The sequence below is a fragment of the Streptomyces sp. NPDC054834 genome (assembly GCF_053611185.1).
The window spans coordinates 1-113,100 of sequence record NZ_JBSGZV010000008.1; the positions used below are offsets into that span (position 1 = coordinate 1).

The following is a 113,100-nucleotide window of genomic DNA, read 5'->3' on the forward strand; positions in this document are numbered from 1 at the left end:
GGGCCCCGGAGAAGGGGGCCCCGGCCGGCGGAGTGTGGTGCGGTCCGGATCAGACCGCCGGGGCCGGGTAGGTGGGGTACTCCACGCCGGAGACGTGCTGGACGACGCGGACGACCTGGCAGGAGTAGCCGAACTCGTTGTCGTACCAGAGGTAGAGGATCGCGTTGTCGCCCTCGACCTTGGTGGCGCCGCCGTCGACGATCGAGGCGTGACGGGAGCCGATGAAGTCGCTGGAGACCGCGTCGGGGGCGGTCGTGAAGTCGATCTGCCGCTTGAGCGGCGAGGTCAGCGACACGTTGCGGAGGTAGTCGAGGACCTCCTGGCGGTCGGCCTCGCGCCCGAGCTGGAGGTTGAGGATCGCGATCGAGACGTCGGGCACGGGCACGCGGATCGAGCTGCCGGTGATCCGGGCCTTGAGGTCGGGAAGGGCCTTGGTGACGGCGGAGGCGGCACCCGTCTCCGTGATGACCATGTTGAGCGGCGCGGAACGGCCGCGGCGGTCCGACTTGTGGTAGTTGTCCAGCAGGTTCTGGTCGTTGGTGAACGAGTGGACGGTCTCCACGTGGCCGCGCAGCACGCCGAACTCGTCGTCCATCGCCTTCAGCGGCGGCACGATCGCGTTGGTGGTGCAGGAGGCGCAGGACAGGATCTGCTCGTCCGGCTTGATCGTGTCGTGGTTGACGCCGTGCACGATGTTGGGCACGTCGCCCTTGCCGGGCGCGGTCAGGACGACCTTGTCGATCCCGGGGCGCAGGTGCTTCGACAGGCCCTCGCGGTCGCGCCACTTGCCGGTGTTGTCGATGAGGATGGCGTTCTTGATGCCGTACGCCGTGTAGTCCACCGACGTCGGGTCGTCGGCGTAGATGACCTTGATCTCGTTGCCGTTGGCGGAGATCGTGCTGCTGTCCTCGTCGACGGTGATGGTGCCCTGGAACTGGCCGTGCACGGAGTCGCGGCGCAGCAGCGAGGCGCGCTTGATCAGGTCCTGCTCGCCGCCGCCGCGCACCACGATGGCGCGCAGCCTGAGGCCGTTGCCGGAGCCGGACTTCTCGATCAGCAGCCGGGCCACCAGGCGGCCGATGCGGCCGAAGCCGTAGAGGACGACATCGCGCCCCTCGCGGCGCTCGATCTTGTTGGCGCCGGTGGCGCCGGCGACGGCCTCGGCGGTGAACTCCGGCACCGTCAGGCCCCGGTCGTCGGCCTTGTAGGTCGCGGCGAGCATGCCGATGTCGATCTGGGAGGGGCCGAGGTCGAGCGTGGTGAGCGCCTGGAGGAACGGCAGGGTCTCGGTGACCGAGAGCTCCTCGCCCGCGATCTGCCGGGCGAACCGGTGGGTCTTCAGGATGCTGACCACCGACTTGTTCACCAAGGAGCGGCTGTGCAGCAGGACGGTGACGTCCCGCTCGCGGTGCAGCTTCCCGATGATCGGGATCATCGACTCCGCGATCTCCTCGCGGTTGTTCCAGTTGGTGAACGAGTCGTCGTTGACAGTCACAGATCTATCTTTCGAGCTAGGCGGCGCTCATATGGTAACCACACGATACTTCGGGCTTTCGGGTGGTCGAACGCGGGGTGCTCTCGCGGGTGCGAGGGCGTACCGGAAGGGGAGCGGGCCGATGGAGCTTGAACTGCGGCACCTGCGTGTGCTGTGTGCGATCGCCGACGCGGGGAGCGTGGGCCGGGCGGCGTCCGTGCTGGGGTACTCCCAGCCCGCCGTGAGCACCCAACTCAGGCGTATCGAGCGGCACTTCGGCGAGCCACTGTTCGAGCGCGGGGCGATGGGAGTACGGCCGACCCCGTACGGCGCCGAGGTCGTCGCCCGGGCACGGGACGTCCTGGCCCGCGCCGGCGCGATCGGGCGGGGTCCGGCGCCGGGCGCGCCGGGCGTCCGCCGGGCCCTGCGGGTGGCGTCGACCAACTCGCCGATGCTGTCGGGCACCGTGTCGGGGATGCGCGCCAGACAGCCGGACGTGCCGCTCGCCGTGAGCAGTGTGTATTCCTCCTCGCGGATCGTCGAGCTGCTGGAGGAGGGCGCGGTGGACGCGGCCATCGCCGCCGACTATCCCGGGATGGAGCTCAGGCATTCGGCGGCCGTGACACACCGCGGAATCGTCACCGAGCCGAGCTTCGTGGCCCTGCCGCCGGGCCACCGGGCGGCCCGGCGCGCCGAGGTGCCCCTCGCGGAGCTGGCCGGGGACGCGTGGTTCCTCACGCCGGACGACGGGGCGGGCTGGCCGGGCGTGTTCTACGCGGCCTGCGCGGCGGCCGGGTTCACGCCGGTGGCCGTGCACGAATTCCTCGGCGACCAGAAGCAGTTGCAGAGCATGATCGCCGACGGGCTCGGAGTGTCCGTCGTACAGGCGACCCTGCGGCCGATTCCGCGCGTGGTGGTGAAACCGCTGGCCGGAACGCCGCTGTGGTGCCGATACGTACTGGCCTGGCGACACGACACGGTGGCCGAGGAGGTGGCGGAGGCCCTGTGCCGGGCCGCCACCGCCGCCTACCGCGACCTCGTCGCCGGGTCCCCGCACCTGAGGGCGTGGGCCGCGCGCATGTGGAGCGTGGACGGCTCGTAGGGGCGGCCGGTGCCGGATGTTATGCCCTGCCGTGCCATGTGCTATGTCACACGGCATTGTTGCGGCGGCAGGCCGTTGGGACATTGCCTCACACGCCTCACACCCCAGCCGAGGCGCATCCGTCCGTGAAGGAGCCCCGATGCGCTACCGCCCGACGCTGCCCGGACGCATGGCCTGCGCTCTGGCCCTCTGCGTCACCGTCGCGGGTCCGCTGTCGACCCCGGCGACGGCGGCACCCCAGGCCCGCACCGCCCCCGCCACCACATGGACGCAGGCCCGCAAGGCCACGCCCCCACCGACCGGCCCGACCCTCGGTGCCTCCGAGCGTCCCGCCGCACAGCACCAGCCGCTCACTCCCGCCCAACTGCCGCCCCTGGCGGCCACGTCGCCCCACCGGGAGGACCGGGAAACCGGTGCGCACACCGCCGCGACGGCGGCCTCGTGCACGCCCGCCGATTTCGGCGGCAGGACCGGTGCCGCGCTCGTCGCGTTCGTCAAGGCCTCCACCACCGACTGCGTCAACACCCTGTTCGCGGTCACCGGCACCGACGCCCGCGCGGTCTTCCGCCGGCCGCAGATGGTCACGGTCGCGAACGCCTTCAACGACGCGGCCCGCCGGTACCAAGGGGACAACTCCGCGCACGTCCAGCAGCTCGTCCTCTTCCTCCGTGCCGGCTACTACGTACAGTTCAACCACCCGGCCGACGTCGGCCCGTACGACACCCGGCTGACCCGGGCCACCATCCGCGGCCTGGACACCTTCTTCGCCCGCCGGCACTCCCGGGACGTCACGGAGGCGAACGGCGACATACTGGGCGAGGCCGTCGTCCTCACCGACAGCGCCGACCAGCAGGCCCGCTACCTGGACGTCTACCAGGAGCTGCTCGACGGGTACGACAGCTCCTACGACGCCGTCGACAGCATGCTCACGGCCGTCAACGACGTCTACACCCCCCTCTGGCGCGGCAACTGGAACCCGGACTACGTCACCGCGGTCGCCGCCGACCCGGACATCACCCGGACGCTGGAATCCTTCGCGCTCGGCCATCTGGACCTGCTCGGCACCGACCGGGCCTACCTCGACTCCAACGCCGGGATGAACCTCGCCCGCTACGTCGAGCACCCCGCCCTGCAACCCGTGGTCCGGCCCCTCGCCAAGGACCTGCTGGACACCTCGCGGATCACCGGCCCGACAGCCGGGCTGTGGGTGGCGGTCGCGAGCCAGGCCGACGCCTACGACCACGCCGACTGCTCCTACTACGACATCTGCGACCTGCCGGTCCGACTGACCCGGGCGGCCCTCCCGATCACGCACAGCTGTGACGCGACACACACCATCCGGGCGCAGGCGTTGACCGGCGCCGAGCTGGAGGCCGTCTGCGCGAGCGTGCTGGGGCAGGACCGGTACGTCCACGACCTCGTCCGGGACGAGGGGCCCGTTCCCGGTCAGTACGTGTCGACCATCGACCTCGTGATCTTCGCCGGCCGCGCCGACTACCGCACGTACGCCGGGGCGATCTACGGCGTCAGCACGGACAACGGCGGCCTCACCCTCGAAGGAGATCCGGCCGATCCGGCGAACCGACCTGTGTCGATCATGTACCAGAAGGACCACGACGACGGCTTCCCGGCCCGGGTCTGGAACCTCAACCACGAGTACACGCACTTCATCGACGCCCGCGACGACATGAAGGGCGACTTCGCCCGGCAGACGGCGGTGCCCGACGTGTGGTGGATCGAAGGGCTGGCCGAGTACGCCTCCTACGGCTACCGCGGCCTCGCCGACGAGCAGGCGGTCGCGGAGGCGGGCAAGCACACCTACCGGCTCAGCACGCTGTTCCAGAACACCTACGCCAACAGCGACGTGACGCGCACGTATCCCTGGGGCTACCTCGCGGTCCGCTACATGTTCGAGCGGCACCCGGCGGACATCCAGCGGATGCTGGCCCGATTCCGCGTCGGCGACTATCCGGGCGGCTACGCCGTCTACGCCACCGGCATCGGCACCCGCTACGACGCCGACTTCGACCAGTGGCTCACCGCGTGCGCCGCAGGCGCGTGCTCCTGACGGACATCAGGTGCTGAGCGGCGGCAGGCGCAGGTCCGCGGTCACGCCTTTGCCGCCGTTCAGCGGCCCGGCCCGCAGGTCGGCACAGAGCATGGCGACCAGCCTCAGCCCGTGACCGCCGATCCGGCGGCCGTCCCTGGGCTGGAGCTCCGGCAGGAGGGCGGAGGTGTCCCACACGGTGATGTGCAGCACATTCGCGCCGGGCGACAGCTCCAGCAGCAGCCCGCACGGGCCGGGAGCGTGCCGCAGCGCGTTGGTCACCAGCTCGCTGACCACCAGCTGGGCATCCTGGCTCACCCGCTGGCCGGGGAGATATCCCAGGCGTCCCAGGAACGCCGCGACCGCCCGCCGCGCGTCGACGCTGCGCAGGGTGTCGGCGTCCCAGGTGGCGCCGTAGCGCAGCGGAGTGGGAGCGCGGTAGTCCTGCCCATCCGTCGCCTGATTCCTAAGCGGGATGACCATGTTCCATGTGCCTTCGTGTGGGGGGATCCTTGTCGTCGGGTAACCGGCGGCCGGCCTGCGTCGGACTAGCGGCTACCCGCAGGCGCCCCGGTCATGACCGCAATGTGGGATCAATCGGCCAGGCCTGCGAGACGGCGGATCATTAGGGTCGCGGTCATGACAGAAGTGCTGCCCGAGTTCCCCTACCACCCCGACCCTCTGGCCACCGGTTCCGCGGTGGCCGCCCCCGGGGCCTGCGCGTGCTGCGGGCGGGAACGCGGGTACCACTACACCGGCCCGGTGTACGGGGCCGGGGAGCCGGACGGCCCGCTGTGCCCGTGGTGCATCGCGGACGGGAGCGCGGCCGCCCGGTACGGGGCGCTCTTCTGCGGGGACGCCGCCGGCGACGGCGTACCCCGAGAGGTCCTGGTGGCCATCGCGGAGCGCACGCCTGGTTTTTCGGCGTGGCAGGACCCGCAGTGGCTGCTGCACTGCGGTGACGGGGCGGCCTTCCTGGGGCTCGCGGGGGCGGAAGAGTTCGCGGATCACCCGGACGCGCTCGCGATGCTGGGTCAGGAGATGCGCGGCTGGGGGTGGCCGGCCGGCCAGGTCGCGGAGTTCCTCGGCGCGCTGGACAAGGACGGTCAGCCCACCGCCTGCCTCTTCCGGTGCCGGGTCTGTGCGGCGCACCTCGCCTACGCGGACTTCACCTAGTCGCGCCGCAGGAGCAGGGGAGGGGCCGGCTCGGCCGGCCCCTCCGCGCGGGTCCTACAGGTTCACGGCCCGCATGCCGGCCTCGTCGTAGCGTTCTCCGGCGGGCTTGGGCAGTTCGGCGTCGATACGGGCCAGGTCCTCCTTGGTCAGCTCCACGTCGATCGCGGCGGCGTTCTGCTCGAGGTAGCCGCGGCGCTTGGTGCCCGGGATCGGGACCAGGTCCTCGCCCTGCGCCAGCACCCAGGCGATCGCCAGCTGGGCCGGTGTCACGCTCTTCTCGGCGGCGATCTCCTTCACCTTCTCGGCGAGCCTCTGGTTCACCTCCAGGTTGTCACCGGTGAAGCGGGGGCCGCTGCGGCGCCAGTCCTCCTTGTCGAGTTCGTCGGGCGAGGAGAACCGGCCCGCGAGGAAGCCGCGGCCCAGGGGCGAGTAGGGGACGAAGCCGATGCCGAGCTCCCGGCACGTCGGCAGGACCTCGGCCTCCGGGTCGCGCGTCCACAGCGAGTACTCGGTCTGCACGGCCGTGATCGGGTGGACGGCGTTCGCGCGGCGCAGGGTCTCCGGCCCCGCCTCGCTCAGGCCGATGTACCGCACCTTGCCCTCGGCGACCAGCTCTGCCAGCGCGCCGACGGTCTCCTCGATGGGGACGTTCGGGTCGACGCGGTGCTGGTAGTAGAGGTCGATGTAGTCGGTGCCGAGCCGCTTGAGCGAGCCGTGCACCGAGCTGCGGACGTGCTCGGCCGAGCCGTCCTGCCGGCCCACCGTGCTCATGTCGCCGGGGACGGCGTCGTCCATGCGGTAGTTGAACTTGGTGGCGATCACATACTCGTCGCGATGGCCCTTGATCGCCTGGCCCACGAGCGTCTCGTTCGTGAGCGGGCCGTAGACCTGCGCGGTGTCGAGGAAGTCGATGCCCAGTTCGAGGGCGCGCCGGATGGTCTGGACGCCTTCGTCCTGATCGGCGGAGCCGTAGAAGGCGGACATGCCCATGCAGCCGAGGCCGATGGCTGACACCTCGAGGTCCCGCAGCCTGCGCTGCTTCATATGAGTCCAGCCTTTCCTGCGGAGTGGATCGTCTCTCGGTCAAGGACGCTAGGACTTGAAGCGCACTCCAAGTCAAGCGTGGAGCCCACCGACCGCTGTCCTCCGTGACCGGCCGAGGAGCGCCGTGGCGATCCGTACGAAGGACCGGACGAGCGGAGTGCTCCGGTCGCTGTTCCAGGCGATGACGAGGTCGCTGGGCGGTACCCCGGTCAGGGGCACAGCGGTGAGGCCCGCGGGCAGGTGAACGGGGAGCGGCGCGAGCCCCACGGTGCCGTCCCACAGCACGGACTGTAGGCACTCATGGGCCGTGCGCACGACGGGACCGTCGCGGTCGTCCGGCCGGCCGGTCGCCCCCGTGGCCGGCCCCGCGAGCCCGGCCGGGGCCGTCCGGGCCCCGCACGGGTCGGTCCAGAAGGCCCGCCACACGGGATCCGTCCCGTCGGGGAACCGGAACCACTGGCGGTCGGCCAGCTCCGCCACGCCCAGCCGCCGGTGTCCGGCCAGGGGATCGTCGACGCGCAGGATCACACCGACCGGGTCCGAGCGCAGTACGCGCAGGGCGATGCCCGTGTCGTCGAAGGGCGCCCGGGTCAGGGCCACGTCCACGAGGCCGGCCCGCAGCCCCGTGGTCGGGTCGGTCAGGTCGGACTCACGGACGCGGACCCGCACGGTGGGGTGTCGCTCCCGGAAGACGGCCGACAGCCGGGCGCCCGCCTGCTGCGCGCTGTCGGCGAGGGTACCGAGGGTCAGGGTGGGCACGGCGGCGGCGACGCGGTCGCGCGCCTGGTCGGCCCGGGCCAGCAGGACGCGCGCCTCGTCGTAGAGCCGGCCCCCGGCAGGAGTGAGGGTCACTCCGGCCGGGGACCTCAGCAGCAGCTCGCAGCCGAGGTCGCTCTCCAGCTGCCTGATGGCCCGGCTGAGCGGCGGCTGGGTCATGTTCAGCCGCGTGGCGGCCCTGCCGAAGTGCAGTTCCTCGGCGACGGCCACGAAGTACCGCAGGGTGCGTAGCTCCATCACCGGCCACGATACCCGCGCGGTATCGGGGGTGCCGGATCGGTCTTGGACGCCCCCGGGCTCCGCGCGGTGCACTGGGACGAGCGGCAGTTCGCCGACCGTTGCCCGTACCGAGGAGCCGTAGTGACCCAGCCCGTGACGCAGGACCCCGTCGTCGACGTGACCGGCGCCCAGGAACTCGCGGAGGACCTCCTGGTCGTTCCCGACCGGGGCGTAGACCTGGTGCCGAACATAGGCGTCATCGGTGGACGGCACTCCGTCCTGGTCGTCGACACCGGCATGGGATCCGCGAACGCGGAGGCGGTGCTGACCCTCGCGGCCGAGTACGCCGGGGGACGGAAGCTCTTCCTGACGACCACTCACTTCCACCCCGAGCACGCGTTCGGCGCACAGGTCTTCAAGGAGCATGCGACGTACGTGGTCAACGCGGCCCAGGCCGAGGACCTGAAGGTGAAGGGGCCGGGCTACCTGGGCATGTTCCGGGGGCTGGGCGAGTCCGTTGCCCAGCGGCTGCGGGGCGTGGAGCTCGTGGAGCCCGACGTCGTCTACGACCGGACCTACGACCTCGACCTCGGCGGACGGGTCGTCCGGCTGGAGGCCACCGGCCGCGCGCACAGCAGGGGCGACCAGGTGGTGCGGGTGCCGGACGCGGACGTCCTGTTCACCGGGGACCTCGTGGAGGCGGGGCAGTTCGCGATCTTCCCCTGGTTCCCGCCGCACGACACCGACGTGTCCGGCCTGCGCTGGCTCACGGTGATGGAGCGGCTGGCCGCCCGGCCGTCCCGTGTGGTGGTGCCCGGGCACGGGGCGATCGGCGGACCGCGGCTGCTGGCCGACGTACGCGACTACCTGCGGCTGCTGCGGGACGAGACCTGGGCGCGTCGCGACACCGCGGTGAGCGAGAGCACCATCGTCGAGGAGGTCTCGGCCCTGATGATCGAGCGGCACCCCGAGTGGGCCGGGCGGGAGTGGATCGAGAAGGGCGTGGGGTGCCTGTGCGCGGAACATCCGCACCAGGAGCGGCTGCCCATGAGATGATCGTCTCTCTGTTTGGACCGGTGGGCGGGGGGAGCGCGAATGCAAACGGACGTGGCCGGGGTCCGGGCACCGTCGGGGCCGGCCGTGGACGCGGCGCGGCTGGTGTGCGCGGAGTACGCGGACGAGGCGCTCCACCACCACTCGCTGCGGGCGTACTTCTTCGGTGCGGCCTGGGCCGAGGCCCGCGGCCTCGACTTCGACCGTGAGCTGCTGTTCGTCTCCGCGATGCTGCACGACCTGGCCCTCACCCCGCCCTTCGACAGTCATACGCTGCCGTTCGAGGAGGCCGGCGGCCATCTGGCCCGGGTCTTCACGGCCGGCCTCGGCTGGCCGGCCGAGCGGCGCGACCGGGCGGCGGAACTGATCGTGCTGCACATGCGGGACGACGTGGCGCCCGAAGTGGACGTGGAGAGCCGCCTGTTGCAGGTCGGTACGAGCGCCGATGTCTCCGGCACCGGATTCGGCATGTTCGACCCCGGCTTCTGCGAGGCCCTGGTCGCCGCCTACCCCCGCCGTGGCTTCGCCGCCTCCTTCGTACACCTCTTCCGCGACCAGGCCCGTCGCAAGCCCGGCTGCGCGGCGGCGGAACTGGTCGCGGGGGACTGGGCGGAGCGCACACTGGCCCATCCGCTGGAACGGGGCTGACAGGGCGGCGGCTTCCCTACCGGCATCGCCACCAGCGGCGTAGTGCTGTCCACCCTCCGTCAGGCGGCGGACCTGGACCACGCCCGCACGGTGCTGTCCGGCGGCTGCCTCGACGCCGACCCGGAGGTGCACCGGGTGCTGACGGAGAAGGTGTTCCCCAGCAGGCGACCGTCACGACCGTGGCCGACCGGGCAGCGGCGGTCTGACGGACCCGCGCGGCCGGTGAGCGGGGTACCGGCGGGCTCGGCGCGGATGCGATGATCACGGGGATGTCCGACGAACCCCCGCTCACCCACCGCGACAGGAGCCCGCAGTGAGCAGTGTCCACCACGACGTCGCCACGCTTCCCCCGGCCCGGGTCGAGGAGGTCGGCGACGGCGTCTTCGCCTACATCCAGCCGGACGGGACCTGGTGGGTCAACAACACCGGCTTCCTCGTCGGCCGGCGTGGGGTGATCAGCGTCGACGCCTGCTCCACGGTCCGCCGCACCCGCGCCTACCTGGACGCCATAGCCAAGGTCACGCCGCAGCCGGTGCGCACGGTCGTCAACACCCACCACCACGGCGACCACACCTTCGGCAACCACCTCTTCAACGGCGCCACGATCGTCGGACACGAGGCCACCCGGGCGGGCGTTCTCGAATGGGGCGAGCCGAAGGACGCGCCGTTCTGGACGGAGGTCGACTGGGGCGAGTTCGTCCTCGAGCCGCCGTTCCTCACCTACACCGACTCGGTGACCGTGTGGGCCGACGACCTGCGCGCCGAGGTACGTCACGTGGGGATGCCGGCGCATACGACGAACGACTCGATCGTCTGGCTGCCGGAGCGCGGACTGCTGTTCAGCGGTGACGTGTTGTTCAACGGGGGCACACCGTTCCTGCTCCAGGGGTCGGTGGCCGGTGCGATCCAGGTCCTCGAGGAGGTCGTCAGACCGCTCGGCGCGACGACCATCGTCCCCGGGCACGGCCCCGTCGCGGGGCCCGAGGTCATCGATGACGTCCTCGGGTATCTGCGGTTCGTGCAGAAGGCCGCCCGCGACGGCCGCGACGCCGGGCTGACTCCGCTTCAGACCGCCCGCGAACTGGACCTGGGGGAGTACGGCGAACTGCTCGACCGGGAGCGGATCGTCGGCAACCTGCACCGGGCCTACGCGGAGTTGGAGGACGGACCGCTCGGCCGGCGCATCGACGCCGTGGCCGCGCTCAGGGACATGGTCACCTACAACGGCGGCCGTCCCCTCACCTGCCTGGCCTGACCCCCTCAGCTCGCCGCCAACACCCGCTCCACAGCCGCCCGGCCGATCTCGATGAGGGAGAGGCCGCGCAGGACGGCCCGGCCGCGTGCGCGTCGGACCGTCGCCCGGTCCACCTCTCCGTATGCGTCGAAGAACCGGGAGCCGGCCTCGGCCGGAAGAAGCGGCCACGCGGCCGAGAGGTCGGCCGCCGGATCCCCGGCGCAGATGTCACCGAAGTCGATCACACCGGAGAGCGTGTCCGCCGAGACGACTACATTGGCCGGGTGGAGGTCGCCGTGCAGCCAGACCGGCGGCGACGTCCGTTCCGGTGCCGCCACGGCGTCGTCCCACACGGCCCGGTCGCCGTCGGCGTCGACCCGGTCACCGACGGTCTCCAGCTGACGGTGGAGATCGTCCGTGCGGGAGCCGAGGGGAGCGCTCCGGAGCGGATTGACCGGAGCGTCGGCGGGAGCCTCCCGGTGAAGTGCCCGGAGGAAGCCGGCGAGAAGGCCGGCCGCGTGCCGCCCGCGGCTGATCGGCGCACGGTCACCCGGTTCGCCGGGCACCCAGCTCACCACGTTCCACGGTCTCGCGAAACGAGCGGAGGGTTCGCCGGCCCGCACCGGCACGGGCGTGGGGAGCGGAAGACCCGGGGCCAGGACGGGCAGCCACCGACGCTCGTTGCGCAGCAGTAAGCGCACAAGGCGCTCATCGACGTCGGTGTCGGTCATGGCCCCACGATCGCACGGGCCGACGTGCCGCCGGACGTTGCCGGTGTGCCTGGAGCAAAGCCGGGCAGTAGGTGTGGCGTGCGGGGGTGTGGGATCTTCAGGGCGCATCGGTCGCGTGTGCGAATTGCGGAAAGAACGAAGAAGGGTGGCGGCATGGTCGACACCATCACTGACGGTCAACACGAATTCCCGGGCGGGCAGAAGGGCGCGAAACGCGTCGCGAGTCTCCCACGGCAGGTGCGCGAGGACCTCACCCGCAGGCTCCGCCGGAACCGGCGCGCCTTCCGCAAGGAGGACGTCCAGGTCATCGAGCCACCACTGCTGCGGCGCGCGGTCGGGGCCTCGGCCCTCGGCAATTGCATGGAGTGGTTCGACTTCGGCGTCTACAGCTACCTGGCCGCGACGATCGGCAAGGTCTTCTTCCCGGGCGCCTCACCCGCCGCCCAAGTGATCTCCTCCTTCGCGACCTTCGCCGCCGCGTTCGTCGTACGCCCGCTCGGCGGCCTCGTCTTCGGCCCCCTCGGCGACCGCCTCGGCCGGCAGAAGGTACTCGCCACCACCATGATCATGATGGCGATAGGCACCTTCGCCATCGGGCTGATCCCCGCCTACGGCACCATCGGCATCGCCGCTCCCGTGCTGCTGCTCCTCGCCCGCATGGTGCAGGGGTTCTCCACGGGCGGTGAGTACGGCGGTGCCACCACCTTCGTCGCCGAGTACTCGCCGGACCGCCGGCGCGGATTCCTCTCCAGCTGGCTCGACTTCGGCACCTTCGTCGGCTACGCCCTCGGCTCCGCGCTGGTCACCCTGCTGAACCTGATGCTGACCGACGCCCAGATGCTCTCCTGGGGCTGGCGGATCCCGTTCCTGATCGCCGGGCCGCTCGGTGTGATCGGTCTCTACATGCGGCTCAAGCTGGAGGAATCGCCCGCCTTCCAGCAGCAGTTGGACGAACACGAGAAGAGCCTCGCCCAGGAGTCGGCGGGCAGTGAACTCAAGGCGATCGTCAGGAACCACTGGCGGGCGCTGCTTGTGTGCGTCGGTCTGGTGCTGCTCTACAACGTCACCAACTACATGGTCACCGGCTTCCTGCCGACGTATCAGACGGAGACGCTGAACCGCTCCAGCAGCTTCGCCGATGTCCTCGTGCTGGCCGGCATGGTGTGGATCGTCGTACTGATCACCTTCATCGGCCGGCTCAGCGACCGGGTGGGCAGGCGCCCGGTCTACGGGGTCGCCGCGGCCGCGATGGTCGTCCTGGCGGTCCCGGCCTTCCTGCTGATCAAGATGCACGGCACCTGGGGCCCGGTCCTCGGAGTGCTCCTGCTCTCCACCCTGCTGGCCTGCTTCGCCGCGCCGAGCGCGGCCACCCTGCCCGCGCTCTTCCCGACGGCCGTGCGCTACGCGGCCATGGGCATCGGCTTCAACTTCGCCGTCGCGGCCTTCGGCGGTACCACGCCGCTGGTCACGGAGGCCCTGGTGAACCTCACAGGGAACGACATGATGCCCGCCTTCTATCTCATGCTGGCCGGAGCCATCGGCCTGGTGACGGTGTGGTTCCTGCCGGAGAGCGCCCAGGTACCGCTCAACGGCTCCCAGCCGATGGTCGGTTCGAAGGAGGAGCGGCGGGAGCTGATCACCGCCTCGGAGGAACTGTACGTCGCCGCGGGGGCGCACGCCGGGCGGCGCTGACCCGCGCCGGACGCGGGGTCGGGCCCACAGGGGGTCAGTCCCCCAGGGGGTAGGTCACCACCCGGGGGAACCCCTCCGGCCTGCTGTTGCCGGTGTACGTCAGGGTGATCCGGGTGTAATGCTGAAGCTGCGGGTGCTTCTTCCAGGGCTTCGGGCGGTCGAGCCGCATGGTCACCGCGTACGCGTGGAATCTGCCCGCCGCACAGAACGGCTTGCAGTCGTTCACCAGGTTCACACCCGTGGCCGTCGCCGACATCGGACCCCACTGCGACCAGCGCATCCTGGCGAGGCGGCTGTTGCCGTCACCGCAGGCCAGGATGAAGGCGGCCGGGTGTACGTCCGGATGCCCGAAGCAGTCGATGAGGACGGGCCTGGTCTGCCGTGCCGCCGTGCTGCTCGCGGCCGACGCCGCGGCCGACGCCGCGGCCGACGACGAGGCTGGCGCCGTGGCGGCGGCCGGGGGCACGGCCGCCGCGAGCAGCGCGCCCGTCCAGAGCGTGATCGCTGTCCATACAACCGGTCCGCGCATCTCGACACCGCCCGTTCACGATCGACTCTGTTTCGACGCTACGACCGTCCTGGGCGATGCACCACTCGCACGGGGTAACCACCCTCGTTGTGTGTTCCTACGAATTTGCGCGTGAGGGGTTACCGCTTGGACAGCTGATTGATAGGAAACTTTCCTATCAAGTCCCCTCGCGGGCCAACTCGCCACCCCCCACACCCACTTGGAGCCCCCCGTGTCGCATCCCGACCGTGAAGCAGCCCCCACCCCTGTCTCCCGCAGGACCGTCGTCGCCGTGATCGGCGCCGTTGCGTCCGGAGCTCTGCTCAGTGTCCCGCGAGCCGCCGCGAAGTCGGCGGCCGCCCCGGGGCTCGACGACCCGGCGAAGAAGGAGATCGCCATGAAGCTGGTGTCGAGCGCGGAGAACTCCTCGCTCGACTGGAAGGCCCAGTACAAGTACATAGAGGACATCGGAGACGGCCGCGGCTACACCGCCGGCATCATCGGCTTCTGCTCGGGCACCGGCGACATGCTCGACCTCGTGCAGCTCTACACCGACCGCAAGCCCGGCAACGTCCTCGCCAAGTACCTCCCGGCTCTGCGCAGGGTCAACGGCAGCGACTCGCACGACGGCCTCGACCCGGACTTCCCCAAGGACTGGCGCAAGGCCGCCCAGGACACGGCGTTCCAGCAGGCGCAGAACGACGAACGCGACCGCGTGTACTTCAACCCCGCCGTCACGCAGGGCAAGGCGGACGGGCTGCGCGCCCTCGGCCAGTTCACCTATTACGACGCCATCGTCATGCACGGCGACGGCGACGACCCCACCAGCTTCCGCAACATCCGCAAGCGTGCCCTGCGCAGCGCCAAGCCGCCGGCCCAGGGCGGCGACGAGACCACGTACCTGGGCGCCTTCCTCGACGCCCGGGTGTGGGCCATGAAACAGGAGGAGGCCCACAGCGACACCACCCGGGTCGACACCGAACAGCGCGTCTTCCTGCGCAAGGGCAACCTCGACCTGAACCCGCCCCTGGACTGGAAGGTGTACGGCGACAGCTACCACATCGGCTGAGGCCGGACGGCGTGATGCCGTGGGCCCCGTCCCGCCTCGCGCGGGACGGGGCCCACTCGGTACCGCCGGGGCTAACGGGTGGTGAAGGCACCGCCGTTGACGTGGATGGTCTGGCCGGTGATGTGCCGGGGGCCGGGCGACGCCAGGAAGTGCGCGGTCGCGGCGATGTCGTCCACCGTGCCCGGGCTCTTGTCGTGCGTCTCCGCGACGAGGGCGCTGTGGCGCTCGTCGGTCGTCCCGCCGCGGAAGAAGTCGGTACCGACGATGTAGCCGGCGGAGATGACGTTGCAGGTGACGCCGAGCGGCCCGAGTTCGCCGGACAGCGAGGCGTTCCAGGCGGCCAGCGCGGCCTTGGCCGCACCGTAGGAGCCGCCCCGCCGCTCGGCCCCGATCGAGCCGATGCGGCAGGCCGCCGGCCGCGTTGACCAGGACGTCGACCGTGCCGAGCTGTCCGGCGACCTCCGCGACCCGGTCGGGATCGGTCGCGTCGCAGACCACGCCCCGCACACCCAGTTCCTTCGCGGCGCGTTCGACGGCGTCGCCGCGGCGTCCGGTGAGGAAGACCTCCGCCCGGTCGGCGGCGAACCTCGCGGCATGTCCGACACCACGACGGCCGCACCTGGGGCTCCAGGGCCCCCAGGGGACCCAACGGGCCCCATGCCCCCTTACTCCGCCTCGGACATCGCCGCGGCCTGGCGGCGGGAACGCCCGGGCACCCCCACCGAGTCGATCGAGATCGTCACGCCGATCCGGTGGCTGGGGAAGCTGTTCGCCGACGACCGCGGCCGCGCCCTGCGCGAAGCGGGCATCGACGCGGCCACCCTCGACCTGCTCTCCGTGATCCGCCGCTCCGGTCCGCCCTACGCCCTGAGCACCCGGGAGATCGCCCGGAGGACCCTGGTGACCGCAGGAGCGATCTCACAGCGGGTCGCCCGTGCCGAACGGGACGGCCTCGTCCGGCGAGCTCCGGGGGCAGGGGGCCGCCGGAGCGTCGAGGTGTCGCTCACCGTCGAGGGGCACGCCTCATCGAGCGGTCCGTCGACGCCGTGCTCGGCCGCGAGGCCGCGCTCGTCGCAAGCCTGTCCACGCAGGAGCGCGACACGCTCACCGGGCTGCTGGACAAGCTGATGACCGATGTCCGAACGCGTACCGCTTCCGAGCGGCGGTGAACCGCGTTCCCCGGGAACGCTTTTGCCGAACCGGCAACAGGCTTCGCATGGCGCACCCCGCTCGCCGGATGATCGGTGATCCACGTACGTCCAGGGAGGACTCATGCCACAGGCGTCCACTTCGCAGACCCCCATCGCCGAACCCACCCACCGACTGGTGTCCACCCCGGCCGGCCGCACCCACCTGGTGGAGCAGGGGAGCGGGCCACTGGTGCTGCTCGTGCACGGCTTCCCGGAGTCCTGGTACTCGTGGCGGCACCAGCTGCCGGCGCTGGCCGCCGCCGGGTACCGCGCGGTGGCGATCGACGTGCGCGGCTACGGCCGCTCCTCCAGGCCCGCGGCCGTGGACGCGTACCGCATGCTCGAGCTGGTCGAGGACAACGTCGCCGTCGTCGAAGCCCTGGGCGAGCGGTCGGCGGTGATCGTCGGGCACGACTGGGGCGCGACCATCGCCGCCACCTCCGCCCTCGTCCGGCCCGAGGTGTTCCACGCGGTCGGTCTGCTGAGCGTGCCGTACACCCCGCCGGGCGGCCCCCGGCCCAGTGAGGTCTTCGCCGGGATGGGCGGCCCCGACGAGTTCTACGTCTCCTACTTCCAGCAGCCCGGCCGGGCCGAGGCGGAGATCGAACCCGACGTACGCGGCTGGCTCGCGGGCTTCTACACGGCCCTGTCCGCCGACACCATGCCCGGCCCCGGCGCCCCGGACCCGCACTTCGTCACCCGGGGCGGAACCCTGCGCGACCGGTTCCCCACCGGCTCCCTGCCGGGCTGGCTCAGCGAGCGTGACCTCGACGTCTACGCCGGAGAGTTCGAACGGACCGGGCTTACCGGCGCGCTGAACCGCTACCGGAACATGGACCGGGACTGGGCCGACCTGGCCGGCTTCGGGGGCGCGCCCGTCACCCAGCCCTCCCTGTTCCTCGGCGGCGGCGAGGACGCGTCCACCACGTGGCTGGCCGACGCGATCGACGCCTTCCCCCGCACGCTGCCCGGCCTCCGCGCCTCGCACCTCCTCGACGGCTGCGGTCACTGGATCCAGCAGGAACGACCCGAGGAGACCAGCCGGTTCCTGGCCACCTGGCTGGATTCGCTCATGTCAATGTGACGTATCCCGCCTTCGAGCAGGCCCAGAACCCCCTAACGTTCATCGCGTGGCACGGCAGGGGAGTGGCCGACACCATGGTGTTCGTCACCGGCAGGCTGGAGGGATCGACAATGTTCCGCAAGGTGCTGGTCGCCAACCGTGGAGAGATCGCGATTCGCGCGTTCCGCGCCGGCTACGAGCTGGGCGCGCGCACGGTCGCCGTCTTCCCGCACGAGGACCGCAATTCGCTGCACCGGCTGAAGGCCGACGAGGCGTACGAGATCGGTGAACCCGGGCATCCCGTGCGGGCGTACCTGTCGGTCGAGGAGATCGTCGCCGCCGCGACCCGCGCGGGCGCGGACGCGGTCTACCCCGGCTACGGTTTCCTGTCCGAGAACCCTGAGCTGGCCCGCGCCTGCGAGGAGGCGGGCATCACCTTCGTCGGGCCCAGCGCCCACGTCCTGGAGCTGACCGGGAACAAGGCGCGCGCGGTCGCCGCCGCCCGTGAGGCGGGCGTACCGGTGCTGGGCTCCTCCGCCCCGTCGACCGACGTCGACGAACTGGTCCGGGCCGCCGAGGAGATCGGCTTCCCCCTGTTCGTGAAGGCGGTCGCGGGCGGCGGCGGGCGCGGCATGCGGCGCGTCGAGGCCCCCGCCCAGCTGCGCGAGTCCATCGAGGCGGCGGCCCGCGAGGCGGCGTCCGCGTTCGGCGACCCCACCGTGTTCCTGGAGAAGGCCGTCGTCGAGCCCCGCCACATCGAGGTGCAGATCCTCGCCGACGGCCAGGGCGACGTCATCCACCTCTTCGAGCGCGACTGCTCGTTGCAGCGCCGCCACCAGAAGGTGATCGAGCTGGCGCCCGCCCCGAACCTGGACCCGGAGCTGCGGGACCGGATCTGCGCCGACGCGGTGCGCTTCGCCCGGCAGATCGGCTACCGCAACGCCGGCACCGTGGAATTCCTGCTCGACCGCGACGGCAACCACGTATTCATCGAGATGAACCCGCGCATCCAGGTCGAGCACACCGTGACCGAGGAGGTCACCGACGTCGACCTGGTCCAGTCCCAGCTGCGCATCGCGGCCGGTGAGACGCTGGCCGACCTCGGTCTGTCCCAGGAGACGGTCACCCTGCGCGGCGCCGCCCTCCAGTGCCGTATCACCACCGAGGACCCGGCCAACGGCTTCCGTCCCGACACCGGCCGCATCAGCGCCTACCGCTCGCCGGGCGGCTCCGGCATCCGCCTCGACGGCGGCACCACCCACGCGGGTACGGAGATCAGCGCGCACTTCGACTCGATGCTGGTCAAACTCACCTGCCGGGGCCGGGACTTCAAGGCCGCGATCGGCCGGGCCCGGCGTGCCGTGGCCGAGTTCCGCATCCGCGGCGTGGCCACGAACATCCCGTTCCTGCAAGCCGTCCTGGACGACCCGGACTTCCAGGCCGGACGGATCACCACCTCGTTCATCGAGCAGCGCCCGCACCTGCTCACCGCGCGTTCCTCCGCGGACCGCGGCACCAAGCTGCTCACCTATCTCGCCGACATCACCGTCAACAAGCCGCACGGCGAGCGGCCCCCGCTGATCGACCCGGTCACCAAGCTGCCCCCGCTGCCCGCCGGTGAGCCGCCCGCGGGTTCCCGGCAGCGGCTCGTCCAGCTCGGCCCGGAGGGCTTCGCCCACTGGCTGCGCGAGTCGCCGACCATCGGCGTCACCGACACCACGTTCCGCGACGCCCACCAGTCGCTGCTCGCCACCCGCGTGCGCACCAAGGACCTCCTCGCCGTGGCCCCGGTGGTCGCCCGGACCCTGCCCGAGCTGCTGTCCCTGGAATGCTGGGGCGGCGCCACCTACGACGTCGCCCTGCGCTTCCTCGCCGAGGACCCCTGGGAGCGCCTCGCGGCCCTGCGGGAGGCCGTGCCCAACATCTGCCTTCAGATGCTGCTGCGCGGCCGCAACACGGTGGGCTACACGCCGTACCCGACCGAGGTGACCGACGCCTTCGTGCAGGAGGCCGCCGCCACCGGCATCGACATCTTCCGGATCTTCGACGCGCTCAACGACGTCGGCCAGATGCGGCCCGCCATCGAAGCCGTACGGGAGACCGGCACGGCGATCGCCGAAGTCGCCCTCTGCTACACCGCCGACCTGTCCGACCCCGGCGAGCGCCTGTACACCCTCGACTACTACCTCCGCCTGGCCGAGCAGATCGTCGAGGCGGGCGCCCACGTCCTGGCCGTCAAGGACATGGCGGGCCTGCTGCGCGCCCCGGCCGCCGCGAAGCTCGTCTCGGCCCTGCGCCGGGAGTTCGACCTGCCGGTGCACCTGCACACCCACGACACCGCGGGCGGCCAGCTGGCCACGTATCTCGCCGCGGTCCAGGCCGGCGCGGACGCGGTGGACGGCGCGGTGGCCTCCATGGCGGGTACGACCTCCCAGCCGTCGCTGTCGGCGATCGTGGCCGCGACCGACCACTCCGACCGGCCCACCGGTCTCGATCTCCAGGCCGTCGGCGACCTGGAGCCGTACTGGGAGAGCGTCCGCCGCATCTACGCGCCCTTCGAGGCGGGCCTGGCCTCACCGACCGGACGCGTCTACCACCACGAGATCCCCGGCGGCCAGCTGTCCAACCTGCGCACCCAGGCGGTGGCGCTCGGCCTCGGCGACCGCTTCGAGGACATCGAGGCGATGTACGCCGCCGCCGACCGCATGCTGGGCCGCCTGGTCAAGGTCACCCCGTCCTCCAAGGTGGTCGGTGACCTCGCCCTGCACCTGGTCGGTGCCGGGGTGAGCCCGGCGGACTTCGAGGCGGAGCCGAACCGGTACGACATCCCCGACTCCGTCATCGGCTTCCTGCGCGGCGAGCTGGGCACCCCGCCCGGCGGCTGGCCCGAGCCGTTCCGCAGCAAGGCCCTTCAGGGCCGCGCCGAGGCCAAGCCGGTGCAGCGGCTGTCCGCCGAGGACCGCGAGGGCCTGGAGAAGTCCCCCCGCGCGACCCTCAACCGGCTGCTGTTCCCCGGTCCCACGCGCGAGTTCGACACCCACCGCCAGGCCTTCGGCGACACCAGCGTCCTGGACAGCAAGGCCTTCTTCTACGGGCTGCGGCCCGCGAAGGAGTACGCCGTCGACCTCGAGCCCGGCGTACGGCTGCTGATCGAGCTCCAGGCCGTCGGCGACGCCGACGAACGCGGCATGCGCGCCGTGATGGCCACGCTGAACGGTCAGCTCCGGCCGATCCAGGTACGGGACAAGGCGGCCGCCTCCGACGTCCCGGTCACCGAGAAGGCCGACCGGAGCAACCCCGGCCACGTCGCAGCGCCGTTCGCCGGAGTGGTGACGCTCGCGGTCACCGAGGGCACCGAGGTGGAGGCCGGGGCGACGGTGGCGACCATCGAGGCGATGAAGATGGAGGCCACCATCACCGCGAGCAAGGCGGGCCGCGTGTCCCGCCTGGCCATCAACCGGATCCAGCAGGTCGAGGGCGGCGATCTGCTCGTCGAGATCGCCTGAGCCGGCCGGGCCCCCGCCAACCGTTCCCGGCCCGCCGACGGCACCGTACCGAGCCGTCGGCGGGCCGCCAGGGCGTGTCGTCGCATTCCCGTTCTGCCCCGCGACGCCTGGCACGCTCCCGGCCTTCGGCCGGCCACGCACCAGACGCCGCGGAGCCGCCCTTCGGGCGACGACGGGAATGCGACGACGGGCCCTGGGCCCGGCTCAGACGCGGCTCCACTCGAGCCGCAGCGCGCGTCCCTGCGCGCGGCCCGCTTCGGCGGCCGGGGTGCGGGTGGCCGGGTCGAGCGCGTTGGGGCCGATCGCGGCCAGGGAGGCCTCGTCGGGCTCGACGACCAGCACCTGGGCGCCCTGGGCGCGCAGCTCCGCCACGGCCTGTTCCAGCGGCGCGTCACTCGGGAACGGCTCGGTGCCCCCCATCGGCACGACCACCAGCACCCGCGAAGCGCCGGAGGCGTAGTCGGCGTTGGCGATGGAACGCACGCCGCCGTCGACGTACCGGCGCCCGTCGATCGTCACGGGCGGCCACACACCCGGCACCGCGCAGCTCGCCGCGACGGCGTCCACCAGGTGCACCCCGGAGGCGCTGTCGAACACCCGCGGTTCCCCGGTCTCGGCGTCCACCGCGACGATCCTCAGCGCCCGCGCGGGCCACAGGTGCACCGGCAGCCGCGACTCGATCACCGCCCGGCGTTCGGGCTCCGGCACGGTCGTCGCGCCCAGCGCCACCTTGCCGACCGCCCGCCGCATGTCCGCCACGGTCGCGGCACCGCCCATCGCGGCGGCGATGTCCGCGGCGAACCCCTCCAGATCCATCTCCGCCATGATCTCGGCGGCCTGTGACGCGGGGTCCGCCTGCCGGGCGTACAACTCCGCCAACTCAAGTCCACTGCCCAGCTGCGCCGCGACGGCCGACCCGGCCGAGGTCCCGATGATCACGTCGGCCCCCGTCACGTCCTGTCCGCCGTCGGCCAGCCCCGCCAGCAGTCCGGTGATCCAGGCGATACCGCCGACCCCGCCGCCGCCCAGCACCAACGCCTCAGTCATGCCCCACCCTTTTGTTCGTCGTGTCCATGCAAGGACAAGTATGGGTGGGGAAGGCCGTACGCGTGGGGTGTGTCGTCACCTCCGGGCGTGCCGCGCGGCGCGCCCGGGTGCGACGGCTCGCGGAGGGGGGCGGGTCAGGTCTGGGGCGGGTTGTCCCGGCCCTGCTCGCGGCCCAGCTGGTCCTTCAGCTGCTCCTGGGCCGTGTCGACCGGGCGGCTGTACTTGTCCTGGGTCCTGTCGTCGACGTAGTCACCGGCCTTGTCGACGCCCTTGGACGCCTGGCTCTCATGGCCCTTCAGCATGCTCTTGAGCTTGTCCATCATGGACATGGTGTCTGCCTCCTCGGCGGAACGGGCCCCCGGCGGAACGGGCCCCGTTACCAGGGTCGGCACAGGCCCGCTGATCCGCATCTCGGGCGGCCGGTCAGGCCTCCGCCGTGAAGGGGCGGACACGGGCGATGAGCAGGGCGACGTCGTCGTGGTTCGCGGGATGCCTCAAGTCGTGCAGGAGCCGGTCGCAGGTCTCCTCCAGAGGGGAGTCCGGCTTGTCGAGGAGGTGCAGCAGGATCTCGAGGCGCTCGTCGATGGAGTCCTCGCGCGTCTCGACCAGTCCGTCGGTGTACAGGACCAGCTGGTCGCCGGGGGCGAGCGAGACCGTGGCGGTCTCGAAGGGCACACCGCCGACGCCGAGCGGTGCGCCGGTCGGCAGGTCCAGCAGACAGGGGTGCTCGCCGCGGCGGACCAGGGCGGGCGGGAGGTGGCCGGCGGTGGCGAGGTGGCACTCGGCGCTCCGGGCGTCGTAGACGGCGTACACGCAGGTGGCGATGTACTGCTCCAGCCGTGAGGTGAGCGCGTCGAGGTGGTGGAGCACCTGGGCGGGGTCGAGATCGAGGTCGGCGTAGGCGGTGGTGGCGGTGCGCAGCCGGCCCATGGTGGCGGCTGCGTCGATACCGCTGCCCATGACGTCGCCCACGACGAGGGCCGTGCGGGCGCTGTCGAGCGGGACGACGTCGTACCAGTCGCCGCCGACCTCGTAGGCGGCCTGCGCGGGCTGGTACCGGGAGGCCACCTGAAGCCCGGGCAGGCGCGGCGGGTGATCGGGCAGCAGACTGCGCTGGAGGGCCTCGGCCGCGTTGCGCACGCTCTGGTGCGCGCGGGCGTTGTCGATGCACACCGCGGCGCGGGAGGCCAGCTCGACCGCGATGGCCATGTCGTCCTCGTCGAAGGGCCGCGGATCGCGGGCGCGGGACAGACCGAGGAAGCCGATGGTGGTGCCGCGGGCGGCGAGCGGCACGGCGAGGTAGGAGTGCACTCCGGCACGGGCCAGCAGGGTGGCCGACTGCTCGTCCCGGGCGATGCGCGACAGGTCGTTGCCGTCGGCGTGCCGGACGAGGATGGGCTGGCCGGTGCGCACACACTGGGTGGCCAGGCGGTCGGAGGGGTAGGTGGTGATCCGGCCGGGCTGGTCGGCGGCCCGGATGGCGTCGGTGGGGTAGGAGGCCTTCACCGCGAGGGCGCGGAAGAACGTGGAGGAGCCTTCGCGGGAGGCGGGCCGGTGCTCGTCGAGGATGGAGTCGAGCACGTCGACGGCGGCGATGTCGGCGAAGGCGGGGACGGTGACCTCGGCCAGCTCCCTGGCCGTCTGTTCGACCTCCAGGGTGGTGCCGATACGGGCGGAGCCGTCGGCGATCAGGGTCAGGCGCCGCCGTGTCTCACTGGCCTCCTTGGCCGCCTTGTACCGCTCGGTGACATCCACCACGAGCTCGGCCAGGCCGAGGATCCGGCCCTGGGTGTCCTCCAGCCGGAAGAGTGAGATCGTCCACGCGTGCTGGTGCCCGGGGTCGGCCGCGGTGTGGCCCACCAGCGGCGCCTGCTCGACCATCGGCTTCCCGCTGCGCAGCACCTCGCGCATCGCGGCCTCGGCCGCGTCGAACTCCGCGCCGCTCGCGATCTCGCGGTAGTGGCGGCCGAGGTGGTCCTTCGCGGAGACGGCGTTGATGCGTTCCAGGGCGGGGTTGACGGCGACGTACCGCAGATCGCTGTCGAAGATCGCGATCCCGATGGGGGACTGGGAGATCAGCCGGGTGGACAGGGCGACGTCGCGCTCCAGCTCGTGCAGCGTGGGTGAGTCGGTGCCCAGGCCCAGGGCGTAGAAATCGCCGTGGTCGTCCAGCAGGCGCATGTTGCGCAGCTCCACCTGCCGTGTGCTGCCGTCCTTGCGGCGGATGGGAAAGGTGCCGGCCCAGCTCTGGCCGGTCTCCATGACGTGGACGAAGGTCTTGACCACCCAGTCCCAGTGATCCGCGTGGACCAGCAGCCGCGCCGCGTACTCGCCCAGCGCCTCCTCGGCGGTGTAGCCGTACAACCGTTCGGCCTCCGGGCTCCACAGAACGACCCGCCCGTCCGCGTCCAGCAGCACCGCCGAGACGGCGAGCACGTCCATCAGCCCGCTGGGCTGCGACGACTGGTCCCCCGGTCGCTCGGTTCCGGTCCGGCCGAGGATCGCCGGAGCCCAATCGGCCTGGCTCATCGCAGGCACTCCTTCCGCCGGCGGCGCGGGCCGTCCGTCGGTCCGGAGGGCGGCCCGCCTGCGCCGGAAGACGCCTTGCCTTCCATGGTCCCCCCGATGCGCCGGTCGACACACCCCGTCTTCCGAGCGCCTCTCCCGCGAGGGGCCCATCGGGCCTCAGGGGGTCAGTGCCTGCCCCTGCCTCCGTGGCCGCCCGCCTTCCGGGGGACCGCCGTGAGGTCCGACGCCGGGGACGGCGAAGCGGTGGTCGCCGAGGACGGTGCGGTGGAAGACGGCGCGCTCGCCGACGGGTCGGCTTCCCGGCCCCCCGCGGAGCCGGCCGGCGAGAACCAGGCCATGCCGGCGAGCAGGGCCGCGACGAACAGGGCGGTGCAGCCCAGCAGGACGAGCACACGGGAGCGGCGCAGGAAGGACGGGCGGGAGCGCTGCGCGGCGGCCCGGTGCACCGACGTACGCCACTCCGTGTCCGCCGCCGGGCCGGGACGGCCCGCGGTGGAGGCGGCGGGCATACGAGTGCCGGCACCCCGCGCGGGCGGTGCGGCGGCCCGCGCGGCCGGGACCTGCGGCCCGAGAGGGCCCCCGGCGGTGGCCCCGCGGTTCTGGCCGGGCAGTTCCTGCGGCAGGGGCTGTACCGCCCCGCGCCAGGCGCCGCGCCCGAACCAGTCCGCCACCTCCTCGGCCGAGGGCCGGCCCTCGGGCCGCTTGGCGAGGAGTCCGAGCAGGTAGTTCTCGAAGGCGGGCGGCAGTTCGACGCCGAGTCCGCGGGGCGGCACCGGAGCGGCGTCCAGGTGCTGGTGCAGGATCATCAGGGCGCTGTCCCCCTGGAAGGGCGGACGGCCGGTGAGGAGCTGGTAGAGCACACAGCCCAGGGAGTACACGTCGGAGGCCGGGCCGGCGGGCTTGCCCAGCGCGCGTTCCGGTGCGAGGTAGAGGCTGGTGCCGACGATCTGCCCGGTGGCGGTCAGGGCGGCACCGGGGTCGTCGAAGAAGCGGGCGATGCCGAAGTCGCCGATCTTCAGCGTGCCGTCGGCGTCCAGCAGGAGGTTGGCGGGCTTGATGTCGCGGTGCACGATGCCCTGCCGGTGGGCGGCGGCGAGCCCGGCGGCCGCCTCGGCGGCCATACGGGCGACGTGTGCGGCGGGCAGCGGCCCGGAGGTGGCGAGCAGCCGGGCGAGGCTGTCGCCCTCGACCAGTTCCATCACCAGGAACAGACCGCGCTCGTGCTCACCGAAGTCGAGTACGCCGACCACGTTCGGGTGGTTGAGGGAGCCGGCGGTCTGTGCCTCCAGATGGAAGCGGGAAGTGGCGGTGGGGTCGGAGCTCTGGGGCAGCAGCAGCTTCACCGCCACGGGTCTGCCGAGTATCTCGTCGAAGGCCCGCCAGACCTCCCCCATGGCGCCTCGCCCGATCGCGTCCTGCAACCGGTATCGGCCCGCTGCCAGCACCTGTGGTCCCACCCTCTTGCCGTACGACATCTTGACCGCCGCTCGCGTCAACTCACCACGTGGACAGGGGTGTAGGCGCTGCGGCGACCCAAGCGTAGCGGCTCCGGGAGGACCGGTTCCCCGATCCGCCCAGGTGGGGGCACGGGGGTCGTGGCGGAGGGGAGCGGCGCGACCGCCGGCCCCCTCCGCCGGGGAGCGTCAGCCCTTGCCGAGGAGCTTGTTCATCTCGGTGATCTCGGCGGTCTGCCCGGTGACGATGTCGCCGGCCATGGCCGTGGCGGGACCGTACCGGCCCTTGGTCTTCTCGGTCGTGGCCATCTCGACGGCGCCTTGGTGGTGCTCGACCATCATGGTCAGGAACATGGTGTCGAAGCCGGTGCCGGACGCCTTCGCCAGCTTCTCCATCTCCTTGTCGTCCATCATCCCGGACATGCCGGAACGGTTGGAGCGCGCGGAGTGGTTCATGCCCGGCATCGAGTCCATCGAGCTGCCGGACGCCGGCACCTCCTCGTCCCAGGACTTCAGCCAGCCGCTCATGGTCCTGATCTCCGGGTCCTGGGCCTTCTCGATGCGCGCGGCGAGGTCCTTCACCTTGGCGGAGGACGCCCGGTCGGCGGCGAGACGGGCCATCTCCAGCGCCTGCTGGTGGTGGGGGATCATGCCCTGGGCGAAGGAGACGTCCTGGGCGTTGTGGGCGCCCGCCGTGGCGGTGGCGCTCGCCGACGGCGAGGTGGAGCCGTGGCTCTGGTGGCCGCTGCCGGTGGTGCCGCCGTCGTTGCCGCAGGCGGCGAGGACGAGGGCGGCGGTGACGGCCGTGGCGGCGAGGGCGGCGCGGCGGGTACGGGTACGGGTGTTGCGCATGAGGGAACTCCTGCGGTGCGTAAGGGATCTGGGCATGCCGGGGCACGCCGTGCCCGGTTGTCGTGGGGCGGTCGGCGCGGTGCGGGCGGTGTCTAGATCCGCAGGAGTTGGAGTTCGGCCAGGGAGGGCGGAGCGCGGGCGCCGTCGGGAGTCCGGGCGACGTGCGAGTGCACGGCTTCGGCGCGGCCGGGGACGGCCACCGGGTCGGGCACGAGGGCGGGCAGCGCCGGTCCGCCGCTCACCGCTGCCGCCTGGCAGACGGAGTCGGCGTGCCGGAGGTGGCCTCCGCCGCAGTCGTCGCCGGCACAGCCGTCGTGCGATGCCACCGCGACCGTCGTGTGCCGCATCCGGGCGTGGTCGTCGTGGAGGCCGCCGCCGGGGGCCAGGGCGTGCATGGCCATGAGGCCGGCCAGCACCGCGAGCACGAGCAGCGCCCAGGACCGCCGCACGGGCGGTCGCTCGGAAGGCTGCTCCGGACTCGTCATCGGGATCATCATAGGTGCTCGGGCTCGCCGTGAGCGGGCGTACCGCGCCGTCGGCCGATGCGCCGGTCCCACAGCCACGCCCATGTCCGGGTCAGCCCCGCGATGTCCGAGCTGTGCGCGGCGGCCACCCCCGTCATCACCGGCCACGCCAGGAAGGTCACCGCGATCTCCGCGTAGCCCCCGTCCGTGCCCACCGTGACGACCATGAACTCGGCGACGAAGGCGAGGCCGCCGAGCAGCGCGCCCACGAGGGCCAGCGGCCAGGGCCGGACGACGACCCGGGACGCGAGGGCCAGCCCTCCACCGAGGACCGAGCCCATGAACACACCGGCCACCACACTGCCCGCGACGAGCAGCCCGCAGTACCGAAGATCACGCGTGGCGAACTCGGTGTCCCCGCCGGTCGCGAACTCCACCACCGCCACCACCAGGGCGAGCACCGCCCACGGAAGGCCGGGCGCGCCCGCCATCACCATGCCGACGCGCATCCCGCGCCCCAGCGCACCCCGCCTGCGCACACGCCCCCCTGGTCGATCACATGTACCAGGCGGCAGACTACTCAGCGCACTTCACGGATGCCGAGGGGCCCACCGCGAGCTTACGGTTGGCACAGCGGGCCCGCGCACGGCCAGGCCCCTCGGAAGCAGCCGTACGGAGATCGGGAGGCGAACCGGTGACTGTGACTCCCAGGCGTACCACCCCGACGGCCGCCTCATGACCGCGCTCGCCGTCGTCGGAGCCGGACCGGGTCTGGGGGCGGCCGTCGCGCGCCGGTTCGGGCGGGAGGGGTACGACGTCGCTCTGGTGGCCCGTGACCAGGGCCGCCTGGACGCCCTCGCCGGTGAACTCGCCGCCGACGGAGTCGACGCGCGCGGCTTCGCCGCCGACGTACGCGACCCGCAGGCGCTCGCGGCCGCTCTGGGGGCGGCCGCCGCGGCCGTCGGCCCGATCGAGATCCTTCAGTACAGCCCCGTCCCGCACCGCGACTTCATGCGTCCCGTGCTGGCGACCACGCACACCGATCTGATCGGGCCGGTCGAGTTCTCGGTCTACGGTCCGGTCGCCGCCGTCCAGCAGGTGCTGCCCGGCATGCGTGGCCTGGGCCGCGGCACGATCCTGTTCGTCAACGGCGGCACCGCCGTCGTTCCGGACTCCGAACGGGCGGGCACGTCGATCGCGTTCGCCGCGGAGAGTGCGTACGGCCATCTGCTGCACGACAGACTCGCCGCCGAGGGCATTCACGTCGCACAGCTGATCATCCCCGGTGAGATCATCCCCGGTCACCCTCGCAAGGACCCGGTCGTGCTCGCGGACGTGCTGTGGTCCCTGCACCAGGACCGGCACGGGTTCCGGCACTTCGCCGACGACCTGGACTCCTGAACCCGGCGAGCGGCGCGGTCCCGCTGAACGGCGTGATCTTGGGCAGACGGTAGAGGTGATCTTCACATCTGCCAGAGGGGGGAGCCTCACCGCCGTGACCACGCCCGCACGCCGCCTGACCCGTAACAGCCGCCGACGCCCCTTCGACCTGCGCGCGACGGCGCTGTACTTCGGCCTTCTCGCCCTGCTCCTGTGCGTCCTCGGCCTCGCCGCCCGCGCGGTGGCCGCCGCCTTCGAACGCCGTCCGGCCTGGATCGCCCTCCTGTGCCTGCTCGCCGCGGCCTCCGCCCCGGCACTGCGACGCGGGCGGAGCCGGTGGACCGCCCGGCGGGCGGCGCAGCGGGCCGCCGCGGCCCTCGACGCGGCGACACGCACGGCCGTGGAGGCGCTGGAGCCGCCGCAGGACGTAGGCGGCGCCGTGGACTACGACGCACTGGACGCCGACGATTTCGAACAGGCGATAGCCGTCCTGTGCGAACGGGACGGATGCTCACAGGTGGAAGTCGTCGGCGGAGCCGGAGACCTCGGTGCCGACGTCCTGGCCGTGACCCCGGACGGCCGACGCGTCGTCATCCAGTGCAAACGGTACGGCGACACCCATCGCGTCGGCTCGGAGGAACTCCAGCGCTTCGGCGGCACCTGTTTCACCGTCCACGAGGCCGACATCGCGATCGTCGTCACCACCAGCGACTTCACCGCGCCGGCGGCCGAGTACGCCGGACTGTGCGGGATCGTCTGCGTGGACGGACAGTCCCTGCGTGCGTGGCACGACGCCACGGGACCGCGGCCCTGGGCATAGGCGCGCGGTGGCGAATCACGCACGCCGCACGGGAAACTGATCGGCCGGTATACGACAGGGAGTTGGACATGACACGAGTCCTGGTGATCGGCGGTGGGATCGCGGGCACCGCGGTCGCGCTGGCCCTGCACAAGGCGGGGCTGGAAGTCGCCGTGTTCGAGGCACACCCCGACACGGCCGAGGACATCGGAGCGTTCCTGACCCTGGCGAGCAACGGCATGCGCGCCCTGGCGCAACTCGATGCCACGGACGCCGTCACGGCGATCGGATTCCCGCTGACCTCGATGCGCTTACTGGACAGCCAGGGCGCGGAGTTGGCGCACGCGCCCATGGGCGAGGCCGACGATCCGGCCCTGCGTTACCGGTGCCTGCGCCGCGGCGAGTTGAACGCCGCGCTCCAGGCCGAAGCCGTACGCCGGGGCATCGGCCTGAGCCACGGCACCCGGCTGCTGTCCGTGGACGACGGCCGGGACCACGTCACCGCGCGTTTCTCCGACGGCAGTACGGTGACGGGCGACCTGCTGATCGGCGCGGACGGGCTGAACTCGACCGTCCGCCGGCTGATCGCCCCTGGTGCGCGCCCCGGGTACGCGGGCCAGCGCGTCTTCTACGGCTACACCGGCGGCGGGCCGTCGGCCGACGGCACCGGCCACATCACCATGGTGCGGGGCACCGAGGCGGCCTTCGGCTACGCGGTCTCGCCCGAGGGGGAGACGTACTGGTTCGCCCGTGTCGCCGGCGAACCGCTGCCCGCCGACGAACTCGCCCACGCCACACCGGCCGCCTGGCGTGAGCGGCTCGTGCCGCTGCTGCGCAAGGACGCCACGCCCGCCGCGGACATCGTCGCGGCCTCCACCGGCCGCGTCATGGTCACCAACGCCACCGAGATGCCGCTCGGCACCGTCTGGCACACCGGGCGGTCCCTGATCATCGGCGACGCCGCGCACGCCGCCTCCCCGGCCACGGGGCAGGGGGCCTCGATGGCTCTGGAGGACGCCGTCGTCCTCGCCAAGTCCCTGCGGGACACCGCCGATACTCGGACGGCGTTCTCCGTCTACGAGACATGCCGCCGCCCGCGCGTGGAGCACAACATCACCGTCAGCGGACGGATGTCCCGCGCCACCCACGCCCCCACCGGCACCGGCCGGGGACGGCCTGCGCCCCGCCCCGGGGACGACGAGCTGGCCCGGCTGCTCGACTGGGACACCGACATCCGCACGGCTGCCGATCGGTGACCCGTGGCCCCGTTTCCCTCTCTGTCGCGTCACCGCAGATCCACCGCACCCGTTCGCCGCCCGGCTTGCCCCGGGCCACCTCGGCGGACGTCACAAGTACGGCGAGGTCCCCGTTCCGTGAACGGGGACCTCGCCGGGTGCAGCCCTGCTCAGCGCCGGAAGGCGTCCTTGGCCTTCTCCTTCGCCTGACGCAGGTCGCCCTTCGACTTCTTGGCCTGGCCCTCGGCCGCCAGCCCCTCGTCGTCCGTAGCCCGGCCGACGGCTTCCTTCGTTTTGCCCTTGGCCTGTTCCATCTTGGCCTTGGCCTTCTGCTCTCCAGCCACCTTGTTCACTCCCAGTCGCATTCGACATCGGGGTCACTACATCGGGTGACCGCCCCTGGGAGACGTAAACGTCGACGCGCGTGGCTCCGTGCCGGGAAGGTTCTGGGCCGATTCACCGGCTCGGATGTGGATGACCAGGCATCGCGGGGACTCGGGGGCCAGAATGGGAGCAGTGACTGAGGGAGCGAGATGCGGCTTGCGGGAGTGATGCGTCCCTCGAAGGCGGTCGGACTCGCAGTGGCCGGTTCCCGGCTGCTGGCAAGCGGGGCCGCGCCCGTGGCGGGCCTGGTCGCCGGGGCCGCCACGGCGACCGCGCGGGCGGGTGTGCGCGGCGCCGACACCACGGTGCGGGCCGCACGGGTCGTACGGAACGCCATGCCGGGCAGGACCGGCCAGTGGCGGTCGGGCGCGCGGGCCCACCTCGCGCTGCGCCCGGCCGACCCCGAGCGGGTCCGGTTGGAGGGCGGGGCCCGGGCGGTGGCCCGAGCGTGCGAGAAGGTGGCCGAGGCACTGGCCGAACATCCCGACGTCGTACTCGCGTACTGGGACGGAGGGCTGGGACGGCTGGTGGTCACCGCGAGCGAGGAGGAGCTCACCGACGGGGTGGTCGAACACGCCGCCGGGCTCGCCGAACGCCATGGCCTGGTCTTCATGGAGGACGAGCCGGAGGAGTACGCCCACCCCGGCGACCCGGGTGGTCTACGGCTCGCGGCGGCGACCCTGGCGGTCGACGTCGTCGGCGCCGCCATCGGGTTCATCGCCTCCTCGGTGCCGCTGCCCCGCTCGGCCCGGGCGGTGACCGCCGGGGTCACGCTGCTGCGCGAGAACCCGCGCTTCCGCTCCTGGCTGGCGGGCCGTGTCGGCCTCGCCCGGATGGACCTGGTGCTCGCCGCCGCCAACGCGGTCACCCACGCCGCCGACCGCTCGCCGACCGCCCTGGTGATCGACGGGACGCTGCGCTCCTGCCAGCTCGCGGAACGCATGGCGCGCGCGGCGGCGTTCGACGCCGATCACGACCTGCTGTCCGGGCCCGGGCGGGTGAGCGTGCCCGCCGGTCACTGCCCGCGCCCACCGCTGCGGACCGCCCCGTACCAGGAGTACGCCGCCCACGCCTCCATCGGCAGCGTGCTCGGAGCCGTGGTGACCGAACTGGTCAAACACGACGTCAACGAGGCGGCCGAGGCGGTACTGGCCGGCTCGCCCAAGGCCGCCCGCTACGGCCCCGGCGCCTTCCACGCCGTCCTCAGCGGCACCCTGGCCCGGCAGGGCGTGCTGGTGCGGGAGACCGCGCGGCTGCGAGAGCTGGAGACCGCGGACACTCTCGTGCTGCACGCCGGGGCGCTGCGCGCACCGGACGGCGGCCCGGACCCGTGGGGCGAGGCCGTGCTCGACGCCGCGCGGCACGCCAGGCTGAATGTGGTGATGACCGAGGACCCGGCCCTGAGCGACCTCGGCGGACTCGCCGACCAGGTGGTGGAGGGCGACCGGCCGTGGGACGAGGTGGTGCGCGAGCTGCGCGAGCGGGGCGACACCGTCATCACGGTTGCCCGGCCCACCTCCATCCATGAGACCGACGTGCTCGCCGGACTGCTCGGCGGCGATGTGGCCGTCGCCCTCACCGACCGCGACGGGGCCGTCGTCTGGGGTGCGGACGTGCTGGCCGCGCACGGACTGACGGATGTCTGGCGGCTGCTGACCGCCGTCCCGGCCGCCCGGGCGGTGGGTCGCAGGTCGCAGACCCTGGCCCGCTCCGGTGCCGTCCTGTCCGGGCTGCTGGTGGCCGTCGGCGAGTCCCGGAAGCCCAAGGGCTCGCCGCTGCCCGGCCTGCGGCACGCGCCGGTCGACGTGGTCGCCGCCGCCGCGCTGCTGGGCGGAGCGCGCGCGGCCCTCCGCGTGGGCACGGCCCCGGCTCCGCATCCCCGCCCGCGCATCGCATGGCACGCCCTGGAGATCGAGCAGGTCCACGAGCGGCTGGCGCGGGAGACCGCGGCGCATCCCACCGCCGTCGAGCGGACGACCGGCCGGGTCCGCGGCCTCGCGGAAGCCGCCCGCAAGCACCCCGTGATCGGTCCCGCGTCCGCCCCGGCGCGCTGGGCGGTACAGCTCGGCCGGGCCGTACGGGGCGAACTCGACGACCCGCTCACCCCGGTGCTCGCGGTCGGTTCCGCCGCCTCGGCGATCCTCGGCTCCGCCGTGGACGCCCTGCTGGTCGTCGGGGCGCTCGACCTGAACGCCACGATCGGCGGCGTCCAACGGCTGCGGGCGGAGCGCGCTCTGTCCGGACTGCTGGCCGAACAGCAGCAGAAGGCGCGCCTCAGCCGCCCCGCGCAGCGGCCTCAAGAAGAGCCTCAGGACGAGCCGCGGGAAGAGTCACGGGGCGGTGAGGAGGCCCGGCCGCCGGACGAGGCGCGGACCGTGGACGCCGCCGAACTGCGCCCCGGCGACATCATCGAGCTCACCGCCGACGACGTCGTACCCGCCGACGCCCGTCTGGTGTGGGAGGACGGGCTGGAGGTGGACGAGTCCGCGCTGACCGGCGAGTCCCTGCCGGTCGACAAACACACCGAACCCACCCCGCATGCCGCAGTGGCCGACCGCCGGTCCATGGTCTTCGAAGGCACGACCGTGGTCGCCGGACACGCCCGGGCGGTAGTGGTCCACACCGGTGACCGCACCGAGGCGGCCCGTGCCGTCCACCTCGCGGCCCGCAAGCCACCGGCCGGCGGGGTCCAGGCCAGGCTCCAGGAAATCACCCGCAAGGCGCTGCCCCTGACGCTCGCGGGCGGGGCCGCGGTGACGGGGTTGTCCCTGCTGCGCGGCGCCCCGGTCCGCCGAGCGGTCAGCGGTGGGGTCGCGGTGGCCGTCGCAGCCGTTCCCGAGGGGCTGCCGCTGGTGGCCACGGTGGCCCAGCTCGCCGCCGCCCGGCGGCTCAGCCGGCGGGGCGTCCTGGTCCGCACCCCGCGCACGCTGGAGGCGCTGGGCCGCATGGACACGCTCTGCTTCGACAAGACGGGCACGCTCACCGAGAACCGGCTGCGCCTGGTGCGGGTGGCCGACGCCCGGGGCACGGTCCGTACGGCCGTGAGCCCGGAGTCCGCCGAGACCGTACGGGTCGCCGCGCGGGCCTGCCCCCGTGTGAACGGGGACGGGGAGGACAAGCCCGCCCACGCCACCGACGAGGCGGTGCTGGACGCGGCCGGGCCCGACCCGTACTGGGTGCAGACCGGGGGCCGCCCCTTCGAAACCGGTCGCGGCTACGCCGCGGCCGTGGGCCACTCCGCGGACGGACTCCGCGTGCTGGTGGTCAAGGGCGCGCCGGAGACCGTGCTGCCGGCCTGCGCCGACCTTCCCCCCGAGGCCCTGGAGGCGGCCCACGCGCTGACCGGCGAGGCGCTGCGGGTCCTGGCAGTGGGCCACCGCCCGCTGGCGGCGGGCGAGGACGACGCGGACGCCCTCGACCAGGCGCTGGAGGGGCTCCGTTTCACGGGTCTGCTGGCGCTGTCCGACGTGCCCAGGGAGAACTCCCGCGCCCTGGTCCAGGAACTGCGGCAGACCGGCGTCCGGCCGGTGATGCTCACCGGCGACCACCCGCAGACCGCCCGGGCCATCGCTATCGAGCTTGGCTGGCCCGCGGACACCGCGGTCGTCACCGGCGACGAGCTGGCCGACGCCGACCGTTCGCGGCGGGCCCGGATCCTGCGCGACGCGGATGTCGTCGCCCGGGTCGCGCCCGAGCAGAAACTCATGGTCATCGAGGCGCTCCGGGACGCCGGCCGGGTGGTCGGCATGGTCGGCGACGGTGCCAACGACGCCGCGGCGATCCGCGCCGCCGACATCGGCGTCGGCATCAAGGCCCGCGGCTCGGCCGCGGCGCGCAATGCCGCCGACATCGTCCTGACCTACGGCGATCTGGCCGTGCTGACCGACGCGGTGGCCGAGGGCCGGGCGCTGTGGCGCTGCGTCGCCGACGCCATCGCCATGCTGATCGGCGGCAACGCCGGCGAGGTGAGCTTCGGCATCCTCGGCAGCCTGCTGGCCGGCGCGGCCCCGCTCTCCACCCGCCAGATGCTGCTGGTGAACCTCTTCACCGACCTGTTCCCCGCGATGGCCGTGGCGGTCACCCCGCACGAGGAGGACCGGGACGAGGACCTGGCGGCGGCACCCGACGAACAGCTCGTCACGTCCCTGCTCGGCAGACCGCTGATGCGACAGATCCGGCACCGCGCCCTGACCACCTGCCTGGGCGCGACCACTGCCTGGCTGATCGGCCGCTTCACCGCGGGCACGGCCCGTCGCTCCACCACCATGGCGCTGTGCGCTCTGGTCGGCACCCAGCTGGCCCAGACCCTCGCCGACCGCCGGGACAGCCCGCTGGTCCGGTTCACGGCCCTCGGCTCCGCGGCAGCCCTCGTGGCGCTGGTGCAGACCCCCGGTGTCAGCCACCTCTTCGGCTGCACCCCGCTCGGCCCGCTCGGCTGGACGGGTGTGGTCGTGGCCATCGTGCTCGCGGTGACCGGACAGCGGGCGCTGCCGCAGGTGGAACGGGCCGTGCTGCGGTGGTGGCGGTCGTCCGGCAGGCCCGAGGAACCCGTCGCGGGAGCGCCGCAGCGGGTGGTGGACATGGCGCGGCGGGCCTGGGAAGCGCTCGACAGGGCCGTCTCCGGCCCTGCCACGGCTCCCGCGGCCGCCCGGGCGAGGTAGTACCGCACCGTCCGCCGGGTGGTTGTCAGTGGCGGATGCGAGGCTGCCCGGCATGGATGAGCAGGAGTTCATGCGCGGCCGGGTGTACGGGGCCGACCACGACGACGCCGGCCCCCGGCCCGACCATGCCTATGCCCAACTCGTCGGCGGGCCGCTGGACGGTCTGCTGCTCGACGTCACCGACCGCCCCGGCCGGACGCCGGGCGAGCCGGTGGCGCTCCTGACGGAAATAGGCCGCTACGGCCCGGGCGGCCGCGCCCTGTACGCACCCCGGCCGCACGACGGCACCTGTTACGACTGGCACGGCGACGTGCCCTGAGGGCGAAGCCCGTGACCGGGCGGTGCCCGGACGAGGAGCCGCCCGCCGCCCAGCCCGTGCGTGTCAGGCGGCTGCCTTCAGCGCGGCAGCCTTGCCCTTGGTGACGGCGTCCTCGTGCGCCTGGGCCTTGGAGGCCTCGGCGAGCGGGATCAGTTCCGCCATCGCCGGGTTGGAGTGCGCCATGGTGAGCTCGGGAACGATGAAGTCGACCTCCATGCCCAGCATGTCGCCGAGAACAGAGCCCAGCAGGTTCTGGACGTACTCGAAGCCCTCGCGCGGGGTGCCGGGAGCGTAGGAACCGCCGCGGCTGGCCACGACGTACACGGGGGTGCCCTTGACCGGGGACTCCTCGACCATCGCCGTGCGGCCCACGAGGATCACCTGGTCGAGCCACGCCTTCAGCGTCGACGGGATCGTGAAGTTGTACATCGGGGCGCCGATGAGGACGGCGTCCGCGTTCTCCAGCTCCTCGATCAGCTTCAGCCGCTCGGCGAAGGCCGCCGCCTGCTCCGGGGTGTGATCGGCCGGGTCGACGAAACCGGCGGACGCGGTCAGGGCGTCGAGATGCGCGACCGGGTGGGTGTTCAGGTCGCGGTGGATCACGGTCCCGTCGGGGTGCTGCTCCTCCCACGCCTTGCGGAAGGCGGCCGTGACCGAGCGGGAGGCGGAAGCGGCCTCGGGCCAGAGGGACGAGTCCAGGTGCAGCAGCGTTGCCATGGTCATCTCCAGAAAAGGCGTGCCGAAGGGAACGAGACCGGACGGCCGTTCCGTGCGTACCTAGTAATAACACAGGGGCTTACTTTTTTTCAGCTCCAGTGAAGGTCATAGTAGACTGGCGCCATGAGGGAGCACGCCGCGGAGCCCTGCAAGAAGGTCGACAGCGCGATCACGCGCGTGTTCTCACTGCTCGGCAAGCGCTGGACCGGGATGATCGTCGCGGTGCTGATGGAGCACCCGGTGCATTTCTCCGACCTGCGCCGCGCCATCCCCGGCCTCAGCGAGCGCATGCTCTCCGACCGGCTGACCGAACTCGGCGCCGCCGGACTCGTCGTGCGCGAGGTGGACGAGGGCCCGCCGCTGCGCGTCTCGTACCGGCTGACCGAGGCCGGCTCGGCTCTTGAGCCGGCCTTGAAGGAACTGGCCGTCTGGTCGGAGAAGCACCTGCCCGAGACGGACTGGTCCGGGCCCTGCTCCGGCTGAGCGCCGGCCGGGCCGAGTGACCGGCAACGGCGGGCCTCACCCTTCGGTCGCCGCGGCCGAGCGGTGCCGCGCCCACGCCTCCTCGCTCAGCTCCGGGCACAGCACGAGGTCCGCGGCGGTGCACGCGAGCGCCTCCGTCGCGGCGAGCAGCACCTCCCGGGCCCGCGCCGAGGCGGCGGCCTCGGCGAACTCGACGGTGTGGTCCGAACCGTCCTCGTCCATGATCGCGACGAACGGGTGGATGGCGGGCACCCGAGTGCTGACGTTGCCGATGTCCGAGGACCCCAGATACACGCCGGGTACGGGCGGAGTGAGCGCGATCCCCGCACGGGACAGGTGCCGGGCGAACCGGTCCGACAGCACGTCGCTGTCCCGGAAATGGTCGTAGCGGACCGTGGCCCGCTCCACCTGGGCCCGTGTGCCGGTGGCGCGCGCGACCCCCTCGGCGCACTCGCGCAGCTGCTCGATCAGGTCGTCCAGGGCCCGGCCGGTGGCCGCCCGCAGCCCGAACTGCCCCTCCGCGTATTCGGGAACGATGTTCGTGGCCGTGCCGCCGTGGGTGACGATGCCCTGCACGTGCGAGGCCCCCGGCAGGCGCCGGCCCAGTACGGCCAGCACGTTGAACAGCTCGATCAGGGCGGCCAGCGCGTCGATGCCCTCGGTGGGGTTGCCCGTGGGATGGGCGGCCCGGCCGTGGAAGGCCACCCGGTACTGCACCTGTGCGGTCAGCGGCGCCCGCCGCCAGTCGTACACGCCTGGATGGAACATCAGTGCGGCGTCGACCTCGTCGAACACCCCGGCATCCACCTCGACGGCCTTTCCGCCGCCGCCCTCCTCGGCGGGGGTGCCCACGGCCAGCACGGAGCCGGCGGAGCCGTCCAGAACGGCGTGGGTCGCGAGTGCCGCGCCCAGGCCCGCCGCCGCGATGAGGTTGTGGCCACAGGCGTGGCCGAGGCCGGGCAGCGCGTCGTACTCCAGCAGCAGCGCCACGGTGGGGCGGGCGCGGCCCGAGCGGGCGGTGAACGCGGTCGGCATGCCGGCCACCCCACGCTCGACCCTGAGCCCGGCGCGCTCCAGTTCTCCCGTGAGCAGGGCCGCGGCGCGGTGCTCGGCGAAGGCGTGTTCGGGGTCCGCGTGCAGCCGCAGGGCCACGTCCCACAGGGCGTCGGCCCGGTCGGCCACGGCCTTGCGGATGTCCTGGTGGACGTCGTCCAGCCTGCGGGCCATGCGGTCTCCTCGGTGTCGGGTGCGCTCCTGCGTACCACTGCGGGTTCCACCGCCCGGGTGACGCGACACCCATCGGGTTTCGACGCCCGGACCAGTGCAACACGGTCGGTGTGACCGGACGGGCTTCAGCCGCTCACACCACTGCCGGGGGGCGACATGGGAGGAACGATGGATCACTCACGGGTGCCCGTGCTGGAGGCGCTTCAGGAGTTCCGGCGCCGGGGAGACATCGCCTACGGCCCGCCCGGACACAAGCAGGGCCGTGGCGTGGACCCGAGAGTGGCGGAGATCGTCGGTATGGACGTGTTCCGCTCCGACGTCCTCTCCCTCAACGGACTGGACGACCGGCGCCAGTCCCAGGGCGTCATCAGCCACGCCCAGGAGCTCATGGCCGACGCGGTCGGCGCCGATCAGGCGTTCTTCTCCACCTGCGGCAGTTCGCTGTCGGTCAAGACCGCCATGCTGGCCGTGGCGGGACCCGGCGAGAAACTGCTGCTGTCCCGCAACGCCCACAAGTCCGTGGTCGCGGCCGTCGTCGTCAACGGGGTCGAGCCGATCTGGGTGCACCCCAAGTTCGACACGGAGCGCCATATCGCCCACCCGCCGGAGCCCGACGACGTCCGCCGCCGCCTCCAGGAACATCCGGACGCCAAGGGCATGCTGCTGATCACGCCGACCGACTGGGGCACCTGCGCCGACATCCAGGGCGTGGCCCGGGTGTGCCACGAGTTCGACGTGCCCCTCATCGTCGACGAGGCCTGGGGCGCGCACCTGCCGTTCCACCCACGGCTGCCGGCCTGGGGCATGGACGCCGAGGCCGACCTGGTGGTCACCAGCGTCCACAAGATGGGCGGCGCCATCGAGCAGAGTTCCGTCTTCCACCTCCAGTACGACCGGGTGTCGCCGGAGGTCCTCAAACAGCGGGAGGACCTGCTCGGCACCACCAGCGCCTCCACCCTGGTGTTCGCCACTCTCGACGGCTGGCGCCGCCAGATGGTCGAACAGGGGCACGAACTACTGGAGACCGCACTGCGCCGGGCGGAACGGATCCGCACCGCCGCCGCGGAGCTGCCGGGCTTGCGGCCCATGGGCCGTGAGGTCCTGGACGAGGGACTCGCCGCCGAGATCGACCCGCTGAAGATCGTGATCGACGTACGCGGGCTCGGTATCAGCGGCATGCAGGCGGCCGAGTGGCTGCGGGCCCACCGGCATGTCGACATCGGCGGCTCCGACACCTGCCGCATCAGCGCCTCCATCACCCACGCCGATGACGACGAGACCGAGAAGATCCTTTTGGACGCCCTGCGCGCCCTCGTCGACGGCGCCGACTCCATCGAACGGCAGCCGGCCGTCCCCCTGCCCGGGCCCTCCGCCCTGGAGCTGGAGCAGGCCATGCTGCCTCGCGAGGCCTTCTTCGCCGAGGTCGACCACGTGCCCGCCGAGCGGGCCGCGGGCCGGATCTCCGCGGAGATGATCAGCCCGTACCCTCCGGGAGTGCCCGCGGTGGCCCCGGGAGAGGTGATCACCGACGAGGTCCTCGACTATCTGCGCAGCGGCGTCGAACACGGCGTGCTGATCCCCGACGCGGCCGACCCCTCGGTACGGACCTTGCGCGTGGTGGCCCGAAAGTGAGCTGACTTCCTGACCAGAACCCAATAGTCGGTGCCCGCCTCTGGCTTCGCAGACGTACCGGACGGTATACAAGCCCCGTCGAACGTGCGAAGGCACCAGGGGGAGGAATCCGATGGGGGACGGCACATATCCGGGCGGAGCGGCGCGACGGCGGCGGACGGTGGTGCTGGGGGCGGCGCTGGGCGGGTGTGCTCTCGTCGCCGCCTCCACAACGCCCGTTGCCGCGAACGGAGTCGGCGGGCACGGCCGCGACACGCGGTACGTGTCGCTCGGCGACTCCTACACCTCGGGTCCGCTCATCCCGCAGCAGGTGGACGCGAACTGCGCGCGGTCCGACCACAATTACCCCTCGATCGTGTCGGCGGAGCGACATGTGACGGCGTTCAAGGACGTCAGTTGCAGCGGGGCGACGACCGAGAACATGTGGACGGCGCAGGGCTCCAACGCCCCCCAGCTGAACGCTCTGCAACGGGACACCGACCTGGTCACGGTCCAGATCGGCGGCAACGACATCGGCTTCGGCTCGATCATCCAGACCTGCGCCCGCCTCGGCTCCCAGGATCCGACGGGGAACCCGTGCGAGCGCTACTACGGCTCGTCCGGGGTCGACCAGTTGGCGGTGACCATCGTGCGGACCGCCCCGAAGATCGACCGTGTGCTGCGTGCCGTGCGCGCCGGGGCCCCGCACGCGCGGGTGCTCGTCGTCGGTTACCCGGACCTCCTCCCCGACGACGGCAGTGGCTGCTCCGCTTCCGTTCCGTTCGGGGTGAAGGACTTCCCCTATCTGCGGGACACCGGCAAACGGCTGAACCTGATGCTGCGCATGGTGGCCGCGTGGAACCATGCCGAGTACGTCGACACCTACGGCCCCACGCGCGGCCACGACATGTGCAAGGCGCCCGAGGACCGCTGGATCGAACCGCTCCAGCCGGCCTCGCCCGCCGCCCCCGCGCATCCGAACGCCAAGGGTGAGGAAGTCATGGCCCGTGCCGTACTGGCCCGTCTGGGCCAGAGGCATGGACGCCGCCTGAGTGGTCCGACCGGATGATTCAGTCGGCCGCCGCGGCCGGCGCGGACGGTGACTGGGTGTCCGGCGCCGGCTTCCGGGCCGCGGCGGAACGGCACTTGCGCAGGAGCAGCCGTCGCGCGGGGCGTTCCACCGCCTCGTACAGGACCCAGGACAGTCCGAGGGACACCGTGAACGCGACGACGGTGACGGTCAGGGCCGTCGGCAGGCCGAACCGCGGGGACTTGCCGAGCAGGATGGTGCCGGTCCTGATCACCAGGAGATGGACCATGTAGAAGGCGAACGACAGTTCGCCCAGCCGGACCAGCCGTCGGTGCCGCCACAGCGACGGCAGGCCCTGCACGTCGGCGACGGCCGCCGCCGGGATGAGCAGGGCGAAGCCGATGATGGTGCAGACGGTGGCCGGGTACCCGGCGGTGACCTGCGGGACGAAGAAGTAGCCGATGATCGCCAGCGCGAGCGAGGCCTCCAGACCGGGCCCGCGCCACCGGCCGAGCAGCACCAGACGGGCGGTCGCGGCGCCGAGGACGAACTCGGGCAGGCGGGCGGCGGGGAAGGAACTGATCGGCTGACTGAACCACTGGTGCGACTCGGTATGGGCGAGCGCCAGTACCGCCAGCACCGATGCCCCGGCGAGGGCCGCCGATCCCCGGGCGCCGAGACGGCGCAGCAGGAGGGCCAGCAGCGGGAAGGCGGCGTAGAAGAAGGCTTCGCAGGCGAGGGACCAGCTGACCGGGTTCAGGGTCTGCCACCACGGGCGCCACCACGAGTGCACCAGCAGCAGGTCGGCCAGTCCCTGGCGCAGTGTCGGCCTTGCCAGATGGACCGGCGCGCAGGTCATGAGCAGCGCGATCGCGACGGTGACCAGGTGCACCGGGTAGACGCGGGCGATGCGCCGCCACCAGAAGCCGAGCGCTCGGTCGTTCGGGCGTGCGGACCACGTGAGTACGAATCCTGACAACACGAAGAAGAAGGACACTCCGCTGGCCCCGGCCCCGAACGCCCACGTCATGACGCGGCCGCCGGTGCCGCCGAAGTAGCCGAAGTTGTGCACGTGCAGTCCGAAGACCAGCAGCGCCGCCATCCAGCGCAGCCCGGTGAGCGAGGGGAGCGAGGGCATCGAGGCGGACGGTGGGATCTTCGTACCGGGTCCGGCGGCCGTGGCGGCGGTGGCGGGCGGCGTCCGGGTCGCCGTGGTCGCCGTCGTCATGGAGTCTCCTGCCGGGGGATGTTCACGCGGGGCATGAAAGGGAACGTTGCCCATTCGGAACCGTTAATTCCGTCCCCGTGCGAAACATCACACCGCTGCCGAACCAGAAGGCGGGAATTCCACCCGGGAGCCCGTGGTTGAGGCCTATTGCTGGCATGCTCGGATCAAGGTCGAGTGTGTGGTGAACGAAGGAGGACCTCATGGCCCGCAGCACCGCGCGCCCCGTCGTCAGGCTGAAGTCGACGGCCGGAACCGGCGTCACCTACGTGACCCGCAAGAACCGCCTCAACGACCCCGACCGGCTCGTACTGCGCAAGTACGACCCCACTGCCGGGAAGCACGTCCTGTTCCGCGAGGAACGCTGAACCACGAGCGAGCCGCCCAGGGCTGAGCCGAGCCCTGGCGGCCCGCTGCCGTCGTGTCGCGTCGCGCCGGACGGCCGGATGCCTATGGTGAGGTGTGGTCAGGAGTGACGCCGAGCGTCATCGCCGGGGTCGCCGGCCGGGGTACAAGTCCGCGGCCGGCGTCTTCGCCGTCGGCATGATGGGCACCACTCTGCCGACGCCGCTCTACGGGCTGTACCGGGAGCGGATCGGGTTCTCCGAACTGATCGTGACAGTGGTGTTCGCCGTCTACGCGGTGGGCGTCATCACCGCACTGCTGGTCGCCGGCGGTTTCTCCGACGTGCTGGGGCGGCGCCCGGTGCTGATGTCCGCGCTCGGGCTGTCCGCGCTCAGCGCGCTCTGCTTCCTGTTCGAGGGCGGGCTGCCGCTGCTGTACACGGGCCGTGTGCTGTCGGGTTTCTCCGCTGGGCTGTTGAGCGGCACGGCCACCGCGACCGTCCTCGACCTGGCACCGCCGGGACTGCGCGCACGGGCCGGACTGGCGGCGACCGCGGCCAACATGGGCGGCCTCGGCCTCGGCCCCCTGCTCTCGGGCTTCCTGGCCGAGTACGCGCCCTGGCCGCTCACACTGCCCTTCGTCGTCCATCTCGCGCTGCTGGCGGTCGCCATGGCGGTCACCTGCCTGCTGCCCGAGACCGTACGCCACTCCGGCCCCCGGCCTCCGCTGCGGCCGCAGGGCATGACGGTGCCACCCGAGGTGCGGGGCGTGTTCCCGTCCAGTGCCCTCGCCGCCTTCGCGGGTTTCTCCCTGCTCGGCCTGTTCACGGCCGTGGCCCCCGCCTTCCTCGCCCAGACGCTGGGTGAGCGCAACCTGGCGGTGGTCGGTGCCGTCGTCTTCTGCGTGTTCTGCGCCTCCACCTGCGGACAGCTGCTCATGGGACGCGTCGGTGCCCGCCGAGCCCTGACGTGGGGCTGCCTGGTACTCGTCGTCGGCCTCCTCCTCGTCGGGGCCTCGCTGCTCCTGACGTCCCTGCCGGTGCTGCTGGTGGGGGCGGCGACGGGTGGTGTGGGACAGGGCATGGCCTTCCGCGCCGGTCTGACGGCGGTGAGCTCCGCGGCCCCCCAGGAGCACCGGGGCGCCACCATCTCGGCGTTCTTCGTCGTCGCCTACGTGGGGATCTCGCTGCCGGTCGTCGGAGTGGGCGCCCTCGCCGTGACCCTGGGCGTACGCGACGCCGGGATGGTGTTCGCGTGTTGCGCGGTCCTGCTAGTCGCGGCCGTGGGCATCCGCGTCCGGCGCCGCCCCCCACGGGATCTGTGACGCGCCGACCGGCGGACGGAGTGCCGACCGCGGGTCACGCGGCCGTCCCGCCCGGCCCCTGCGGCAGGCCGACGAGGTGAACGCCGACCGGTCACGGGGCCGAGATCCACGTGAGCATCGCACTGTGCGCCCTGACCGTGACGTCCGGCGCGATCGACGCGATCACGTTTCTCGGCCTGGGGCATGCGTTCGCGACCCTCGCGACCGGCAACCTGCTGCTGCTCGGCTTCGGGGTGGCGAGGGCACCCGGGATCGCCGCAGCCCGGCCGGCGGAGGCGCCGGCCGCTTTCGTCGCCGGAGCCACCGCGTCCCAGGTCCTCATCGCCCGGTCGAGCCGCAGGGGACGGCGATGGTTCGTGATCGCGCTCACCGCCGAGGTGGCGGTGCTGTGTGCCACGGGCCTGTACGCCGTGGCCGCCGACGGCACCGGGCAGCTCCCCGGACACTCCGTGGCCCTCACGGCCGTGTTGCTCGCCTTCGCCATGGGACGGCGCACACGCGTGATCAACGAGGCGGGGATCCCGACATGCCCACCACAGCCATCCAGATCACGCTGGTGAGGGCCCTGACCGTGTGCTGTCCTTCCGGTCGCCGGCCCCCGGCAGTCGGCTCTTCAGGGGGTGCGGCGGATCACGACCGTGCTCGGCATCTTCGTCGGCGCAGTCGTCGGGGCGCTTCCGCTGCGGCTCGGGGCCGGCCACGCCGTCCTCGTCGTCACCCTGTCCGAGGCATGTGTGGCCGCCCTGTACGCCCGAGTTCCCCGGCTCCGGCCGTCGCCGGGCCGGTATCCGGACGCCTCCGCCCAGAACGCCGGGTGAACAGGGTCAGCTCCTGCGCAGGACTCTGTTCGCGCCTGCCGCGGCGGTGGTGGCGAGGAGCCAGCCCGCGCTGACCAGCACGACGGCCGCCCATTGCGCGGCGCCGCGGGCCGTGAACGCCGGTTCCTGCCCGAAGTCGACGACGGGCAGCAGCAGATCCAGGGTGTATATGGCGGGCTGGAAGTCGGGTCGTGCGCCGTCGCCGGTGAACTGCGGCGGCCAGGTGGCGAAGACGGCGGTGCCGGCCGCGAACAGCGCGGCCAGGAGCCACGCCGCGCGGGCCGGCCGGTAGCCGTAGCCGACCGTGAGGTCCTGCACGACGCTCCAGATGCGGGCGGGCCAGGTGAGCGTGGTGCGGATGCGGCGCTGCTCGGCCAGCAGCACGGTGCGGGCGTCGGCGTCCCGGCCGTGCTGCCGGTAGGTGACCGCCAGCTGCTCGTACGGTTGCAGGGCGAAACCGGTGGGGTCCCGGTCCAGCCAGGGCAGCCGGTCGCCGCCGGGCAGCGTGGGATGGACGCTGTCGTACACCAGGCCTTCGAGGAGCAGCGCCCGAGGCCAGCTCGCCGGGTCGTCCCGCAGCACGCCGACCCGGGTGTGCCTGAGGTCGACGGTGCCGACGGGGGCTTCGCGGGGCTGGAGCGCCAGTTCGGAGGCCGTGGAACGGCGGCAGGTCAGCGCGGTGTTGCCGCTCGGAACATCGAACAGGGCGTCCTTGAAGCAGAGCTTGGCGCGTACGGTGACGCTGCTGAGCGAGATCCGGCCGTGCGCGCTCAGCCCGTCGCAGCAGTTGAACTCGGCCCCCACCTCTATGCCGTTGGCGCGCAACGCCGGTCCCGCGAGGCCGGTCAGATCCGCGCCCTCCAGGAGGACCGAACCGCCGATCCGGGCGTCGCAGAGGTCCACGGTGCCCTGCGCGACGAACCCGCCGCGGCAGTTGAGGGTGCCGCCGACGTGCAGGCGCTCGGCGGTGAGCGCCGTGCCGTCCGGGTGGTGCAGCCGGGCCCTCTTCAGCACGACACTGCCCCGCACCGTCGTGTCCCTCAGGTCGACACACCCGTGCACCACGAGCCCGCGGCCCGCCTGGATGTCACCGCCGACCGTGGCACACAGCAACTGAAGCGCGGGTTCCCCGCGTCCCTCGCCCGTGCCGGTGAGGGTGCTCTCCTCCAGGTGGAGTGTTCCGCCGATCGAGGCGCCGTAGAGGTTGATGCCGCCCTCGCTGGTGAAACCGAGGTCGAGGTGGAGCCCGCCGCCCACACTGAGTTCGGCTGCCTGAACGCAGGCGTCGGCGCCCCGGATCCGCGCGCCGCGCAGAGTGAGCGCGTCCCGGATCTGGGCGCTGGTGAGCCGCACCTGTCCGGCGCATTCCAGGCCGGCCGCCGAGAAGCCCTCGTCGACGGAGAGCGACTCGGCGTCGATCGCGGGCCGCTCGTCCGAAGCCACCGTCCGCGAGCGGTTCAATGACAGACGTGTGCCCACGCTCAGGGACCGCAGATCGAGCGTGCCGTCGATCACGCAGTCCGCGAGCACGCACTCCTGATCGATCCGGGTGCCCACCGCCGTGAGTCCGGGCAGGGCGCAGTCCCTCATCTCCAGGGCGTTGAAGTGCCCGCCGTCGAAACAGGGCGCCTCGTCCAGCCGGCAGGACCGCAGGCGTATCGCGCACCGGACGTCCGCCTCGGCGAGATCGAGCCTCCCGGTGATGCGCGTGCCCTGTAAGCGCAGCCGGGCGAGGCTCCCCGGCACCGGTCGGGGCGCGGCGACGAGCAGCCACCGTACGACCTCGGCGCGCACTTCCGGCACGTCGTCGCACCACTCGCCCCGCCGGTACGCCTCCCAGAGACGGCGCTCGTGCGGCTCCCAGGCATCCGGCGGCCCCTCGTCCGACACCGCGCGTCTCCCCCTTCGGCCCAGCGCCAGTGAAGCACCGCATGGCTACCCGACCCGAGTCGGCCTCACGCCTGCGCCGCCGGGCGACCGGCCTTCGCCACCTTCACGGAGAAGTCGTTGTCGATCGTGTAGTAGGGATGCACCACCGCGTCCCCGACCGTGGTCGCCGGACAGACGAACACCTCCTTGCGGTCCGCCACGTCGTCGAGGAGTCGGGCCAACCGGATGAGAGGTGCCTCGGCCGCGGGGCGGACGAAGACGTCCCAGACCCCGCTGCCGGTGCTCGTGCCGGCGGCGAGCTCCTCGTGGTCGAGGGTGAACGAGAGGCTTCGGCCGTCGTCTCCGGGCCGTGGCCGAAGAATGCGTACGGTGTCGTCGTCGCCGCGCAGGCGGAGGTGGACCACCGCCCCCTCCAGGAGCGCGGCGCCGTGCAGGCGTGCGGCGACCGTCGTCGACCGGTCCGTGACGTCGACGCGGCCGGCCTCCGCGTGGGCGGGGCGCAGCCAGGCGCGCACGGCGAGATAACCGTCCTTGGTGGCGTAGGGGATCCGGACGGCGAGCGGTGACGGCCGGTCACGCAGGTGTCCGTCGACGAGGACCCGCAGGTCGCGCAGGCCTGGGCGCAGCCGGACCCGCGGGGACTCCGGGTCCGGCAGCAGGTACACGTCCCAGCGGCCCTCCGCGAGCAGGGTCCGCGGTTCCAGTGTGGCGCGCAGGCCGTGGCCGGAGGGCTCCAGGCCGAGGACGTGGCGGGTCGTCTCGGGCTGCCCCTTCTTGGGGCGGAGCCGCAGGAGCAGTTGCTGTCCCTCGGCCGGCGGCAGCGGCAGGTCGAAGGTGATCCGGCCGTCCGCGCCGACCGTACAGGCGACGCGTGGCTGTGCGTTGTGTTCCGTGCTCATCGTCCTGCCTTCCGTACCCTGCGCAGTACGCCGTTCGCCGCGACCCGCGCGGCGTCGCGGGCGGCGAAACCCCGGCTGGTCAGTACGCGGCGCACGGGAGCGTGTTCCAGGGCGACCGGGCGTCCCGCCCGTCGGGCCGAGACCGCCTCGGCCAACAGGTTCTCCGCCTGCTCGACTACGGGGCCGGGAGCGTACCGCCGCGCGTTCTCCATGGCCGCACGGCCCGCACGGCGACGCCGCTCGTCGTCGCGTACGAGCTCCAGCAGGGCGGTGCCCAGGGCGTCACGGTCCCCGACCGGCACCAGCCGGCCGTCGACGCCGTCCTCGATGATCTCACCTGGTCCATAGGGGCAGTCGGTGCTCACCACCGGCAGACCGCAGCGCATCGCCTCGACGATCGTCATGCCGAACGGCTCGAAGTCGGAGGCGGCCGCACCGATCGAACCCTTGACCCACTCGGCCTCCATGGGAGCCGCCGGACCCATGAGGTAGACGTTGTTCCACAGCCCGAGCTCCACGATGAGCCGGTGCAGCCGATCGCGCTGCTCACCCTTGCCGTAGATGCGCAGCTGCCAGTCGGGGTGCTCGGCGGCGACCACGGCGAAGGCCTCGATGAGGAGGTCATAACGCTTCACCGGGACCAGCCGGCCGGCCGCGACGACCACCTTGGCGTTGCCGTCCGCGGTCGGGAGGGTGGGATCCGGCACGCTGTTGGGGAGGTTCTCCACGCGCACGCCGGGCAGTCTCATCTTCCGCCGGTACGCCGCGGCGTCCGCCTCGGACACGGTGGTGAGCACGTCGAGCCGGGGATAGGCCCGGCGCAGCGAGGTGCGCAGCTGCGGCGAGTGGTTGTCCAGGGTCAGGTGCTCCTGACCGATGCGTGCCACGTGGCCGGGCGCCTGGAGCGCGAGGTGCACGTTGAGGCCCGGCCGGGTGCCGATCACCACGTCGGCGTCGGTCGCGGCGAGACACGCGCCGATGCGCTCGTCCGTCAACTCGCTGTACTGCTTGTACCGGTACTCGGCGCGGGGAAAGACTCGCGCCGGTCTCAGCTGCTGTGGATGCTCCTTCTCCTGCCGGAGGTCGACCAGCGGCCGCAGCGACACCCTCGGGTCCAGGGCGGAGTGCGGCCGCTCCAGGTGCCGGAACACGGAGACGATCTCCACGTCGTGCCGGTCCGCCAGCGCCTGCGCCAGGTTGAAGGTGGTGGTGATCGTGCCTCCGATCCCGTAGGCGTTGTGCAGCAGGAAAGAGATCTTCATAGCGGCCTAGACCGTGCCAACTTCCTCAGGGTTGCGCCTTGTTACTGCTTCGTGATGCCGCTGTCGGGCTCCGTACCCGTACGCGGGGTAAGGCAGCTGGCCCGCTTCACAGGTTCGGCGGTCATGGGCGCGAGGGCGCGTAGAAGAGGTACGTGGCCGAGTAGGGGACGCCGACCTGACTGTTGTCCGTGCAGGATCCCGCCGGCGGGAGGCCTCCCTCGGTGTGGAGGCGCTGGATGTAGGAGACGGAGCCGAACATGCCGTCGCCGCGGGTGGCCGTGGCCTTGAGCAGCAGTTCCGGTACCGCGTCCTCGTGCGGGACGCTTGCGCCGGGGACGGCGGAGGCGTTGACCGCGCTGCCGTCGACGGTGGAGATCCAGACCGGGCCCTTGCTGTGCAGGGCGACAGGGCGATGCCGCGGGTCGTGCTCCTTCCAGAGGTTGGCGGCGGGCTCGAGGAAGGTCCAGGAGCCGTTGACGCAGGTGTAGGTCTGCACGCCCTGTGCGTCGAACGAGGCGATCCGCTTGTTGCCGTCGGGTACGCGCAGCTGCGGGGGGATCGCGGTTCTGTGGGCGTCGGCGGAGGCGTGGGCCGGCGAGTGGTCGGCCGCGTGACCGACCGTGGCGGCCCCCAGGACCGCTGCGGCTGCTGTGGCGAGGCTTCCGGTCATGAGCGCGGCGCGCTTGGTGAGCATCATGCGGGATCAACTCCGGGCATCGTGACTGCGGGGTGTGGCTGAGGCGCTGACTGACGCGTGCGCAGGACGGTACGGACCGGACGCACAGCGTGTTCAACGGCGCGTAGGCCCGGTATGCCGAGGGCGGGCTCCGCCGCCCGACACAATATGACCCACGTCACATTCATGGCTGTCACATCCTGTCGGGCCGTCCCGTCAGAGAGGTGTACGTATCAGCAACCGCACAGGAGTCCGTCATGGAAGCTCGCTTGAACCACTTCGGCAACCCGGTCGCAGCCAAGTTCCTCAAGTACATCAACTCGGCGGGCAAAGCGGTGTCGGAGTCGACGCTGCCGGCCGCGACGCAGGAGCTGGTGAAGATCCGCGCCAGTCAGATCAACGGCTGCGGCTTCTGCACCGACATGCACACCAAGGACGCCGCCCACGCCGGGGAGACCTCGGTGCGCCTGAACCTGGTCGCGGCCTGGCGCGAGGCCAAGGTGTTCACCGACGCCGAGCGCGCCGCGCTGGAGCTGACGGAGCAGGGGACCCGCATCGCCGACGCGGCCGGCGGTGTCTCGGACGAGGCCTGGGCGAACGCCGCCAAGCACTACGACGAAGACCAGCTCGCCGCCCTCGTCTCCCTCATCGCCCTCATCAACGCCTACAACCGGCTGAACGTCATCGTCCAGCAGCCCGCCGGCGACTACCAGCCCGGCCAGTTCGGATAAGCCCGACAAGGGGAGCTCTTCCGGCAGTCCCGTCGCGGGTGACGTCGCCGGCAGGCAGATGTCCGGCGGCGCGGTCACGCGAGCCAGAGCGAGCCGCGCCGGTGACGCGTCGGCGGCACATCCACCGAGTCCGTGGCGTCGAGGGCCAGTTCATCGGCGCTGGAGTTCACCAGCCGCAGAAGAGCCCCCACTTGGGCCCGCAGCCGCTGTCGTGCCCGGCGTTCCTCGATCGCGGACCACCGCGCGACGGAACGGTCGTGACCGTGCCGGGCGAATGAGTAGAAGTCCACCTTGCGGCGGACCGCGCACGGATGGGGTCTCCTGGATTCCCGCGCCGCATCGCTGAGGCTGCGGGCGCCGTACCTGAGGTCGTGCAGAACCACGGTACGCCAGGGGTTCCCTGGTCGATGGTCGTCTCCGTTCCGGCTGTGCGCAGCGGGAACGTGATGGGCGGTGCGTGCCATGGGGACTCCGTCGGTAACCACCGCCAGGTATCTCCTGGCGGCTACCCGAAGCCCGCCGGACCCTTCGAACGCGAGATGTCCATGCCCGCAACGATATCCCGCGGCATCCGTGGACGAGCCTTGTACGCCTGGGGTTTCCGGGGCGGGCGCGTACAACGGCTCGGCGTACAGCACTACATGGGACCGTTTCCTGCGCACCATGGGCGGCGCCTACGCGGCAGGCGTCAACCAGACGGTCCTACACGGCTTCTCCTACGCCACCGCGCCGAAGGTGAGCCGGCCCGGCTTCGCGGCCTTCAGCCCCTACAACGGCGCCCCCGGCTACGGCGAATCCTGGGGACCCCGGCAGCCCACCTGGCAGCACGTCACCGATATTTCCGGCTACCTCGGCCGCGTCCACCGGGTCCTCCAGTCGGGCACCGCGAGGGCGGACGTCGCCGTGTTCCGACAGACCGGTTACACCGCCACCGGCATCGGCGCGTCCTGGTTCGGGCGTCTGGGGTCACGCCGAGCCGGGTGAAGGGTTCATCCGGCCCCGAGGGCGCGCTCGTCCCCTTCCCGCTCACCGCGGTCCGGCTCCTGGAGAGGCCCTTCCTGGCCAACATGCGCCGCACCCGCGCGTACCTGCTCTTCGTCGACATCGTCGATCCCGCGGTCGAAGGCGACATGACCTCGGCATCCGCCTCCCCCCGCACCCCCTGCGGCATCGCCCGCACCGCCTGGACACGTCATGCCGACCGCTTCCGGCTGACCGTGGACGTGCCCGCCGGGAGCACGGCGGAGGTCCACCTTCCCGCGTCCGACGGCCGTGCCGAGGCACCGGCGGGAGCGCAGCTCCTGCGCACCGGTGGCACGGAGACGGTGTACGAGGTGGGCTCCGGCCACTGGGGGTTCCACTCGACGCTGCCACTGGCCTGAGGCACACGTGCCCCGCCCGCCCCACGGACCGGGCCGCACCACACGAACACCGCCCGACTGTGGCCGGATTGCTCGTCTGACGAGCGTTCGAATCCGGTGATACTCAGGGCTGGGCAATCCGTCCCAATCCCCTCGTTTGGAGGCCATCCATGCCCCAGACCAGAGTTTCCACCGCCGCTGTGCTCGACGCCTGGCTGTCCGGCGCCGAGAGCGCGTACGGGCAGGCCAACCCGGCCGGACCCCTGTACGTCGGCGGCACGGCGGCCGAGGCCGCGCTCACCGACCCGAGCGACTCCCTCTACGGCTTCTGTTCCAGCCCGAGCGGCTCCCACGGCAGCTGGTGCTGCTGATCACCTGAGGCACCTGCGGAAGAAGACCAGCGCGGGGGACTGCGCGCCGAGCCATCACCGGTCGCGCAGTCTCCCGTGCTCCTTTTCGGCATCAGGTTTTCGGGATCGGGTTTTCGGCATCGGGAGGGTGGACGGTGAGCGGATCGGTACCAGTGGAGCCGGGCAGGAGCAACGAGGAGCATTGGTTCTCCCGGCCCGTACGAGCCGTCGCCCGCCCGTGGCGGGAGGAGCTGGCCCGGCGGCTGGCCGCCGTGGACGCCCTGAGCCGGGCGGAACGGGAGGCGGTGCTGGAGGGCGGCCACAGCGCCCTGCTCAGGTCCCTGCACGCCAAACTGTCCCGCCTGTTCCTGATCGAACTGCGCGCGCTGCACATGACAGCGGGCGGCGGGCGGGCCGCCGAAGGCGCGGACGCCGTAGCCGACACGGAGACGTGGGCCGAGTTCATCGAGCAGGCCGCCGAGGAGGGCTACCTCGACCGGCTGGCCGGCCGGTACCCGACCGTGGCCCGGCGGATCGCGTCGGTGGCGCGGCTGTCGGTGGCGGCGACGGCCGGTTTCGCACAGCGCCTCGCCGCGGACCGTGACCTGCTGCGGCCGCTGCTGGACGGACCTGCGGGGCAGCTGCGCGCCGTCGCGTTCGGAGCGGGCGACACCCACCGCGGCGGACTGACGGTGAGCCGGGCCGACTTCGCCGGTGGAAGCGTCATGTACAAGCCCCGGCCGTCCGACACGGATGTGGCCCTGGGCGCGCTGCTGGACGAGCTGTACGCGGACTTCCCCGGCGCCCCGGTGCCGGCCGAGCGCATCCGGGTGCCGCGGACGCTGCCGCGCGAGGGCTACGGCTGGGCCGAGTTCGTCCGCCACCGCCACTGCGCCGACGACGCCGAACTCGCCTCCTTCTACCGCAACATGGGGCACTGGCTGGCCGTGCTCCGCTTCACCGGCGGCACCGACATGCACGCCGAGAACATGGTCGCCGCGGGCCCGGTACCGGTGATCGTGGACGCCGAGACGCTCTTCGACGCCCCCGCGCCCTTCCCGCCCAGCGGCCGGGGCGACGCGGTGGACGTGGCGGCGGCGGCCATCCGCCGCACGGTGCTGCGTACCGGACTGCTGCCCGTGCGCGGCACCGGCTTCGCGCTCGGCGGGGTGGACATCTCCGGGGTCGGGGCGCTGCCCGGCCAGCAGCCGCTGATCCCGAACCCGGTGATCGCGGACGGCGGCACCGCGGCGGCCCGCTTCCAGGTGGACCTGGTGGCGATGCCCCCCACGGACAACCACCCCAGCCCGACCCCGGTACTGAGCTTGTACTGGGACCGGATCCTGGCCGGGTTCCGCGAGATGACCGCGCATCTGCACCGGCCCGGGACCGATCCCCACCAGCTGCTGCGCCGCTTCGAGGGCGCCCGGGCGCGGCGGATCCTGCGGCCGACGCAGGCGTACGTCGACATCGGCCGGATGCTGTGGCACCCGGCGTCGTTGCACGACGAGACGGCCGCCGTCGAGCGGGCCCGGGACATCCTGCGCCGCAACGCCGAGGTGCTGCCCGGCGCGCCGACCGACCGCGCCGCCATCGACGGCGAGATCGCGGACCTGCTGATCGGTGACATACCGATGTTCACCTTCACCGTGGACGCGGCCGCCGTACGGACCACCGTCGAGGACTGGCGCACCGCCGACCTGGCGCTGGAGGAGTCGGTGATCCAGGACGCGCTGGTGGGCGCGTACCTCAACGAGCGTTCGCTGCCCCAGCGGGTGCAGGCCGCCGCCCGCGAACCGCACGCCCGTGACCGGGAGCGGCGGCGCCGCGACCTGGCCGCCCAGATGGTACGGCGGCTGTGCGACGGGGCGGTGCGCGGCGAGGACGGTACGGTCACCTGGATCAGCCCCGTCTTCACTCCTGCCGGGTGGTCCATCAGGGTGCTGCCCGCCGACCTCTACACCGGGCAGGGCGGGGTGGCGCTGACCCTCGCGGAGTACCTGACCGAGGTGCGGGCCGGACGCGCGGACGACGTGCCCGGGGTCGCCGAGACGTTCGAGGGCGCGCTGCGGGTGCTGGTCTCCACCGAGGACCGGACGCCGACGCCGTCGGCCGGGGCGTTCAGCGGTGCCGCCTCCCAGGTGTGGACGTGGCTGGCGCTGCACCGGGTGCTCGGCGAGGACCGGCTGCTGGAACGGGCGGCCGGCAGGGCTCTGTTGCTCGCGGAGGGCGGCCGGCTGGTCGAGGACGACATCGAGGTGGACCTCCTCAACGGGGCGGCCGGCGGCATCGTCCCCCTGCTCGGCCTGGCCGCGGCGACCGGACACGACCGGTGGCTCGGCGCCGCCGCGCACATCGGCCGCCGGCTCACCGGGCTGGCCACCGTCGACGCGAGCGGCGCCCGCTGGACGACCCGGCTCAACCCCGAGGGAATCGGCGGCTTCGCCCACGGCGCCACCGGCATCGGCTGGTCGCTGACCCGGCTCGCCCTCGGCGACGCGGGCTCCCCGGCCGAACGGCGCGACTGGACGCATCTCGCCGAGCGGGCCTTCGCCTACCAGGAGTCCCTCTACCAACCCGAGCACGGCAACTGGCTCGACGTCCGCATCGGCGCCGAGGAGGACTTCTTCACCAGCTGGTGCCACGGCAGCGCGGGCGTGGGCATCGGCATGCTCGACCTCCACCGGCGCACCGGCGATCCCGCCCACCTCGACATGGCCCACCGCGCCGCACGCGCCTGCGCCGCCGAGGGCTTCGGCTGGAGCCACACCCTGTGCCACGGCGACCTCGGACTCTGGGAGTTCCTCACGTCCATGGACGTCGGTGACCCGTCGGCGCTCGACGCCGAGATCCTCACCGGCCTCGAACAACGCGGTCCCGTCGGCGGCCTCGCCCGCGAAGCGTTCTCGCCGAGCCTCATGTCCGGCCTCGCGGGAGTCCTCCACACCCTTCTGCGCATGCATCCAGGAGCCACGCTGCCCAATCCGCTCCTCCTCGACTGACCAATACTGTGCACTAGATTGACGGCCGTAACAAAACTGCCCTAGATTTCCGTGACGTTCAGTGCACTGAGCATCTGCCACTGGGCATCGGTACGACACGCTCCCGCCCCCACTCCCACAGGAGCCGCCGTCATGCGCACCCGCCTGCGTCTCTCCCTCGTCGCCCTCGCCACGGCCGCGGTCACCGCCCTCACAGCCGGCTCCGCCCCGGCAACCGTGCAGGCCCGGACCGCGAACTCCGGTCACCTCACCGGCACCCTCGCCGACGGAGCCGCCTGGATCGCGGACGTTCCCGCAGACTGGAACGGCACCCTGCTGCTGTTCAGCCACGGTTTCGGCCAACTCGTCGCCCGCGACGCGCCCACCGACGCCGTACGCGACGAACTCCTCGCCCAGGGATACGCGCTGGCCGGCTCCTCCTACGACCCGAACGGTTCGATGTGGGCCCTGGCGAGCGCGGAACGCGACCAGTTCGCCACCCTCGACGCGGTCACCGCGCGGATCGGCACACCGAGCCGCACCCTCTCCGTCGGCACCTCCATGGGCGGGCTGGTCAACGCCCGGATCGCCCGCGACGGCGCCGGTCGCGTCGACGGCGCGCTGGGCCTGTGCGGGCTGGTGGCCGGCGGCACCGACCTGGACAACTACCAACTCGACGCCGAATACACCCTCGCCCGGCTGCTCCTGCCCGAACAGGACGTCGAGCTCGTCCGGTTCGGCTCCGCCGACGAGGCCGCCGCCACCGCCCAGAAGCTCACCGCGGCCGTCACCGCCGCACAGGCCACACCGCGGGGCCGCGCCCGCATCGCGCTGGCCGCCGCCTTCCTCAACCTGCCGGCGTGGGCCCCGGGCCGGACCGCCCCCGCGCCCACCGACTGGGCGGGCCAGCAGGAGCAGCAGTACGCCTGGTTCGCGAGCGGCATACTGTCCTTCGTCGAGGGCGGCCGGTACGCGGTCGAGCAGGCCGTCGGCGGCGACAACTCCTGGAACCGGGGCGTCGACTACGCCCGCCTCCTCGCCGGATCCGTCCACGCCCCGCAGGTCCGCGCCCTGTACCGGGCGGCCGGACTCGACCTGCGCGCCGACCTGAAGGCGCTCACCTCGGGCGCCCGCATCACCGCCGACCCGGCCGCCGTCCGCACCGCCGAGCGCACCTCCTCCGCGGGGCAGGGACTCGCCGTACCCCTGCTGGACGTTCACACCACCGCCGACAACCTCGTCCCGGTCGAGCAGGAGCGCCGGTTCGCCGACCGCGTCCACGCGGCCGGCCGGGCCGCGCTGCTGCGCCAGGCCTATGTCGAGCGCCAGGGCCACTGCACCTTCACCACCGCCGAGACGGTCGCCGCCCTCCACGCCCTCGAACACCGCGTCACCTCGGGCAGTTGGGACGCCGCCACCCCGGCCGCCCTGCAACGGTCGGCCACCGCGCTCGGCCTGGACGGAGCGGCCTACGTCGCCTACCGTCCGGCAGCCCTGACGGTCGGCCGGCGTTGATGACGACCGTGATGAAATGGCGCTTCGCTCACGGGAGTGGCTACCAGTCGCGGGCGGCACGCCGCAGGGTGTCGCGGACCCGGACGACGGCGGGGTCGCTCTCGGTGCCGGGCCGCTGGACGAGGAACAGGGTGTTCAGCGGGGATTCCTCCGGATCGTGGAGGAGGGCGAGGCGTCCGGTGTCCAGGTACTCCTGGCAGAGCGAGCGGGGCAGCACGCTGAAGCCGCCGCCCGCGTCGACCGCGGACAGCACCGCGTACGGGTTGGGTACGGTGACCGCGGCGCACGCGGTGAGCTGCGACCGCGAAGCAGGACGTCGAGCCGGAGGAGCGGCTCGACGTGCTGCACGCCTGGCTCGTGGAGGACGTGCCTGGCGGCCGGGTGCGCATCCTCACCCAGGAGACGCAGATCGGTCAGCCGGCCGCCGAGCTGGCGAAGCAGACCCCGACCCCGATGGTCAACGGCCACCAGGCCTGGCTCGACGTCCTGGTCCGCGCAGCCGCCGGCACGCTCGGCGCCCGACCGTCACCGGGTCCCAGCCCTACCGGGACGTGCCGAAGTCCTGGGTCCAGTAGGAGTTGGGCTGTGCGAGACCCACGCCGATCTCCTTGAAGGAACAGTTGAGGATGTTCGCCCGGTGGCCGGGGCTGGACATCCAGCCCGCCATGACCTGCTCGGGAGTGGCGTAGCCGTAGGCGACGTTCTCGCCGTAGGCGCTCCAGCTGTAGCCGGCCCTGGTGATCCGGTCGCCCGGGGACGATCCGTCGGACCCGGTGTGCGACATGTTCTGGTGGGCCGCCATGTCCGCGCTGTGTGCCTGGGCGGCCTTGGCCAGGGTCGCGTTCGAGGTGAGGGCCGAGCACCCCACCTTGGCGCGCTCCGCGTTGACCAGCTGGATGACGCGGGCGGCGGCCCCGGAGGCCGTGGCCGCCGGCTTCGGGGTGCTCGGCGCCGTGGGGGTCTTGGCGGTGGGCGCGGTGGCCTTGGGGGCGGGGGCGGTGGTCTTCGGAGTGCGGGGAGAAGCGCTGGTCCGGTGCTTCGGCGCGGTGGTCCGCGGAGCGCTCGGGGAGGCGGTCGGGGCCTTCGACGCCGGTGAAGCGGTGGGAGCGCTGTCCGTGGCGCCGTCCCAGTGGTGCTTCCAGTGGCGGTACCAGTGGAGGTCCCGGTCGGTGTTGCTCTGCCACGCCGCGGCCGTGTTCGTCGCGGTGCTCTGGAGCTGATCTCCGTCGGCGGCTCCCCAGTCGCCACACGCCACGGCGACGGACGGCACGCCCACGGCTCCCACGGCGGCGGCGGCGATGACTATCCGCCGGTAATGCTGGATCTTGCGGTGCTTTCCCATGCGTGACCTGCCCTGAACTGCGACGATGTCCTGCTGGTCGTCATTCTTGGGACGCCCTCACAGAGAGCGCAAAGGGCCCTTGGTACTACTCGGCTTCGTAGACTTCCGCGGCCCTTGCCAGGGGAGTGGGGGCGTGCTGCTCGCACTGCCGTGGCCGACGGGCAGGCCCTGATACCCCGTCAGCAGCCTTTGAGCATCGCGAACGGGCGAGAACTCCTGAACGGGCGGAATGCCTTCAAGTCGAACGTGCGGCGTGTCCGCACCAAGACGGACAAGTCTCTTATGTCGCCGGAGCGACCTCTACTAAGCGGGACGGCGAGGTCGTGGACTGGGCGTGACAGATGTCACGGAACCGCCGGTTCCGGATGTGTGCGGATCCAGAAAGATGACGGTATCCACTGACTTGACCGACTCCAGAAAAGGCGTACGGTTTCAAGGGAGATTGCACCCGTCCTGCGAAGGCACGCCCCCCATGGACCGCACAGTCCCCCGCGAACCCCACCAGAGCATGGCGCCCGGTGCACCCCTGGCCCGGAGCGGCCTGGAATCGTTCGTCGGCGGACCCTGGACCCTGCCGTGGTCGCCGACCGCGTGCGCCCGGGCGAGGGCCGCCATCCGCGACGTACTGTCCCAATGGGATCTCACGGACCTCGTCCCGACCGCCGAGCTGCTGGTCAGCGAGCTGGTGGGCAATGCCCTGCGGCATGCCGACGGGCCGGTAACCCTCACCCTCGAGCGGGTGTCCGATGTGCGCTGTCTGGTGAGCGATGGCTCCTCGGCGCCTCCCCGTCCGCGCGACGCGGACCTCGAGGACGAGACCGGCCGCGGACTCGCGCTGGTCGATGCGCTGGCCGCGCGGTGGGGCTGGACATACGGGCCCGTGGGCAAGAGTGTGTGGTTCGAGCTCTCCGCGGACCTGGCGGCGGCATGACGACCCCGTCCACCGCCGACGAGCCCATGGCGCTGGCCGCCGCGCGGCTGCGCACGGCGGGCATGCGGGTGACCGCCCCGCGCATGGCCATGCTGACCGCCGTCCACGAGTCGCCCGACCACCTCGACGCCGACGCCCTGCGTGAACGTGCCCAGCGGATCACCGGCCGCCTGTCGCTACAGGCCACCTACAACGTGCTGCGCGCGCTCACGGACGCCGGTCTGGTCCGGTGCACTCAGATCCCGGGTCACCCGGCCCGTTACGAGACCGAGCGCCACGACAATCACCACCACTTCGTGTGCCGCGCCTGCGGAACCATCCGTGACGTGGAATGCACGGTGGGTGCGGCTCCCTGTATGGAGCCGCGGCTGCCGGACGAGTACGACACCCAGGAGGCCGCGGTGACGTTCTGGGGCCTGTGCCCCGACTGCCGGGCCGAGGCCCCGACCCCCTGATCGACACCCCTCGGCCGAGCTGTGAAACCCTTCACACTTCGCTGAAGAACAGGCTTTTCGTGGCGACGGTCACGTCGCGCGGCAGGCAATTTGTTTAGGTTCGCGGGACTGTGCCGCTGTTCCGCGAACTGCCGAGGTCCTGCTGATGCCGTACCGACCCTGCCTCCTGCCGCATAGGCGTGCCGCGATGTGGGCCGGCGTCGTCGCGACCTCGGTGGCGGGGTTGCTGGCGGCCGGGACGGTGGACCCGCCACCGGCAGCGGCGGCCGCGCGGTCCGACGCCGCCACCACGCGGTCGGACCCGGCGACGGCCGCGTTCCTCGAGCGGGTGCGGCCGCAGGGGAAGGAACAGGTGACGGCCGCGGCACTCGACCTCGACGACACCGGCCGCACGCCCGCGGTGTACGGCGACGACATCCCTTACGACACCGCCAGCATCGTGAAGGTCGACATCCTGGCCACGGCGCTGCTCCAGGCCCAGGACGCCGGCCGGAGCCTCACCGCGCAGGACCGCGCCCGGGCGGAAGTGATGATCGAGCGCAGCGACAACGACGCGGCGAACGCGCTGTGGCGGCGCATCGGACTGGCGTCCGGTCTGGACGCCGCGAACAAGCGGCTGGGGCTGACCTCGACGAAGGGCGGTTCCGGCGCCGAGTGGGGGCTGACCCGGACGACGGCGAGCGACCAGATACGGCTGCTGCGCGACGTCTTCGGCGCGGGCTCCGGCAGAGGCGGCGCCTCCCCTGCGCTCGACCAGGCTTCCCGCACCTACATCCGCACGCTGATGGCTCGTATCGCCGCCGAGCAGGCCTGGGGCGTCTCGGCGGCCGCCGACTCCGGCTGGGCGCTGAAGAACGGCTGGCTACAGCGCACCGCCACCAAGCTGTGGGACGTCAACAGCGTCGGGGAGATCACCGCGGACGGGCACCACTACCTCGTCGCGGTCCTCTCCCACGGGAGCACGACGATGGGGGACGGCGTCTCCCTGGTGGAACGCGCGGCCCGGGCGGCCGTCTCCTCGGCGGCCGCCCACTAGTTCGCGTCGCGTACTACGTCAACCACGCCGGGGCGGCCAGGTCGGACGCCCCCAGGTGGGCTGTGGCGAGCAGGGTTCCGTCGGATGTCGTCACCCGCGCGCCGGTGAGTGCCTTGGGATCGACGGAGGCGGGGCTGCCCCAGGAGCCCTTTCCCCCGCGCAGCGTCAAGGCGCCGACGGGAACCGTGCTGCCGTCGCTGTGGACCAGCAGGCAGAAGACCTTGCCGCTGTAGGGCTTCCCGGCGCCGGCGAGATCGATGGTCATGTAGACCCAGCCGTGCGGATCGGCGTGCGCATAGACCTCACCGACCGGTTTCCGGCCGGCGGCGGCCGAGCTGAGGTCTCCGGACAGCATCTCCGTGCCGCTGCCGGGGGAGGTGGCGGACGGGCCGGCCGTGACGTCCTCGATCGCCGTACCGACCGCCCAGCCTCCGAACCCTGTGGCGACGAGGAGCGCGGCCGCGGCGGAGGCGATCCGCAGCCGTACCCGGCCGCGCCGGCGCTGGGGTGGCACGGAGGCCTCACGGGTGTGCGGACGCCCTTCATGGACCTGCGCCCCGTGCGTCAGAGCCTGCGCCGCCCTGGTCTCGAACCCGACCGGCGGCTCATTGCCGGGCAGCAGCCCGATCAGCCCGTCGCCGACGAGGGTCAACTGCCCGATGTACTCCCGGCACTCCGCGCACTCGTCCAGATGAGCGACCGCACCGGCCCGTTCCCGGCCGGGCAGCACGCCGAGCGCCAGCTCGGCGCCGATCTCCCGCAGCTTCTCGCAGGTCACGTCACTCGACATGGTCGCCTCGCTTCGGCGCCGCGAGCGTGGTCCGCAGCTTGCCCATCGCCGCCCTGATGCGCGTCTTGGCGGTGCCCAGCGGGATCTTCTCCGAGTCGGCGACCTGCTGGGCGGTCATGCCGTAGATGCCCGCCATCACCAGGGCGCGCCCCTGTTCGGGCGGCAGCTCCGCCACGGCGGCCCGCAACCGGGAGGACGCCTCGTCGGCCAGCGCGTGCCGCTCGGGTGTCTCGCTGACGACACCGAGGACCGCCTCGAGGTCCTCGGGCGCCACCGGCTCCGGCTGCCGCGAGCGTACGGCGTCGATGGCCAGATTGTGGGCGATGGCCGTCAGCCAGGTCCGCACCGAACCGCGACGCGCGTCGTAGATCTGCGCATGGCGCCATGCCCGCTCGAACGTCTGCTGGGCGACGTCCTCGGCGAGCTGCGGATCCCCGACGACGGCGACGGCGACACCGAAGACCGTGTGCTGGAACCGGCGCACGAACGTGACGGCGAGCTCCGGATCGCCGGTGGCCAGCCCGGACAGCAGAGCCTCGTCCGGGAGGCGGCCCGCGGGGAACCGAAATCTCGACACATCAGTATGTACGGTCCATCCGAGCCTCGGGATTGCCCGGCGGTCACGGAAACGGAAGGGCATATTCCGATTCTCTCTCCGTCGGGCCCGCGCGTACCCGGCGGACTTGCCCTGGAGTGCACTCCAGCCGCCACACTGATCACGACGGATTTCGTGGCGTGGACAGAAGGGCGGCAGCACATGGAGACGACAGGCCGGGCGGGGCACCCGCTGCCGTACGACATCTATCGGCAGGCGATCGAGCGGGAGACGCTGCGTTTCGCCGAGGTGGCGGGGAGCGCGGACCCCGCGACCGCCGTGCCCTCCTGCCCCGACTGGACGCTGGCCGAACTCTCCCGGCACGTGGGATCGCTTCAGCGCTGGTTCTCCGCGCTGCTGACCCGGCTGGTGCAGGAGCCCCCGCGCAGCCGGGACGTGGAGCTGGGGCTGCCGGAGCGTGCGCAGGAGTATGCCGAGTGGGTGGCGGCGGGCGTACCCCGAGTGGCGGCCGTACTGCGGGCCACGGATCCCCAGGCGGCCATGTGGGCGTGGGGCGAGGACCAGCATGCCCGGTTCTGGGCCCGGCGGATGCTGTTCGAGACGCTGGTGCACCGGGTGGACGCCGAGCGTGCCGTCGGCCGTGACCCGGACATCGACCCCGTCCTGGCGGCGGACGGGGTGGACGAGTTCCTCGCCAACCTGCCCTACGCGGGCCTCTTCGCCCCCGACGTCGCGAAAGTGCGCGGCGACGGCGAGATCATCGCCTTCCGATGCACGGATTCCGTCGGCGGCGCCGGCGAGGAGTGGCGGGTGCGGCTGGATCCGGACGGATTCCGCCTGCTGCCGCGAGCGGCCGACGGCACCACGGAATCCGAGCCGCACGTGGCGGTGGGCGGGCCGGGTGCCGACCTCCTGTTGCTGCTCTACGGGCGCCGGTCGTACCAGGAGGTGGCCTTCGAGGTGTCGGGAGAGGCCGCGGCACTCGATTCATGGTTCGCGCACACGGCCTTCTGACCCGACCCGTGGGCAGAGGCCTACCGTGACCGGTGTGACTCATGGGACAGCAGTGGGAGCGGTGACCGCCGCTCTCTGGACAGGGTGGTGACGATTCGGGGCAAGCAGTGCTAGAAAGGCCGAATGCAAGACCGATTTGCCCGGCTTAGGCGAATATCGCTGCGACCGCTGTCGGGGAAGAGTCCGCGGAGCGTCGCCGGGCAGGTGTTCATCCTGCAAGTGGCACTGGTGGTGCTGCTCGTGGTCTTCGCCGTCTTCTCCCTTTTCCTTCAGTCGCGGCGAGACACCAACGCCGAAGCCAAACGCCGTTCCATAGCCGTCGCGCAGACCTTCGCCCACTCCCCGGGCGTCCTGACCGCGCTGCGCACCCCCGCCCCGTCGAAGGTGCTCCAGCCGCTGACGGAGGCGGGACGCAAGTCCGCGGGCGTCGACTTCATCGTCGTCATGGACACCCACGGCATCCGCTACACCCACCCCATCCCGAGCCGGATCGGAAAGCGGTTCGTGGGCACCATCGGGCCGTCCCTGGCCGGGAAGGTCTACACGGAAAGCGTCCACGGCCCACTGGGACGGGAGGTGCAGGCCACCGTTCCCATCAACGACCCCCACGGCAAGGTGGTGGCCCTCGTCTCCGCGGGGCTGAAGGTCAAGAACGTCACCAGCCAGGTGGACCGGCAGATACCGATCATCCTCACCGCCGGCGGAGGCGCGCTCGCAGCGGCGACGTGCGTGACGGCGCTGGTGGGCAGACGGCTGCGCCGCCAGACCCACAGCCTGGCCCCGGGCGAGATGACCCGCATGTACGAGCACCACGACGCGGTGCTGCACTCCGTGCGCGAAGGCGTGCTCATCATCGATGACGACGGGGTGCTGCTGCTGGCGAACGACGAGGCCAGGCGGCTCCTGGCACTGCCCGCGGACGCCGAGGGCAGGCGGGTGGCCGAGCTGGCGAGCCTGGAACCCGAAATGGCCCAGCTCCTCACCTCCGGCCGCGAGGCCACCGACGAGGTCCACTTCGCCGGGCCCCGGCTGCTGGCGGTCAACCAGCGGCCCACGGACCGCTGCGGAGGCCCCAAGGGAACCGTGGTCACACTGCGCGACTCCACCGAACTCCAGGCCGTGTCCGGCAGAGCCCAGGTCGCCCGCGACCGGCTCAAGCTGCTGTACGACGCCGGACTGGGCATCGGCACCACCCTCGACGTGGCCCGGACGGCCGACGAACTCGCCCGGGTCGCCGTCCCGCGCTTCGCCGACTACGTCACCGTGGACCTGGCCGATGCCGTGCTGCACGGCGAGGAACCCGCCAGCACGGCGACCGGCATGCGACGTATCGCCGTGAGCGGCATCCGGGACGACCACCCGCTCTACGAGAAGGACCGGCTGATCGACTTCCTGCCCTCCACACCCCAGGCCCGCGGCTACGACACCGGCCGTTCCGAACTGGTCACCGACCTGTCCACCGCCACCGGCTGGCGCGCGCAGGACCCGGAGCGCTCCGAGGACATCGTGGAATTCGGCATCCACTCCCTCATCACGGCCCCCATCCAGGCCCGCGGCACCGTGCTGGGCCTGGCCAATTTCTGGCGGTCCAAGGAGCACGGTCCCTTCGACGAGGAGGAGCTGTCGCTCGCGGAGGAGCTGGTCGCCCGTGCCGCCATCAGCATCGACAACGGCCGCCGCTACTCCCGTGAGCACGCCCTGGCCGTCACCCTCCAGCGCAGCCTGCTGCCGCGGGCCCTGCCCGAGCAGAGCGCCCTCGACGTCGGCTACCGCTACCTCCCCGCCCAGTCGGGAGTGAGCGGCGACTGGTTCGACGTGATCCCCCTGCCCGGCAGCCGGGTGGCCCTGGTGGTCGGTGACGTGGTCGGTCACGGCCTGCACGCCGCCGCCACGATGGGACGACTGCGCACCGCGGTGCACAACTTCACCACGCTCGACCTGCCGCCCGACGAACTGCTGGGCCATCTGGACGACCTCGTCGGCCGTATCGACCAGAACGAGACCTGCCCCGAGACTCCCGCGGCCGTCGTGGGCGCCACCTGCCTGTACGCGATCTACGACCCGGTGACGCGCCGCTGCGCCATGGCGCGAGCCGGGCACCTGGCACCCGCGCTGGTCCTCCCGGACGGCAGCGCCACCTTCCCCGACCTGCCTGCCGGACCGCCGCTCGGCCTGGGCGGCATGCCGTTCCAGACGGCGGAGTTCGACCTCCCCGAGGGCTCCGAGCTCGTGCTCTACACCGACGGCCTCGTCGAGGACCGCGCGCGCGACCTGGACGTGGGCATGGAACTGCTGCGCGAGGCTCTGGAAGGCCACCCCGACCGGCCGCCGGACGAGAGCTGCCAGGCCGTGCTGGACGAGCTGCTGCCCGGCCGGCCCCAGGACGACGTCGCGCTCCTCATCGCCCGCACCCGGGCGCTGCCGCCCGACCGGATCGCCGACTGGGACGTACCGCCCGATCCGGCCGCCGTGGCCAAGGTACGCCTCGCGGCCGCCGACAAACTCGACGAGTGGGGCCTGACCGAGCTCGCCTTCGGTATGGAGCTCGTCCTGAGCGAGCTCGTCACCAACGCCATCCGCTACGGCGGCGAGCCCATCCACGTCCGGCTGATCCACGACCGCACCCTCACCTGCGAGGTGGCCGACGCCAGCAGCACCTCGCCGCATCTGCGGTACGCCGCGACGACCGACGAAGGCGGCCGGGGCCTCTTCCTGGTCTCGCAGCTCACCGAACGCTGGGGCACCCGGTACACCCCCCAGGGCAAGGTGATCTGGGCGGAACAGGCACTGCCGAAGACCGAGGGCGGCGGCGGGCCGTGGGGTGCGGACCGGACACAGTGACCGCACAGCTCGAAGGCTCGCCCGGGTCAGGGGAGTCCGCCCTTGGGCACCCCGTGTGGCCGAGACCGGGAACCGTGCCGACCTGGTCCGGGCGCTGCGCGGCTGTCACGACGCCGTCATCGCTCCCTACGGGGACCGTATCCAGGCCCGCATCGACATCCAGCGAGCCGTGCGTGCCCGCGCTTTCCTCGACGGCGGCGTCGAAGGCCTCCTGCGCACCCTGGGCCCGGTATGCGCGGCAGTCGCCCGTCCCGTCCTCTCGGTGGAGTACTGCGACGACCGGGACCTGTGTCTCCAGGGCCGCGCCCTGACCCTGGTGCCGTCCTGCTTCTGCTGGAACCGCCCGATCTCGCTGGCCGATCCCGACCTGCCTCCGGTGCTGGTCCGCCCCCTTCCACCGCCTTCCACCGCCTTCCACCGCCGCCACCGCACGACGAACCCTCCGCCGGCCGGCCCGCGGCACCGGTGACGGCGCTCCTCGGCCGCACCCGCGCCGCCGTCCTGCGGGTCACCGCCGACGGAGCGGCCACCACCGGTGAGCTCGCCCGGGCCGTCGGTGTCTCCGCCGCCACCGTCACCCACCACACCACAGCGCTGTGCGACGCGGGCCTGCTCACCAGCCGACGGCACGCCGTCGGTGTACTCCACGTCCTGACTCCCCTCGGCGCGGCCCTGCTGCGCGGCGGCGCCTGACTGGCGGTGCGCGTCAGGGCGCGGTGAACAGGGTCGGGAAGCGCGGCGCGAGCCATGGTCTGCGCCCCCAGGCGACGACCTGTCCCCGCGCGATGGCCCGCCACGGGTTGCGGCGGCCCAACGCGATCAGGAGGAAGGTGACGGGCTCGAGCAGGATGGTGCAGTCCGGACGGTCCGGTGGCCCCGGTGTCACGTTCACGGTGCCGTCGGCCAGGACGACACCGAACGCCGCGGCACTCCGTAGCCGGATGGTGTACCGGGCCGTGAGACCGGCGGTGGCCGCGGGGTCGGCGACGCGCGGCATGACCGAGAGCATGAACGGCATACAGAGCATCACCCGGTCGTGGTCGAGCATGTGCGGGCGGTTCAACGCCCGGGCGAGGTCGTAACCGTGGCCCAGCATGTGCGTCAGCAGGTATGACCCGAGTATCGCCCGGTCCATGGGGCCGAGCGGGGTGACCAGCGTGGGGTTCTCGGCCGCCGTGTGGGACGCGGCCTGTTCCACGGCGTCCAGGAACAGGCCGGCCTCCTCGGTGATCATCGTCGCGAGCGGCTCCGCCCGGCGCTCCCCGAATCCCTCCAGCGCCTGCGCGTTGGCCGCGGCCAGACTCCCGGGTGTGCCGTCGCCGTACGGGCGCTCCCGTCCGGACACGAGATCGGCCATCAGTTCGTTGGCCAGCGCCAGATGGGCGGCCGCCTCGCCGACCGTCCACCGCAATCCGGGTACGGGAGCCGATGTGTCGGGCACCGCGCGCAGAAGAGCGGCGATGTCACCGGCGGTCTCGCGGATCGCCTGCCCGAGCCCTTCGGGCAAGGGCCCTCTCACGTCCTGCCGAGCCGTCGTACGCACACCGCGCCCCTTCCGTCCGGCGCGTCCCTCGCGCACGTGGTCCGCCGCACCCAACCAGACCCCGGGCAGGCGCGACAAGCCCTCACCGGCGCCGGACCGCCATGGGTCCACGCCCGGACTCCGGCCATTCGGGTGATGTGCTTACCAGGTCGAACGGTGCGGTGAGCAAGGGCGGACTGGCTCTTTTCCCGCTCGTCGCGTTCCCGGCGATCCGTTCGGAGTGGCAGCCCGACGCGGGCCGACCCAAACTGAGATCCACGGTTCGCGATCTAGGAGGTCGAATGGTGGAGCAGTCCTCCGAGGTCCCCATATCCGGACCAGTGACCGAGACGGAAAGAATGCTCGCGGACGTACTGGCCGACGTCACGTCTCTCGAGCGCATTCCGGTCGACAGCCACTTCTTCACCGACCTCGGCGCCAACTCCCTGGTGATGGCACAGTTCTGCGCCCGGATCAGGAAGAGGGCGGATCTGCCGTCCGCGTCGATGAAGGACATATACCGGCACCCCACGATCCGCAGCCTGGCGGCCGCTCTCGCGGCGGCGGCTCCCGCGGCCGCCGAAGCACCGGTGACGCCGACGTGCGGGCCGCCGCGCCGGCCGACGAGCCGGCTGCGCTATTTCCTCTGCGGATCCTGCCAATTGCTGGCCTTCCTGGCTTACTCCTTTGTGGCGGGCCTGGTCACCTCCCGGGGATACGAGTGGATCGCCAACGGATCGGGTCTGGCGGACATCTACCTGAGGTCACTTCTCTTCGGGGGCACCGTTTTCGTGGCCATGTGCCTGTTCCCGGTCATCGCCAAATGGCTGCTCGTCGGCCGCTGGAAACCCGGCGAATTCCCGCTCTGGAGTCTCGCCTATCTGCGCTTCTGGCTCCTGAAGGTGCTCCTCCACGCCAATCCGATGGTCTTCTTCGTCGGCAATCCGCTGTACGTGCTGTACCTGCGGGCACTCGGCGCGCGCATCGGCAAGGGGGTCACGATCCTCTCCCGCTCCGTACCGGTCTGCACCGACCTGCTCACGATCGGGGCCGGGACGGTGATCCGCAAGGACGCGTTCCTGCTCTGCTACCGGGCACACGCGGGCCGCATCCAGACCGGACGGGTCACACTCGGCCGCGACGTGTTCGTCGGCGAGAAGACCGTCCTCGACATCGACACGTCGATGGGCGACGGAGCGCAGATCGGTCACTCGTCCGCCCTGTACCGCGGCCAAGCGGTGCCGGACGGGGAGCGCCGGCACGGCACCCCGGCACAGCCCACCCGGACGGACTATGTGAGGGTCGCTCCGGCGAAGTGCGGCACCCCGCGCCGGGCCTGGTTCGGACTCCTGACCCTTCTCCAGCTGTTCTTCGTATACCTGCCGCTGGCCTTCGGCGGGGTGTACATGCTGTTCACCGGGGTTCCGGCGATCGGCAGTCGGCTGGGCCCGGACAGGGACGGCCTCGGGCCGTCGGCCCTGATCACCGACGCGCTGCTGCTGTCCCTCGCGCTGTTCTTCGGTTTCGTCATCGTGGGTCTCGTCGTGCTGTACACCGTGCCGCGGCTGCTGAGTCTCGCTGTCAGACCCGACAGGGTCTATCCGCTCTACGGATTCCACTACGCGGCGCACCGGGCGACGGCCCGCATGACCAACGTGAAGTTCTTCGCCTGGCTCTTCGGCGACAGCTCCTACATCGTGTACTACCTGCGCGGCCTGGGATACGACCTGTCCCGTGTCGAGCAGACCGGGTCGAACTTCGGCACCGAGGTGCAGCACGAGAGCCCCTTCCTGGTCACCGTCGGCAGCGGCACGATGGTGGCCGACGGGCTCTCGGTCCTCAACGCCGACTTCTCCAGCACGTCCTTCCGGGTGTCCCGGGCGTCGATCGGGGCACGCAACTTCCTCGGCAACAACATCGCCTACCCCGCGGGCGGCAGGACGGGCGACAACTGCCTGCTCGCGACGAAGGTGATGGTGCCCCTCGACGGTGAGATCCGTGAAGGGGTGGGGCTCCTGGGCTCCCCCTGCTTCGAGATCCCCCGCTCGGTGGAGCGCGACACGCGGTTCGATCACCTGCGGACCGGGGACACACTGCGCCGGCGTCTCGCCGCGAAGAACCGCTACAACCTGCGCTCGATGGCCGTCATGCTGTTCGCGCGGTGGCTGCACACCTTCCTGCTGACGCTTCTCGCGCTCGCCTCCGTCGACCTGTACGGCGTGCTCGGGCATGTGGTGATCGCCGGATATCTGGCCCTCACGCTCGCGTCGACCACCCTCTACTACATCCTCGTGGAGCGCTGCATCACATCGTTCCGCGCGCTGCGGCCCCAGCTGTTCTCCATCTACGACCCGCGTTTCTGGCGGCACGAGCGCCTGTGGAAGGTCCCGGACGAGCACCTGAACATCTTCAACGGGACCCCCTTCAAGGCGCTGGTCTGGCGGCTGCTGGGTGTGCGCATCGGCAGCAGGGTGTTCGACGACGGCTGCTACCTGACGGAGCGGACGCTCACCACCATCGGCGACGAGTGCACCCTCAACGCGGGTAGCAAGATCCAGTGCCACTCGCAGGAGGACGGCACCTTCAAGTCCGACCGCACCACCCTCGGTGCCGGCTGCACGCTCGGCGTCGGCGCCCATGTGCACTACGGCGTGACGATGGGCGACGGCGCCGTGCTGGCAACCGACTCCTTCCTGATGAAAGGCGAGGAAGTCCCCCCGGACACCCAGTGGGGCGGCAACCCCGCTGCGGACATGCCCGATGCCCCCGGCCAGTTCAGCGGCATCGGCTCGGAAACAGCAATGTCTACGGTCAACGGCGCTGCGGCGACGCTGAGTTGAGGAAGGCCAAGCGATGGGAGCGCGTGTAGAGGCGGACCGGGAGTACTGGAGCCGTGTGCTGACCGCCGGAGGTCTCACCCCGGTGCCACGATGGGCTCCGGAGCCGGTCGCGGGAGTCGCCGAGTACGAGGCGACCGTGCCGGACGCCGTGGCGACCGCGGTGCGTGAGCTGGCGCGGCAGTCGGCGGTGCCGGTGAGCGCGGTGCTGCTGGCCGCGCACACCAAGGTACTGGCCGCCCTGTCCGGCGAGCGGGAGGTTGTGACGGGTTACGTCGCGGGCGAGCGGAGCGGACCGCTGCCGTGCCGGCTGACCGTTTCCGACGGGACCTGGCGCTCGCTCGTGGCCGAGGCACACCGGGTCGAGGCCGAGTTGCTGGCACACCGGCACTTCCCGGTGGAGGATCTGCGGCAGGAACTGGGGGTGGCGGGCCCGTCGTACGAGGTCGTGTTCGACCCGGCGGGGGAGGAGGCCGGGCTCGTCGAGGACGCCGCGCTGGGCGTCGGCTGGTGCGACCAGGACGGGCGGCTGTCGGTGCGGCTGCGGTACCGCACGCAGGTGCTGGACACCGACTGCGCGGCCCGGGCCGGGGGCTATCACCTGGCCGCGCTGCGGTTGATCGCGGCGGACGCGGACGCCGATCACACTCGGCAGAGCCTGCTGTCCGCCGACGAGGTGCACGAGCAGATCGAGGGGCTGGCCGGGCCCCGCCGGGAACTGCCGTCGGCGCGGGTGCACGAACTGTTCGAGCAGCGGGTGCGCGCGCATCCGGATCTGGTGGCGGCGGTGCACGGCGAGCGGGAATGGACGTACGGCGAGCTCAACGCCCGCGCCAACCGGCTGGCCCGGGCCCTCCTGGAGCGTGGACTGGGCCGGGAGGACGTGGTCGCGGTGGTCACCGAACGCCATCTCGACTGGCTGGCCGCGACCTTGGCGGTGTTCAAGGCGGGCGGCGTCTACCTGCCGATCGAACCCCACTTCCCCGCCGGACGGATCACGGCGACACTGTCGCGGGCAGGGTGCCGGCTGGTGCTGACCGAATCCGGCGGCACCGACACCCTCGACCAGGCCCTGGCCACCCTGCCGGGCGTCGAGAAGCTGCCGATCGAGACGGCGTACCGGCAACAGCACGACGGCGGAGACGTCGGAGTGAAGGTAGCCGCCGGCCAACTGGCCTACATCTACTTCACCTCCGGCTCCACCGGTGAGCCCAAGGGCGCGATGTGCGAACACGCGGGCATGCTCAACCACCTCCACGCCAAGATCGACGACCTGGAGATCGCCGAAGGATCGGTGGTGGCACAGACGGCCCCTCAGTGCTTCGACATCTCGCTGTGGCAACTGGTGTCCGCGCTGCTCGTCGGCGGGCGGACCCTGCTGGTCGGGCAGGATGCGATCCTGGACGTCGAACGGTTCCTCGACACCATCGTCCGCGGCCGGGCCGCCGTGGCGCAGGTCGTGCCCTCCTACCTGGAAGTGGTCGTCTCGTACCTGGAACGGCAGCCCCGCGCGCTGCCGGACCTGCGGTGCGTCTCGGTGACGGGCGAGGCACTGAAGCGGGAGCTGATCCAGCGCTGGTTCGCGATCCAGCCCGGGATCAAACTGGTCAACGCCTATGGTCTGACGGAGACGTCGGACGACACCAACCACGAGGTCATGGCCGGCGTCCCCGAGCGTGTGCTGCTCGGGCGTGCGGTCAACAACGTGCACGTCTACGTAGTCGATGAGCATCTGTCGCTGGTACCCCTGGGCGCCCCGGGACTGATCGCCTTCTCCGGCGTCTGCGTCGGACGGGGCTACGTCAACGACCCCGAGCGGACCCGTGAGGCCTACCGGGAGGATCCGTACCGGCCGGGGGAGCGGCTGTACCTCGGCGGTGACTGGGGCCGCTGGCAGCCCGGCGGCCGACTGGAGTTCCTCGGCCGCCGGGACAACCAGGTCAAGATCCGTGGCTTCCGTATCGAGATCGGTGAGATCGAGAACACCTTGCTGCGGGTTCCCGGAGTGCGCGACGGCGCGGTGGTCGTCGCCGAACGGGCCGACCACAGCAGGCACCTGAACGCCTTCTACACCGGCCGGCACCTCCAGCCCGACGTGCTGCGCGAAGCGCTGGGCGCCGAACTGCCCGCCTACATGATCCCCTCCGCCTTCCACTGGCAGCCCGCCCTGCCGCTGACCGCCAACGGAAAGACCGACCGGAAGGCCCTCACCGCGCTGGCCGAGCGGACGGCCGCCGTACAGCCCGTGCAGAGCGACGACACGGGCGAGCACGACCACGTCCTCCGCACCCCGACCGAGCGGAAACTGGCCGCCGTGTGGGCGGAGTTGCTGGGCGTCCCCGAGCACCGGATCGGCCGCACGGACCACTTCTTCGACTCCGGCGGCACGTCACTGTCGGCGGTGAAGCTCACCATCGCCCTGGACCGTGCCGTCTCCCTCAAGGACATCACCCGGCACCCGGTACTGGCCGACCTCGCCGCCCTCCTCGACGGCACCGCCCGGCAGCGCCCGGAGCTGCTCCAGCCGCTGTCGGAAGCGGGCGGTGCGCCGGACTGCGTACTGGTGTGCTTCCCCTACGCGGGCGGCAACGCGGTCAACTACCAGCCGATGGCCGGCGCCTTGGCGGCCGGCGGGGTCGCGGTGCACGCCGTCGAACTGCCCGGTCACGATTTGGCCGCCCACACCGAGCCGTTCGCGCCGATCGAGGAGGTGGCGGACCGGGTCGTCGCCGAGGTCACCGCCCGCGGCCTGACCAGGGTCATGCTGTGGGGCCACTCGTCCGGTGCGGCGCCGGCGGTGGCGACGGCGCGGAAGCTCCAGGAGCACGGCGTCGACGTCGCCCGGGTGTTCCTCGCCGCCCAACTCCTCGGCACCGCCTCCGACCGGCGCGCCGCCGTCGCCGAGCTGACGGGCCTGAGCGATGCCCGTATCGCCGCGAGACTGACCGCGGACAGCGGCTACACCGAACTGCGGGAACTGAATGCCGAGCACGCCGAGCACGTCGGTGCCGCCTACCGGCACGACTGCGTGTCCGCCCACCGCTACTTCGCCGCCGCCCTGACAGCCCCACCCGCGGTGAAGCTGACCGCGCCGGTCACCGTGGTCGTCGCCGCCGACGACCCCTACACCGCCGCACACGCCGGCCGCTGGCACGACTGGCAGCTCCTGGCCGAACGCGTGGAGCTGCACGAACTCGCCGACGGCGGTCACTACTTCCTGCGCACCCGCCCGGCCGGGGCCGCCCAAGCCGTCCTGGGCGCCGTCGAACCACTGGCCTCCTCCTGAACCTCCCGTCGCCTCCCACGGGGCAACCGAAAGGAGACAGAGATGTCGTCCTCACCACCCCTGACAGCATCGCTCGACGTAGAGCCGCAGCCGGACAGACCTCCGATCCTGCGGGTCGAGTCCCCCGGGGACGCGTCGAGTTGGGCGGCCGAGCACCGCGAAGCGCTGCGCGCCCAGGTCACCGAGCACGGTGCGCTGCTCGTCCGGGGCCTGGGGCTGCGGGACGCGGCCGGGGCCGGAGCCGTGTTCACGGCACTCACCGGCGGCCTGCTGACGGAGAAGGAGGCCTTCGCCCCCCGCGACGCCCACGGCCCGGGGGTGTACTCCTCCACGCCCTGGCCGGCGAACCAGCCGATGTGTATGCACCACGAACTGAGCTACGCGCTCGAGGTGCCCGGCCTGATGCTGTTCGCGTGCCTGACCGCGCCCGGCGAGGGCGGGGCGACGGCGGTGGCCGACGCGGAGGACATGCTCCGGGCGCTGCCCACCGAGGTGACCGAGCGCTTCGAACACGAGGGCTGGCTGCTGACCCGCGCCTACAACGAGGAGATCGGGGCGTCCCTGACGGAATCCTTCGGCACCGACGACCGCGCCGCCATCGAGGAGTACTGCCGCGCCCACGCCATCGACTTCACCTGGCAGCCCGACGGGTCCCTGCACACCCGGCAGCGGCGCAGCGCCGTGGTACGGCACCCGCTCACCGGCAGGCGGTGCTGGTTCAACCAGATCGCCTTCCTCAACGAGTGGACGCTCGCCCCGGAGGTGCGCGAGTACCTGGTGGACGTCTACGGCGAGGACGCACTGCCGTTCAACACCCGCTTCGGAGACGGCACCCCGATCGGCGAGGACACCGTCCGGCTGCTCAACACCACCTACGAGGAACACACCCGGCGCGAGCCCTGGCAGGACGGTGACCTCATGCTCGTCGACAACATCCGCACCGCGCACAGCAGAGAGGCCTTCACCGGAGAGCGCCAGGTACTCGTCGGCATGGCCGAGCCCCGCCGGCTGCCCGACAGCTGCCCGACCCCGGAGGCGAGCCGGCGATGACCAACCTGTTGTCACCCACCACCCAGCGGTCCGGCTCCGGCCCGGCCCCGGCGCCGACCTTCGCGGTGATCCCCGGCGCCCAGGTCCAGCAGGCTCTGAGCGGGCGCGAGAAACAGATCGTGGAGCTCGTCGAGGCCACCTACCGGCTGCACGGCGCCGGCCGGTCCGTGAACCCCCCGTCGTACTTCCTGCGCTTCCCGGACCGCCCCGCGGACCGGATCATCGCGCTGCCGGCCTCCATCGGCGGGTCGGTCCACGTCGACGGCCTGAAATGGATCTCCAGCTTCCCGGCCAACGTCGGTGCGGGTCTGCCCCGGGCCTCCGCGGTCCTCATCCTCAACGACCACGACACGGGCTATCCCTTCGCCTGCCTGGAGAGCTCCATCATCAGCGCGACCAGAACCGCGGCCTCCGCCGCACTGGCCGCCGACCGGCTCAGCCGCACCCGGCCCCGCCCCGCACGCGTCGGCTTCTTCGGCACGGGCCTGATCGCCCGCTACATCCACACCTTCCTGACCGGCACCGACTGGGCGTTCGACAAGATCGGCGTGTACGACGTCTCCGCCGACAGCGCGGCCGGTTTCCGCGGCTACCTGGAGCAGTCCGGCGCCCCCGGCCAGGTCACGGTCCATGCCGGCGCCGAGGAACTCATCCGCTCCAGCGACCTCGTCGTCTTCGCCACCATCGCGGGCGAACCCCACGTCAGCGACCCGGCCTGGTTCGCCCACAACCCCCTGGTCCTGCACATCTCCCTGCGCGATCTGGCCCCGGAGATCCTGCTGTCCTCGGCCAACATCGTCGACGACATCGAGCACTGCCTGAAGGCCGACACCTCGCCCCACCTGGCCGAGCAGCTCACGGGCAACCGCGACTTCCTGGACGGCACCCTCGACGACGTCATGAGCGGCCGGCTCACCCCGCCGTCCGACCGGCCGGTGATCTTCTCACCGTTCGGGCTCGGCGTCCTCGACCTCGCCGTCGGCAAGTACGTCTACGACGAAGTGGCCCGGGCGGGACAGCTCCGCCTCATCGACGACTTCTTCCACGACCTGCGCCGGTACGGCTGAGGCGAATCCGCTCGGCGCCGGCATCCGGAGGCCCACCGTGCCTGTCATATCCGCTCCCCACGCCTTCAACGAAGGCCATCTGTTCGTCGACCTCGAGCCGGTCCTCGGGTGCCGTCTCCACCTGAAGTGCGAAGGCTTCAATTTCGCCGGCTCCGTCAAGTTGAAGGCCGCGAACGAGATGGTGGAGGCAGCAGAGCGAGACGGCCTGCTCACCGAGGACTCGATCGTGGTCGAGTCCTCATCCGGAAACCTGGGCGTGGCGCTCAGCGTGATCGCCGCCAGCAAGGGTTACCGGTTCCTGTGCGTGACGGACTCCCGTTGCAACCTGTCGACCAGACTCCTGATGGAGGCGCTGGGCAGCGAGGTGCACGTCGTGGCCGACCTGGACGCCAACGGCGGCTTCCTCGGCAAACGGATCGACTACGTCCGCGCGCTGTGCGCGTCCGACGACCGCTATGTGTGGCTCAGCCAGTACACCAACGCGGGCAACTGGCGGGCGCACTACCGCACCACGGGACCGGAGATCGCCGGCCACTTTCCGCGGCTCGACGTGCTGTTCATCGGGGCGGGCACGACCGGGACCCTGATGGGCTGCGCGCGCTACTTCCGGCAGTGGCACCGGCCGGTGCGGATCGTCGCCGTGGACAGCGTGGGCTCGGTCTCCTTCGGCGGCGAGCCCGGCCGCCGGATGATCCCCGGCCTGGGCATGAGCATGCGTCCGCCGCTGCTCGACGAGTCCTACGTCGACGACGTCGTCCGGGTCGAGGAGGTGGACACCATTCGCACCTGTCACCGACTGGCCCGCCGCGGATTCCTGTTCGGCGGCTCCACCGGGACCGTGGTCAGCGGCGCGACGGACTGGCTCGCCCGGCACGACACGGGGGGCCTGACCGCGGTGGCCATCGCCCCCGATCTCGGCGAGCGCTACCTCGACACCATCTACCAGGCCAACTGGCTCCAGGACCTGTACGGCGACGAGATCTTCGACCCCGAAGAGGTGCCCGCGACCTCCCCGAGGGGCAAGCCGATGGCGCGGCGCCGCGCCATCGGCGGCGACCGTGGAACGGAGCACTGATGCGGCCGGAACGGTGAGTGCGGATGAGCTCGAGCCCCGCGAACGCCCCGAGGCCCGGACCGGCCGGTACCGGTAACGGGCCCCCCGTCTCCCGCCAGGAATTCGACACCCTCTTCGACGCGGTGCGCACATGGGGCGGATGGTGCCCGGCCGACCGCGGGGCCTGGAACCGTGTGACCGGGGACCACGTACGGCGGGCCGTGGCCGCAGTACGGACCGGGACGGTCGTCCCGATGGCGTTGCCCTGGAACACCCGGCCCGGCCCCGACAACCCCAAGCCCGCCCTGCACCACATGACCGATCTCGGTGATGTGGAGAGCCCGGAACCCTCCACCTACAAGGACTTCATCGCCGTCGACTACCACGGCAAGGGCGTCACCCATCTCGACGCGCTGTGCCACATCGCCTACCGAGGGCAGCTCTACGACGGCCGGCCGGCACACGAGGCCGTCGATGCCTCGGGCGCCCGCTTCGGCACGGTGTCCGCGCTCGGGCCCCTGGTGACGAGAGGAGTGCTCCTCGACCTTCCCGCCGTCTTCGGGATCCGCTGGCTGGAGCCGGGACAGGCGGTGCACGCGCGGGATGTCATCGCCGCCGAGAAGGCGCTCGGGGTGACGATCGGCGAGGGCGACGCGGTGCTGCTGCGCTCCGGGCAGGTCCGCCGGTGCCGGGAACTCGGTGCCTGGGACCCCGGCACGGCCGGCGCGGGCTTGCACGTGGACGCCGTGCCGCTGCTGGCCGAGCGGGGGATCGCGCTGCTGGGGGGCGACGGCGACAGCGACGTACGGCCCTCGCCCGTCGACGGCGTGCACTCGCCGGTGCACGCGCTGGCCGTCGCCGCGATGGGGGTCCCACTGCTGGACAACCTCGATCTGGAGGCCCTCTCCGTCGCGACCGCCGAGGCCGGCCGGTACGAGTTCCTGCTCGTCGTGGCGCCGCTGAACGTGCCGGGTGGGACGGGCTCGCCCGTCACTCCGGTCGCGGTCCTGTGACCGTGACTCGTGAACCCGATGCCCGTATCCTCGTCAATGCCAGACTTTTCCGTGAAGTCACGAAAAGTGGATTTTCTCGGGGTGTGAGTGGGACGAAGCGTGGTTCGGTCCGGCGGAGAACCGAAACCGGCGGGGCGTGCGACAGACGGCACGGGGCCCGCTCGTTTCCGTGAGCGGTTTCTCCAGGGTGAGCCGGTCGGGACGGGCGTACGCACGTCCATCCTGAACTCCTGGCAGCGCTGCCGGTCCCTGGGGCTCTCGCCCGACCAGCGCGACCTTCCCTTCCGGGAGGACTTCGATCCCGGCGGACGGGTCGCCCGCGCGGCCGTGCCGGTGCTCGACCGGCTCCAGGCCAGGTTCTCCGGCAGCGAGATGAACATCTCCGTCGCCGACGCGAACGGAACGGTCCTGCTGCGCCGGTTCGGACGGGCGTCGCTGGCCAGAAGCCTCCCGGCGATCCAGAAGGTCCCGGGCTTCGTGTTCGCCGAGCAGGTCGCCGGCACCAACGGAATCGGGCTGGCCCTGGCGGAGCGCCAACTCATCCGGGTCTACGGAGCAGAGCACTTCGCCGAGCGCTCTCAGGGAAGCGCCTGCCTCGCGCTGCCCGTCCGCGACCCGCTCAGCGGGCGCATCGAGGGAGTGCTGTGCATGGGCTATCCGCGCAGCGCCGAGACCCCGGGGCTGGGCGCGGTGATACGCAAGGCGGCCGCGGCCATCGAGCGGCGGCTGCTGGGGCAGAGCTCCGAGCGTGAGCGTGCGCTGCTCACGGCGTACCTGGCGGCGGAGGCCGAAGCGGCCGCCGGCCCTCACCACAGCATCGCCGTGGACGAACTGGCCCGCGAGCTGCGCCCGTGTGACCAGGCCATGCTCCTGGAGAAGGCCACCGAGCTGATCTCCGGCGCGCGGCGGGCCGCCGTGGACGTGTCCCTGCCCGGCGGACGGCGGGTCACACTCCTGAGCCGTCCGATGACGAGTGCCTCCGGGACGGAAGGCATCGCCGTCGAGGCCGTCCTCCCCGGGGCCTCACCGGCGGAGGTCCTCGTCGTCCCGCACCCGTTCGACGCGACGGCGGGCTTCGCCGCCGGACCTGTCGTCGTCTGTGCCGTCCCCCCGCTCGCGCGCCGGTCCCTCACTCCGCCGTCGGGGCACCTGCTCTGCGACGGCGCGGCCGGCCCGGTCGCCGCGGGTGGCAAGGCCGCGACCAACGGGGCCGACGCCACGACGGACGATCACCCCGGCCGGCCGTCCGAGGCCAGAGGGCTGGTGATGGTGGGGGAGCCGCGCGTGGGGACGTACGCCCTGGCCGCGCGCCGCCGCCTGGAGTTGCTGTCCGAGGCCAGCGCCCGCGTCGGCACCACCCTCGACGTGCGCCGGACCGCCGAGGAGCTCGCCGAGACGGCCGTCCCCCGACTGGCCGACTACGTCACCATCGACCTCGTCGAGGCGGTACTGCGCGGTGAGGAGTCCGCGGACCCCCTCGGCGACCTGGGCCGCGCCGTGGTCCACGGCATCCGCGACGACCTTCCCTTCATCCAGGTCGGCAAGCGGCCCGACTTCGGCCCGACCGCGCCCCAGCTGCGCTGTCTGACCAACGGACAGGCGGTGCTGGAACCGGACCTGAAGGTCGCCGCCGGCTGGCTCGCCCTCGACCCCGAGCACACCGAGGCGCTGCTGGCCCACGTCCACACCCTCATCGCGGTACCCCTCGTCGCCCGCGGTGTCGTGCTGGGCGTCGCCGGCTTCTACCGCTCCCAGGATCCGGCCCCCTACGGGGACGACGACCTCTCGCTGGCCCAGGAACTCGCCAGCCGTGCCGCCCTGTCCATCGACAACGCCCGGCGCTACACACACGAGCGCACCATGGTCCTGGCCCTCCAGCGCAGACTGCTTCCGCACGGCCTGCCCGACCAGGACGCCGTCGAGGTCGCCCACCGCTACCTGCCCGCCGAAGCCGACGTGGGCGGGGACTGGTACGACGTCATCCCCCTCTCCGGCAGCCGCGTCGGCCTCTTCGTCGGCGACGTCGTCGGCCACGGCATGCTCTCGGCCGCCACCATGGGCCGGCTGCGCACCGCCGCGCGCAGCTACGCCGAGCTCGACTTCCCACCGGACGAGGTCCTCATCCACCTCGACAACCTCGTGGGGCGCCTGGACCGGGAGGACCCCGACGGCGAGGGCGCCGGCATCATCGGCGCGACCTGCCTGTACGCCATCTACGACCCGACCACGCAGCGATGCGTCATGGCCCGCGCCGGCCACCCTCCGCCCGCGCTGGTCCGCCCCGACGGCACCGTCACCTATCCCGCCCTGCCGGCCGGACCCCCGCTCGGCCTCGGCGGACTGCCCTTCGACACCGTCGAGATCGACCTGCCCGAGGACAGTCAGCTGGTCCTCTACACGGACGGACTGATCGAGGACCGGCACCGCGACGTCGACGCGGTCCTCGAGCAGCTGCGCGGGGCCCTGGCACACGCGGACCGCACACCAGACGACACCTGCGAGGCGGTCCTGGACGCGGTGGCGCCCGACCACCCGTACGACGACATCGCCCTGCTCGTCGCCCGCGTCCACGCCCTGGACGCCCGGCAGATCGCCACCTGGGACCTGGCCGCCGACCCCGCCCTCGTCAGCGAGGTCCGTGCGTCCGCCAACCGGCAACTGGCCGACTGGGGCGTCGACGAGGCCGCGTTCGCCGCGGAACTGATACTGAGCGAGCTGCTCACCAACGCCATCCGCCACGGGGCCGGCCCCATCCGGGTGAGGCTGCTGCACGACCGGGCCCTGATCTGCGAGGTCTCCGACGCCAGCAACACCGCCCCACACCTCCGTCGGGCGGCCAGCACCGACGAGGGCGGCCGCGGTCTGTTCCTCGTCGCGCAGCTGTCCCGGAGCTGGGGCACGCGCTACCTGCCGCAGGGCAAGGTCATCTGGGCCGAGTGTGGACTCGACGCCGTGTGAGGCGGATGCGGCGCGCCCTGATATGCCCGAAATGAGATGTTTTATTCGGCTAGTATCCCGCTTGTGCACGACGCTCCAGACCCGTCTGCGAAGGCGCCGGCGCCCGTCGGGACACCACCCCTGGTCCGCATCCGCGGGCTCGGCAAGCGGTTCGGCGGCACCGTAGCGCTGGCTGGGGTCGACCTCGACGTCCACGCCGGAAGCGTCCTCGCCCTCCTCGGGCCCAACGGCGCGGGAAAGTCCACGCTCATCAAGGTGCTCGCCGGCGTCCATCACGCCGACGCCGGGAAGATCACGGTGGACGGGCACCCGCTCGGCAGCGACGCCGCCTCCCGGCGCATGTCCTTCATCCACCAGGACCTCGGTCTCGTGGAATGGATGACGGTCGCCGAGAACGTCGCCCTGACCACCGGGTATCCGCGACGCGCCGGGCTGATCTCCTGGCGGCGGACCCGCGAGCGCGGCGCCGACGCCCTGGGGATCGTCGCCGGACATCTCGACCCCGACGCGCCGATCGCCCGGCTCGGCCCGGCGGAGCGTTCACTGGTCGCCATCGCCAGAGCCCTGGCGGCATGCGCGAAGCTCATCGTCCTCGACGAGCCGACCGCCCGTCTCCCGGCCCCGGACTGTGACCGGCTCTTCCGCGTCCTGCACACCCTGCGCGACCGGGGGCACGCCGTCCTCTACGTGAGCCACCGCCTCGACGAGGTGTACCAGGTCGCCGACACCTTCGCCGTGCTGCGCGACGGCCGCCTCGTCAGCCACGGCCCGCTGGCGGGCCACAGCGCCGTCCGCCTGGTGCACGACATCGTCGGCGAGGAACCGGCCGACTACCAGCCCACCACGGCTCCGGCCGACGGGCCGCCCGTGCTCACTCTCGACGGCGTACGGACCGCCGGCGCCGGACCGGTCAGCCTGGAGCTCAGGGCCGGGGAGGTCCTGGGACTGGTCGGTCTCACGGGCGCCGGACACCTGGACCTGGGCCGGGCCCTCGCCGGCTCGCACGCCCTCCTCGACGGGCGGGCCCTGCTCGGCGGCCTGCCCTATCACCCCCGCACGGTCGCCGACGCCGTCCGCCTCGGTGTCGGCTTCGTACCGGGCGACCGACTGCGGGAAGGGTGCGCCGCCGATCTGACCGTACGGGAGAACCTCCTGGCCAATCCGCGCGCGGGAGGCGGACCGGCGCCGAGCTGGATCGCCCCCCGCCGCGAACGCGCCGAGGCCGAGACCCTGATGGAACGGTTCTCGGTGCGTCCCCGTGACAGCGAGGCGCCCCTCGCCACCTTGTCCGGCGGCAACCAGCAGAAGGTCATGATCGGCCGGTGGCTGTGGGCCGGCCCGCGCCTGCTGATCCTCGAGGAGCCGACCGCGAGCGTGGACCTCGGGGCCAAGGCCGCGATCTACCGTCTGCTCGACGAGGCGCTGGCCGCGGGCCTCGCGGTCCTGCTCGTCTCCACCGACTTCGAGGAGGTCGCGGGCGTGTGCCGGCGGGCCGTGGTCCTCGTCCGCGGGGCCGTGACGGCCGAACTGAGCGGCCCGGCCCTCACGGTCGCCGGGCTCACCCGGGCGGCTTCGGCCATGCCTCGTTCCGGAACCGCGACGAACCCATGACGGCGCCGCCCTCGCCCCCCTCGCCCCGGCCGCGACCGCACCGACCGGGCGGTCACCTCATCGGCGCCTACGGCCTCCTGGCCCTCACGGCCCTGCTGGTCCTGATCTTCTCCCTCGCCCTGCCGCGCACCTTTCCCACGCTCGACACCGTCGACTCGATCCTGTCCAACCAGTCGATCCCGGCCGTCCTCGCGCTCGCCGCCATGGTCCCCATCGTGACCGGCGCGTTCGACCTCTCCCTCGGCTACGGCCTCGGCCTGGCGCACGTCATGGTGATGCAGCTCCTCGTCCACGAGGGGTGGCCCTGGCCGCTCGCCTGTCTCGCGGTGATCGCCGGAGGGGCGGCCGTAGGCGTCCTCAACGGTGTGATCGTGGAATTCGGCCGGATCGACTCCTTCATCGCCACCCTCGGGACCGGCAGCATGATGTACGCCGTCACCGGCTGGATCACCGACGGCAGCCGGATCGTCCCCGGCCCGCGAGGCCTCCCGGCCGGCTTCACCGGCCTCTACGACTCCACGTTCCTCGCCCTTCCGGTACCCGCCTTCTACGTCCTCGTCCTCGGGCTGGTCCTCTGGCTGCTCCTGGAGCGGCTGCCGCTCGGCCGGTACCTGTACGTCGTGGGCTCGAACCCGCGCGCCGCCGACCTGGTCGGCATCCCGGTCCGCAAGTACACCGTGTACGCGTTCGCCGCGTCGGGGCTGATCGTCGGCATCGCCGGTGTGCTGCTCGCGGCCGAGCAGCAGCTCGGCAATCCGAGCGTCGGCCTCGACTACCTGCTGCCCGCCTTCACCGGCGCCCTCCTCGGCTCCACGGCGATCAAACCGGGCCGCCCCAACGCTCTCGGCACCTTGGTCGCCGTCGCCGTCCTCGCCGTCGGCCTCACCGGCATCGCCCAGCTGGGCGCCGACTTCTGGACGGTCCCGCTGTTCTACGGCGGCACCCTGCTCATCGCCGTCGGCCTGGCCGGCTACGCCGCCCGCCGCCGGCTGCGCACCGGCGCCGCCGCGGCCCACGACGCGCCCGCCGCACCGCCGCCGCCGTCCTCCCCGACGCCGGAGGGCGGCACCGCCGGACCCGCTCCCTGACCCCGCCCCGGTGCCCCCGCCCCCGGCCGTAATCTCCGCTCAGCCCTCCGCGAGGAGCTCCCGTGCACGGCAACCGCAAAGCCACCCCCGGCGCCCGCCGGGTCCGGCTCGCCTCGTGCGCCCTGCTGGCCGCGGCGATCGCCCTCGCCGGCTGCGAACGCGGCACGACGGGTGACTCGGGGGAGTCCACGACCGGCCCGAACGGCTGCCCCGCCGTCCACGCCAGGGCCCAGGCCGCCGTCGACCGGGCGGAGCGGACCGACATCCCGTCGAACGGGCCGACCACCGGCCCCTCGGCGGTGTCCGGCAAGACCATCGTCTTCGTCGCCCAGACCATGACCAACCCCGGGGTCGCGGGCGCCGCGAACGGGGTGCGGGACGCCGCGCGGGTCATCGGCTGGAACGTCCGGGTGATCGATGGCCAAGGCACGCCTGCCGGTATCCGGGCGGCGATGAGCGAGGCGGTGACCCTCAAGCCCTCGGGCATCGTCATCGGCGGATTCGACCCCGGCTCGACGGCCCCGCAGACCGCACGGGCCAACGCCGAGCGCATCCCGCTCATCGGCTGGCACGCGGTCGCCACTCCCGGCCCCAGCCGGCGGCCCCAGCTCTTCACCAACGTCACCACCCGCGTCGAGGACGTGGCCGGCATCAGCGCCCAGTGGGTCATCGCGGAGTCCCGCGGCCGTGCCGGGGTCGTGCTCATCACCGACGCCTCGATCCCCTTCGCGAAGGACAAGTCCGACCTGATCAGGAAGGAGCTCGCCACCTGCCGGGGCGTGAAGCTGCTCGCGTACGAGAACATTCCGATCCCCGATGCGAGCAGCCGCACCCCGCGGGAGATCTCCTCCCTCCTGTCCCGGTTCGGGAGCGAGTGGACCCACTCCGTGGCCATCAACGACCTGTACTTCGCCGACGCGGCCCCCGCCTTCCGAGCGGCGGGCCGGAAAGGCTCCGGCCCGCCGTTCAACATCGGCGCTGGTGACGGAGACCCCTCCGCCTTCCAGCGCATCAACAGCGGGCAGTACCAGGCCGCCACCGTCCCGGAACCGCTGTCCCTCCAGGGCTGGCAGATCGTCGACGAGTTCAACCGCGCCTTCTCCGGCCGCCCGGCCAGCGGATACGTGGCCCCCGTCCACATCACCACGGCCGGCAACAGCGGCGGTGCCACGTCCTGGGACCCGTCCGGCTACCGGGAGGCGTACCGGAAGATCTGGGGCGGGTAGCAGGGGCCGGCATCACCGACCGCGTGTCTCGCGTCCGTCGTACGGCGTCGACGGGGCGTACTGTGGCCGCAACGGTGACCGAGGCGGTGGTGGCGGATGGAGTGGCGCGAGTTCGCCGAGCGGATGGCTCTGCTCGCGCGGGATCTGCTCCGGCAGGACTCGGTCCAGGAGACGCTGGACAAGATCACGGCGTCCGCGGTGAAACTGGTCGAGGGCTGTGACGCGGCGGGGATCCTCGCGGTGCGCAAAGGCAAGGCGGTGACCTTGTCCACCTGCGGTGACATGGTGCACGAGAGCGACCGGCTCCAGGGTGAGCTGGGTGAGGGGCCGTGCTTCGACCTGGCCCGCGGCGCGGACAACGGTGGCGAGCGCGCCTTCAGGATCGCGGACATGACCCAGCCGCAGCCGACCTGGCCCCGGTACGCCGCAGGCGCCCGCGAACTCGGCATCGGAAGCATGACGGGTGTCCTGCTTTACACCCACAACGAGGACTTCGGCGCGCTGAACCTCTACTCGAACCGCCCCGGAGCCTTCAGCCACGACATAGAGACCGCCGGCTGGCTGCTGGCCTCGCACGCGGCCGTCGCCCTGGCCGACGCCCGCGCCATCGACCAGCTCGAGCACGCCCTGGAGACCCGGCACGCCATCGGCGAAGCCATGGGCATCCTCAGGGAACGCCACGGCCTGAGCGAGGAAGAGGCCTTCGACGTGCTGCGCCGCCTGTCCCAGCACCACAACGTCAAGCTGCGGGACGTCGCCCAGCGGGTGAGGGACGAAGGCACCGGCCCGGCCTGATGCCCATGGTGGGGTGCCCGGCCGTACGACCGTGGCACCCCACTTCTGCGCAGCCTGGCGACTACCGGCGTCCTATGCTGCCGCGGTCCCGCCCTTGGCGTTCGCCCTGCGGCGGTGCAGGGCGAACCCCGTGGTCACCGCGCCGGCGGTGAGGAGGCCGGCGGTGAGAGCGAGCGGCAGGGCCGGGGAGGCGGAGCTGCTCGCGGCGGCGTTCTGCGCCTTGAGGTCCTGGACGTACGGCGGGTACGCGGCATGCGTGGAGGCGGCCGTCGAGGTCTGGCTGTAGTGCGGGATCCGCTGGACCGACTTGACCGAGCCGTCCGGGTTCAGCAGCACCTGCTTGTCGTCGGGGTGCCGGAAGTCGAACATGTGGGTGAGCGTGCCGGAGCGCTGGTCGAAGGAGGCGTCGCCGATGCGGCCGGTGTGCCAGTTGTCCTCGATGAACTTGGGGATCGACGCCTGCTCGGTGGCGGTGTGGTCCACCGAATTCACCTTGCTGTAGGGGGAGATGACCAGCAGCGGCTGCCGGGTGCCGGGGCCGCAGCGGTCCGCGTAGCCGCCCGCGGCGGCGGGACCGGCCTGGCAGGCGGGACTGTCGAGGGCCTGGCCGTTGGAGCCGGCGGTGGAGTCCTTCGAGCCGTTGAGCACATCGGCGGCGACGTGGTCGTACCAGCCGTCGGAGTCGTCGTAGGCGACCACGACCGCGGTGGACTTCCACTGCGGGGACTGCTGAAGCGCGTTGATCTCCTGGACCAGGAAGTGCTGCTCGTCGATCGGGTCGGAGTAACCGGCGTGGCCGTCCTGGTACTCGGCGGCCTTCAGGAAGCTCACCGCGGGGAGGTTTCCGGCCGTGAGGGCGGCGTCGAAGTCGGTCAGGTCGTAATTGTGGTTCGCCCGGCCGTCGTGTCCGATCTCGGCGACGTCCTTCGGGGCCAGATGGTGCGGGTTGGACGTCGACTTGTAGTACTGGAACGGGGAGTGGTGAGGGCTGTAGTCCTCCGCGGACGCCCCGCCGATGTTGGTGTGGGTGGTGCCGCCGCACTTGGCGTAGTCGCCCTGCTTGCCGTCCCAGGGGGTGCTGGGCCGGAAGCCGCCCTGGAACCAGCCCCAGCTCACACCCTTGGAGTTGAGCAGGTCACCGATGTTCTTGCCCTGCATGGAGGCCAGTGCGCTGGTGCTCGTGTGGTCCTTGTCCGAGCAGTCGTCGTAGGCCGGGTCGGGGTCGTTGACGACCGTGCCCACGCCCTGGGCGTTCGGGGAGACGACGGCGTACGAGTCGGGGGTCTTGGTCTGCTTCGGGTTCTCCGTGCCGGACGCCGGGTCGGTCGAGACGACGCCGTGGGTCTGACCGGAGATCAGATTCAGCGCGCCGGGTGTGGAGGGGCCGTAGACCGAGCTGAAGGAGCGGTCGTTGAGGGCGTAGTGCTGGGCGTAGTTCCACAGGCCGGTGACGGTGTTGCCGTCGTAGTAGTCCATCACCAGGCCGGGCTCGCCGAAGAGGCCCGTGCACTTGCTGACTTCGGTGTTCTCGACGTACTTGTCGGCCTTGCCGCCGTCCGCCGCGTACTGCTCGGGGCTGTAGGAGTGGTTCTGGTCGCAGGTCATGGCCTGCGAACTGGCCAGCCGCTTGGGCGCGTACAGGTTCGGGTTCTTCGTCAGCAGCCCGGCGTTGAGCAGGTTGTCGGCCTTCGGGGTGTGCCTGTCGGCCTTGAACGTGGTGCCGTCGGTGTTGGCGGCTTTGGGATAGGTGGCGAAGTAGTGGTCGAACGAGATGTTCTCGTCGTAGATCACCACCACATGCTTGATCGGAGTCGCGGTACGCGTACCGGGGTGGTGGCCGTGGCCGCCGGGCGCCGCCGCCGACGCCGGGACGACGCCGCCGGCCGTCGCCAGGGCCGCCGCGCCGAGCAGGGCGCCCACACGGCTCAGCCGGCGCCGCGCACTTGAGGTTCTTCCTGTGCCGATCATGCTGTCTCGCCTTTCCGAGAGCACTGATTTCCGCTGCCGGGACACCGAAGGCCCTGGCAGCCACAGCGGGATCCTCGGCAATGCCGGCGGCGGGGCGGGGGTGCGGCCATGACAGGTGAGCGAATGTTCGGTCAGGAAACTCTCATGGTCTTTTGGCCTGTTCTTGACCGCTATGGCGGCGCGGGAGCAAGCCACGGGATCAAGCCAGGAGGGCGCGTCCCAGCCAGTCGGAGCTGTCCCGTACTCCGGGCAGGGCGAAGAAGTAGCCTCCGCCGAACGGGGTGATGTAGTCGACCAGGGGCTCGCCCGCCAGCCGCTTCTGCACGGTCTCGAACTGGCGGGTGAGGTCCTGCTGGTAGCAGCAGAACAGCAGGCCCATGTCGAGGTTGCCGTTGGAGTCCATGCCCCGGTCGTAGTTGTAGCCGCGGCGCAGGATGCGCTGTCCGGCGGTGGCTGCGGTGCGCGGATCGGCCAGCCGGATATGGCTGTCCAGCGGGATCACATCACCCTTCGGGTCCTGTGCGTAGTCAGGGGCATCGGTCTCGTGGCGCCCGTCCAGGGGCGCGCCGGTGTCCCGGGAGCGGCCGAACATCCGCTCCTGCTCGGTGAGGGAGACCCGGTCCCAGAACTCCACCAGCATCCGGATCAGCCGTACGACCTGGTAGCTGCCGCCGGCCGCCCAGTCCGGCTCGCCGCTGCTCCTGCCCACCCAGACCAGGCGGTCCATCTCGCGGGGGTCGCGCACGTCCGGGTTGGCGATGCCGTCCTTGAAGCCCATGTGGTTGCGCGGAGCACCGGAGGGGCGGGAGGGGCTGACGAAACCGTCCATCCGCCAGCGCACCTGCATGCCGCCCCTGGTGTGCCGCGCGATGTCGCGCAGGGCATGCAGCACCGTGTCCGGGCTGTCGGCGCAGAACTGGACGCTCAGGTCGCCGTGGCACCAGGCGGCGTCCAGGTCGTCGTCGGGGAACGACGGCATGGCGGTGAGCCGGCGGGGCCCGCGGTCCGCGAGACCGTAGCGGTCGTCGAAGAGGGAGGCGCCGACACCGACCGTGACGGTCAGCCGGTCGGCCGGGACGGTGGGGCCGAGGGTGCCGGAGTCGGCGGGCGGGGCGGTGATGCCCAGCTCCTCCGGGCTGCCGCCGGCGGTGAGGAACCGGGCCCGGTCGGTGAGTGTGCGCAGCAGGTCGGCGAGTTCGCCGCGGTTCTCCGCGGTGGCGTCGAAGGCCACGAGTGCCGTGGTGCGCTGCGCCGGCGTCACGATCCCGGCCTGGTGCGGGCCGTGGAAGGGGACGGTCCCGCTCTCCCGGGACGGAGCGGCGGAGGCGGAGTCGTGGTCGGCGGCCACCAGTCCGGCCCCGGCCACGGCTGCCGCGCTCGCCAGGAAACTCCGGCGGCCGACCTTGTTCGCGGCGTTCACGCGGTCCTCCGTATGTCGGTGAGGGTGGCCACGTCGGCGAGCCTCTCCACCAGTTCGCCCATGTCCGCGTCGGTCTTCTCCCGCTGCCCGCGAGTGAGTTCGGACAGGGGTGTCCACGTCTCGCCGTGCCGGAAGGAGTCGAGGGTGTGACGGGTGCGGTCCAGCCATGAGTCGAGTGCGGTGAGACCGGTGTCGCGTGTGCGCAGCAGCGGGCGCAGATACCCGAGCAGTACCCGGGTGCCGTCGAGGTTGGCGCGGGCGGTGGCCAGGTTGGTGCCGCTGCCGTAGTCCGTGCGGCCGGTCAGCTCGAACTGCACGGTGTTCTCGAGGATTTCGTGCGCCCTGAGGCCGACGTCCGCCGGGTCCATCCGCTGCCCCGGCCAGCTGTCGCGCAGCGTGTGCACGGCCCTCGCGAGCCGGTCGGCCGGGCCGCGCAGGCTGCCCGCCGGCTCGCCGTGCCACAGCCCGTACTCGAGGCGGTGGAAACCGGCGAAGTCCGGGTCGTGGACGCCGCCGGACAGCCCGCCGGCGGTGCCGTTGATCTCCTTGTCCGCGTCGCCGAAGGTGCCGTAGGCGGCGCCCATCCGCTCGTACACCAGGTGCGCGGGCAGCCAGGCAGCGCGGGCCGCCGCCAGATCCCCGCGGCGGACGGCGTCACGCAGCGCGTCGGTCCTCTTCGCCAGCTCGACGGTGCGCGCCTGGATCCACTTCTGGTAGGCGAGCGTGGGCGGGATCAGGTCCTGCTGGCTCACCGGCACGGCGGCCGGGCCGCTCTTCACGGAGCCGCCGGTGACGCGCACGGTGGGGCCGGTGACGGCGTCCGCGTCGTCGGGCAGACACTTGAAGGCGTACGAGCCGTCGCCGAGCGTCACTCGCAGCGGGCGGACGGTGCCCGGCGCGAGCCCTTCGACCTCGCCGTAGACGGCGCCCGTCGCGGGGTCCGTCAGGTACACCTCGGCCGCCGTGCCGGAGGTGTTGTGCAACTCGAAGACCTGGCGGCCGGGTTCGGGGTGCGTCCAGCCGCGACCGCAGCCGGCGGCGGCGATCCGGACGGTGGTGTGCCGCAGACCGTCGGCCGCCGCTGCCCGGTGTCCGCTCCCGCCGGAGCCGCCGGCCGTCAGCACCCCGGCGGTCACCGCGGTCGCGGCCGCCAGCGCGCCGACCGCGAGCAGCGCGGTGTGCCGCCGGGCGGGACCGGAATCGGCTTCAGGCACGCTGGGCCTCCTGAAGGTCGTACGGACGAGGCGCCATGATCCTAGGCAGGCCGCAGAGCCGCAGCCGCCTCCCTGACCAGCTGCTGACCAGGGCGAAAGCGAGAATTCGTCCGCGGTTCACCCGCTCGTCCGGTCGGCGGCACCGAGTGAGGCGCGTCACACTCGCGGCCGCTCGCGTCTTCAGGAAATGCACAGCCTTCTCAAGGGAATTTCCTATCGCTGCCCGTCAAAGGCGTATGTGGAATTCCTGTGACCTCGGTGGTGTGGCATTGCGGGTGGGATTCGGCATCTCCCCGTTGCGTATTTTCCCGATCCGTTGAACACGCTCTTCGGGTGCTGCGTATGAATGCGTGAGACGGACGGTCGAGTTCCCCGTGAATTCAACGGTCCGACTCCCGACCAATTTAAGGAGCTCGCATGCAGAATGTCAGGATGCGCGTACCCGTACCGCGGCCGCAGCGCCCCCAGGGCCCCCCGCCCCCGCCCCCGCCGGGCCGGCGTCCCCCACGGCCGGGCCGGCCGGAACCGCGCCGCTGAACCAGGTGAACGCGTGAGCTGAGGCTGCCGTTCACCCCGTGCGTCCACCGACGAAGACGTCCCTGTCGGCCGGGCGCGCGGGGCGAACGCGTACTCAGGAAGGTGGAGGGGACGGTCCGGTGGCGGGCAGACAGAGGATGCGGACGGGTGCTCCGGCGGCGTTGGGATTCAGGCGGCACGCACGGATTTCACCGGTCACCACATTCCGGCGCTTCTGGCCGCTGATCCGTCCCGAGCTGTTCCTGCTCGTCGGGGCGGCGCTGTGCCAAACCATATCCGTGGCCTGTGACACGGTGGCGATCCAGGTTTTCTCCTATCTGACGGACACGGTTCTCATGTCCGGTGATCCGTCGAAATTCTGGCTGCCCGCCGGAATATGGCTCGCGGTGGCCGTGGTGGGCGCGGCGGTCACCTTCGGCGCTCACCAGTTGACGACCCGCGCCGGCGAGACTTTCCGGCTGCACTGCCGCGACGCGCTGTTCCGGCACGCACAGCTGCTGCCGCCCGACTTCTACGACAGACACCACCAGGGCGATCTGCTCGCCCGGCTCACCGGTGACGTGGACGAGGCGGAGCACGTGGTGGCGTCGGGCCCGGTCCAGTTGCTGAACACCCTGGTCAGCGTGCTGTTCTTCGCGGGCGCCGCACTCTTCCTGCGCTGGGAGCTCGCGCTGCTGACGTTCGCTGCGGCTCCCGTCTTCGGGCTGGCGGCGCGCCGCCTGTCCCGGCCGATCCGAGCGCTCTCGCGCGCCGAGCGGGACAACAGCGGAGCCCTGGTGCAGGCGCTGGACGAGAGCATCGCCAACATGCCCGTGGTGCAGGCCTACAACCGGCAGGACACCGAGCGCCGGCGCGTGCACCGCGAGGGCCTCGCCTGGCTGCGCAGCAGCCTGGCCCGGGCCCGGCTGGCCCATGCCTACCAGCCGCTCGCCAACGTCGTCGAGTCCGTCTCCGTCCTCGCCGTGGTCGGAGCGGGCGCGTGGGAGATCAGCGCCGGACGGCTGACCGTGGGCGGTCTGCTGGCGTTCGCCGCCTACCTCGGCTACCTCTACCCGCAGGTGCAGGCCCTCGGCGGCCTCGCGGTGAGCCTCTCCTCGGCGACAGCGGCCGGTGAGCGGATCTTCGAGGTGCTGGACGCGCGTCCCGCCGTACGCGAATCCGCCGCCCCCGCCGACGTCTCTTCCCGCGGCCCCGAGGAGCCCCGTCGGCCCGGCGGCGGCACGGGCACCGGCGTGGTGTCCTTCGAGAACGTCGGCTTCGGCTACCCGGGCGGCGACCGGCGCGTCGTCGACGGCCTCAGCTTCACCGCCCGGCCCGGGCAGCTCGTGCTGATCGCGGGCGCCAGCGGCGCGGGCAAGTCCACCCTGGCCAAGCTGCTGCTGCGGTTCTACGACGCCACCGAGGGCCGCATCCTGATCGACGGGCGGGACATCACCGGCATGCCGCTGCACGCGCTGCGCGAGCTGGTCACACTGCTGCCGCAGGAACCGATGCTCTTCGACGGCACCGTCCGCGAGAACATCGCCTACGGCTGCCCCGACGCCGACGAGGACCGCATCCTGCGCGCGGCCGCGGCGGCGGACGTCGACAGCTTTGTACGGAACTTGCCCGGCGGCTACGACGCGCCCGTGGGGCAGGGCGGGCGCAAGCTCTCCGGTGGCCAGCGGCAGCGGCTGGCCGTCGCCCGGGCGCTGGTCCGCGACACGCCCGTCCTGGTGCTGGACGAGCCGACCACCGGGCTGGACGGCGAGGCGGCCGCGCGCGTGCTCGAACCCCTGCGCCGCCTGATGGCGACCCGCACGGCGTTCCTCATCACCCACGACCCGTGGCTCGCCGCGCAGGCGGACGCGGTGGTGGACGTCACCGTCGGTGCCACGCACCCGCTGTACGAGACCGCCGACGCTCTGGGAAGGTAGGGCGCGCCCCGGGCTTGCTCATACGCAGGCCACCTCGGGCGGCCCGTGCGGATCACCAGGCCGCGGTCGCGATGAGCGGCCTTTCGAGGACGTGCCCTGCCTCGTCGAGCAGGAGCACGCCGCGGCCCTCCTGCCCGACCTGTCGTGTCGCCGAGAGTCGCCGGCTTTGGGCGCTTGCCCGACCGTGGGCACAGCCAGGGCTTCGGATCGAGCACGGTGGCGCCGGCCCGCCGAGCAGCCTTCCGGCCGGCCTCCCTGAGTGCCGGGTCCTTGATCGCGTCGCGCTGGTCCGGCTCGCAGTTCTCCGGCCACAGGGGATGGTCGGACGCGCACTCGGCGGCATAGCCATCCGCCGCACCGGCGTGGCCGCCTCGGAGGAGAAGGCGACCACCAGCATCGGACGCAGCCGCGCGATCCGTTCCGACGTCTTCTTCAACTATCGGCGGATCAGGGGGAGTTACGGTGATGCGGAGGAGTGCGGGAGCCCGACGGTATACCGAGGCGGGGCTTCCGCCGAGGCGCGGGGGAGGCGGGCGGCGACGGCATCGCGTGACGCGGACATCATCGAGGCGGCCCCGGCGTCAGCGCGGCGATCAGCAGTGTCCGGTCGTCCCTTCCGGCCGGGGCGTTCGGGGTGTGCAGCAGCCGTCGGCACAGCGCGTGCAGCGTGTCCTGGCTGTGCGTGGCGGTGGTCGTGGCCGAGTCGAGGGCGCGTCCGAGCCGGGTGATCCCCTGGTCGATGTCCGTCTGACGGGACTCGACCAGGCCGTCGCTGTAGAGGACGAGCAGGGCGGGCTCCGGCACGTCCAGCAGCGTGGCCTCGTAGGTGCCCGTCCCGAGTCCCAGGGGCAGGCCGGGGCTGGTGAGCGTGACCGGCACCGCGCGTCCGTCCGGGCCGCGGATCAGCGGGGGAGGGTGACCGGCACCGACGAGGGTGCACGTGTGCCGCTCCGCGTCCCACTCGGCGTAGACACAGGTCGCGAAGGAGGCACCCGGGGTGTCGCAGGCGAGCGCGTCGAGCCGGTGCATGAGATCGGCCGGTGGGATGTCGAGTCCCGCCAGGGCGCGGACGGCGGTGCGCAGCTGGATCATCGCGACGGCCGCCTCGGGGCCGTGGCCCATCGCGTCTCCGACGACGAGGCCGATCCGCCCTCCTGGCCGGGGCAGGACGTCGAACCAGTCACCGCCGATGATGTCGCCGTCACCGGCCGGAAGACAGCCGTGGGCGATGCGGCAACCGGGGAACTCCGCGTCGGCGGCGGGCAGCAGGCTGCTGCGGATGGCCAGCGCGGTGCGGCGCTCCCGCTCGTACCGGCGCGCGTTGTCCAGTGCCACACAGGCCCGTGTCGCCAGCCGCTCCACGGTCACGGCGTCGTCTGCCGCGAACGGCGCCCGCTCGGGCCCACGGGTGCAGGCGATGAATCCGACGGCCACGTCCCGCAGATGCAGGGGCACGACCAGGAAGGAGGCCGTTTTCAGCAGGTCCTCGATGCGGGCGCTGTCGTCGGCGAGTGAGCCGAGCCGCTCGGAGGTGTGGGTGTCCATGGCGTCGAGCAGTTGGGTGCGCCGGGTGGCGAGAGCGCGCGCGTAGGGGGTCTCGCGTGGGAAGACGATCACTTCCCCGAGGGGGAGCAGCGGTTCCCAGTCCTCGGTGGTGTCCGAACCCACGCGCACGGCGAGGCGGCGGCCTTCGATCTGCGGCGGGTCGGCGGTGGCGGAGCCGTTCTCCCCCTGTAGCCATCGTTCCAGCAGATAGAGCGACGCCGCGTCGCAGAACGCGGGCGTCAACGCGTGCACGACATGGCTGCCGGTCAATCGCAGGTCGAGTGCGGAGCCGATGACGTCGGCCGTGGGGGAGAGGGAGGGCCGTGCTTCGTTCCGCAGGGTCGTGCCTTTCCGGGTGGGGCCGGGGCGTCGCGCATGGCAGGGACAGGCGCGGGGGAAGGGGGTCCGCCACGCTGTGAGATAACTATATGATGGTGCGTCAAGATCGCTGAGTGGCAGGGGTGTTGCGATGTCCGCTGGTGAGGGTCTTCCGGAAGGAATCGATCCGGACAAGGCGAGCGTTGCCCGCATGTATGACGCCATGTTGGGCGGACACCACAACTTCGCCATAGACCGTGAGGCACTTGCCGCGTTCACGGCCATCGATCCTCAGGTCCGGACGCTCGCCCGGGCCAACCGTGCCTTTCTGGGCCGGGCCGTCCGCTTCCTCGTCGACGCCGGGGTGCGCCAGTTCATCGATCTGGGCTCGGGCATTCCCACCCAGGGCAACGTCCACGAGGTGGCGCAGTCGGTCAGCCCGGGGACCCGGGTCGTCTACGTCGACAACGACCCCGTGGCCGTCGCGCACAGCTCGGCCTTGCTGGCCGACAACCCGGACACGGACATCGTGAACGCCGACATCCGCCGGCCGGCCGACATCCTGTCCGCCCCGCAGGTGGGGAAGCTGATCGACTTCGACCAGCCCGTGGCCGTGCTGATGATCACGATCCTGCACTTCATCTCGCCGGAGGAGAACCCGGCCGGCATCGTGACCGCCTTCCGCGACGCACTCCCCGGCGAGAGCTGGCTGGCGATGACGCATGCCACGAACCAGGACCGCCCGGAAACAGCCGCGGCCGTGGGGCAGTTGTACCGGTCGCGGGCCAGTTCTCCGGTGACGGCCCGTTCCCGCGAGGAGATCCTCGGCCTCTTCGACGGCTTCGACCTCGTCGAGCCGGGCCTGACCTACGTACCCCTGTGGCGCCCGGACCCGGACGACGAGATCCCGGACGACCCGTCCGAGTACTGGGTCTACGCGGGCGTCGGCCGCAAGACGCCATAGGGCAGGGCGGCCGATCGGTTCGTCAGTCCGGCACGAACAGTCAGGCGTGCCTGCGGTACTTGGCCTTGACCAGCCTCCGTTCGAACCGCTGGGCGTCCAGTCCCGGACAGCCCTGGCCGACGACGTACTCGTACAGCTGGAGCGCTCTCGCCCTCCTGACGGGCCTTGTGAGGCCTCACCGCACGCGTCGGGCGAGAATTCCGGCCACTTCGGCCCGGCAGGCAACCTTGGTCGGTCTTTGGCCCTGTTCACAGATGGCACACACATGTCGCCCATGGCGAGCACATGGTGCGTACAGCTTCGGACCGACGCAGAGCGAGGAACCGATGACCAGACATCAGCCCAGTGCATGGACCCGTTCGGCGTTCATCGCGGCCGCGGCCTTGGCCCTCGGCGCCGCCGGCACCGTCACGGCACCCGGCGCGACCGCGGCCACCCAGGCGGGGACGCCGAAACTCAAACTCATCGCCGCCGCCTCCGCGGTGACCCTCGACCGCTGGGAGGGCGAACCCGGCGTCACCCTCGACCTCGGCACCTATGTCACGGTGGACGGGGGACCGCTCGAATTCCGTGTGACGCGCAAGTCCTACAACGATCCTGTGGTCGCCTCGCAGATCATCCACTCCGGTGGCAGGACCGTCACCAAGGCCTTGCCCAAGGACCTGGTGAAGGACTTCTCGGGCCTGCCGGGCTTCCTCCGGATCAGTGTCACCGATCAGTCCGGCAAGAAGGTGGCCGACACCACGCAGACGTTCTGCCCCAACACCAGGGCGGGCCGGATCCGCCCGGACGCCCCTGGCACCTCGAAGTACCCCGAGAGCTGCTCCGACAACCCGTTCACGCTCGGCGGGGTCTGGGGTGTCGAGAAGGGCTGGGCCGCGGCCACGACACCGGGGTTCGATTCCGGCAGTACGGTCGACCTTCAGCCGGGCGTCTACACGGCCAAGGTCTCGGTGGCGAAGAAGTACCGCGACCTGTTCGGGATGCCGGCCAAGTCGCAGACGATCAAAGTGACGGTCCGTCAGAGCTCCGAAGGCGGTGAGGGCTTGGCTTCCGGCCGACACCCGGCCGGGGACGCGGCGAAGACGGCCGGGGACGCGGCGAAGAGCCCCCAGCCGGCCTCTAGACGCCCGACCGGCTCGGCGGGCGTGCCCGCGGGCGTGCCGAAGCCCGATCTTCGCGCCCTGCCTGCGTACGGCATCGCCATCACCGACGGCGAGGACGGCGACGTCCCCGGCAAGGACTACCTGGCCTTCAGCGCCACCGTCTGGAACGGCGGCCCCTCACCGCTGGTCGTCGACGGCTTCCGCGGTCCCGGCAAGGACAAGATGGACGCGTACCAGTACTTCTACGACAGCAAGGGCAAGCAGGTCGGGTACACGCCCACGGGCACCATGGAGTGGGACCCCCGGGAGGGTCACCAGCACTGGCACTTCAGCGACTTCGCCAGCTACCGACTGCTCGGCGCGGACAAGAAGGAGATCGTCCGCAGCGGCAAGGAGGCGTTCTGCCTGGCCAACACCGACGCCATCGACTACACGGTGAAGAACGCCAACTGGCACCCGTACAACACCGACCTGGCCACCGCCTGCGGTGAGGAGACCTCCGTGTCGGTCCGAGAGGTGCTCGACGTCGGCAACGGCGACACCTACAGCCAGTACCGGCCCGGGCAGTCCTTCGACGTCACGAACCTGCCGAACGGCACCTACTACATCCAGGTCATCGCCAACCCCGACAACCGGCTCAAGGAGCAGAGCACGACCAACAACGTCACCTACCGCAAGGTCGTCCTGGGCGGCACCCCCGGCGCCCGTACGGTGACCGTGCCCAAGTACGGCCGCGTAGACGCCCCTTGAGACCTGCCGGGCGGAGCCGTACGAGACTCCGCCCGGCTGTGGCCGGGAATGCCCCGCCGTCCGACGAGTTACCGACCGACACCCGACGACCGAAGGGGAACGGCACGGTGACACAGGTCAGGGAGCTCTACGGCAGGCCACCTGGCCGGACAGGTCTTCTTCATTCCCACGGTGCTGGCCGAGCCGGTGCCCGCCGAGCCCGCCATATCGATCCACGAGTACTACGGGCGGGTCAGCTGGATCGGCTCGGACCTCGACACGGCCCAGGCCGTCGAGACGGTCGCGGACCTGCTGACCCGGATCACGCTGCGGCGACACGGCGCCCTCGATCGTCCCTTGCCGTGGCACCGCGGAACCGTACGCACCGGTGCGTACGCCCTCGGGGTCGGAGGGCTTGGCGCGGCGGTCGTGCCGGCGCTGTGACCGTTACGACTCCGCCGTGACGTGGGGGTGGGGAAGCGTGCTGCGGTCGGCTTCGTCCTGGACGAGCAGGGAGAGCAGCGACGCCACGGTCAGCCCGGCTTCGGCCGGATGCCGAAGGACCTTGCTGGGGTCGATCCGGTAGCTGTTGGAGCGCCCCTCCCGGGTGTGGGAGAGATAGCCGTCGCGTTCCAGGTCGGCGATGATCTTCTGGACGGCGCGCTCGGTCAGGCGGCAGTGGGCGGCGATGTCGCGGATGCGCGTGCTGGGGTCGTCGGCGATCGCCGCCAGGACCCGGGCATGGTTGGTGAGGAAGGTCCATCCGGTGTGTGGTTCGGGCACTCCGTCCATGGCTGTCAGCTTACCGGCCAGGCATTCAGGCATTCAAAAGCACGTACTGCTTTTCATGTATTGGTTGACGGGAATGGGTCGGTCGGGAGAGCCTGGAGCCGGAGGCTGGTGATCAGGCGAAGGAGGAGGACATGCCGGAGCCTGCGCCGCGGGCGCAGCCCCTCATCGCGGAGGGCGTCGCACGTGCGGACAGCGGCGCACCGTTCGTGCCGTGCCGGGCGACGGTCGCCGTCGTGCAGGACGGCGACCGGATGAGCGTGGTGGTCCGGGGTGAACTCGACTTCGACGCCGACCGGTGGCTCCGGGGCGACCTGGACGACGTGCTCAGCCGCTCGGTCGACGGCGTCACCCTGGACCTGAGCGCGGTGGACTTCTGCGACTGTGCCGGTCTGGGCATCCTCCTCACCCTGCGCAAACGGGCCCTCGAGCAGGGCAAGACCATCGCCATCCGTGCCAGCAGTCCCACGGTCGAGCGGCTGTTCGACCTGACCGGGGCCGGGGAGCTGTTCGAGCCACCGGGCCCACTGTCAGACCGGATCGGTACGGTCGGCCCATGAGAGCTACTGGAACGTTCACCGTCAACGCCTTCGTTCCGACCGAGCTGAAGCCGGACCCGGCTGTGGCCACCGGCCTTCCGGTTGGTGTGGCGACGATGGAGAAGCGCTTCGAGGGGGAGATCACGGGCCGCTCGGCGACCTTGTTCACCGCCGCGTTCGACCAGTCGACCGGGGTCGGCACCTATGTGGCCATGGAGTCGTTCGAAGGCTCGCTGCACGACCGCGACGGCGCCTTCAACTTCGTGCACTCGGCTACCACGTCCGGCAGCGACCGCACCGCGGAGTTCTTCACCATCGTTCCGTCGAGCGGCACCGGGGAGCTGGCCGGGATCTCCGGCGCGGGCGGCATCACGATCGACGCAGACGGCACGCATGGCATCTGGTTCGCCTACTCGCTCACCTGAGTAGGGCACCGAGCTCGCCGCTCCTCCGGACGCGGACCAGAAGTGATCAGGCGCGGCGGCGCCGGTTGTGTCGCAGCGGGTCGATCAGCTCGTCGGCCAGCCATCGTGCCACGCCAGGCGGGTAGGGGCTGCGCAGGCTCAGCACGATGTGGGTGAAGCCCGCCGCGATCAACTCGGCGAGGGCGGCACGGTCTCCGGCCGGGTCCTGGTAGGACACGATGTACTGCACGGAGCGGGTGACCGCGCGCGGGTCGCGGCCGATCGCGGCGCACGACGTGTCGAGGACGCGGCTGCGTTCGATGACCCGCTCCACGGGGTTGTGCGGCGGCCCGGGAATGTTCCAGATGTCCGCCTGCTCGGCGACCAGTCGCAGAAGCCGTGTTCCCCAGCCGCCGATGAGGATCGGCGGCCCCGGCCGCTGGACCGGCTTGGGCTCGTTCCGGTTGCCGGAGAGCTGATAGTGCCGCCCTTCGAAGTCGAACACGTCCTCGGTCCACATGCCCCGCAGCACTGTGATGGTCTCCGCGAGCCGGGCGATGCCTTCGGCGGGCGGTACCAGGTTCAGGCCGTATCCGGCGTACTCCGTGGCGGCGGGGTTCTCGCCCGCGATCCCGCCGGCCCCGGGAGGCTGCCGGGTACCGCCGACGCCCAGGCCCATGACGAGCCGTCCGCCGGAGATGACATCCACCGTGGTGGCCATCTTCCCCAACAGGGCAGGGTGGCGCAGCCGGTTGCTGGTCACCAGCAGCCCGAGCCGCAGCCGGGAGGTTCGTGCGGCAAGGGCGCTGAGCAGCGTCCACCCCTCCAGTACCTCACCGTCCTTGGGCCCGACGATGGGCATGAGGTGGTCCCACAGCCAGGCGTCCGCGATCTCGGGCAGGTCGTCGGCCTCCTCCCAGACGCGGAGGATGTCTGCGTAAGCCACCCGCATCGGGGTGGTCTTGATGCCGAACGTGACCGGGTACGCCGGGAGTTGACTCATATCCGTCAGCATATCCATCAGCATAGCCAATCATCAGTATGACTGACTATCAGTGTGCGGCTATAGCCTTGGGACATGACCAGCGATGCAAGCGCCGGACTCCTCGCGGCCCGCCTCGGCTACCTGCTCAAGCACGCCCACCTGCGCTACGCCGAGGCATCGGCGCAGGCCCTGGCGCCCCTGGGTATCGACGGCCGGGAACTGGCGGTACTCGCCGTACTCGCGGTGGACGTCCCGCCCTCCCAGCAGGAGGCGGCCGGCCGCCTCGGCATCGACCGCACCACGATGGTCGCCCTGGTCGACGGCCTGGAAGCCAAGCGCCTCGCCGAGCGCCGGCGCAGCACCGAAGACCGACGCAGGAACGTCGTCGCGCTCACCGCCGAAGGGCGCAAGGTGCTGCGCAAAGCCGAACGCACGCGCCTGGACGCCGAGCGCCGCTTCCTTGCGCCCTTGCGCGCCGCCGAGGCGGACGCCCTGGTGAGTGCGTTGCGGAAGCTCACCGCGGAGCCCGCGGCGCCGGACCAATAGCACCGGCACGCCGCGGCGTGCCGACCGTCTCGCGCTGTCGGCCCGCCGCCGAGCCGGCGCTTGTCCGGGCTTACTTGGATTCGACTCGTCCGAGCGGGTCGGGGCCGGCCGTGAGCGCGTCACGCGCCGCCTGCCAGGCGGGATCCCCGGGGTAGAGCTCGGAGCGGAGGTAGGCCCAGGTGAGCCGTTGGACCGCGGACACTCGCTCGGGGTTCTCGTCCGTGGTCTCGGCCACGTCGTATCCGGAGATCCCGCCGAGCCCGTGCTCCGCGTCGAACAGGGTGAGCAGGGACTTGGGACCGGGGGAGAGGTGGTACGGGTCGGTGTGCCATTCCGGGCCCCGGACCGTCAGATGGGCGGAGGCGTCCTTGTCGCCGGCTACCACGAGCGTGGGCGTCGTCATCCGGGAGAAGTCCATGGACAGGAAGAAAGAGTAATTCTCGGCCACGAACTCGGTGACGGCATCGCCGCCCCTGCCGGGCGCGGCGAGCAGTACACCCGCCTTGATCCGGGGATCGGCCAGATCCGCTTCCGTTCCGTCGTCCGGATCGGTGACCCGGGCGCCCAGCAGCAGGCTCGCGGTGTGCCCGCCCATCGAGTGACCGGCCACGGCCACCTTGCTTCGGTCCAGGCGGCCGAGGAGCTGCGGGACGGCGGCCTCGATGGCGTCGAGCCGGTCGAGGAGGCGCTTCATGTCCTCGGCCCGCGATCGCCAGAACAGGGGTGCCCCGGGAGTGCCGGGATCCAGGCTCAGCGTCCTGGAGCTCAGATGGGTCGGCTGGATCACGACGAAGCCGTGCGCCGCCCAGTAGTCGGCGAGCGGCGCGTAGCCGTTCAGCGAGGAGAGGTGGTTCGAGTGACCCTGACCGTGCGACAGAAGGATGACCGGCAGATCGCTTCCGGTCACGGGCGCGGAGACCCGCACCTGAAGGTCCACGGCTCGGTCGGGGGCCGACAGCACCACCGGACTGACCGAGAGGACGGGGGTCGGTGAACTGATGGTGCCGGCTGTGTGCGTCGATTCGCTCATGATGCGCCTTCCGGTCGACTGAAGCGGAGCGTTGTTCCGTTTAATATACGGAACATCGTTCCGATTCGGCAATGGGTGTCGGCACCGTAAGATGTCCGTCGAACACCGGGTAAACGACCGCGAGGCGAGGGGCATGTCGAAGCAGGCTGCGGGCGGAAGTCACCGCGCGGCTCCGGTACACACGGATCCCGAGGACGTTTCCATCCTGACCGCGCTGTCCGCGGTCGCCGATCCGGTGCGCATGCAGCTGATCCGCGAGCTGGCGGGCTCCGCCGACTGGTCGCGCAGTTGCGGCAGCTTCGATGTGCCGGTCGGCAAAGCCGCGCTCAGCCACCACTTCTCGGTCCTGCGCGGCGCCGGGCTGGTCGAGCAGCGCGACGAGGGGCCCAGGCGGGTCAACAGGCTGCGCCGCGAGGAGTTCGAGGCCCGCTTCCCCGGGCTGCTCGACCTGCTCCTCCGGACCGAGGGCGCCGACTGAACGACCGGGCTGCTCCCGGGTCGGCGTGGGCTGTTACTCACTTTCGGGTGACGGTGGCCGCCGTCATGGCCGTCAATCCTTCATGTCGCACCATATCCCGGTATGTCTCAGATAGTTGTGTGATACAGGCGAGAGTAACGCGAGTATGGACAATTCGTAACAGGCGTCGCGTATCCCAAGGAGTTTCCGCGTCCGGTTGCAGGGTGTCGGTGCGCGGCCGTCCGGCCGCCACCCGCACCGGGCACCCGTCGGCGTCGCGGCAGCAGACCGCCCGCCGGGGTGTGCTCCGAACCCTGTGAAGGGGGACCCCTGTGTCCGTATCCGTTTCTGTGACCACCCGCCGTCTGACCGCCGCCGCAGCTGTCGCCGCGGCCATGGTGGGGGCGGTGGCGCTGCCCGCGTCGGCCGCCGACCACCACCAGCGGCCTTCCGACCGTGACCGCGTGGTCATCAGCGACGTGCAGTACGTCTCTCCGGGCCGGGAGGACCGTTCCCGCCACCTGCTGAACCGGGAGTGGGTGGAGGTCACCAACAACAGCCGCCGCGGCGTCAACCTGGACGGCTGGACGCTGTCCGACGAGGGCGGCCACACCTACACGTTCCGCTACGTACGGCTGGCCGGCCGTGCAACGGTACGCGTCCACACCGGTGTCGGCCGGGACAGTGCCACGGACCTGTACCAGGACCGGCGGACACAGGTGTGGGACGAGGACGCCGACACCGCCACCTTGCGCGACGACCACGGCCGGTTCGTCGACGCCTTCTCCTGGGGCCAGGATCACCACCGCCATGACGGTGGCGACCGCTGGGGCGGCGACCGCCGCGAGGGCGGCCGGGGCTGGGACGGTCACCGCGACGGTGACCGCGAGGAGGGCCACCGCCACGGTGACCACCGTCGCTAGGCGGCCTGTCGGTCGGTGACCGCTGACTCGTAGGTCGGTCACCTCCGGTGCGCACGGCTGACGGCGCGCCGCCTTCCACGGTGGCGCGCCGTCTCCTTCGCTCGCTCTCACCCACTTGGTCGCCAGGCGGTTCTGGTCGAATTGACAGCTGCCTCGCGGGGCGCGGTACTGAACACGAGGGACTCTTGGTCAAGAGTTTCCCTGTGGTGCACTCCACCTCCCCCATCTCTCCCCGCTCAGGGAGCCGCCATGACGGTGCAGCAGCAACAGCAAGGCATGATCCAAACGGTTCTGGTCTACGAGGACGACCCGGGATTTCCCCCCACGCATGTCAACATGCCCGTGCCACATCCCGTTCCCCAGCTCGACACACAGCCCTTCCCGACGGCCATAGCCGAGCCGGCGCCACACCCGGACAGCGCCGGGCCGGGCACAGAGGCGTTCCGCTACTGGGTGGCGGCCGACGCGCTCAGCAGGGCCAGCCAGACCTGGGGTCCGCTGGTTCCGGCGGGAACCCAGTGGAATCCGATGGTCGGACGCGCACTCACCGCGCACCTCAACGCGGGAGACGACCTCAACGCCTTCTACAACCGCAGAGGCCTGTCCTTCTTCCGCCACACGGTGGCCGGGGTCACCGTCGCCGCGTGCGAGAGCTCCGAGGTCGTCGAGCACGAGACGGGTCACGCGGTCCTCGACGCCCTGCGTCCTCAGCTGTTCAACGCGGCGAGTGCCGAGGCGGACGCCCTGCACGAGGCGTTCGGGGACATCAGCTCCCTGCTGAGCTCACTCCGCCTGGAGTCCCTCCGGACCGCCGTACTGGCCGAGACCCAAGGCGACCTCGAACTGTCCTCGCGGGTGTCGCGGGTGGCCGAGCAACTCGGCTGGGCGATTCGCCAGGGCCACCCGAGCGCGGTCGACCCGGACTGCCTGCGCAACCTGTCGAACAGCTTCTTCTACACCGACCCGGTGCACCTGCCACCGGTCGCACCCGCGAACGCGCTCTCCAGCGAACCGCACTCGTTCTCCCGGGTGTTCAGCGGCGCGTTCCTGAAGGTCGTCGCCGGGATCTTCCACATGCAGGACCTTCAGGACCAGGCCGGTCTGGCGGCGGCAGCCGAGATCGCGGGCCAGCTGCTGGTGGACGCCGTGGTGGCCGCGCCCGTGGTGTCCGGCTACTACGCGCAGATCGCGGGTCACATGATCGCCGCGGACCAGCGCCGCAACGGCGGCCGGTACGGGCAGGCCCTGCGCTCGGCGTTCATCCGCCACGGCATCCTCTCCCTGGAGGCCGCCACGTCCCTCACCGGGCCGGAGGTGGCACGCCGGAGCGCCGGCATCACCGAGGCGATGCCGGGCGGTGGTGACGACCAGGGCATGACGGCCGTCACGATCCAGGGGACGATGTACGGCATCACCCAGCCCCTGACGCTCGCCGCCCCGGCGGAGGAACGGCGGTTCGGCATCGCCGGCTCCGACCCCGCCGGCGGCACGGTGCGGCCCGCCGATCCCGAGCGGGTCGCCACGTCGTACCTCGAGGACCTCTTCCGCCGCGGCCGGGTCCACGTACCCGAAGAGCACCGCACTGACGCGGCGTTCGTGGACGTCAGCCCGACCCGGCTCAAGACCCACGAGATCGCGCGTGCGACGACCGGAGAAGGCCTCGCTCTGATCCGGCGGTGCTTCGACTAGCTGAAATAACGCAGACGACGGACGGACAGCCGTCCGTCGTCTTCGCGTTTGACGACATGCGTCGTCCTGGCCGTCGGCTCCTCGCCCTCGAACACCGCCTCGCCCCGCGCCAGCAGGTCGCTGATGTACTTGTCGGTCGCCCGGCGCTCGGCGTCGTCGTTCGCACCGGCAGCCGCGTCGCCACTGTCCACCGGCCCCCGCAGGTCCACCGTGAAACCGCCGCGCTCAAGGGCTTCGGCGCCGCGTGTGGTCGCCATGGCGAGCACCGGCCGTTCGGAGACGGCATTCTCGGCAACGGCCTCGGTCCCGTTCATGGCCGCGGTCAGCTCAGGCAGGCCGCGGCCGTCCGGCAGTTCGATCCGCGCCCGGAACACGGGACGGTCGTCCATCGCGGCGAAGGTGAACACCGGGTGGGGGGCGCTGCGCATCCCCGCCTCCCGTGCGAACGCACGCTCGTCAGGATCCTCTCCCACGAAGACACAGTCGTCGGCCGGCACACCTCCCGTGCTCGCCACCGCCTGGTCGAACAGCTGGCGGCTGTTCTTGGCGCCCCAGTGCACGAGACCCACGTCCGTGAAACGGCCGGGGAACGCCTCTTGCAGGGCCGCGGCAGCCCGTGCGGCCGCACCGTCCCCCGAACCGGGGTTGGAGATGATGCCCTTGCGTAGCTCGCCGAGGGCGTCGAGTACGGCGATGACGCGAGGCCGGGGCACAAGTGACAGCGAGCCGTCGGGCTCCACGCGGGCATCCGCCAGGGTCGCCCCGATGTCGAAGAAGATCACAGGCATCTGGGATGCCTTCCCCGGTGAGCCCTTGCGACTCTGGTCCGCCCGGGTGACGACTGCCGTGCGGAGAGCCGCGCTTCTAGCCGTCGGGGCACTGCTTTCCGGTTCCCTCGGTGTGCCGGCCGTCCGGGCCCGTGACAGTCACCGGCAGCGGTTCGCTCGCGGGAGAGGCGAGGCGTTGCGCCGCGACGGCCGTGCAGATGAGCTGGGCGGCGGCGAGATCGGCCGGCTTGGCGGTGGGCACGGCGAGTTCGATGACCACGTGGCTGCCGTTCGACGTCACCTCCACCGGGTCCGAGGCGCGGGCGGCAGCCGTCGGGACCGGGGTGGCGGAGGCCGTGGGAAGGGACGTGTCCGCAGCGGACGGCAGCAGCGGCAGCAGCGTGCGCATTCCCTTGAGCCGTTCCTTCTCGGTCGGCCCCTGGAACAGCACCTGTACGGCCGGTTCGACGCCGACCGCCGCGACCATTTGGCGGGGGACGGGGACCAGGGTGCCGTCCGCCACGAGGTAGACCCATGTCGTCGGCACGATCCCGCTGGCAGGGCCGCCCGCCTCCACCACCCCGGTCGTGGGGATGCCGCAGGAGGCGAGCGCGCACAGCGCCGGAAGGATCAGCGACGCGGACCGGAGTACGGCTCTCATGACCGCCTTCCCCGCGGTGCTGCGCCCTGCGGCGGCTCGTTCCGGGGCGGTCGCGGCGGATCCTCCCTGTGCAGCGGAAGTCGCACGGTGAAGACGGCACCGCCCTCCGGCCGGTTCCCGGCGCGCACGGTGCCGCCGTGGATGCGGACGTTCTCGGCGGTGATCGCGAGGCCCAGGCCGCTGCCCTCGGTCCGGGTGCGGGCGGCGTCCGACTTGTAGAAGCGCTCGAAGACATGTGGCAGCACGCCGTCGGGAATCCCGGGCCCGCTGTCCCGTACCTCGATGACGGCCAGGCGCCCCGCACCGGGCTCCCCGCCCTCGGACAGGTGCAGCTGGACCGGGCGGGCGCCGTGCCGGAGGGCGTTGCCGACCAGGTTGGCGACCACGATGTCGAGGCGGCGCGGGTCGACGCGTCCGCGCAACGCGTCCGGCGGCGGCAACCGGGTGTCCACCAGATCGGTCCAGCCACGGGCGGCGAGTGTGCGCCGCAGCGACTCGGCGAGGTCGATCTCGTCCAGGTGCGGCACCGCCGCGCCCGCGTCGAAGCGGGAGATCTCCATCAGGTCGTCCACCAGGCGGGCCAACTTCACGGTCTCCTCACTGATCAGCCGGACCGCGGTGGCGGTGTCCGGGTCGAGACGGGCGGCGTCCTCGTCGAGGACGTCGGTGACCGCCGACATGGCGGCCAGCGGGGTGCGCAGCTCGTGCGAGACGTCCGCGGCGAACCGGCGGGCACGGGCCTCCATGCCGCGCAGTTCGGCGACCGATTCCTCCAGGGCGGCGGCGGTCTCGTTGAACGTGTGCGACAGATCGGCGAGTTCGTCGGAGCCGTTGACCGCGAGCCTGGTGTCCAGGCGTCCCTCGGCGATGCTACGGGTGGCGCTGCGCAGCGCCCGCACCGGCCGCAGCACCCCACGCGCGGCGAGCAGCGCGAGCAGCACGGCCAGCGCCAGGGCGGGCACGGCGGCCCTTTCGACGGCGGTGACCAGGGCGTCGACGTAGGCCTGTTCCGTGATCTGCGGCACCGTGAGGAAGACGTGGAGGCCCGAGGCGCTGGCACGGTCGGCGAAGGTGACCGACATGCCGACGACGAGTGCGGTGTGATCGCCGCTGTCCACCCGCTGAAAGACGGTGGCCCGCCTGGAGTTCACCGCCTCGCGCAGGGCCGGCGTCAGTTCCTCGAACCGGTCGCCGGGGACGGAGGTCGCGTTCAGGTCGCGATAGGTGACCAGGACACGCCAGGTCCCGGACGGTTCGGCTGCCGCCACGTCGGCCGCGAACCTCTTGAGCCCGGTCTCGTTCGTCGGCAGGCTCAGCATCGGGGCGAGCCGGTTCACCTGGCTGCGCAGTTGTGAGATCACCGCGTCCTGGCTCTGCTGGAGCACGCCCGTGCGCGCCTCACGGAAGGTCAGGGCGCCCGTGGTCATGGCGGTGACCGCGGCCACGAGCGCGAACGCCACGACCAACCGGGTGCGCAGGCCGCGCAGTTGCGGGACCTTTGCGCGGGCTCCGAGCAGCCTTCGTGTGAGGGGTTTGGGCGGAGGAGTCACAGGGAGGCGAACCGGTAACCGAAACCGCGCACGGTCTCTATGTAGCGGGGCTCGCCCATCTTGGCGCGCAGCCGTTTGACGCAGGCGTCCACCAGACGCGCATCCCCGTGATAGCTGTGTTCCCAGACCGCTTCGAGGAGTTGCTGCCGACTGAACACCTGGCCGGGCGAGGCGGACAGGAGCAGCAGGAGCCGCAGCTCGGACGGGGCGAGCGCGACGGGCGCACCCCGCAGGGCGACCGAGAAACCGGCCCGGTCGACGGTCAGGTCCCCGTAGGTGTCGAGCTTCGGCAGACCGCCGCCGGCGGGTACCGCTGCCGCCCGGCGCAGCACGGCACGGATGCGCGCTTCCAGCACCCGGGCCTGCACGGGCTTGACCACGTAGTCGTCGGCCCCGGCCTCCAGTCCGACGACGATGTCCTCGTCGTCGCCCCGCGCCGTCGCCATGATGATCGGCAGCGTCTGGTCGAGGGCGCGCATCGCACGGCACACGTCCAGACCGGGCATGCCGGGCAGCATCAGGTCCAGCACCACGACGTCCGGCCGGAAGGACCGCAGGACCTTCAGCCCCTCTTCCCCCGTGTCGGCTGCGGCGACCTCGTGGCCCTGACGGCGCAGCGCGAGGGCCACGCCCTCCCGCACGGCCCGGTCGTCTTCGATCAGCAGAACGCGTGGCATGCGCTCAGTATCCCTACGAGCTCCGGCAGTCCGTTACCGGATGATCACATGAGCCAACCCCCGGCTGCCTGTTACTTTTTCGTTATCGTTCGGGCCAGATTCGATCACATCGCGATCACAATCTGAACAACCATGACCGCGCACAAAACAACTCCCTCCCGCACCCGTCGCCGTCGAAACGGCAGCGCGCACGCCTCCGCGCGCGGGCCGAAGGCGCCGCTGTGGGGAGGACTGGCGGCCCTGACCCTCTTCGGCGCCGCCGGTCTCGCGGCCGTGGGCTGGGCTTCTACAGGCGCGACCGGCACCCACGCGGACGCCCACGCCGACGCCGACGCCCGCGCCGACATTCGCGACGCGCCCACCCGGCACGCGAGAGCCGGCTCCAAGCCCACCCGGCCGACCCCGAGTGTCAAGTCTTCGCCGAGCCCGTCGGCCAGTTCGTCCGCCCCTCCCTACCGGCAGGACATCCCGGCCACGGGGCCCGGCACGTTCACCACCGCACCCGGCGGAAGCGCCGCGGTCGGCAAGGGAAAGGTCCTGCGCTACCGGGTCGACGTGGAGAACGGCCTCGACCTGTCCGCCGCGGACGCGGCCAAGGAGGTGGAGCGCATCCTCGCCGACCGGCGCGGCTGGACCGCCGACGGCCACTCGGCGTTCCAGCGGGTGTCCGGCGGCACCACCGACTTCGCCGTACGGATAGCGACACCCGGGACCGTGGACAAGATCTGCGGTCGGTACGGGCTCGACACCGGCGGCACGGTCAACTGCGACGTCGGCCGCGACGTGATGGTCAACCTCAGACGATGGCTGCTCGCCACACCCGTCTACGCCAAGGACGTCACCGCCTACCGCGCCCTGATCATCAACCACGAGGTGGGTCACTTCCTCGGCCACGGCCACGCCGGCTGCCCGGGCGCGGGGCGGCCGGCCCCCGTGATGATGCAACAGATCAAGGGCATGCACGGCTGCGTGCCCAACGTATGGCCGTACGACGAGCGGGGACGGTACGTCACCGGACCCGCGGTTCCCTGAGCGGCCACCGCGGGTGGGGGCGTCGTCATGACGGCGTTCCTTCCAGTCCGGGGACTGCAAGGGTTTACGCAGTACGAGTGAATGAGACGGCTTTTCCGTTCGGCGCCGCTGGTAGATCTTTTACGGTCTCTGCTTGGATCCGGCGGCCGCAGAGGAGGTCCTGCGGGCGGGGGGCCGGTTGAGAGGCGCACCGGATGGTGGGGTTGGGCAAGTCGCCGGACACGCTCGAGGGACGGACGGGCCGCTGCCGTGGGACCGGGACGAGGGCCTGGGGCGCGGTCGGTGTGGTGTGTCTCATGGGAACGGTGCTGGCTGTCAGCGGGTGGTGGGCGGCCGGAGGTCTGGCGGCAGGGATGGTGGACAACGGGCCGTCCATCGGCTGCTGGGTGTTGACGGCCTCTCTGATGCTCCGTGCCCGGGGTGCGGGCGGCCTGGTCCAAAAACGCCTGCTGCTGTTGGCGGGTTCCGCGGCATCCGGGGGCGTGTACCGGGGCGCGGTCAACGTGCTGTCGGTCCACCCCCAGTCCTGGGGACGGAACGCGCTGAGTTCAGTGGTGGTCACCGGCGTGACGCTGGCGGTCGGACTGGGGATGGCCGGTCTGGTGGTCGCGGCCGATGCCGGTGCGGGCCGGCACGTACTCCTGCGGCGCTTGTTCGACGGGGTGGTCACAGCCGGGCCGGTGTTCATGACGGGATGGGTACTGCTGCGGGAGGCCGGTGACGGCTGGCGGCTGGGGACGGGCATGGTCGGCGTCCTTTGGGCCGCGGAAGTCGTCTTCCTCAGCTTTCTGTTCGCCCTGCGCCGGCTCGTACGCAGCGACCAGCGGGTCACCCTGTGGGTAGGGGCGGTGGGGCTGTCCCTCACGCTGATCGGCGACAGCCTGCGACTGTGGACGATCGGCCCGGACGGTCTCGAGGTGATGTCCTGGCAACTGGTCGACGCCTGCGATACCGGGGGACTGCTGCTGCTCTCCGCCGCCCCCTGGGTGCCCGGCGGGGCGAGCGTCCTGGTCGCTGGTCAGCCGACGTTGCAATTGGGCATAGAGGGCGCCGCCGCGTTCATCCCCCTGACGGTCTGCACGGTCACAGCGCTGGGGTATGCGCTGGCTCCGCTGTCCCGCGACCTGGTGCCGCTGCTGGTCGGCGGGACGGTGATGCTCAGCCTCTGGGCACGCCAGATGTTCCTGTCGAGGGAGAAAGCCGGAAAGGACGACTGAGCCGACGCGACGGCATGACGGCGACGAGCCCCACCGGCATCCTCACCGGGACGGCCCTGCGCGCAGGGCCGTCCCGGTGAAGGGCTACGACGTGCTCACGCCGACGGTGAGGGTCGCCTTGTAGCCGTCGGAGACGCTGTCGCCGAGTGCGGTCAGCGTCAGCAGGCCGGAGGAGGCGCCGTCGTCGTCGTAGACGGTGTCGTCGTCGAGTCGCGTCTCCTTGGTGGTGTTGTCCGAGTACGGGGACGTCGCCTGGACCTCGCTGTTGATGTCCGGGTCGAAGAACAGCTGCCCGGTGTGGATGAGCTCCCCGCCGGTGTACGAGTCGTCGGTGAGCGTCACGTCCGTGTGGACCCGCATGTGGACGTGGACGGCGCGGGAGACGTAGTGCCCGGGCCAGATGGAGGTGATGTTCACCTGCCCGTCGGAGTCGGTCATCTGGCCGCCCCGGAGGAAGGTGCCGTTGTCGTCTTCCGTGTGGCCGTTGCCGCCGACGAAACCGGAGTACTCGCCGAGGGAGTCGCAGTGCCAGATCTCGACCAGGGCGTCCGCCAGCGGGGAACAGTCGTTGGCGGTGTCGACGACGGTGAAGGTGTACTGAACCTCGACGCCTTCCTTGTCCTCGCGGATGTCCTCCCGGACCAGGGCGCCTGAGAGGGAGTACGGGCCCTCGGTGACCTCGGCGGTGAGGGTGCAGACGCCCGCGGAGGCCGAACTGGTGGCGGTCGTGGTGGCGGAGGCGTCGGTCTCCGCCGTGCTGGTGTCGGTGCTGGCCGAGGCGAACCCGGCGGCCGCCAGTCCACCGGCTACGGCGATACCGCCGCCGCCGATGAGGACGCGCCGTCGCTGTACGCCCTTGCCCCGTCGATGCCGGGCGGGCTGGGAGGAGTCGGAGAGCTCTGGTCCAGGTGACCGCGGTGTTGCGGAGGCGTTGTCTGTCATGGGCACGAACGTAGAGACGCACCTGAAGGAAGCATGAGAAACGCGCTGTGAGCAGGCTGGGGACATAGCCCCCAACTGCTTTGTAACTTCAGCAAGTTGGGGCGCACTCCGCGTGTCCCGGTCCTGGCTCGCGGGTTCACGGAAGGGGATGAAATGGGTCGCACACGGCGGCTGGCGCTGCTAGCTTGCCGCAGTGGATCTCTTCTCACGGTCTTGGACGGCGTTGCGCACGGCGGTTGCCGAACTCCCGGACGAGGACTTCGAGCAGCCGTCCGGCTGCGCGGGCTGGCTCGTACGTGACCTCGTGTGCCACCTGATCATCGACGCGCAGGACATCCTGATCACCCTCGTCACCCCGACGGACGCGGAACCGACCGTCAACGCGGTGACCTACTGGAACGTCGTCGAAGCCCCGACCGGGGACGACCCGCTCGACGCGCTGATCGTCCGCCTCGCCGCCGCGTACGAAGAGCCGCGGCTGCTCAAGTTCCACCTCGACGACGTCGGCTCCGCCGCCGGACGCGCCGCCCAACTCGCCGACCGCACCGCGCGGGTCAGCACCCAGGACCAGGTCCTCACCGTGGGCGACTACCTCTCCGCATACGTCATGGAATGGACGCTGCACCACCTCGACCTGACCGCCCGGCTCCCGAGCGTCGCGGGGCCGCCCGCCGAAGGCCTGTCCCGTTCCCGTGCGATGCTGGAAGAGATCGCCGGGTCCGCGTTCCCCAAGTCGTTCTCCGACGAGGACGCGCTGCTGATCGGCACCGGACGCCGGGCAGCGGCCCCCGCGGAAATCGGGGAACTGGGTCAGCTGGCCGCGAAGTTGCCGCTCGCCCTCGGCTGAGGGGTACAGGTGGACCGCGCGGCACGGCATCACTCGGGATGGGCCACTGCCGCCTTCTGCAGTTGCACCGCCGCCAGCAGGCTCAGCATCGGCTCCGCCTTGCGCAGCGCCTTCACCGCCGCGACCGAGGCGATGTCCCCCGTGAAGCCGACGGCGGTCAGCCGGGAGCGGACCCATCGGGCGCGCAACTGGTCCTCGCTCGCGGCGGCGGTGGACTCGACGAGTGCGGCGGCGCGTTCCAGACCCGGGCGCTCCTCGGGCGATGCATCGGCCAGCGCCTGACGCAGGGCCGCCGCGACCACGTTCGCGTCCCGGATGAGCAGCACGAAGTTGTGTTTCTTGTTCAGTCCCGCGATTCCTGTCATGCGGATCATCGTGACCGTCGAGTGCCACGCTCGCCAAGCGACTTGAGGAGTCTCAGAGGTGGACGGCCATCTCCACGGTCGCCTCGAAATTCTCTGGCAGGCTATGTCGCGGCCTGATGGAATGATCTTGCGTCCGGTCACTACGATCGGAGCTCAAGACAACCGTTCGACCGGCCCGATGCTGGATGCCGGTCGGGGTCGCCGATGCCAGGGTCCGCTCCCCGGGCTGCGGTGATCTTCCTGTTCCAGGAGGACCCTCCCGCATGTTCCGACGTATTGGCAACACTGTCGTCCGACATCCTGTCTGGACGATCGTTGCATGGCTGATCGCGGCGGTTGCGATCGTCGCCACCGCTCCAAGCCTGCCCTCGAACAGCGACGAGAGCAGTTTCCTGCCCAAGAGTTACGAATCCATCAAAGCGGCGGACCTTCAGCAGAAGGCGTTCCCCAGCGCCTTCACTCCGTCCGCGATCGCGCTGTACCAGCGCACCGACGGCGGCAAGCTGACCGCCGCCGACCAGAAGGACGTCGCCCGGATCACCACCGAACTGGGCAAGAAGCACATCGACCAGGTGCAGAAGGTCGTCCCCGGCCAGCCGTCCAAGGACGGCAGGTACGCCATGACCCTGGTCCAGATGGACAGCAAGAACGCCGGCCAGCCCAAGCAGGCCGACGCGGCCAAGGTCCTGCGCGACGACGCGAAACGACTGGCCAAGGGAACGCAGCTCGACGTCAAGCTCGGCGGCTCCGCCGCGCAGGCGCTCGACCAGCAGGATTCGTCCAAGCGCGGCCAGGCGCTGATCGGCATCGGCACCTTCGCCATCATCCTGGTGACCCTGCTGATCATCTTCCGGGCGCCGATCCTGGCCCTGCTGCCCCTGATCCTGATCGGCCTGGTGTCCGCCATCGCCAACGGGCTGATCGCGTACGCCACCAAGTTGTTCGATCTTCAGGCCAACAGTTCAATCTCGTCGATCCTGATCGTCGTGCTCTTCGGCGTGGGTACGGACTACTTCCTCTTCCTGATATTCCGTTACCGCGAACGCCTGCGCGCCGGCGACGAGCCCAAGGAGGCCATGATCAACGCGGTCGCCCGAGTCGGCGAGGCCATCGCCTCGGCCGCCGGGGCGGTCATCATCGCCTTCCTCGCGCTGGTCCTGTCCACGCTGGGCTTCCTCAAGCAGATGGGCCCGGCGCTGGCGATCGCGGTCAGCGTCACTCTGATCGCGGGCCTGACCCTGATCCCGGCCGTGGTCTCGCTCATCGGACCGAAGGTCTTCTGGCCCTCGAAGTCCTGGCGGCAGGAGCCGGACAACGCCCGTTTCGCCGCCCTCGGCCGTGCCGTGCAGCGCCGCCCGGTGCTGACCGCCACGGCATCCGGCCTCGTCCT

General features: G+C 71.7%; 101 protein-coding genes and 2 pseudogenes (1 of these 103 only partly in view). 62 read left to right on the forward strand and 41 right to left on the reverse strand.

Annotated elements, in window-relative coordinates; genetic code table 11:
* Window positions 1-49: 49 nt before the first annotated feature.
* On the reverse strand, window positions 50-1,495 hold the full coding sequence (locus ACWGJM_RS13220; protein ID WP_361807143.1) for a glyceraldehyde-3-phosphate dehydrogenase: 1,446 nt from the start codon (window positions 1,493-1,495) through the stop codon (window positions 50-52).
* A gap of 121 nt (window positions 1,496-1,616) precedes the next feature.
* On the opposite strand from ACWGJM_RS13220, the gene ACWGJM_RS13225 reads away from it, so the two are divergent.
* Together ACWGJM_RS13225 and ACWGJM_RS13230 are read left to right on the forward strand one after the other, a co-directional pair.
* Entirely contained in the window at window positions 1,617-2,576 is a 960-nt protein-coding gene (locus ACWGJM_RS13225) for a LysR family transcriptional regulator (RefSeq protein ID WP_453411771.1), read from the forward strand.
* Between the two features lie 139 nt (window positions 2,577-2,715).
* Window positions 2,716-4,644, forward strand: coding sequence for a collagenase (locus ACWGJM_RS13230; protein WP_453411772.1), 1,929 nt, complete (start codon window positions 2,716-2,718; stop codon window positions 4,642-4,644).
* A 6-nt stretch (window positions 4,645-4,650) separates the two neighbouring features.
* Here ACWGJM_RS13230 and ACWGJM_RS13235 read toward each other — a convergent pair whose 3' ends face one another.
* Window positions 4,651-5,106, reverse strand: a complete 456-nt coding sequence (locus tag ACWGJM_RS13235; RefSeq protein WP_453411773.1) for an ATP-binding protein — start codon at window positions 5,104-5,106, stop codon at window positions 4,651-4,653.
* A gap of 156 nt (window positions 5,107-5,262) precedes the next feature.
* On the opposite strand from ACWGJM_RS13235, the gene ACWGJM_RS13240 reads away from it, so the two are divergent.
* Complete coding sequence (locus tag ACWGJM_RS13240; RefSeq protein WP_453411774.1) at window positions 5,263-5,799, forward strand: CbrC family protein; 537 nt, start codon at window positions 5,263-5,265, stop codon at window positions 5,797-5,799.
* A 54-nt stretch (window positions 5,800-5,853) separates the two neighbouring features.
* Here ACWGJM_RS13240 and ACWGJM_RS13245 read toward each other — a convergent pair whose 3' ends face one another.
* Together ACWGJM_RS13245 and ACWGJM_RS13250 are read right to left on the reverse strand one after the other, a co-directional pair.
* Complete coding sequence (locus tag ACWGJM_RS13245) at window positions 5,854-6,843, reverse strand: aldo/keto reductase (RefSeq protein ID WP_453411775.1); 990 nt, start codon at window positions 6,841-6,843, stop codon at window positions 5,854-5,856.
* 72 nt (window positions 6,844-6,915) lie between these two features.
* On the reverse strand, window positions 6,916-7,857 hold the full coding sequence (locus ACWGJM_RS13250) for a LysR family transcriptional regulator (RefSeq protein ID WP_453411776.1): 942 nt from the start codon (window positions 7,855-7,857) through the stop codon (window positions 6,916-6,918).
* Between the two features lie 123 nt (window positions 7,858-7,980).
* On the opposite strand from ACWGJM_RS13250, the gene ACWGJM_RS13255 reads away from it, so the two are divergent.
* From ACWGJM_RS13255 to ACWGJM_RS13270, 4 genes and pseudogenes are all read left to right on the forward strand, one after another.
* Window positions 7,981-8,895: an MBL fold metallo-hydrolase gene (locus tag ACWGJM_RS13255; protein ID WP_453411777.1), complete on the forward strand. Its 915-nt coding sequence runs from the start codon at window positions 7,981-7,983 to the stop codon at window positions 8,893-8,895.
* Window positions 8,896-8,934: 39 nt separating this feature from the next.
* Window positions 8,935-9,540 (forward strand): HD domain-containing protein, encoded by a 606-nt coding sequence (locus tag ACWGJM_RS13260; protein WP_453411778.1) that lies wholly within the window; start codon window positions 8,935-8,937, stop codon window positions 9,538-9,540.
* An 18-nt stretch (window positions 9,541-9,558) separates the two neighbouring features.
* Window positions 9,559-9,746: pseudogene (locus tag ACWGJM_RS13265) on the forward strand (isochorismatase family protein); the annotation flags it as partial.
* Between the two features lie 107 nt (window positions 9,747-9,853).
* A complete protein-coding gene (locus ACWGJM_RS13270) occupies window positions 9,854-10,795 on the forward strand; it encodes an MBL fold metallo-hydrolase (protein ID WP_453411779.1) in 942 nt (313 codons plus the stop codon).
* A 5-nt stretch (window positions 10,796-10,800) separates the two neighbouring features.
* Here ACWGJM_RS13270 and ACWGJM_RS13275 read toward each other — a convergent pair whose 3' ends face one another.
* Complete coding sequence (locus ACWGJM_RS13275) at window positions 10,801-11,505, reverse strand: aminoglycoside phosphotransferase family protein (protein ID WP_453411780.1); 705 nt, start codon at window positions 11,503-11,505, stop codon at window positions 10,801-10,803.
* Between the two features lie 153 nt (window positions 11,506-11,658).
* Between ACWGJM_RS13275 and ACWGJM_RS13280 the strand changes: the two genes are divergently transcribed.
* Window positions 11,659-13,197, forward strand: coding sequence for an MFS transporter (locus tag ACWGJM_RS13280; protein ID WP_453411781.1), 1,539 nt, complete (start codon window positions 11,659-11,661; stop codon window positions 13,195-13,197).
* A gap of 34 nt (window positions 13,198-13,231) precedes the next feature.
* On the opposite strand, the gene ACWGJM_RS13285 is transcribed toward ACWGJM_RS13280, so the two are convergent.
* Window positions 13,232-13,726 carry a hypothetical protein gene (locus tag ACWGJM_RS13285; protein ID WP_453411782.1) on the reverse strand — a complete coding sequence of 165 codons (495 nt, stop codon included), beginning with the start codon at window positions 13,724-13,726 and terminating at the stop codon, window positions 13,232-13,234.
* Between the two features lie 211 nt (window positions 13,727-13,937).
* Here ACWGJM_RS13285 and ACWGJM_RS13290 point away from each other — a divergent pair, with 211 nt between their 5' ends.
* The gene (locus ACWGJM_RS13290) at window positions 13,938-14,774 is read left to right on the forward strand and encodes a chitosanase (protein ID WP_453411783.1); all 837 of its coding nucleotides are present in this window, start codon (window positions 13,938-13,940) and stop codon (window positions 14,772-14,774) included.
* Between the two features lie 71 nt (window positions 14,775-14,845).
* Here the strand turns inward: ACWGJM_RS13290 and ACWGJM_RS13295 are convergent, their stop codons facing one another.
* The gene (locus ACWGJM_RS13295) at window positions 14,846-15,283 is read right to left on the reverse strand and encodes an SDR family oxidoreductase (RefSeq protein WP_453411784.1); all 438 of its coding nucleotides are present in this window, start codon (window positions 15,281-15,283) and stop codon (window positions 14,846-14,848) included.
* Between the two features lie 148 nt (window positions 15,284-15,431).
* On the opposite strand from ACWGJM_RS13295, the gene ACWGJM_RS13300 reads away from it, so the two are divergent.
* The 3 genes from ACWGJM_RS13300 (at window position 15,432) to ACWGJM_RS13310 (ending at window position 20,533) form a co-directional block, all read left to right on the forward strand.
* Window positions 15,432-15,902 carry a MarR family winged helix-turn-helix transcriptional regulator gene (locus ACWGJM_RS13300; RefSeq protein WP_453411785.1) on the forward strand — a complete coding sequence of 157 codons (471 nt, stop codon included), beginning with the start codon at window positions 15,432-15,434 and terminating at the stop codon, window positions 15,900-15,902.
* 144 nt (window positions 15,903-16,046) lie between these two features.
* Window positions 16,047-17,048 (forward strand): alpha/beta fold hydrolase, encoded by a 1,002-nt coding sequence (locus ACWGJM_RS13305; protein ID WP_453411786.1) that lies wholly within the window; start codon window positions 16,047-16,049, stop codon window positions 17,046-17,048.
* Window positions 17,049-17,158: 110 nt separating this feature from the next.
* Window positions 17,159-20,533 carry a pyruvate carboxylase gene (locus ACWGJM_RS13310; protein ID WP_453412001.1) on the forward strand — a complete coding sequence of 1,125 codons (3,375 nt, stop codon included), beginning with the start codon at window positions 17,159-17,161 and terminating at the stop codon, window positions 20,531-20,533.
* Window positions 20,534-20,737: 204 nt separating this feature from the next.
* Here the strand turns inward: ACWGJM_RS13310 and ACWGJM_RS13315 are convergent, their stop codons facing one another.
* The 7 genes from ACWGJM_RS13315 to ACWGJM_RS13345 all read right to left on the reverse strand — a co-directional run bounded on the left by ACWGJM_RS13315 (window position 20,738) and on the right by ACWGJM_RS13345 (window position 27,418).
* A complete protein-coding gene (locus tag ACWGJM_RS13315) occupies window positions 20,738-21,580 on the reverse strand; it encodes a patatin-like phospholipase family protein (protein WP_453411787.1) in 843 nt (280 codons plus the stop codon).
* 134 nt (window positions 21,581-21,714) lie between these two features.
* Window positions 21,715-21,909 carry an antitoxin gene (locus tag ACWGJM_RS13320; RefSeq protein ID WP_453411788.1) on the reverse strand — a complete coding sequence of 65 codons (195 nt, stop codon included), beginning with the start codon at window positions 21,907-21,909 and terminating at the stop codon, window positions 21,715-21,717.
* Window positions 21,910-22,003: 94 nt separating this feature from the next.
* The gene (locus tag ACWGJM_RS13325; protein ID WP_453411789.1) at window positions 22,004-24,109 is read right to left on the reverse strand and encodes a SpoIIE family protein phosphatase; all 2,106 of its coding nucleotides are present in this window, start codon (window positions 24,107-24,109) and stop codon (window positions 22,004-22,006) included.
* A gap of 164 nt (window positions 24,110-24,273) precedes the next feature.
* Entirely contained in the window at window positions 24,274-25,554 is a 1,281-nt protein-coding gene (locus ACWGJM_RS13330) for a serine/threonine-protein kinase (protein WP_453411790.1), read from the reverse strand.
* Window positions 25,555-25,752: 198 nt separating this feature from the next.
* Window positions 25,753-26,415 carry a DUF305 domain-containing protein gene (locus ACWGJM_RS13335; protein ID WP_453411791.1) on the reverse strand — a complete coding sequence of 221 codons (663 nt, stop codon included), beginning with the start codon at window positions 26,413-26,415 and terminating at the stop codon, window positions 25,753-25,755.
* A 92-nt stretch (window positions 26,416-26,507) separates the two neighbouring features.
* Complete coding sequence (locus ACWGJM_RS13340; protein ID WP_453411792.1) at window positions 26,508-26,900, reverse strand: DUF6153 family protein; 393 nt, start codon at window positions 26,898-26,900, stop codon at window positions 26,508-26,510.
* A gap of 8 nt (window positions 26,901-26,908) precedes the next feature.
* Window positions 26,909-27,418: a hypothetical protein gene (locus ACWGJM_RS13345; RefSeq protein ID WP_453411793.1), complete on the reverse strand. Its 510-nt coding sequence runs from the start codon at window positions 27,416-27,418 to the stop codon at window positions 26,909-26,911.
* A gap of 196 nt (window positions 27,419-27,614) precedes the next feature.
* Between ACWGJM_RS13345 and ACWGJM_RS13350 the strand changes: the two genes are divergently transcribed.
* From ACWGJM_RS13350 to ACWGJM_RS13360, 3 genes are all read left to right on the forward strand, one after another.
* The gene (locus ACWGJM_RS13350) at window positions 27,615-28,280 is read left to right on the forward strand and encodes an SDR family NAD(P)-dependent oxidoreductase (protein ID WP_453411794.1); all 666 of its coding nucleotides are present in this window, start codon (window positions 27,615-27,617) and stop codon (window positions 28,278-28,280) included.
* A 94-nt stretch (window positions 28,281-28,374) separates the two neighbouring features.
* Entirely contained in the window at window positions 28,375-29,079 is a 705-nt protein-coding gene (locus tag ACWGJM_RS13355) for a restriction endonuclease (RefSeq protein WP_453411795.1), read from the forward strand.
* A 68-nt stretch (window positions 29,080-29,147) separates the two neighbouring features.
* Window positions 29,148-30,314: an FAD-dependent oxidoreductase gene (locus tag ACWGJM_RS13360; RefSeq protein ID WP_453411796.1), complete on the forward strand. Its 1,167-nt coding sequence runs from the start codon at window positions 29,148-29,150 to the stop codon at window positions 30,312-30,314.
* A 149-nt stretch (window positions 30,315-30,463) separates the two neighbouring features.
* Here ACWGJM_RS13360 and ACWGJM_RS13365 read toward each other — a convergent pair whose 3' ends face one another.
* A complete protein-coding gene (locus ACWGJM_RS13365; protein WP_453411797.1) occupies window positions 30,464-30,637 on the reverse strand; it encodes a CsbD family protein in 174 nt (57 codons plus the stop codon).
* Window positions 30,638-30,844: 207 nt separating this feature from the next.
* Between ACWGJM_RS13365 and ACWGJM_RS13370 the strand changes: the two genes are divergently transcribed.
* Together ACWGJM_RS13370 and ACWGJM_RS13375 are read left to right on the forward strand one after the other, a co-directional pair.
* Window positions 30,845-35,338, forward strand: a complete 4,494-nt coding sequence (locus ACWGJM_RS13370) for an HAD-IC family P-type ATPase (protein WP_453411798.1) — start codon at window positions 30,845-30,847, stop codon at window positions 35,336-35,338.
* Window positions 35,339-35,390: 52 nt separating this feature from the next.
* Complete coding sequence (locus ACWGJM_RS13375; protein WP_453411799.1) at window positions 35,391-35,657, forward strand: hypothetical protein; 267 nt, start codon at window positions 35,391-35,393, stop codon at window positions 35,655-35,657.
* 63 nt (window positions 35,658-35,720) lie between these two features.
* Here the strand turns inward: ACWGJM_RS13375 and ACWGJM_RS13380 are convergent, their stop codons facing one another.
* Window positions 35,721-36,374: an FMN-dependent NADH-azoreductase gene (locus tag ACWGJM_RS13380; RefSeq protein WP_453411800.1), complete on the reverse strand. Its 654-nt coding sequence runs from the start codon at window positions 36,372-36,374 to the stop codon at window positions 35,721-35,723.
* A 123-nt stretch (window positions 36,375-36,497) separates the two neighbouring features.
* On the opposite strand from ACWGJM_RS13380, the gene ACWGJM_RS13385 reads away from it, so the two are divergent.
* A complete protein-coding gene (locus ACWGJM_RS13385; protein ID WP_453411801.1) occupies window positions 36,498-36,857 on the forward strand; it encodes a winged helix-turn-helix transcriptional regulator in 360 nt (119 codons plus the stop codon).
* Window positions 36,858-36,893: 36 nt separating this feature from the next.
* Here ACWGJM_RS13385 and ACWGJM_RS13390 read toward each other — a convergent pair whose 3' ends face one another.
* Window positions 36,894-38,084: an amidohydrolase gene (locus ACWGJM_RS13390; RefSeq protein ID WP_453411802.1), complete on the reverse strand. Its 1,191-nt coding sequence runs from the start codon at window positions 38,082-38,084 to the stop codon at window positions 36,894-36,896.
* Between the two features lie 168 nt (window positions 38,085-38,252).
* Here ACWGJM_RS13390 and ACWGJM_RS13395 point away from each other — a divergent pair, with 168 nt between their 5' ends.
* Together ACWGJM_RS13395 and ACWGJM_RS13400 are read left to right on the forward strand one after the other, a co-directional pair.
* Complete coding sequence (locus ACWGJM_RS13395) at window positions 38,253-39,716, forward strand: aminotransferase class I/II-fold pyridoxal phosphate-dependent enzyme (RefSeq protein WP_453411803.1); 1,464 nt, start codon at window positions 38,253-38,255, stop codon at window positions 39,714-39,716.
* 112 nt (window positions 39,717-39,828) lie between these two features.
* Window positions 39,829-40,764: an SGNH/GDSL hydrolase family protein gene (locus ACWGJM_RS13400; protein ID WP_453411804.1), complete on the forward strand. Its 936-nt coding sequence runs from the start codon at window positions 39,829-39,831 to the stop codon at window positions 40,762-40,764.
* Between the two features lies 1 nt (window position 40,765).
* Here ACWGJM_RS13400 and ACWGJM_RS13405 read toward each other — a convergent pair whose 3' ends face one another.
* Window positions 40,766-41,953, reverse strand: coding sequence for an acyltransferase family protein (locus tag ACWGJM_RS13405; RefSeq protein ID WP_453411805.1), 1,188 nt, complete (start codon window positions 41,951-41,953; stop codon window positions 40,766-40,768).
* A gap of 200 nt (window positions 41,954-42,153) precedes the next feature.
* Here ACWGJM_RS13405 and rpmG point away from each other — a divergent pair, with 200 nt between their 5' ends.
* The 4 genes from rpmG (at window position 42,154) to ACWGJM_RS13425 (ending at window position 44,436) form a co-directional block, all read left to right on the forward strand.
* A complete protein-coding gene (gene rpmG, locus ACWGJM_RS13410; protein WP_453411806.1) occupies window positions 42,154-42,318 on the forward strand; it encodes a 50S ribosomal protein L33 in 165 nt (54 codons plus the stop codon).
* Between the two features lie 94 nt (window positions 42,319-42,412).
* A complete protein-coding gene (locus ACWGJM_RS13415; RefSeq protein ID WP_453411807.1) occupies window positions 42,413-43,618 on the forward strand; it encodes an MFS transporter in 1,206 nt (401 codons plus the stop codon).
* Window positions 43,619-43,728: 110 nt separating this feature from the next.
* Window positions 43,729-44,178 (forward strand): DUF1275 family protein, encoded by a 450-nt coding sequence (locus ACWGJM_RS13420; protein ID WP_453411808.1) that lies wholly within the window; start codon window positions 43,729-43,731, stop codon window positions 44,176-44,178.
* A gap of 60 nt (window positions 44,179-44,238) precedes the next feature.
* A complete protein-coding gene (locus ACWGJM_RS13425; RefSeq protein ID WP_453411809.1) occupies window positions 44,239-44,436 on the forward strand; it encodes a hypothetical protein in 198 nt (65 codons plus the stop codon).
* A 6-nt stretch (window positions 44,437-44,442) separates the two neighbouring features.
* Here the strand turns inward: ACWGJM_RS13425 and ACWGJM_RS13430 are convergent, their stop codons facing one another.
* The 4 genes from ACWGJM_RS13430 to ACWGJM_RS13445 all read right to left on the reverse strand — a co-directional run bounded on the left by ACWGJM_RS13430 (window position 44,443) and on the right by ACWGJM_RS13445 (window position 49,184).
* Complete coding sequence (locus ACWGJM_RS13430; protein WP_453411810.1) at window positions 44,443-46,326, reverse strand: hypothetical protein; 1,884 nt, start codon at window positions 46,324-46,326, stop codon at window positions 44,443-44,445.
* A 65-nt stretch (window positions 46,327-46,391) separates the two neighbouring features.
* On the reverse strand, window positions 46,392-47,225 hold the full coding sequence (locus ACWGJM_RS13435) for a transferase (protein WP_453411811.1): 834 nt from the start codon (window positions 47,223-47,225) through the stop codon (window positions 46,392-46,394).
* Window positions 47,222-48,487: a glycosyltransferase family 4 protein gene (locus ACWGJM_RS13440; protein WP_453411812.1), complete on the reverse strand. Its 1,266-nt coding sequence runs from the start codon at window positions 48,485-48,487 to the stop codon at window positions 47,222-47,224. Before ACWGJM_RS13440 ends, ACWGJM_RS13435 begins: the two co-directional genes overlap by 4 nt.
* 121 nt (window positions 48,488-48,608) lie before the next feature.
* Window positions 48,609-49,184, reverse strand: coding sequence for a DUF3455 domain-containing protein (locus tag ACWGJM_RS13445; protein WP_453411813.1), 576 nt, complete (start codon window positions 49,182-49,184; stop codon window positions 48,609-48,611).
* A 236-nt stretch (window positions 49,185-49,420) separates the two neighbouring features.
* Here ACWGJM_RS13445 and ACWGJM_RS13450 point away from each other — a divergent pair, with 236 nt between their 5' ends.
* Window positions 49,421-49,894, forward strand: coding sequence for a carboxymuconolactone decarboxylase family protein (locus ACWGJM_RS13450; protein WP_453411814.1), 474 nt, complete (start codon window positions 49,421-49,423; stop codon window positions 49,892-49,894).
* A 74-nt stretch (window positions 49,895-49,968) separates the two neighbouring features.
* Here the strand turns inward: ACWGJM_RS13450 and ACWGJM_RS13455 are convergent, their stop codons facing one another.
* Window positions 49,969-50,277 (reverse strand): hypothetical protein, encoded by a 309-nt coding sequence (locus ACWGJM_RS13455; RefSeq protein ID WP_453411815.1) that lies wholly within the window; start codon window positions 50,275-50,277, stop codon window positions 49,969-49,971.
* 223 nt (window positions 50,278-50,500) lie between these two features.
* On the opposite strand from ACWGJM_RS13455, the pseudogene ACWGJM_RS13460 reads away from it, so the two are divergent.
* From ACWGJM_RS13460 to ACWGJM_RS13480, 5 genes and pseudogenes are all read left to right on the forward strand, one after another.
* Window positions 50,501-50,860 (forward strand): annotated as a pseudogene (locus tag ACWGJM_RS13460) (glycosyl hydrolase); the annotation flags it as partial.
* 14 nt (window positions 50,861-50,874) lie between these two features.
* The gene (locus ACWGJM_RS13465; protein WP_453411816.1) at window positions 50,875-51,276 is read left to right on the forward strand and encodes an alpha-L-rhamnosidase C-terminal domain-containing protein; all 402 of its coding nucleotides are present in this window, start codon (window positions 50,875-50,877) and stop codon (window positions 51,274-51,276) included.
* Between the two features lie 149 nt (window positions 51,277-51,425).
* Window positions 51,426-51,626, forward strand: coding sequence for a DUF6229 family protein (locus tag ACWGJM_RS13470; RefSeq protein WP_361451186.1), 201 nt, complete (start codon window positions 51,426-51,428; stop codon window positions 51,624-51,626).
* 134 nt (window positions 51,627-51,760) lie between these two features.
* Window positions 51,761-54,607, forward strand: a complete 2,847-nt coding sequence (locus tag ACWGJM_RS13475) for a type 2 lanthipeptide synthetase LanM family protein (RefSeq protein WP_453411817.1) — start codon at window positions 51,761-51,763, stop codon at window positions 54,605-54,607.
* A 132-nt stretch (window positions 54,608-54,739) separates the two neighbouring features.
* Window positions 54,740-56,101 carry an alpha/beta hydrolase gene (locus ACWGJM_RS13480; RefSeq protein ID WP_453411818.1) on the forward strand — a complete coding sequence of 454 codons (1,362 nt, stop codon included), beginning with the start codon at window positions 54,740-54,742 and terminating at the stop codon, window positions 56,099-56,101.
* Between the two features lie 40 nt (window positions 56,102-56,141).
* Here ACWGJM_RS13480 and ACWGJM_RS13485 read toward each other — a convergent pair whose 3' ends face one another.
* Together ACWGJM_RS13485 and ACWGJM_RS13490 are read right to left on the reverse strand one after the other, a co-directional pair.
* Complete coding sequence (locus ACWGJM_RS13485) at window positions 56,142-56,354, reverse strand: LysR substrate-binding domain-containing protein (protein WP_453411819.1); 213 nt, start codon at window positions 56,352-56,354, stop codon at window positions 56,142-56,144.
* A gap of 288 nt (window positions 56,355-56,642) precedes the next feature.
* Window positions 56,643-57,443, reverse strand: a complete 801-nt coding sequence (locus ACWGJM_RS13490) for a CAP domain-containing protein (RefSeq protein WP_453411820.1) — start codon at window positions 57,441-57,443, stop codon at window positions 56,643-56,645.
* Window positions 57,444-57,915: 472 nt separating this feature from the next.
* On the opposite strand from ACWGJM_RS13490, the gene ACWGJM_RS13495 reads away from it, so the two are divergent.
* From ACWGJM_RS13495 to ACWGJM_RS13505, 3 genes are all read left to right on the forward strand, one after another.
* Window positions 57,916-58,374 carry an ATP-binding protein gene (locus ACWGJM_RS13495; protein ID WP_453411821.1) on the forward strand — a complete coding sequence of 153 codons (459 nt, stop codon included), beginning with the start codon at window positions 57,916-57,918 and terminating at the stop codon, window positions 58,372-58,374.
* Complete coding sequence (locus tag ACWGJM_RS13500; RefSeq protein ID WP_453411822.1) at window positions 58,371-58,829, forward strand: Fur family transcriptional regulator; 459 nt, start codon at window positions 58,371-58,373, stop codon at window positions 58,827-58,829. Before ACWGJM_RS13495 ends, ACWGJM_RS13500 begins: the two co-directional genes overlap by 4 nt.
* 145 nt (window positions 58,830-58,974) lie before the next feature.
* On the forward strand, window positions 58,975-59,865 hold the full coding sequence (locus ACWGJM_RS13505; RefSeq protein WP_453411823.1) for a serine hydrolase: 891 nt from the start codon (window positions 58,975-58,977) through the stop codon (window positions 59,863-59,865).
* A gap of 13 nt (window positions 59,866-59,878) precedes the next feature.
* On the opposite strand, the gene ACWGJM_RS13510 is transcribed toward ACWGJM_RS13505, so the two are convergent.
* A complete protein-coding gene (locus ACWGJM_RS13510; RefSeq protein ID WP_453411824.1) occupies window positions 59,879-60,655 on the reverse strand; it encodes a zf-HC2 domain-containing protein in 777 nt (258 codons plus the stop codon).
* Complete coding sequence (locus tag ACWGJM_RS13515; RefSeq protein ID WP_453411825.1) at window positions 60,645-61,232, reverse strand: RNA polymerase sigma factor; 588 nt, start codon at window positions 61,230-61,232, stop codon at window positions 60,645-60,647. Before ACWGJM_RS13515 ends, ACWGJM_RS13510 begins: the two co-directional genes overlap by 11 nt.
* Before the next feature lie 180 nt (window positions 61,233-61,412).
* Between ACWGJM_RS13515 and ACWGJM_RS13520 the strand changes: the two genes are divergently transcribed.
* From ACWGJM_RS13520 to ACWGJM_RS13535, 4 genes are all read left to right on the forward strand, one after another.
* Entirely contained in the window at window positions 61,413-62,225 is an 813-nt protein-coding gene (locus ACWGJM_RS13520) for a maleylpyruvate isomerase family mycothiol-dependent enzyme (protein ID WP_453411826.1), read from the forward strand.
* Between the two features lie 123 nt (window positions 62,226-62,348).
* On the forward strand, window positions 62,349-65,066 hold the full coding sequence (locus ACWGJM_RS13525) for a SpoIIE family protein phosphatase (protein ID WP_453411827.1): 2,718 nt from the start codon (window positions 62,349-62,351) through the stop codon (window positions 65,064-65,066).
* 55 nt (window positions 65,067-65,121) lie between these two features.
* Window positions 65,122-65,535: a hypothetical protein gene (locus ACWGJM_RS13530; protein ID WP_453411828.1), complete on the forward strand. Its 414-nt coding sequence runs from the start codon at window positions 65,122-65,124 to the stop codon at window positions 65,533-65,535.
* The gene (locus ACWGJM_RS13535; RefSeq protein ID WP_453411829.1) at window positions 65,532-65,759 is read left to right on the forward strand and encodes an ArsR/SmtB family transcription factor; all 228 of its coding nucleotides are present in this window, start codon (window positions 65,532-65,534) and stop codon (window positions 65,757-65,759) included. The genes ACWGJM_RS13530 and ACWGJM_RS13535 overlap by 4 nt, the downstream gene beginning before the upstream one ends.
* Window positions 65,760-65,772: 13 nt before the next feature.
* Here ACWGJM_RS13535 and ACWGJM_RS13540 read toward each other — a convergent pair whose 3' ends face one another.
* Window positions 65,773-66,609: a maleylpyruvate isomerase family mycothiol-dependent enzyme gene (locus ACWGJM_RS13540; RefSeq protein ID WP_453411830.1), complete on the reverse strand. Its 837-nt coding sequence runs from the start codon at window positions 66,607-66,609 to the stop codon at window positions 65,773-65,775.
* A 281-nt stretch (window positions 66,610-66,890) separates the two neighbouring features.
* Here ACWGJM_RS13540 and ACWGJM_RS13545 point away from each other — a divergent pair, with 281 nt between their 5' ends.
* From ACWGJM_RS13545 to ACWGJM_RS13595, 11 genes are all read left to right on the forward strand, one after another.
* Window positions 66,891-69,428 (forward strand): Pls/PosA family non-ribosomal peptide synthetase, encoded by a 2,538-nt coding sequence (locus tag ACWGJM_RS13545; RefSeq protein WP_453411831.1) that lies wholly within the window; start codon window positions 66,891-66,893, stop codon window positions 69,426-69,428.
* 13 nt (window positions 69,429-69,441) lie between these two features.
* Window positions 69,442-72,711: a non-ribosomal peptide synthetase gene (locus ACWGJM_RS13550; RefSeq protein ID WP_453411832.1), complete on the forward strand. Its 3,270-nt coding sequence runs from the start codon at window positions 69,442-69,444 to the stop codon at window positions 72,709-72,711.
* A 42-nt stretch (window positions 72,712-72,753) separates the two neighbouring features.
* Window positions 72,754-73,761 carry a TauD/TfdA family dioxygenase gene (locus ACWGJM_RS13555; protein WP_453411833.1) on the forward strand — a complete coding sequence of 336 codons (1,008 nt, stop codon included), beginning with the start codon at window positions 72,754-72,756 and terminating at the stop codon, window positions 73,759-73,761.
* A complete protein-coding gene (gene sbnB, locus ACWGJM_RS13560) occupies window positions 73,758-74,828 on the forward strand; it encodes a 2,3-diaminopropionate biosynthesis protein SbnB (protein WP_453411834.1) in 1,071 nt (356 codons plus the stop codon). The genes ACWGJM_RS13555 and sbnB overlap by 4 nt, the downstream gene beginning before the upstream one ends.
* A 37-nt stretch (window positions 74,829-74,865) precedes the next feature.
* Window positions 74,866-75,903: a 2,3-diaminopropionate biosynthesis protein SbnA gene (gene sbnA, locus ACWGJM_RS13565; protein WP_453411835.1), complete on the forward strand. Its 1,038-nt coding sequence runs from the start codon at window positions 74,866-74,868 to the stop codon at window positions 75,901-75,903.
* Between the two features lie 23 nt (window positions 75,904-75,926).
* Window positions 75,927-76,895: a cyclase family protein gene (locus ACWGJM_RS13570; protein WP_453411836.1), complete on the forward strand. Its 969-nt coding sequence runs from the start codon at window positions 75,927-75,929 to the stop codon at window positions 76,893-76,895.
* Window positions 76,896-76,994: 99 nt separating this feature from the next.
* On the forward strand, window positions 76,995-79,853 hold the full coding sequence (locus tag ACWGJM_RS13575) for a SpoIIE family protein phosphatase (RefSeq protein WP_453411837.1): 2,859 nt from the start codon (window positions 76,995-76,997) through the stop codon (window positions 79,851-79,853).
* A 63-nt stretch (window positions 79,854-79,916) separates the two neighbouring features.
* Window positions 79,917-81,464, forward strand: coding sequence for a sugar ABC transporter ATP-binding protein (locus ACWGJM_RS13580; protein ID WP_453411838.1), 1,548 nt, complete (start codon window positions 79,917-79,919; stop codon window positions 81,462-81,464).
* Window positions 81,461-82,552 (forward strand): ABC transporter permease, encoded by a 1,092-nt coding sequence (locus ACWGJM_RS13585; RefSeq protein ID WP_453411839.1) that lies wholly within the window; start codon window positions 81,461-81,463, stop codon window positions 82,550-82,552. Before ACWGJM_RS13580 ends, ACWGJM_RS13585 begins: the two co-directional genes overlap by 4 nt.
* 62 nt (window positions 82,553-82,614) lie before the next feature.
* Window positions 82,615-83,778: a substrate-binding domain-containing protein gene (locus tag ACWGJM_RS13590; RefSeq protein ID WP_453411840.1), complete on the forward strand. Its 1,164-nt coding sequence runs from the start codon at window positions 82,615-82,617 to the stop codon at window positions 83,776-83,778.
* Window positions 83,779-83,874: 96 nt separating this feature from the next.
* Window positions 83,875-84,573: a GAF and ANTAR domain-containing protein gene (locus tag ACWGJM_RS13595; RefSeq protein ID WP_453411841.1), complete on the forward strand. Its 699-nt coding sequence runs from the start codon at window positions 83,875-83,877 to the stop codon at window positions 84,571-84,573.
* A 72-nt stretch (window positions 84,574-84,645) separates the two neighbouring features.
* Here ACWGJM_RS13595 and ACWGJM_RS13600 read toward each other — a convergent pair whose 3' ends face one another.
* The 3 genes from ACWGJM_RS13600 to ACWGJM_RS13610 form a co-directional block, all read right to left on the reverse strand.
* On the reverse strand, window positions 84,646-86,541 hold the full coding sequence (locus tag ACWGJM_RS13600) for a phospholipase C (protein ID WP_453411842.1): 1,896 nt from the start codon (window positions 86,539-86,541) through the stop codon (window positions 84,646-84,648).
* A 199-nt stretch (window positions 86,542-86,740) separates the two neighbouring features.
* Window positions 86,741-87,961 carry an iron uptake transporter deferrochelatase/peroxidase subunit gene (gene efeB / locus ACWGJM_RS13605; protein ID WP_453411843.1) on the reverse strand — a complete coding sequence of 407 codons (1,221 nt, stop codon included), beginning with the start codon at window positions 87,959-87,961 and terminating at the stop codon, window positions 86,741-86,743.
* Complete coding sequence (locus tag ACWGJM_RS13610) at window positions 87,958-89,175, reverse strand: EfeM/EfeO family lipoprotein (protein ID WP_453411844.1); 1,218 nt, start codon at window positions 89,173-89,175, stop codon at window positions 87,958-87,960. The genes efeB and ACWGJM_RS13610 overlap by 4 nt, the downstream gene beginning before the upstream one ends.
* A 674-nt stretch (window positions 89,176-89,849) precedes the next feature.
* Here ACWGJM_RS13610 and ACWGJM_RS13615 point away from each other — a divergent pair.
* Complete coding sequence (locus ACWGJM_RS13615) at window positions 89,850-91,628, forward strand: ABC transporter ATP-binding protein (protein WP_453412002.1); 1,779 nt, start codon at window positions 89,850-89,852, stop codon at window positions 91,626-91,628.
* A gap of 561 nt (window positions 91,629-92,189) precedes the next feature.
* On the opposite strand, the gene ACWGJM_RS13620 is transcribed toward ACWGJM_RS13615, so the two are convergent.
* Complete coding sequence (locus tag ACWGJM_RS13620) at window positions 92,190-93,443, reverse strand: PP2C family protein-serine/threonine phosphatase (RefSeq protein WP_453411845.1); 1,254 nt, start codon at window positions 93,441-93,443, stop codon at window positions 92,190-92,192.
* A gap of 199 nt (window positions 93,444-93,642) precedes the next feature.
* Between ACWGJM_RS13620 and ACWGJM_RS13625 the strand changes: the two genes are divergently transcribed.
* The 3 genes from ACWGJM_RS13625 to ACWGJM_RS13635 all read left to right on the forward strand — a co-directional run bounded on the left by ACWGJM_RS13625 (window position 93,643) and on the right by ACWGJM_RS13635 (window position 96,734).
* Complete coding sequence (locus ACWGJM_RS13625; RefSeq protein WP_453411846.1) at window positions 93,643-94,455, forward strand: SAM-dependent methyltransferase; 813 nt, start codon at window positions 93,643-93,645, stop codon at window positions 94,453-94,455.
* A 326-nt stretch (window positions 94,456-94,781) separates the two neighbouring features.
* A complete protein-coding gene (locus ACWGJM_RS13630; protein ID WP_453411847.1) occupies window positions 94,782-96,311 on the forward strand; it encodes a lysyl oxidase family protein in 1,530 nt (509 codons plus the stop codon).
* Window positions 96,312-96,482: 171 nt separating this feature from the next.
* Window positions 96,483-96,734 carry a hypothetical protein gene (locus ACWGJM_RS13635; protein ID WP_453411848.1) on the forward strand — a complete coding sequence of 84 codons (252 nt, stop codon included), beginning with the start codon at window positions 96,483-96,485 and terminating at the stop codon, window positions 96,732-96,734.
* Window positions 96,735-96,737: 3 nt separating this feature from the next.
* Here the strand turns inward: ACWGJM_RS13635 and ACWGJM_RS13640 are convergent, their stop codons facing one another.
* Complete coding sequence (locus ACWGJM_RS13640; RefSeq protein WP_453411849.1) at window positions 96,738-97,082, reverse strand: helix-turn-helix transcriptional regulator; 345 nt, start codon at window positions 97,080-97,082, stop codon at window positions 96,738-96,740.
* A gap of 131 nt (window positions 97,083-97,213) precedes the next feature.
* Between ACWGJM_RS13640 and ACWGJM_RS13645 the strand changes: the two genes are divergently transcribed.
* A complete protein-coding gene (locus ACWGJM_RS13645) occupies window positions 97,214-97,639 on the forward strand; it encodes an STAS domain-containing protein (protein ID WP_453411850.1) in 426 nt (141 codons plus the stop codon).
* Window positions 97,636-98,043 (forward strand): DUF3224 domain-containing protein, encoded by a 408-nt coding sequence (locus ACWGJM_RS13650; protein ID WP_453411851.1) that lies wholly within the window; start codon window positions 97,636-97,638, stop codon window positions 98,041-98,043. The genes ACWGJM_RS13645 and ACWGJM_RS13650 overlap by 4 nt, the downstream gene beginning before the upstream one ends.
* Window positions 98,044-98,089: 46 nt before the next feature.
* Here ACWGJM_RS13650 and ACWGJM_RS13655 read toward each other — a convergent pair whose 3' ends face one another.
* The gene (locus ACWGJM_RS13655) at window positions 98,090-99,025 is read right to left on the reverse strand and encodes an LLM class flavin-dependent oxidoreductase (protein WP_453411852.1); all 936 of its coding nucleotides are present in this window, start codon (window positions 99,023-99,025) and stop codon (window positions 98,090-98,092) included.
* Window positions 99,026-99,100: 75 nt separating this feature from the next.
* Between ACWGJM_RS13655 and ACWGJM_RS13660 the strand changes: the two genes are divergently transcribed.
* On the forward strand, window positions 99,101-99,553 hold the full coding sequence (locus ACWGJM_RS13660) for a MarR family winged helix-turn-helix transcriptional regulator (protein ID WP_453411853.1): 453 nt from the start codon (window positions 99,101-99,103) through the stop codon (window positions 99,551-99,553).
* A 70-nt stretch (window positions 99,554-99,623) separates the two neighbouring features.
* Here ACWGJM_RS13660 and ACWGJM_RS13665 read toward each other — a convergent pair whose 3' ends face one another.
* Entirely contained in the window at window positions 99,624-100,583 is a 960-nt protein-coding gene (locus ACWGJM_RS13665; RefSeq protein WP_453411854.1) for an alpha/beta hydrolase family protein, read from the reverse strand.
* Window positions 100,584-100,716: 133 nt separating this feature from the next.
* Between ACWGJM_RS13665 and ACWGJM_RS13670 the strand changes: the two genes are divergently transcribed.
* From ACWGJM_RS13670 to ACWGJM_RS13680, 3 genes are all read left to right on the forward strand, one after another.
* Window positions 100,717-101,061, forward strand: coding sequence for an ArsR/SmtB family transcription factor (locus ACWGJM_RS13670; protein WP_453411855.1), 345 nt, complete (start codon window positions 100,717-100,719; stop codon window positions 101,059-101,061).
* A gap of 374 nt (window positions 101,062-101,435) precedes the next feature.
* Window positions 101,436-101,963: a lamin tail domain-containing protein gene (locus ACWGJM_RS13675; RefSeq protein ID WP_453412003.1), complete on the forward strand. Its 528-nt coding sequence runs from the start codon at window positions 101,436-101,438 to the stop codon at window positions 101,961-101,963.
* Between the two features lie 249 nt (window positions 101,964-102,212).
* Window positions 102,213-103,652 carry a hypothetical protein gene (locus ACWGJM_RS13680; RefSeq protein WP_453411856.1) on the forward strand — a complete coding sequence of 480 codons (1,440 nt, stop codon included), beginning with the start codon at window positions 102,213-102,215 and terminating at the stop codon, window positions 103,650-103,652.
* On the opposite strand, the gene ACWGJM_RS13685 is transcribed toward ACWGJM_RS13680, so the two are convergent.
* From ACWGJM_RS13685 to ACWGJM_RS13700, 4 genes are all read right to left on the reverse strand, one after another.
* Window positions 103,649-104,440 carry an HAD family hydrolase gene (locus ACWGJM_RS13685; protein ID WP_453411857.1) on the reverse strand — a complete coding sequence of 264 codons (792 nt, stop codon included), beginning with the start codon at window positions 104,438-104,440 and terminating at the stop codon, window positions 103,649-103,651. The two genes, ACWGJM_RS13680 and ACWGJM_RS13685, sit on opposite strands and share 4 nt — an antisense overlap.
* A 76-nt stretch (window positions 104,441-104,516) precedes the next feature.
* The gene (locus ACWGJM_RS13690; RefSeq protein ID WP_453411858.1) at window positions 104,517-105,080 is read right to left on the reverse strand and encodes a hypothetical protein; all 564 of its coding nucleotides are present in this window, start codon (window positions 105,078-105,080) and stop codon (window positions 104,517-104,519) included.
* Window positions 105,077-106,507 carry a sensor histidine kinase gene (locus tag ACWGJM_RS13695; RefSeq protein ID WP_453412004.1) on the reverse strand — a complete coding sequence of 477 codons (1,431 nt, stop codon included), beginning with the start codon at window positions 106,505-106,507 and terminating at the stop codon, window positions 105,077-105,079. The genes ACWGJM_RS13690 and ACWGJM_RS13695 overlap by 4 nt, the downstream gene beginning before the upstream one ends.
* 119 nt (window positions 106,508-106,626) lie before the next feature.
* Window positions 106,627-107,307 carry a response regulator transcription factor gene (locus tag ACWGJM_RS13700; RefSeq protein WP_453411859.1) on the reverse strand — a complete coding sequence of 227 codons (681 nt, stop codon included), beginning with the start codon at window positions 107,305-107,307 and terminating at the stop codon, window positions 106,627-106,629.
* A gap of 132 nt (window positions 107,308-107,439) precedes the next feature.
* Here ACWGJM_RS13700 and ACWGJM_RS13705 point away from each other — a divergent pair, with 132 nt between their 5' ends.
* Both ACWGJM_RS13705 and ACWGJM_RS13710 read left to right on the forward strand, forming a co-directional pair.
* Window positions 107,440-108,339, forward strand: coding sequence for a DUF3152 domain-containing protein (locus ACWGJM_RS13705; protein WP_453411860.1), 900 nt, complete (start codon window positions 107,440-107,442; stop codon window positions 108,337-108,339).
* 296 nt (window positions 108,340-108,635) lie between these two features.
* The gene (locus tag ACWGJM_RS13710) at window positions 108,636-109,556 is read left to right on the forward strand and encodes a hypothetical protein (protein ID WP_453411861.1); all 921 of its coding nucleotides are present in this window, start codon (window positions 108,636-108,638) and stop codon (window positions 109,554-109,556) included.
* Between the two features lie 84 nt (window positions 109,557-109,640).
* On the opposite strand, the gene ACWGJM_RS13715 is transcribed toward ACWGJM_RS13710, so the two are convergent.
* A complete protein-coding gene (locus ACWGJM_RS13715; protein ID WP_453411862.1) occupies window positions 109,641-110,498 on the reverse strand; it encodes an intradiol ring-cleavage dioxygenase in 858 nt (285 codons plus the stop codon).
* A 193-nt stretch (window positions 110,499-110,691) separates the two neighbouring features.
* Between ACWGJM_RS13715 and ACWGJM_RS13720 the strand changes: the two genes are divergently transcribed.
* Window positions 110,692-111,345 (forward strand): maleylpyruvate isomerase N-terminal domain-containing protein, encoded by a 654-nt coding sequence (locus tag ACWGJM_RS13720; protein WP_453411863.1) that lies wholly within the window; start codon window positions 110,692-110,694, stop codon window positions 111,343-111,345.
* A gap of 29 nt (window positions 111,346-111,374) precedes the next feature.
* Here ACWGJM_RS13720 and ACWGJM_RS13725 read toward each other — a convergent pair whose 3' ends face one another.
* Window positions 111,375-111,710: a hypothetical protein gene (locus ACWGJM_RS13725; RefSeq protein WP_453411864.1), complete on the reverse strand. Its 336-nt coding sequence runs from the start codon at window positions 111,708-111,710 to the stop codon at window positions 111,375-111,377.
* Window positions 111,711-111,973: 263 nt separating this feature from the next.
* Here ACWGJM_RS13725 and ACWGJM_RS13730 point away from each other — a divergent pair, with 263 nt between their 5' ends.
* A protein-coding gene (locus ACWGJM_RS13730) for an MMPL family transporter (RefSeq protein ID WP_453411865.1) crosses the window boundary here: on the forward strand, window positions 111,974-113,100 show its 5' portion. 1,054 nt of this gene lie beyond the right edge of the window; only the first 1,127 of its 2,181 coding nucleotides appear in the window; its start codon is at window positions 111,974-111,976; its stop codon lies beyond the right edge, outside the window.

Bases quoted from the DNA above. Each gene is read 5' to 3' on its own strand.
- ACWGJM_RS13250 (WP_453411776.1), bottom strand. From the start codon at position 7,857: ATGGAGCTACGCACCCTGCGGTACTTCGTGGCCGTCGCCGAGGAACTG.
- ACWGJM_RS13570 (WP_453411836.1), top strand. From the start codon at position 75,927: ATGAGCTCGAGCCCCGCGAACGCCCCGAGGCCCGGACCGGCCGGTACC.
- ACWGJM_RS13405 (WP_453411805.1), bottom strand. From the start codon at position 41,953: ATGACGACGGCGACCACGGCGACCCGGACGCCGCCCGCCACCGCCGCC.
- ACWGJM_RS13685 (WP_453411857.1), bottom strand. From the start codon at position 104,440: ATGCCTGTGATCTTCTTCGACATCGGGGCGACCCTGGCGGATGCCCGC.
- ACWGJM_RS13660 (WP_453411853.1), top strand. From the start codon at position 99,101: ATGACCAGCGATGCAAGCGCCGGACTCCTCGCGGCCCGCCTCGGCTAC.
- ACWGJM_RS13595 (WP_453411841.1), top strand. From the start codon at position 83,875: ATGGAGTGGCGCGAGTTCGCCGAGCGGATGGCTCTGCTCGCGCGGGAT.
- ACWGJM_RS13675 (WP_453412003.1), top strand. From the start codon at position 101,436: ATGGTGGGGGCGGTGGCGCTGCCCGCGTCGGCCGCCGACCACCACCAG.
- ACWGJM_RS13710 (WP_453411861.1), top strand. From the start codon at position 108,636: ATGGGAACGGTGCTGGCTGTCAGCGGGTGGTGGGCGGCCGGAGGTCTG.
- ACWGJM_RS13240 (WP_453411774.1), top strand. From the start codon at position 5,263: ATGACAGAAGTGCTGCCCGAGTTCCCCTACCACCCCGACCCTCTGGCC.
- ACWGJM_RS13645 (WP_453411850.1), top strand. From the start codon at position 97,214: ATGCCGGAGCCTGCGCCGCGGGCGCAGCCCCTCATCGCGGAGGGCGTC.
- ACWGJM_RS13230 (WP_453411772.1), top strand. From the start codon at position 2,716: ATGCGCTACCGCCCGACGCTGCCCGGACGCATGGCCTGCGCTCTGGCC.
- rpmG (WP_453411806.1), top strand. From the start codon at position 42,154: ATGGCCCGCAGCACCGCGCGCCCCGTCGTCAGGCTGAAGTCGACGGCC.
- ACWGJM_RS13385 (WP_453411801.1), top strand. From the start codon at position 36,498: ATGAGGGAGCACGCCGCGGAGCCCTGCAAGAAGGTCGACAGCGCGATC.
- ACWGJM_RS13325 (WP_453411789.1), bottom strand. From the start codon at position 24,109: ATGAGCCAGGCCGATTGGGCTCCGGCGATCCTCGGCCGGACCGGAACC.
- ACWGJM_RS13370 (WP_453411798.1), top strand. From the start codon at position 30,845: ATGCGTCCCTCGAAGGCGGTCGGACTCGCAGTGGCCGGTTCCCGGCTG.
- ACWGJM_RS13350 (WP_453411794.1), top strand. From the start codon at position 27,615: ATGACCGCGCTCGCCGTCGTCGGAGCCGGACCGGGTCTGGGGGCGGCC.
- sbnB (WP_453411834.1), top strand. From the start codon at position 73,758: ATGACCAACCTGTTGTCACCCACCACCCAGCGGTCCGGCTCCGGCCCG.
- ACWGJM_RS13680 (WP_453411856.1), top strand. From the start codon at position 102,213: ATGACGGTGCAGCAGCAACAGCAAGGCATGATCCAAACGGTTCTGGTC.
- ACWGJM_RS13510 (WP_453411824.1), bottom strand. From the start codon at position 60,655: ATGTCGAGTGACGTGACCTGCGAGAAGCTGCGGGAGATCGGCGCCGAG.
- ACWGJM_RS13640 (WP_453411849.1), bottom strand. From the start codon at position 97,082: ATGGACGGAGTGCCCGAACCACACACCGGATGGACCTTCCTCACCAAC.
- ACWGJM_RS13615 (WP_453412002.1), top strand. From the start codon at position 89,850: ATGCGGACGGGTGCTCCGGCGGCGTTGGGATTCAGGCGGCACGCACGG.
- ACWGJM_RS13495 (WP_453411821.1), top strand. From the start codon at position 57,916: ATGGACCGCACAGTCCCCCGCGAACCCCACCAGAGCATGGCGCCCGGT.
- ACWGJM_RS13360 (WP_453411796.1), top strand. From the start codon at position 29,148: ATGACACGAGTCCTGGTGATCGGCGGTGGGATCGCGGGCACCGCGGTC.
- ACWGJM_RS13245 (WP_453411775.1), bottom strand. From the start codon at position 6,843: ATGAAGCAGCGCAGGCTGCGGGACCTCGAGGTGTCAGCCATCGGCCTC.
- ACWGJM_RS13550 (WP_453411832.1), top strand. From the start codon at position 69,442: ATGGGAGCGCGTGTAGAGGCGGACCGGGAGTACTGGAGCCGTGTGCTG.
- ACWGJM_RS13480 (WP_453411818.1), top strand. From the start codon at position 54,740: ATGCGCACCCGCCTGCGTCTCTCCCTCGTCGCCCTCGCCACGGCCGCG.
- ACWGJM_RS13340 (WP_453411792.1), bottom strand. From the start codon at position 26,900: ATGACGAGTCCGGAGCAGCCTTCCGAGCGACCGCCCGTGCGGCGGTCC.
- ACWGJM_RS13225 (WP_453411771.1), top strand. From the start codon at position 1,617: ATGGAGCTTGAACTGCGGCACCTGCGTGTGCTGTGTGCGATCGCCGAC.
- ACWGJM_RS13395 (WP_453411803.1), top strand. From the start codon at position 38,253: ATGGATCACTCACGGGTGCCCGTGCTGGAGGCGCTTCAGGAGTTCCGG.
- ACWGJM_RS13300 (WP_453411785.1), top strand. From the start codon at position 15,432: ATGCCCCCTTACTCCGCCTCGGACATCGCCGCGGCCTGGCGGCGGGAA.
- ACWGJM_RS13505 (WP_453411823.1), top strand. From the start codon at position 58,975: ATGCCGTACCGACCCTGCCTCCTGCCGCATAGGCGTGCCGCGATGTGG.
- ACWGJM_RS13655 (WP_453411852.1), bottom strand. From the start codon at position 99,025: ATGAGTCAACTCCCGGCGTACCCGGTCACGTTCGGCATCAAGACCACC.
- ACWGJM_RS13280 (WP_453411781.1), top strand. From the start codon at position 11,659: ATGGTCGACACCATCACTGACGGTCAACACGAATTCCCGGGCGGGCAG.
- ACWGJM_RS13315 (WP_453411787.1), bottom strand. From the start codon at position 21,580: ATGACTGAGGCGTTGGTGCTGGGCGGCGGCGGGGTCGGCGGTATCGCC.
- ACWGJM_RS13725 (WP_453411864.1), bottom strand. From the start codon at position 111,710: ATGACAGGAATCGCGGGACTGAACAAGAAACACAACTTCGTGCTGCTC.
- ACWGJM_RS13380 (WP_453411800.1), bottom strand. From the start codon at position 36,374: ATGGCAACGCTGCTGCACCTGGACTCGTCCCTCTGGCCCGAGGCCGCT.
- ACWGJM_RS13555 (WP_453411833.1), top strand. From the start codon at position 72,754: ATGTCGTCCTCACCACCCCTGACAGCATCGCTCGACGTAGAGCCGCAG.
- ACWGJM_RS13670 (WP_453411855.1), top strand. From the start codon at position 100,717: ATGTCGAAGCAGGCTGCGGGCGGAAGTCACCGCGCGGCTCCGGTACAC.
- ACWGJM_RS13690 (WP_453411858.1), bottom strand. From the start codon at position 105,080: ATGAGAGCCGTACTCCGGTCCGCGTCGCTGATCCTTCCGGCGCTGTGC.
- ACWGJM_RS13600 (WP_453411842.1), bottom strand. From the start codon at position 86,541: ATGATCGGCACAGGAAGAACCTCAAGTGCGCGGCGCCGGCTGAGCCGT.
- ACWGJM_RS13700 (WP_453411859.1), bottom strand. From the start codon at position 107,307: ATGCCACGCGTTCTGCTGATCGAAGACGACCGGGCCGTGCGGGAGGGC.
- ACWGJM_RS13320 (WP_453411788.1), bottom strand. From the start codon at position 21,909: ATGTCCATGATGGACAAGCTCAAGAGCATGCTGAAGGGCCATGAGAGC.
- ACWGJM_RS13305 (WP_453411786.1), top strand. From the start codon at position 16,047: ATGCCACAGGCGTCCACTTCGCAGACCCCCATCGCCGAACCCACCCAC.
- ACWGJM_RS13275 (WP_453411780.1), bottom strand. From the start codon at position 11,505: ATGACCGACACCGACGTCGATGAGCGCCTTGTGCGCTTACTGCTGCGC.
- ACWGJM_RS13390 (WP_453411802.1), bottom strand. From the start codon at position 38,084: ATGGCCCGCAGGCTGGACGACGTCCACCAGGACATCCGCAAGGCCGTG.
- ACWGJM_RS13310 (WP_453412001.1), top strand. From the start codon at position 17,159: ATGTTCCGCAAGGTGCTGGTCGCCAACCGTGGAGAGATCGCGATTCGC.
- ACWGJM_RS13450 (WP_453411814.1), top strand. From the start codon at position 49,421: ATGGAAGCTCGCTTGAACCACTTCGGCAACCCGGTCGCAGCCAAGTTC.
- ACWGJM_RS13440 (WP_453411812.1), bottom strand. From the start codon at position 48,487: ATGAAGATCTCTTTCCTGCTGCACAACGCCTACGGGATCGGAGGCACG.
- ACWGJM_RS13490 (WP_453411820.1), bottom strand. From the start codon at position 57,443: ATGGGAAAGCACCGCAAGATCCAGCATTACCGGCGGATAGTCATCGCC.
- ACWGJM_RS13445 (WP_453411813.1), bottom strand. From the start codon at position 49,184: ATGATGCTCACCAAGCGCGCCGCGCTCATGACCGGAAGCCTCGCCACA.
- ACWGJM_RS13235 (WP_453411773.1), bottom strand. From the start codon at position 5,106: ATGGTCATCCCGCTTAGGAATCAGGCGACGGATGGGCAGGACTACCGC.
- ACWGJM_RS13260 (WP_453411778.1), top strand. From the start codon at position 8,935: ATGCAAACGGACGTGGCCGGGGTCCGGGCACCGTCGGGGCCGGCCGTG.
- ACWGJM_RS13400 (WP_453411804.1), top strand. From the start codon at position 39,829: ATGGGGGACGGCACATATCCGGGCGGAGCGGCGCGACGGCGGCGGACG.
- ACWGJM_RS13625 (WP_453411846.1), top strand. From the start codon at position 93,643: ATGTCCGCTGGTGAGGGTCTTCCGGAAGGAATCGATCCGGACAAGGCG.
- ACWGJM_RS13695 (WP_453412004.1), bottom strand. From the start codon at position 106,507: ATGACCACGGGCGCCCTGACCTTCCGTGAGGCGCGCACGGGCGTGCTC.
- ACWGJM_RS13585 (WP_453411839.1), top strand. From the start codon at position 81,461: ATGACGGCGCCGCCCTCGCCCCCCTCGCCCCGGCCGCGACCGCACCGA.
- ACWGJM_RS13715 (WP_453411862.1), bottom strand. From the start codon at position 110,498: ATGACAGACAACGCCTCCGCAACACCGCGGTCACCTGGACCAGAGCTC.
- ACWGJM_RS13470 (WP_361451186.1), top strand. From the start codon at position 51,426: ATGCCCCAGACCAGAGTTTCCACCGCCGCTGTGCTCGACGCCTGGCTG.
- ACWGJM_RS13705 (WP_453411860.1), top strand. From the start codon at position 107,440: ATGACCGCGCACAAAACAACTCCCTCCCGCACCCGTCGCCGTCGAAAC.
- ACWGJM_RS13500 (WP_453411822.1), top strand. From the start codon at position 58,371: ATGACGACCCCGTCCACCGCCGACGAGCCCATGGCGCTGGCCGCCGCG.
- ACWGJM_RS13435 (WP_453411811.1), bottom strand. From the start codon at position 47,225: ATGAGCACGGAACACAACGCACAGCCACGCGTCGCCTGTACGGTCGGC.
- ACWGJM_RS13665 (WP_453411854.1), bottom strand. From the start codon at position 100,583: ATGAGCGAATCGACGCACACAGCCGGCACCATCAGTTCACCGACCCCC.
- ACWGJM_RS13520 (WP_453411826.1), top strand. From the start codon at position 61,413: ATGGAGACGACAGGCCGGGCGGGGCACCCGCTGCCGTACGACATCTAT.
- ACWGJM_RS13650 (WP_453411851.1), top strand. From the start codon at position 97,636: ATGAGAGCTACTGGAACGTTCACCGTCAACGCCTTCGTTCCGACCGAG.
- ACWGJM_RS13285 (WP_453411782.1), bottom strand. From the start codon at position 13,726: ATGCGCGGACCGGTTGTATGGACAGCGATCACGCTCTGGACGGGCGCG.
- ACWGJM_RS13545 (WP_453411831.1), top strand. From the start codon at position 66,891: ATGGTGGAGCAGTCCTCCGAGGTCCCCATATCCGGACCAGTGACCGAG.
- ACWGJM_RS13630 (WP_453411847.1), top strand. From the start codon at position 94,782: ATGACCAGACATCAGCCCAGTGCATGGACCCGTTCGGCGTTCATCGCG.
- ACWGJM_RS13525 (WP_453411827.1), top strand. From the start codon at position 62,349: ATGCAAGACCGATTTGCCCGGCTTAGGCGAATATCGCTGCGACCGCTG.
- ACWGJM_RS13335 (WP_453411791.1), bottom strand. From the start codon at position 26,415: ATGCGCAACACCCGTACCCGTACCCGCCGCGCCGCCCTCGCCGCCACG.
- ACWGJM_RS13375 (WP_453411799.1), top strand. From the start codon at position 35,391: ATGGATGAGCAGGAGTTCATGCGCGGCCGGGTGTACGGGGCCGACCAC.